The sequence below is a fragment of the Photobacterium angustum genome, assembly GCF_002954615.1.
In the GTDB taxonomy this organism is placed as follows: domain Bacteria; phylum Pseudomonadota; class Gammaproteobacteria; order Enterobacterales; family Vibrionaceae; genus Photobacterium; species Photobacterium angustum_A.
The window spans coordinates 1-115343 of record NZ_MSCJ01000003.1 but is presented as its reverse complement, the minus strand read 5'-3'; the positions used below and the strand labels follow the sequence as shown (position 1 = coordinate 115343).

Annotated in this window: 74 protein-coding genes, 2 tRNA genes and 2 pseudogenes (1 of these 78 running past the window's edge); 50 read left to right on the top strand and 28 right to left on the bottom strand. The window is 39.2% G+C overall.

Annotated elements, in window-relative coordinates:
• The 5 genes from BTO08_RS15220 to BTO08_RS15200 all read left to right on the top strand — a co-directional run.
• Positions 1–517, top strand: partial view of a toxic anion resistance protein gene (locus BTO08_RS15220; protein ID WP_105061550.1) — the 3' portion only. The gene continues 662 nt to the left of window position 1, outside the view; the window shows 517 of its 1179 coding nt (coding positions 663–1179); its start codon lies beyond the left edge, outside the window; its stop codon occupies positions 515–517.
• Between the two features lie 20 nt (positions 518–537).
• Positions 538–1194, top strand: a complete 657-nt coding sequence (locus tag BTO08_RS15215; protein WP_105061549.1) for a hypothetical protein — start codon at positions 538–540, stop codon at positions 1192–1194.
• A gap of 135 nt (positions 1195–1329) precedes the next feature.
• Positions 1330–1420: transfer RNA gene (locus BTO08_RS15210), tRNA-Ser, on the top strand.
• 39 nt (positions 1421–1459) lie between these two features.
• Positions 1460–1536 (top strand) — tRNA-Asp (locus tag BTO08_RS15205).
• Between the two features lie 1576 nt (positions 1537–3112).
• Positions 3113–3661, top strand: coding sequence for a hypothetical protein (locus BTO08_RS15200; RefSeq protein ID WP_105061548.1), 549 nt, complete (start codon positions 3113–3115; stop codon positions 3659–3661).
• Between the two features lie 24 nt (positions 3662–3685).
• On the opposite strand, the gene BTO08_RS15195 is transcribed toward BTO08_RS15200, so the two are convergent.
• Both BTO08_RS15195 and BTO08_RS15190 read right to left on the bottom strand, forming a co-directional pair.
• Positions 3686–4000, bottom strand: coding sequence for a cupin domain-containing protein (locus tag BTO08_RS15195; RefSeq protein ID WP_105061547.1), 315 nt, complete (start codon positions 3998–4000; stop codon positions 3686–3688).
• A pseudogene (locus BTO08_RS15190) lies at positions 3984–5446 on the bottom strand (PLP-dependent aminotransferase family protein). The gene BTO08_RS15195 and the pseudogene BTO08_RS15190 overlap by 17 nt, the downstream one beginning before the upstream one ends.
• Positions 5447–5537: 91 nt before the next feature.
• Between BTO08_RS15190 and BTO08_RS15185 the strand changes: the two are divergent.
• Entirely contained in the window at positions 5538–6194 is a 657-nt protein-coding gene (locus BTO08_RS15185; protein ID WP_045184529.1) for a pyridoxamine 5'-phosphate oxidase family protein, read from the top strand.
• Between the two features lie 80 nt (positions 6195–6274).
• Here BTO08_RS15185 and BTO08_RS15180 read toward each other — a convergent pair whose 3' ends face one another.
• The 3 genes from BTO08_RS15180 to BTO08_RS15170 form a co-directional block, all read right to left on the bottom strand.
• The gene (locus BTO08_RS15180; protein WP_005366407.1) at positions 6275–6379 is read right to left on the bottom strand and encodes a 30S ribosomal protein THX; all 105 of its coding nucleotides are present in this window, start codon (positions 6377–6379) and stop codon (positions 6275–6277) included.
• Positions 6380–6717: 338 nt separating this feature from the next.
• Positions 6718–8370, bottom strand: a complete 1653-nt coding sequence (locus BTO08_RS15175; protein ID WP_105061546.1) for an AMP-binding protein — start codon at positions 8368–8370, stop codon at positions 6718–6720.
• A gap of 338 nt (positions 8371–8708) precedes the next feature.
• On the bottom strand, positions 8709–9962 hold the full coding sequence (locus BTO08_RS15170; protein WP_105061545.1) for a leucine-rich repeat-containing protein kinase family protein: 1254 nt from the start codon (positions 9960–9962) through the stop codon (positions 8709–8711).
• Positions 9963–10219: 257 nt separating this feature from the next.
• On the opposite strand from BTO08_RS15170, the gene BTO08_RS15165 reads away from it, so the two are divergent.
• The 6 genes from BTO08_RS15165 (at position 10220) to BTO08_RS15140 (ending at position 16599) form a co-directional block, all read left to right on the top strand.
• A complete protein-coding gene (locus BTO08_RS15165; protein WP_105061544.1) occupies positions 10220–10921 on the top strand; it encodes a L,D-transpeptidase family protein in 702 nt (233 codons plus the stop codon).
• Between the two features lie 220 nt (positions 10922–11141).
• Positions 11142–11603 (top strand): TetR/AcrR family transcriptional regulator, encoded by a 462-nt coding sequence (locus tag BTO08_RS15160; protein ID WP_045128147.1) that lies wholly within the window; start codon positions 11142–11144, stop codon positions 11601–11603.
• Positions 11604–11862: 259 nt separating this feature from the next.
• Complete coding sequence (locus BTO08_RS15155) at positions 11863–13290, top strand: TolC family protein (protein ID WP_105061543.1); 1428 nt, start codon at positions 11863–11865, stop codon at positions 13288–13290.
• 5 nt (positions 13291–13295) lie between these two features.
• Positions 13296–14273: an HlyD family secretion protein gene (locus tag BTO08_RS15150; RefSeq protein WP_105061542.1), complete on the top strand. Its 978-nt coding sequence runs from the start codon at positions 13296–13298 to the stop codon at positions 14271–14273.
• A 1-nt stretch (position 14274) separates the two neighbouring features.
• The gene (locus BTO08_RS15145) at positions 14275–15447 is read left to right on the top strand and encodes an ABC transporter permease (RefSeq protein WP_105061541.1); all 1173 of its coding nucleotides are present in this window, start codon (positions 14275–14277) and stop codon (positions 15445–15447) included.
• Positions 15448–16599 (top strand): ABC transporter permease, encoded by a 1152-nt coding sequence (locus BTO08_RS15140; RefSeq protein ID WP_105061540.1) that lies wholly within the window; start codon positions 15448–15450, stop codon positions 16597–16599. It begins immediately after the preceding gene.
• Between the two features lie 77 nt (positions 16600–16676).
• Here the strand turns inward: BTO08_RS15140 and BTO08_RS15135 are convergent, their stop codons facing one another.
• Entirely contained in the window at positions 16677–17399 is a 723-nt protein-coding gene (locus BTO08_RS15135) for a YebC/PmpR family DNA-binding transcriptional regulator (protein ID WP_005366395.1), read from the bottom strand.
• 366 nt (positions 17400–17765) lie between these two features.
• Between BTO08_RS15135 and BTO08_RS15130 the strand changes: the two genes are divergently transcribed.
• The 4 genes from BTO08_RS15130 (at position 17766) to BTO08_RS15115 (ending at position 23258) form a co-directional block, all read left to right on the top strand.
• Entirely contained in the window at positions 17766–18548 is a 783-nt protein-coding gene (locus BTO08_RS15130; RefSeq protein WP_105061539.1) for an IclR family transcriptional regulator, read from the top strand.
• A gap of 34 nt (positions 18549–18582) precedes the next feature.
• Positions 18583–19626 (top strand): formimidoylglutamase, encoded by a 1044-nt coding sequence (locus BTO08_RS15125; protein WP_105061538.1) that lies wholly within the window; start codon positions 18583–18585, stop codon positions 19624–19626.
• 170 nt (positions 19627–19796) lie between these two features.
• Complete coding sequence (locus tag BTO08_RS15120; protein WP_105061537.1) at positions 19797–22361, top strand: hypothetical protein; 2565 nt, start codon at positions 19797–19799, stop codon at positions 22359–22361.
• A 60-nt stretch (positions 22362–22421) separates the two neighbouring features.
• Complete coding sequence (locus BTO08_RS15115) at positions 22422–23258, top strand: hypothetical protein (protein ID WP_105061536.1); 837 nt, start codon at positions 22422–22424, stop codon at positions 23256–23258.
• A 42-nt stretch (positions 23259–23300) separates the two neighbouring features.
• Here the strand turns inward: BTO08_RS15115 and BTO08_RS15110 are convergent, their stop codons facing one another.
• Positions 23301–24335, bottom strand: a complete 1035-nt coding sequence (locus tag BTO08_RS15110) for an ABC transporter substrate-binding protein (RefSeq protein WP_105061535.1) — start codon at positions 24333–24335, stop codon at positions 23301–23303.
• Between the two features lie 190 nt (positions 24336–24525).
• Here BTO08_RS15110 and BTO08_RS15105 point away from each other — a divergent pair, with 190 nt between their 5' ends.
• Both BTO08_RS15105 and BTO08_RS15100 read left to right on the top strand, forming a co-directional pair.
• Positions 24526–25800 carry an NAD(P)/FAD-dependent oxidoreductase gene (locus BTO08_RS15105; protein ID WP_431356672.1) on the top strand — a complete coding sequence of 425 codons (1275 nt, stop codon included), beginning with the start codon at positions 24526–24528 and terminating at the stop codon, positions 25798–25800.
• A gap of 121 nt (positions 25801–25921) precedes the next feature.
• A complete protein-coding gene (locus BTO08_RS15100; protein WP_105061533.1) occupies positions 25922–26269 on the top strand; it encodes a RidA family protein in 348 nt (115 codons plus the stop codon).
• A gap of 100 nt (positions 26270–26369) precedes the next feature.
• Here the strand turns inward: BTO08_RS15100 and BTO08_RS15095 are convergent, their stop codons facing one another.
• Positions 26370–27860: a lactate dehydrogenase gene (locus BTO08_RS15095; RefSeq protein ID WP_105061532.1), complete on the bottom strand. Its 1491-nt coding sequence runs from the start codon at positions 27858–27860 to the stop codon at positions 26370–26372.
• A 300-nt stretch (positions 27861–28160) separates the two neighbouring features.
• Positions 28161–28871 (bottom strand): purine-nucleoside phosphorylase, encoded by a 711-nt coding sequence (deoD, locus tag BTO08_RS15090; protein WP_005366372.1) that lies wholly within the window; start codon positions 28869–28871, stop codon positions 28161–28163.
• 295 nt (positions 28872–29166) lie between these two features.
• On the opposite strand from deoD, the gene BTO08_RS15085 reads away from it, so the two are divergent.
• From BTO08_RS15085 to BTO08_RS15065, 5 genes are all read left to right on the top strand, one after another.
• Positions 29167–29373, top strand: a complete 207-nt coding sequence (locus tag BTO08_RS15085) for a DUF3283 family protein (protein ID WP_045083072.1) — start codon at positions 29167–29169, stop codon at positions 29371–29373.
• Positions 29374–29516: 143 nt separating this feature from the next.
• On the top strand, positions 29517–30557 hold the full coding sequence (locus tag BTO08_RS15080; protein WP_105061531.1) for a glycosyltransferase family 4 protein: 1041 nt from the start codon (positions 29517–29519) through the stop codon (positions 30555–30557).
• A 36-nt stretch (positions 30558–30593) separates the two neighbouring features.
• Complete coding sequence (locus tag BTO08_RS15075) at positions 30594–31289, top strand: acyltransferase (protein WP_105061530.1); 696 nt, start codon at positions 30594–30596, stop codon at positions 31287–31289.
• A complete protein-coding gene (locus BTO08_RS15070) occupies positions 31286–32551 on the top strand; it encodes a glycosyltransferase (RefSeq protein ID WP_105061529.1) in 1266 nt (421 codons plus the stop codon). The genes BTO08_RS15075 and BTO08_RS15070 overlap by 4 nt, the downstream gene beginning before the upstream one ends.
• On the top strand, positions 32511–33395 hold the full coding sequence (locus tag BTO08_RS15065) for a phytanoyl-CoA dioxygenase family protein (protein ID WP_105061528.1): 885 nt from the start codon (positions 32511–32513) through the stop codon (positions 33393–33395). The genes BTO08_RS15070 and BTO08_RS15065 overlap by 41 nt, the downstream gene beginning before the upstream one ends.
• A gap of 3 nt (positions 33396–33398) precedes the next feature.
• Here BTO08_RS15065 and BTO08_RS15060 read toward each other — a convergent pair whose 3' ends face one another.
• Positions 33399–33908 (bottom strand): copper chaperone PCu(A)C, encoded by a 510-nt coding sequence (locus BTO08_RS15060; RefSeq protein ID WP_105061527.1) that lies wholly within the window; start codon positions 33906–33908, stop codon positions 33399–33401.
• Between the two features lie 316 nt (positions 33909–34224).
• Between BTO08_RS15060 and BTO08_RS15055 the strand changes: the two genes are divergently transcribed.
• Positions 34225–34572, top strand: a complete 348-nt coding sequence (locus tag BTO08_RS15055; RefSeq protein ID WP_236688010.1) for a hypothetical protein — start codon at positions 34225–34227, stop codon at positions 34570–34572.
• A gap of 84 nt (positions 34573–34656) precedes the next feature.
• Here the strand turns inward: BTO08_RS15055 and BTO08_RS15050 are convergent, their stop codons facing one another.
• The 3 genes from BTO08_RS15050 to BTO08_RS15040 form a co-directional block, all read right to left on the bottom strand.
• Positions 34657–36333, bottom strand: coding sequence for a YadA-like family protein (locus BTO08_RS15050; RefSeq protein ID WP_105061526.1), 1677 nt, complete (start codon positions 36331–36333; stop codon positions 34657–34659).
• Positions 36334–36588: 255 nt separating this feature from the next.
• Complete coding sequence (locus BTO08_RS15045) at positions 36589–36828, bottom strand: hypothetical protein (protein WP_105061525.1); 240 nt, start codon at positions 36826–36828, stop codon at positions 36589–36591.
• A 33-nt stretch (positions 36829–36861) separates the two neighbouring features.
• The gene (locus BTO08_RS15040; RefSeq protein WP_005366349.1) at positions 36862–37191 is read right to left on the bottom strand and encodes a DMT family transporter; all 330 of its coding nucleotides are present in this window, start codon (positions 37189–37191) and stop codon (positions 36862–36864) included.
• Between the two features lie 187 nt (positions 37192–37378).
• On the opposite strand from BTO08_RS15040, the gene BTO08_RS15035 reads away from it, so the two are divergent.
• The 5 genes from BTO08_RS15035 (at position 37379) to BTO08_RS15015 (ending at position 43373) form a co-directional block, all read left to right on the top strand.
• Positions 37379–38317: a LysR family transcriptional regulator gene (locus tag BTO08_RS15035; RefSeq protein ID WP_105061524.1), complete on the top strand. Its 939-nt coding sequence runs from the start codon at positions 37379–37381 to the stop codon at positions 38315–38317.
• A 106-nt stretch (positions 38318–38423) separates the two neighbouring features.
• Entirely contained in the window at positions 38424–38804 is a 381-nt protein-coding gene (locus BTO08_RS15030; protein WP_105061523.1) for an STAS/SEC14 domain-containing protein, read from the top strand.
• A 189-nt stretch (positions 38805–38993) separates the two neighbouring features.
• Complete coding sequence (locus BTO08_RS15025) at positions 38994–39752, top strand: outer membrane beta-barrel protein (RefSeq protein WP_242446275.1); 759 nt, start codon at positions 38994–38996, stop codon at positions 39750–39752.
• Between the two features lie 156 nt (positions 39753–39908).
• Entirely contained in the window at positions 39909–40787 is an 879-nt protein-coding gene (locus BTO08_RS15020) for a 6-pyruvoyl trahydropterin synthase family protein (protein ID WP_105061521.1), read from the top strand.
• A gap of 210 nt (positions 40788–40997) precedes the next feature.
• Positions 40998–43373, top strand: a complete 2376-nt coding sequence (locus BTO08_RS15015) for a Lon protease family protein (protein WP_105061520.1) — start codon at positions 40998–41000, stop codon at positions 43371–43373.
• A gap of 108 nt (positions 43374–43481) precedes the next feature.
• Here the strand turns inward: BTO08_RS15015 and putP are convergent, their stop codons facing one another.
• From putP to BTO08_RS14980, 6 genes are all read right to left on the bottom strand, one after another.
• Entirely contained in the window at positions 43482–44969 is a 1488-nt protein-coding gene (putP, locus tag BTO08_RS15010) for a sodium/proline symporter PutP (RefSeq protein WP_045130921.1), read from the bottom strand.
• Between the two features lie 500 nt (positions 44970–45469).
• A complete protein-coding gene (locus BTO08_RS15005; protein WP_105061519.1) occupies positions 45470–46516 on the bottom strand; it encodes a hybrid-cluster NAD(P)-dependent oxidoreductase in 1047 nt (348 codons plus the stop codon).
• A 70-nt stretch (positions 46517–46586) separates the two neighbouring features.
• The gene (gene hcp, locus BTO08_RS15000) at positions 46587–48248 is read right to left on the bottom strand and encodes a hydroxylamine reductase (protein WP_105061518.1); all 1662 of its coding nucleotides are present in this window, start codon (positions 48246–48248) and stop codon (positions 46587–46589) included.
• A 189-nt stretch (positions 48249–48437) separates the two neighbouring features.
• Entirely contained in the window at positions 48438–49964 is a 1527-nt protein-coding gene (norR, locus tag BTO08_RS14995) for a nitric oxide reductase transcriptional regulator NorR (protein ID WP_105061517.1), read from the bottom strand.
• Between the two features lie 630 nt (positions 49965–50594).
• A complete protein-coding gene (locus tag BTO08_RS14985; protein ID WP_105061515.1) occupies positions 50595–54551 on the bottom strand; it encodes an AsmA family protein in 3957 nt (1318 codons plus the stop codon).
• Between the two features lie 190 nt (positions 54552–54741).
• A complete protein-coding gene (locus BTO08_RS14980) occupies positions 54742–55551 on the bottom strand; it encodes a MurR/RpiR family transcriptional regulator (protein ID WP_242446274.1) in 810 nt (269 codons plus the stop codon).
• Positions 55552–55702: 151 nt separating this feature from the next.
• Here BTO08_RS14980 and murQ point away from each other — a divergent pair, with 151 nt between their 5' ends.
• The gene (gene murQ / locus BTO08_RS14975; RefSeq protein ID WP_105062665.1) at positions 55703–56602 is read left to right on the top strand and encodes an N-acetylmuramic acid 6-phosphate etherase; all 900 of its coding nucleotides are present in this window, start codon (positions 55703–55705) and stop codon (positions 56600–56602) included.
• An 80-nt stretch (positions 56603–56682) separates the two neighbouring features.
• Here the strand turns inward: murQ and mltC are convergent, their stop codons facing one another.
• Positions 56683–57816, bottom strand: coding sequence for a membrane-bound lytic murein transglycosylase MltC (gene mltC / locus BTO08_RS14970; protein WP_005366318.1), 1134 nt, complete (start codon positions 57814–57816; stop codon positions 56683–56685).
• Positions 57817–57843: 27 nt separating this feature from the next.
• Positions 57844–58197 (bottom strand): hypothetical protein, encoded by a 354-nt coding sequence (locus tag BTO08_RS14965; protein WP_105061513.1) that lies wholly within the window; start codon positions 58195–58197, stop codon positions 57844–57846.
• 279 nt (positions 58198–58476) lie between these two features.
• Between BTO08_RS14965 and BTO08_RS14960 the strand changes: the two genes are divergently transcribed.
• Positions 58477–59241 carry a TerC family protein gene (locus tag BTO08_RS14960; RefSeq protein WP_105061512.1) on the top strand — a complete coding sequence of 255 codons (765 nt, stop codon included), beginning with the start codon at positions 58477–58479 and terminating at the stop codon, positions 59239–59241.
• A gap of 1169 nt (positions 59242–60410) precedes the next feature.
• Here the strand turns inward: BTO08_RS14960 and BTO08_RS14945 are convergent.
• Positions 60411–61348 (bottom strand): annotated as a pseudogene (locus BTO08_RS14945) (IS5 family transposase).
• A gap of 211 nt (positions 61349–61559) precedes the next feature.
• Between BTO08_RS14945 and BTO08_RS14940 the strand changes: the two are divergent.
• From BTO08_RS14940 to BTO08_RS14930, 3 genes are all read left to right on the top strand, one after another.
• Positions 61560–62783, top strand: a complete 1224-nt coding sequence (locus BTO08_RS14940; protein WP_146108437.1) for a metal-dependent hydrolase family protein — start codon at positions 61560–61562, stop codon at positions 62781–62783.
• 165 nt (positions 62784–62948) lie between these two features.
• Positions 62949–63551 (top strand): MarC family protein, encoded by a 603-nt coding sequence (locus BTO08_RS22565; protein WP_105061511.1) that lies wholly within the window; start codon positions 62949–62951, stop codon positions 63549–63551.
• A 12-nt stretch (positions 63552–63563) separates the two neighbouring features.
• A complete protein-coding gene (locus BTO08_RS14930; RefSeq protein ID WP_105061510.1) occupies positions 63564–63983 on the top strand; it encodes a MarR family winged helix-turn-helix transcriptional regulator in 420 nt (139 codons plus the stop codon).
• 687 nt (positions 63984–64670) lie between these two features.
• On the opposite strand, the gene BTO08_RS14925 is transcribed toward BTO08_RS14930, so the two are convergent.
• Positions 64671–65228, bottom strand: a complete 558-nt coding sequence (locus BTO08_RS14925) for a sugar O-acetyltransferase (protein WP_105061509.1) — start codon at positions 65226–65228, stop codon at positions 64671–64673.
• 137 nt (positions 65229–65365) lie between these two features.
• Positions 65366–66256, bottom strand: coding sequence for a LysR family transcriptional regulator (locus tag BTO08_RS14920; protein ID WP_105061508.1), 891 nt, complete (start codon positions 66254–66256; stop codon positions 65366–65368).
• Between the two features lie 110 nt (positions 66257–66366).
• Between BTO08_RS14920 and BTO08_RS14915 the strand changes: the two genes are divergently transcribed.
• The gene (locus tag BTO08_RS14915) at positions 66367–67038 is read left to right on the top strand and encodes a type 1 glutamine amidotransferase domain-containing protein (protein WP_105061507.1); all 672 of its coding nucleotides are present in this window, start codon (positions 66367–66369) and stop codon (positions 67036–67038) included.
• Positions 67039–67214: 176 nt separating this feature from the next.
• Here BTO08_RS14915 and BTO08_RS14910 read toward each other — a convergent pair whose 3' ends face one another.
• On the bottom strand, positions 67215–67787 hold the full coding sequence (locus tag BTO08_RS14910) for a cytochrome b/b6 domain-containing protein (RefSeq protein WP_105061506.1): 573 nt from the start codon (positions 67785–67787) through the stop codon (positions 67215–67217).
• Positions 67788–68006: 219 nt separating this feature from the next.
• Here BTO08_RS14910 and BTO08_RS14905 point away from each other — a divergent pair, with 219 nt between their 5' ends.
• The 6 genes from BTO08_RS14905 to BTO08_RS14880 all read left to right on the top strand — a co-directional run bounded on the left by BTO08_RS14905 (position 68007) and on the right by BTO08_RS14880 (position 76065).
• On the top strand, positions 68007–69839 hold the full coding sequence (locus tag BTO08_RS14905; protein WP_105061505.1) for a hybrid-cluster NAD(P)-dependent oxidoreductase: 1833 nt from the start codon (positions 68007–68009) through the stop codon (positions 69837–69839).
• 377 nt (positions 69840–70216) lie between these two features.
• On the top strand, positions 70217–71623 hold the full coding sequence (locus BTO08_RS14900; protein WP_105061504.1) for a cytochrome-c peroxidase: 1407 nt from the start codon (positions 70217–70219) through the stop codon (positions 71621–71623).
• Positions 71624–71817: 194 nt separating this feature from the next.
• A complete protein-coding gene (locus tag BTO08_RS14895) occupies positions 71818–73803 on the top strand; it encodes a bifunctional metallophosphatase/5'-nucleotidase (RefSeq protein WP_105061503.1) in 1986 nt (661 codons plus the stop codon).
• Positions 73804–74227: 424 nt separating this feature from the next.
• Positions 74228–74437, top strand: coding sequence for a transcription antiterminator/RNA stability regulator CspE (gene cspE, locus BTO08_RS14890; protein ID WP_006644751.1), 210 nt, complete (start codon positions 74228–74230; stop codon positions 74435–74437).
• A gap of 187 nt (positions 74438–74624) precedes the next feature.
• On the top strand, positions 74625–75293 hold the full coding sequence (locus tag BTO08_RS14885) for an ABC transporter ATP-binding protein (protein WP_105061502.1): 669 nt from the start codon (positions 74625–74627) through the stop codon (positions 75291–75293).
• Positions 75286–76065, top strand: a complete 780-nt coding sequence (locus tag BTO08_RS14880) for an ABC transporter permease (protein WP_242446273.1) — start codon at positions 75286–75288, stop codon at positions 76063–76065. The genes BTO08_RS14885 and BTO08_RS14880 overlap by 8 nt, the downstream gene beginning before the upstream one ends.
• Before the next feature lie 71 nt (positions 76066–76136).
• Here BTO08_RS14880 and pdxY read toward each other — a convergent pair whose 3' ends face one another.
• Positions 76137–76997, bottom strand: a complete 861-nt coding sequence (pdxY, locus tag BTO08_RS14875) for a pyridoxal kinase PdxY (protein ID WP_105061501.1) — start codon at positions 76995–76997, stop codon at positions 76137–76139.
• Positions 76998–77630: 633 nt separating this feature from the next.
• Between pdxY and BTO08_RS14870 the strand changes: the two genes are divergently transcribed.
• On the top strand, positions 77631–77831 hold the full coding sequence (locus BTO08_RS14870) for a hypothetical protein (RefSeq protein ID WP_006644747.1): 201 nt from the start codon (positions 77631–77633) through the stop codon (positions 77829–77831).
• A 397-nt stretch (positions 77832–78228) separates the two neighbouring features.
• Here the strand turns inward: BTO08_RS14870 and BTO08_RS14865 are convergent, their stop codons facing one another.
• Positions 78229–78609, bottom strand: a complete 381-nt coding sequence (locus BTO08_RS14865) for an AzlD domain-containing protein (protein WP_105061500.1) — start codon at positions 78607–78609, stop codon at positions 78229–78231.
• A 14-nt stretch (positions 78610–78623) separates the two neighbouring features.
• Entirely contained in the window at positions 78624–79400 is a 777-nt protein-coding gene (locus BTO08_RS14860; protein ID WP_105061499.1) for an AzlC family ABC transporter permease, read from the bottom strand.
• Between the two features lie 325 nt (positions 79401–79725).
• Here BTO08_RS14860 and BTO08_RS14855 point away from each other — a divergent pair, with 325 nt between their 5' ends.
• The 8 genes from BTO08_RS14855 to BTO08_RS14820 all read left to right on the top strand — a co-directional run.
• The gene (locus BTO08_RS14855; RefSeq protein WP_008989716.1) at positions 79726–80106 is read left to right on the top strand and encodes a RidA family protein; all 381 of its coding nucleotides are present in this window, start codon (positions 79726–79728) and stop codon (positions 80104–80106) included.
• Positions 80107–80152: 46 nt separating this feature from the next.
• Entirely contained in the window at positions 80153–81442 is a 1290-nt protein-coding gene (locus BTO08_RS14850; RefSeq protein ID WP_105061498.1) for a serine dehydratase subunit alpha family protein, read from the top strand.
• A gap of 215 nt (positions 81443–81657) precedes the next feature.
• The gene (locus BTO08_RS14845; RefSeq protein WP_105061497.1) at positions 81658–82311 is read left to right on the top strand and encodes a helix-turn-helix transcriptional regulator; all 654 of its coding nucleotides are present in this window, start codon (positions 81658–81660) and stop codon (positions 82309–82311) included.
• Between the two features lie 210 nt (positions 82312–82521).
• A complete protein-coding gene (locus tag BTO08_RS14840; RefSeq protein WP_105061496.1) occupies positions 82522–83304 on the top strand; it encodes a hypothetical protein in 783 nt (260 codons plus the stop codon).
• A gap of 48 nt (positions 83305–83352) precedes the next feature.
• Positions 83353–97455: an L-type lectin domain-containing protein gene (locus tag BTO08_RS14835; RefSeq protein ID WP_105061495.1), complete on the top strand. Its 14103-nt coding sequence runs from the start codon at positions 83353–83355 to the stop codon at positions 97453–97455.
• A gap of 265 nt (positions 97456–97720) precedes the next feature.
• Positions 97721–101452 (top strand): GEVED domain-containing protein, encoded by a 3732-nt coding sequence (locus BTO08_RS14830; RefSeq protein ID WP_146108436.1) that lies wholly within the window; start codon positions 97721–97723, stop codon positions 101450–101452.
• Positions 101425–107844: a GEVED domain-containing protein gene (locus BTO08_RS14825; RefSeq protein WP_105061493.1), complete on the top strand. Its 6420-nt coding sequence runs from the start codon at positions 101425–101427 to the stop codon at positions 107842–107844. The genes BTO08_RS14830 and BTO08_RS14825 overlap by 28 nt, the downstream gene beginning before the upstream one ends.
• Before the next feature lie 315 nt (positions 107845–108159).
• A partial coding sequence (locus BTO08_RS14820; protein WP_242446272.1) for a GEVED domain-containing protein occupies positions 108160–115343 on the top strand: 7184 nt, incomplete at its 3' end.

The window sequence follows — 115343 nt, the reverse complement described above, 5'->3', positions numbered from 1 at the left end:
GTTATTTCCATTACGTCAGCGTGTGATGGATTTGCAGCAAACATTGGCTGTTAATCAGCAAGCGGTGATTACCACTGAAGTTATCATGCAAAATAACCGCGAGCTTATTCGAGGTGTTGATCGCGCGATAAATGTGACGGTATCTGCGCTTGAAACAGCGTCAGTCATGTCGATTGCACTTCAACATCAGAAAAAACTATTAGATGCGACCCAAGCTGTTAATGACACTACTAATGATCTGATATTACAAACCAGTGAGCAACTTCGAGATCAAGGGGTCAGTATCCAAAAACAAGCTTCTGAGAGCCAATTAGATATCAGTAAGTTAAAACAAGCCTTTTCAAATATTAATGCTGCATTAAATGATATTAGCCAGTATCGAGTTAAAGCTTTACCGCAAATGGCGCAATCTATTTTAGAAATGGATCAATTAACCGAGCAAATGGAAAGCCGTATTAAAGATGCTGAAAAGGGCAAAGACATTCAACAGAATTTGTCTCAGTTAATTGAACTTTAATCTTTGAAAAGGAATTTAAGATGGAAAATGGAATCAAGAAAAACTTACTACCAGCAAACGGCACGCATTGGAAAAAATGGTACGTACCGTTAGAAGAAGAAAATGCCACCATTAGAGAATGTTTAGCGACTCAAGCTCCAGTGGCTGCTGGCAGCGCAGATATACCGTTGATTGTGAGATTAATTGAGAATCCTAAGTTTGATATCCCTTGGATCAATTTATTTAATGGCGCTGTTAGCTTAGAAGATCATGATGTTATTCACCTTTTATTAGGGCGGGGAATGCTACCGAAAGATGAGGCATTTGTTATTGGTTTTACGATGGGATCATCAAATCGAATGTCAACGGCAGAAAAGAAGATGTACGCGTTTGCTGCTAAATATTTATACCCAGGGCCGTATAAATTTTCTGATGATGATATTACTGTATTTAAGAAAGCGGCGCATCTTGGATACGTTTCTGACTGTCAGCCATTAGATACCATTAATTGTGCAGAACTAATGGATTTAAGTTTAAAAGAAGCGCGTCAGCGAGTCGGGATAGAACCTGATTTACTGGCGGCTTATTATCAGATTGAAAGTCAGCGTTTTAGTCAATTTGAAGAATGTTTACGTATAACGCCTCAAGGTCGAGAAAAACTTGAAGCACAGATTAATGCTGAAAAATTAGCAGGATAAATAAAATTAAAAATTTTTGCGGATGATATTTAAGTAAAAACGCGCGCTAAAGCCTGTTTTTCAAACGAATGGTGAATTTGTTTAAAAATAGGCTTTACAGCTGAGTGATTGCTAGGTATTATTCGCCGCACTTACGGAGAGATGGCTGAGTGGTTGAAAGCACCGGTCTTGAAAACCGGCATACGTTTATAGCGTATCTAGGGTTCAAATCCCTATCTCTCCGCCATATTCTAGAGATTCGATTTATCGGGTTTCATAAAGAATTGGAGCGGTAGTTCAGTTGGTTAGAATACCGGCCTGTCACGCCGGGGGTCGCGGGTTCGAGTCCCGTCCGCTCCGCCAAAACAACGAAGCCTCGTCAGAAATGACGGGGCTTTTTTGTGTCTATTGTTTTGCGAAAGTAACCATTTACAAATTTCAGTATGAAATCCCTTTCTCTGTTCGTATCAAAAATATGCCGTGAACAACTAATACATCGGATGTTTTAGTCGACATTTGACTTCCGTTATTTACTATCTTGTTTCACTACAGATAGGTGTGCGAACGGAAGAACATACTGGCGCTTTGTCATTTATTGAGCAACTTCTAGAGGGGGGGGGACTCAGGTAGGAGAGCGAGGATCAATACTCTCTGGTTGTCAGGGGTAGCATATCGCTCACCGAGAAAATACCATTAAAAATGCTGATCGTATTCTGGTTCTGGAAAACGGCTGGTAACCGAGCAAGGAAGTCATTTTGAAATAAATATCACCGAAGGTATTTATTCAGGATTGTGGTTGCAGAAGACATAGTTTTGAAATGGGGTCTGTTCAGCATCTGTGTTGATCTGGCTGATTACGGTATTAAGCCTTTGAAGAAAAATAAGACGTACGAAATTAAAGTCATTATAGAAAGCAATTAGTTATACATTTGAACTTAAAGCCTGAACAGAGCCTTTGAAATGTGTATTAGATAAGGTTGAACTGTTCTTCTTAATTGTAGTAGTAACCATGAATCGTGACATGATATTAAATTTTTTGAAATATATAGTATCTAAACCTATTTAATGTTGCACTCACTCGAACAGTTAAAACTACTGTATTTTACTTGTTGGCTAAAAATGTGATTATTTAATATTTCATCATATTTTTGTTCTAACAATATTTTGGGTTGAATGATTTTTTAATGATAAAAAACTAAACTATTAGGATAGCTTGTTGTCTTTATTGGCAGTTGGTTATCTGTATTTTTTTGTTGTATATACTTAAATTATCGGTGTTGAAATTGATCTTGATTTGGCTATTTTTAATAACTTAAAGACTTATTCAAACAATGCTGAAATCCTCTCTTTTTTATTCCTATTCTATTTGTTTACGCTTCCGCTCTGTTTTGGTGTTTGGTGGTGTACAAATGTACAAATGCACAAATGCACAAATGCACAAAAGGAAAAATCACTAACGTTACCTTAATAAATGTTGTTTTATGTGGTATTTATTTCCCTTTTTGTTGGAATGTGGTTTATCACTCCGGATATGATGGTTAGTGAAAGAAAGGAGTCAAGCTTTGTAACAGTCTTTGATAATTGGCCCCTTTTTATTTATTTATTTTACTTTATCCGCTTTCTATGATGTCTGCCAAGGCAGAACGGGGATTAGTATCGCTCATCGCTTAAATTCTATTAAAAACGCCGATCGTATTTTGGTACTGGAAGATGGGCAGGTAACAGAGTTGGGAAGTCACTCTGAATTAATTAGTAAAGAAGAGACTTATGCAGAGTTATGGTGGCAGAAAATTTGCCGTGATATTTTTAAGGAGTGTTATTGTCACCAGTAAAACAGATAGTATTTTTGAGGTTTATCATTAATTTCCGTAAATAAAGCCTGGATGAGGCTTTATTGATGCTTTTAAGTAAAACGTGACTAGGTTAATAAGGGGGGGGCTTGGATAGTATATTGTGGAAGGTGGTTGTTCCACTGGTTTTTTGGTGTGTAATTTTTTCTATCAATTGGCATCCAATTAAACCAGAAGGGAAGTTTGAAATATCAAAAATATCAATTAGTGAAGCTTTAGATATCTCTGAGGCTGTTTTTCTTTATCAGATGGAACGAGGTTGTGATGATGGAAGTATAAATAATAAAGAATTTTTATTGATGTTGTTTGATGGTTATCCTGATGATGATTTTAAAGAAAGATTTGAAAGTAAGGGTATATCGGTTGGTTATCAATGGTTTTATAAGCAGTCTGATTTTAATCGTATTATTGGTTTGGAAATATCTCACTTTGAACATATTGATGAAAGTCATATTAATGTTGTTGGGAGAATTGAATACCGAGGAAATCAGGAGTCGTGTAAAGGTATATATGATGGCAATATTTACTATTTAGTAAATAAGTCGAGAGGAATATGGGAGGTGGTATCTCACCAAAAGATTAACTATGCCACTTTAAGAGTTCCGCTGGAATGTCCGCACTGCTTTTCGCTAACATAATGCTGTCTTAGCGTGGTGATCTTGTTAATTAAAAAATACCGCTAACCAAATCGTCAGTATATTTGGTTCTGTCCAACTTACGCGGTGCTTTTGGTGAGCTGGAATATAAAGGTGATCGCCTTTTTCTAAACGTTTAATTTCACCATTGGTAAAACTGACTTCAGCTCTTCCTTCTAATACGATAACCCATTCATTTTCAGATTGATCGTACCATTCATCTACTGGTGTTATATGTCCTTGCGAGACAATGCGCTCTATTCGTACCGAATCGGTTTTAAGTAAGTCGGTAAACTCTTCATTATCAAGTTTAGCGGGTAATTGACTAAAAATATTCATCATGTCTGTTTTCCGTTAACAGGTGGTTGAAGCAAGTTTTCAAGTTCTCAATCAATACTGGCATGTCATCAATGGAGGTATTACCAAAGCCAAGTACAATACCCTGCCAGTTTCGAATAGTATTCGGCAGTTCATAATAACTCAGTGGTCGTACAATAATATTGTGCTGAAAAGCCTCTTCACAAAATTGTTTTTCACAGACGTTCTGGTGCCATCTTACGGTAATATGAAGCCCCGCAGCTTGACTGATCACTTCCCATTGCTGGGCAAAACTGTCTTTAATACTTTGGATCATTTGTTGACGTTTTGCTTGGTATAGCCGGCGCATTTTCCGAATGTGACGAAGCAAGTGGCCGTCATGAATAAACTCCGTCATTGCTAATTGAAGCTGGGCTTGCGTTTCACCGCTGAGAGCATCTTTTATCTCAAGGTAACGAGGAAGAAGAGCTTGAGGGACGACCATATAACCAAGACGAATACTGTTGCACATCACTTTACTAAAAGTACCAATATAGATGATATTCACATTGATATTGGTTTGAGCTGCAAGTCCTTGTAAGGAAGGGTAAGGGCGATGAGCATATTGAAATTCACTGTCGTAATCATCTTCAATAATGGTCACATTATGTTGGCTTGCCCATTTAAGTAATTGGATCCGTTGAGAGATATTAAGTGTTGTGCCTAATGGATATTGGTTACTGGGGGTAATGTAAATGGCTTTAGCTTTTGTTTTCGATAACTGTTGAAGGTTAATTCCATCGAATGGAGTCACTGAAAGCGGCGCTATTTTTACATTGCATAAGTTGACCACTTTACGCATTTGAGCATAACCGGGATTTTCAACAAGGACTATGTCGTTAGGCTGAGTGCTCGCCATTATTGCCATGATTAATGCTTGTTGTGCCCCCGATGTCGAAATGATCCTATCGGCGGTGACATCGACAGAGCGTGATGTTTTCAAGTAATGCGTTAATACTTCTCTAAACTCCCACTCACCTTGTAGATCGTTACAACCAAGAAACTGTGTTCTATCAAACTGTTGTTGATAAAGACGTTGCCACTTTTTTCTAGGAAATGCGACAAGATCTGGCACGCCAGGAGCAAAGGCATTATTTGTTGTTTGATTGTGGGGTGTTTAAATGAATCTTCACTGCTCGTTGTCGTGAGGTAATGATCTGGTAGGGTGGCTGCGACATAAAAACCGCTACCTGCTTGGCTACGAATATAACCTTCAGCAACAAGTTGGTCGTATGTGGCAATAATCGTATTACGACTGACATCGAGTATTTGTGCTAGATGACGAGTTGATGGCAACTTACTGTTCTTCGGCCAATATCCTTGGGTGATTTTATCGCGAATAGCATTAAACAAACTCTGCTGGCGCGAGCCTTGATGATGGCAAAGGGTTAAATCTCCGGTATCAATTAAAGTCAAACTGGATCCATCCACTATTCAAAACTGGCTCTTACATACAGTACCAAAGTTTGATGTTATGTCTATCAGAAGGAAGTGTGATTGTGGATCAATAGGAGAGATTGCGATGTTATCAAGCACAGATAGAACGACGATAAAGAAAAATCCGAATAAAGCCGTTTTCGAGACAGAAAAGCTCTATCAAATAATTGACGAAAGCTTACTTGCACATATTGCTATTGAGCAAAATGAGCAACCTATTGTTATTCCGATGTTGGTATGGCGAGTTGATAATAATATCTATGTCCATGGAGCTAAAAATAGCCGTTTAATTCGCGCGTTAAAAAAGGGGAAATCTTGTTGTTTAACATTTACGTTATTTGATGGTTGGGTACTTGCACGCTCTGCATTTCATCACAGTGCCCATTATCGCTCAGCAATGGTCTTTGGACAGTTTGATACTATTGATGATAACCAATATAAAAATGCGTTACTGAACCACTTTATTGAGCAAATCGCACCGGGACGAAGTGAATGTGTACGACAAGGTAATGAAAAAGAACTTACTGCGACGGAATTACTCGTGATGCCATTAACAGAGGCGTCAGTAAAAATTGGCTGTAATGGTGTGAATGATGATGAACGAGATATGGATTTATCCGTTTGGGCAGGAATTATTCCTTATAAAACGGTTATTGGCCCATTACAAGATGATGAGAAGATGGCAAGTGGAATCGATCAACCTGATTATTCTTTAGCTTATGGAAAACGATGGTATAAATAAACACGATCAGAAAAACTAAGTCCAGACATAGATTACTGGACTTAGTTTTCGGAGTATTAGCAAGATCGATTAAGGTCAAATTATGCTTGATGATGCTTTCGTTGACCTTCTGTCGTTAAACGTGCATTACCATGTGAGTGTGCACGACGTTTGCCTTTACATGTTTTCATATCGCCCTTAGCCATTGTAAATCCTTAATTATTAATAGAACAAAAAAGATATTTGTATGATAAATATTTTCTTTATCAGTGCAAGTGACAATTTTGCAGCTAAGTTATTGATACTGTAAATTAAATTGTACAAAGTTCGCGTGTTTAATAAGAAATAATGGCAATTGTTTTCGCTATTTAATAAGCAACAAAAGAGGATTAAGGAATGTGCTCATTAGATTGAAAATAACGCTAGCGAGGAGATGAAAACTAGCGCTAACTATTTAAGTCATTTCTTAACGAGTAAGAAAAAAGCCTGATAACTTAATGCTGGAAGGCGTTATCAGGCTTTTGTTACTCTATTCTATATAAATTTATTCTTCCCAGCGTACCAATGTATCGCTAGGCCAATCATGTCCAATATCCGAGTATTTTTGCTCGAGTACATGGCGTTTAATTTTTAGGGTTGGTGTTAAAATACCATTCTCAATTGACCAAGGCTCTTTGATCATTAACACACCTTTGATCTTTGCGTGAGACTCTAGCTCGCGATTAATCGTTTCTATTACATGATGAACGCGTTTCTCGTAACGTTTACGATCAAAGTTAGGGAAGTGATGCGGGAGTGCTAATAAAATAGGGGCTGGCATTCCAGAGCCGACTAAACACATCATCTCTACGTTACTAAGTTCAAACAGACGTTTCTCAATCGGTACGGGCGAGACGAATTTCCCTTTAGCCGTTTTGAAGGTATCTTTCTTACGACCTTGGATGGTGAGGTAACCATCTTCATCAATAAAACCGATATCACCGGTATGTAACCAGCCTTCGCTATCAAAGCTTTCTTTGGTTGCAGCATCATTATTGTAATAACCGGCAAATAAGCCTTTACTACGTACTAATATCTCATCATCTGCGGCAATTTTCAGTTCAACGCCTGGGCCTGCATTACCAACACTACCGACTTTGTCACTACGGTATGGATGATTTAATGTGCTATAGGCAAAAGATTCTGTCATACCCCAAGCTTCGGTGATATTGAGGCCAATACTTTCATACCAACGTAATAAACCCGCAGAAACGGGAGCAGAACCACAGCCTAATACTCGCGCTTCGTTAAGCCCTAAACCATCAGCGAGCTTCCGCTTTATCAAGCCAGAAATAAATGGAATTTTAAGTAACAGATTCAGTTTGGCTGGTGGTAGTTTTTCTTGAATTCGTTGTTGGAAAAGCGTCCATAAACGCGGGACAGAAACAAAAATAGTAGGGCGGTGCATTTTTACATCATCGATAAAGGTATCAAGAGACTCAGGAAATGCCACTTGAAGACCAGACATAATGGATGAACCAAAAATGTAAACCCGCTCAGTAATGTGTGCGAGTGGGAGATAAGAAAATAACCGCTCTGTTTTACCTAATCCAATATGATTGATTATTTGATGTGATGCCCAAGCGAAAGCACCATAAGTCAGCATCGCGCCTTTAGGAAGCCCAGATGTACCTGATGTATAAACAATCGACATTAATTCATCATCAGTATGTGCTGGACGTTCATTGCTTGGTGCATGTTGTTCAATCAGAGTAGAAAAATTATATTGCCCTTCGGGTGTACCTGGGTAGTTAAAAGAAATCGTCGGAATATTAGATAACGTTTGTGTGACGCTATTAATGGCATCAGGGCTATCAAGTTTACCGATAATCACTAATTTACTGTCACTATGAGTAATGCAATGCTCAATGGTATCAGCCCCAGCGGTTGGGAAAATAGGAACACTGATATAACTACCTAGCATCATGGCTAAATCACAAATAAACCATTCCGCACAGTTTTTAGAGACGAGTGCAATACGTTCACCCGGTTGGATCCCTAGCGCACGAAAGGCACTGACTAGGCGCAATGCCTTATCAGCAACATCTGCATAGGTGTAGTCAACAAATTCACGGTTTATAATTTGACGAAGATAGATATCTGTAGGACGTTCTTCTGCCCATTGTAGGATCATGTCATTGGGTAGCAGTTGAGCCATATTAATTTCCCTTAAATGGTTTGCTACAAGGATGAAATCGTTCGATGACATCGTTTGTTATTATAATGTTAAATTTAAAGCGTATTTTAGGTGCTAGTCAAGGTGTTGCGTAAGGAAAATCAGTAAGATAAAGAGGCGATATGTGAAGATAGGGTGACGGAATCGGGCATTTATTAGTATAAAATCAATCAATTATTTAAAACACTTGTATGAAATTAAATCGGATCCTCCATAGAATAAATTAATGACTTTGTATCAGATTTGTTACCACGATCATGTTTGCTTTGTTATTGATAAAGGCGACAATAAAAAAGAGCTTTCATTGTCGCTCAAAGGGATTACGACTGAATGTAATTATGCGCCTGTTGGCTGAGTGTTTGATAACTCGATGAAGTGCGATCTTGTGATTCACTAATACTGAGTAAATCCTCAATGAAATAACCTAATGCTCGGTTTTCTATGGTTTTGATTTGTTGCTGTATTTCTGGAGGCAAATCATCGTAAATGGAAGCTGCACCAAAATCACCAACCAGAATATTGGCATGCTCATCAAAGAGGACGTTATGGGCATAAATATCACCATGAGCCACACCTTGGTTTTGCATATGTTCAATCACGTTTGTCATTTGTGACACTATTTTTGTGATTTGCTCAATGGTTAACGTAAAGCCGTTAGGAAAGGTATCGCGCGTACAGGTTTCAAACGTTGGTGGTAAGCCTAAGTTTTTAAAGTGTGCAGGGATTAATGCCATGACTAGCGCTAAATGTTTAGGATCTGTAACGTGTGCTAATGATTGTACAAGGTTTGGGTGACGACCTGTTTTGAGACAAGCGTTTAATTCATCTTGCGGGTAACCGTCAGACGTCACCTCACCTTTAAAAACTTTAACTGCGATATCTGCTGCCAGTTGATGGGTATTATTTTTCCATTCGGCTAATGAAATAACGCCAGATGCGCCTTGCCCTAGCACTTCTTGTAACGTGTAATCATTCGGTACAACTTCAGGCAATGTATTCTTTACTTGCTGATGGCGATTAAAATCATTACCAGAAAAGGCCAGCCACGCGAGTTTTGGCAAATTAAGCAGTTGAGTTGGAAATGTTTGTAAGCGGTTAGCAGATAAACGGATCAACTCTAAATTATGTAGTTGATCCATTGTGGTTGGCAATTCTGTGAGTTGATTACCTGCTAATGCAAGTTTCTGTAGGCGAGGGCGTAATCCTAAACTTTGTGGTAATTGAGCGATGTTATTATCGGTTAAAATCAGCCACCGCAGTTTTTGAGGTAACGATGTTTCATCAACGGTAGTGATCTGGTTTGATTTAAAACCGATCATTTCTAAGTTTGGGCAAGCCCCTAAGATCTTCGGTAACTCGGTAAAGCAGTTATTTGACATAAACACAATGCGTAGCTTGGTTAGCTTGGCAAAGTCGTCAGGTAACTGGCTCAGTTTGTTATCCGTTAAATCTAGGATTTCCAAACTATCTGCTAGCGAAAGAATTTCGAGAGGAAATGTGGTTAATTGCTGCGAAATTTTTAGTCGGGAAATATGCGCCAGTTCACCAGAGCGTAGTTGTTCTAACGTATGCAAAATCTGTATACCTAATTATATGAATAGTATTTTCCCTATTGTACCTTGTGTGGTGTGAATGCCAATTAACGAAATAGCGATAGGTATTTTAATGACTTATCTAGAAGTGTAAATAATGTGCAATATTTTGTTGTAAAAATGTCCACACTATCGGTTGCGCCACGGCAAAACGCCAGTACACTAGCGCCTACTTTTGATGATATCTGTTACTGATTTCGTTTATTTCCAAAGATGACACTGCAAGTACCGAGGGTTTTGTGTTTAAAAAAGCGTTATTGCCATTATTGGTTATGTTCACCGCTGTTACTGATGCTCAAGCAGCCTATTCGTATTCAACTTACCCTCCCGCAGGTACACGAACCGTTGATGATGTAATGAAGCGTTACTCTCCTTTCGTTGAGCCACGGATTAAGCGTTATTTTGAACAAGCAGGTTTATCTTACCCTCCCCAAAATATTGCACTCTTTGCGATGAAAGAAGAAATGTCAGTAGAACTTTGGGCAGAAGAGAAAGGTAAGTGGTCTTACGTTAAGCGTTACAATATCGAGAAAATAAGCGGTAAAAAAGGACCTAAACTACGGGAAGGTGATAAACAAGTTCCTGAAGGTATTTATCGTGTTTCTTTATTGAATCCCAATAGTCGCTTTCACCTTTCGATGAAGCTAGATTACCCGAATGCTTTTGATCGTAAATATGCAAAATTAGAAGGCAGAACGTCTCCTGGTAGTAATATTTTCATTCATGGTAAACAAGCATCAACGGGCTGTTTAGCCATGGGCGACTATAGTATTGAAGAGCTATTTTTACTCGCTCAGAGAACAGGGCTAGATAATATCGAGGTGGTTATTAGCCCACATGATCCGAAAAAAGGGAAGCTGCTGGCGTCAGTGAATCAACCGTTCTGGACCCAGATCCTTTATCGTAATATTGAACAACAAGCGAGAAAGTTTGGTCGATAATTGGCGAAAGGTTCTATTTATAAAATGGCTTGTGAAGTAAATAATTACATTTGATTTGGCGCTTTTTAACCAGATACAACATGATGTCGCTAAAAATATGAGTTAGCGCTAGTTAAGGGAATAACATTTTGTAATACTAATACTAGCCACTGATTTCAATGAAGGATAATTATTGAAATCGTACTGTTGCATAAAATGATTATAATAGAGTCAACTCATTATGCCAAAGCGTAGTAAAGAAGATACAGAGATAACCATCCAAACGATTATGGATGCTGTAATTGATCAAATTCTTACCTTGGGTTACGACAAAATGTCATACACCACGTTGAGTAATCAAACAGGGATCTCTCGTACTGGTATTAGCCATCACTTCCCAAAGAAACAAGACTTTGCGCACGCACTTGATGGGCGTATCTATCAACTGTTTGTTGATAAGCTTGATTTAACAGGCGATTTAGCAGCATTTTCTGCAAGTTGGTCTGTTGCGCTTGATGATGAAAAATTCCGTGCTATTTTACGCTTACTCTTCCATCATATTTCTTCTGCAGAAACATCGCATGAGTTTGCACACCGTGGAATTGAACGCTTGTTTACTCTTTGTGAGCAGCGTTATGGTCAGCAAAGTATTGATGAATTAGAACGCTTATTAGGGCGCTCGTTAATTCGTTTAGCTCGATAGATCATTATTTGGGTATTTTTTAAATAAATACTATGATGTGATCCCATATTAAACCCGCTTTGCAGTGGGTTTTTTTATATCTTTAGTAATAACATAACGCAAAAAGAGTATGCTGTTATTATTAACCTTATCTTAATAATATTTATACGGTTTATCGTTAAAGCAAGATGGCTCTATACATAAAAAATTGTTTTATTTTAGAGTTATTGCTCTAGAATGAAAAAAGCATTAAGAAGAACTGGTATCAAAGGGTTACCTTATGAGAATAAAACCATTTATGGTTAAACCACTGGCTATCGCTTTGCTAGTGATCACGCCGAGTATTTATGCATCACCAATAGCGTTCAGTGATGCGTGGCATACTGTCGTGACAAAGAATGATGGTTTGGCGGCCGGACGTTCAAGTGTTGAGCAAGCTGAGCACATGCAAGATGCGGCAAGTGACTTATATTTGCCAACTGTGACAATTGGTGCCAATTACACCCGTTTGGATCAAGATGTAAAACTGTCACCTTCAGATTTATTTGGCAGTATGCCAGCATCATCCACCGCAGCTGGTCAAGAACTAACAAAAATTATTGCCGATCTTACTAAAGTAACAGGCCTAGATATTAATTCTGCACTGACATCTACGATTGCGGATCGTGATGTGCTAACCAGTTCTGTTCGTGCTATTTGGCCTATTTTCACTGGTGGTCGTATTAGTGCGGCACAAGATATTGCTAAAGGGCAAACAGAAGAAGCGAAATACATACTTGCCATGATGCAACAGGCCAAGTTTGAAGATTTATCCCGCTTTTACTTTGGCGTTGTTTTAGCAAAAAATGTTGTCGAAACACGTAAAGAGGTTGAAGCAGGGCTAAAACGTCATTATGAGCATGCGCTTAAACTTGAGCAACAAGGTCAAATTGCAAAAGTTGAACGTCTACAAGCAGAAGCGGCTTACGATAAAGCAAAAGTTGACGCACAAAAATCAGTGCGTGATTTAGAAATTGCGCAAGTTGCGCTAACAAGACTACTACAGCAATCGAGTACCACAGTACCTACTACCAATCTGTTTATTAATAGTTCTTTACCTCCCATGTCGGCGTTTATAAATAAAACGTTAGCAAGTTATCCTGGTTTACATATTTTGGATGCTAAGCGTAAGCAGGCAGATGGCTTAATCGATGTAGAGAAAGGTAAATATTACCCAGAGGTGTATTTGTACGGTGATTATAATCTGTACGAAAGCGATTCTCTTGCCGCTAAAATGGCACCTGATTGGGCGGTAGGTATTGGTGTTAGTGTCCCGCTTATCGACAGTTCTGGTCGTTCAGGCAAGGTAAAAGCGGCGCATTCGATGGTGACACAAGTGAATCATTTACGTGCGCAAGCTGAGCAAGATCTGACTGTGTTAGTTGAGAAAACCTATCGAGAAGCTAATCAAGCAGTAGAAGAATATAACGGTTTACAATCGAGTCTTGCATTAGCAAAAGAAAATATTCGCCTACGTGAAAAAGCGTTTAGCCAAGGGTTATCAACATCACTTGATGTGGTTGACGCTGAATTGTATTTATCCGCTGTTAAAACCCAGCGACTTGCTGCGGCCTATCAATATGTTATGTGTTTAACTCGTTTACTGGCGGTAAGCGGTGAAATGAACACCTTCAATAATTATCAGAAATATCAAGGTATAGAGGTTTAATTGTCATGAGTAAGTTGAAGTCTATAGCAGTAGCGGTTCCTGTAATTGCTGTTGTGGGTTGGTTGGGTTACACCTTCTGGCATGCTTACCAGCCTCAGCCTGAACGTATGCAAGGTCAGATTGAAGCGCAGCAATATAATATTTCTTCAAAAGTACCGGGGCGTATTGATCAAGTACTTGTTCGTAAAGGCGATGAAGTTAAACCGGGACAACTTATTTTTACCATTTTAAGTCCGGAAATTGATGCCAAGTTAGAACAAGCAAAAGCGGGTGAGCAAGCGGCTGGTGCGTTGGCAGAAGAAGCTGAAAAAGGTGCGCGACGTCAGCAAATTGCAGCTGCGGAAGATCAGTGGCGTAAAGCTACGGCGGCGGCGAAATTGATGAAAACGACTTATGTACGTGTCAATAACCTTTATAAAGATGGCGTGATTGCAGAGCAAAAACGCGATGAAGCTTTCACACAATGGCAAGCGGCACAATATACCGAAAGCGCAGCATACCAGATGTATGAGATGGCTAAAGAAGGTGCACGCGTAGAGACTAAACGTGCAGCAAAAGAGAAAGTGAAAATGGCTGCTGGGGCAGTGGCTGAAGTGGAAGCGTATGTTGCTGACACCAAGATCTCTAGCTGGCATGAAGGGGAAGTTTCACAAGTGCTGCTGCACGATGGTGAACTAGCACCACAAGGTTTCCCTGTAGTGAATATTATTGATATTAACGATGCGTGGGCTGTCTTTAATGTGCGAGAAGATAAGCTAAAAGATTACCAAGAAGGTAAAGAGTTTAGCGTAACTATTCCTGCATTAGGTGATAAAACCTATTTATTTAAAGTAACACACGTTGCGGTAATGGGTGATTTTGCTACGTGGCGTGCAACTGATACGGCGAAAGGCTTTGATATGCGTACGTTTGAAGTGGAAGCTCGTCCAACACAACCGATTGATGGCTTGCGCGTAGGCATGAGCGTGATTGTAGAGCAGTAATATGAATAGCTTTCAGTATGTGAAGCAAGAATGGCGAAACATATGGAAAGATGGCTGGTTACGAGCATTAACACTGTGGTTACCTGCGGTGTTATTTCTCACTATGTGGGCTATTTTTTCTACGGGTATAGCGCATAACTTACCTGTTGGTGTTGTCGATCTTGATCATAGCCAGTTGTCTCGTCATTTTACTCGTTATGTGGATGCCAGTCCGACAATGGCTGTGACACGTCAATTCACGAGCCCAGATCAGGGCAGTGAAGCGATGCGTGCTAATGAAATTTATGCCATGGTGGTGATCCCAGATAATTTTGAAAAAGACACAAAGCTTGGTTTTTCGCCACAGATCACCACGTTTTATAATGGGCAATTTATTTTAATAGGTAAATTGATCAACTCTGCAATGTTACTTGCTGAAGGTACATTCAATGCAGGGGTTGAAACCGTTAAGAATATGGCGACAGGGGCACCAGTGCCGTTGCAAGCGATGGGACAAGCCGTTCCTATTCGTGGGCAAATTACACCGCTATTTAACAGTAATAGTCATTATGGACAGTTTTTGGTTTCTGCCATTATCCCGTCTATCTGGCAGATCTTGATTGTGGCAACAACGGTGTTAGCTATTGCCCATGAAGCGAGAACACAAGGACTATGGAAGTGGTTACAAACGTCACCTGTTTCTAAGTTAATAGGTAAGTTAGCCGCTTATACGGGGTTATTCCTTATCCAAGGGTTGCTGTTCTTGTGGTGGATGTACGTAGCTCTGGATTGGCCGATGCATGGTGACTGGCATATTTTGATTGTCGCGCAATTATTGATGGTGCTGGCGTGTCAGAGCATGGGGGCTTTTATCTATTTCCTTGCGATGGAAGTACCGCGAGCAATGAGTTTCGTCGCGGCATTTACTGCACCTGCCTTTGCTTTTATGGGGATCACTTTCCCAGCGACTGATATGCCTGTGATTGCAAAAATGTGGCGTAGCTTATTACCTGTAAGCCATTATATTGAAGTGCAATTACAGCAAGTTGATTATGGGACGGGGTGGTATCAAGCTGCACATCAATTGTTTATTTTGGCGTGCTTTATGGTGGCTCTTGTGATGGCTGTGGTACTGATGTTAGTTCACCGCCGAAAGGCGTTGAGCAATCACCCAATTGCGAAAGGGGAAGCATAAATGAGCTGGTTAAGTTTATTTAAGCATGAGTTAAAAGCCATTTTTACGAACGTTTCGTTGGTATTTACGGTGTTTGGCGGTGTTGTTTTCTACTCTTTTTTATACCCACTACCGTATACCAATGAGCTTCCTCGTGATCAGAAAGTTGCCGTAGTCGATCTTGATCAAACTCAGATGAGTCGCGAATTGATCCGTATGGCTGATGCCACACCACAGGTTCATATTACTCAACATCTAGGTAGTATTGATGCGGCTAAACAAGCGTTACTTGATCGTCAAGTCGAAGGGATTTTAGTGATCCCTCATGATTTCTACAAAGATGTGATGTTAGGGACTAGCCCAACACTAGCATATTCAGGTAATGCGGCGTTGTTCTTGGTATACGGTACCATTGTAGAAGGATTAAGCGCTGCAGGTGCTGATTTAGGTGTAAAGGCGAAGATAAACCATCTTGTTTTAAAGGGTGATAACTTCGTTCAAGCGACCGAACAGTACAGTGCTATGAAGTTAAACATGCGTCCGGTGTTTAATGTGACCATGGGGTATATCAACTACGTAGTGCCCGCGGTATTTGTATTGATCTTACATCAGACGTTGCTAATTGGTGTCGGGATGGTAGGTGCATCAGAAAATGAAGCACGAGCGGCAGGTAAAAGTGGCTACTGGGCTGAATATCCAGTATGGATGATTATGGCAGTAAGAGCCTTTATCTTTGTCGTGATTTATTTGGTTTTAGCCGCATACTATTTTGGTTTTACCTTTACCTATTATGGAGTAAATCGACTGGCATCTATTCCTGATCTCCTTTCCATGACGATTGCCTTTTTATTAGCGGTAATCATGTTGGGAATGGTATTAGGGCAGTTGATTCCACGTTCTGAGTTAGTCACGCTGGTGGTGTTATTAAGCTCATTACCTCTGGTGTTTACTGCAGGCTTTATTTGGCCAACCTCTGAATTGCCAACATTACTACGAGAGTTAACCCAGTTAGCACCGTCAACGGCTGCTATTAATGGTTTTCTTGGATTAAATCAGATGGGCGCAACCTTTGCTCAAATGATTGGCTGGTGGCAGCAATTATGGTTACAAGCATTAGGTTTTGGTGCTTTAGCATTTTGGTTAATGTCACGATCACGAAAGGCAAGTCGTTAAGCCAAGAGTAATAATTCAGCAGAAACAAAAAAGGTCACCATTAGGTGACCTTTTTTATATCAACAGCAAACTAAATATTAGTCAGCCATTTCTGCATTGTGGTAAACGTTTTGTACGTCATCACAATCATTCAATGCATCAAGGAATTTCTCGAACATTGCGATGTCGTCGCCAGCCAATTCAGTCATTGTCTGTGGAACGAAAGAAATTTCTTCAACATCTAATGTTACTTCTGGCATTGTTGCTGCAAGTGCATTTTTGATTTTGAAGAATTCTGTGTGAGGAGCGTAAACAGTGATCACGCCATCTTCACATGTGATGTCAGTAACATCAGCATCTTCCATCATTAGATTCTCAAGAACAGCTTCTTCATCTGTGCCTTTGAATTCAAATACTGCTTGGTGTTCAAACATGTGGCCAACAGTACCTGGGCTACCAATTTTTGCATTGTTTTTAACGAATGCTTGGCGAACGTCCATGAAAGTACGGTTGTTGTTGTCAGTTAGACAGTCAACGATAACCATGCAGTTGCCAGGACCAAAACCTTCGTAACGTGCTGTTGAGTAATCTTCACCGCCGCCACCTTTAGCCTTATCAATTGCTTTTTCGATAACGTGGCTTGGCACCTGATCTTTCTTCGCTTTTTCAATAAGACGGCGAAGTGCTAGGTTAGCATCTGGATCAGGGCTACCGTTCTTAGCACAAACGTAGATCTCTTTACCGTACTTTGAGTAAACTTTGATCTTAGCGCCTTGGGTTTTTGCCATAGACAATTTGCGTACTTCGAACTTTCTTCCCATGAGGAATCACTCTCTTTTACTATGTGTGACGGTCAATTTTGCAAGGATTTTACCAGTAACCCTCCTATTATTACTAGCGTGATCTGCTATTTAGCATAGAAAACCGCCTTTTTTCTCACTTGATTGAAGGTGAGAATCTCGGAAAAGTTACATCTTTTTTATTACTGTGATAATGCGTTGATTTTTAATTAACAAATTGAAACGCTATTTAAATATTTATTAGACAGATAAGTCCCATAGGGTAAGAAAGTTTCTTGATAAGAATTCAGTAAATATAAAATGTTTGATATTAGGTTTCTTATATTGCGGTAATTTGTCGATGATTATTTTTCATAATTCTCACTGTGTAAGAATTTAATTTGCAGAATGGTTTTTTATTGGTTAAAAGTAATTATCATACAAAAAGAAGAAGCCAACATCGTGACAAATTCACTCAGTGCTAATGAAAAGCTGTTGCAAGTATTAATTCACATTGCAGCTTCACCTTTCCCTCTGCAAGCTCAGCAGTTAAGTGTAGAAATGAATATGCCCATTAGTAGCTTATACCGCTATTTAGCTTTACTAAGGGATTGGAATTTAATCGAAGAAAATCACGGTCATAATACATACAGTGCCGGGCCTGCGGCATTGCAATTACAACGTAATTTTCAGATTAATTCACCATTACCAGATGGTGTTCGACCTATTTTAAAACGCTTGCAGCAACAAACTGGCGAGATGTCGGCTTACATGGTGCCTGTTGGCTTTAATGCTTTGTGTGTCGATAGCATTGATAGCCCATACGCTTTGCGTTGTAGCTATGAAAAAGGGCAGAGCCAGCCTCTTATCCGTGGTGCTTCAGCCAAAGTGATTTTGGCGTATTTACCCCTTTCTCGCCAATTACGTATTTTGAATCATTACGAAATCACTGAGAAAGAGCAATTAGACGCATGGTTAACAGAACTTGATCTGATTAAACAAGATGGTTTTGCTATTAGTACGTCTGAAATCGACCAAGGTGTCTCTGGTGTCAGTGCGCCCGTTTTTATCGGTAATAAAGTGGCTGGTGCAGTGAGTGTCATGGCACCTGCTGAACGTATCAATAGCCGTAAAAATAAAATTGTCATGTGTGTATTACAGGCCGCTCGCGCTCTACCACCACAACATTAAATTACAACGTTTTTGATCAAAGGAAGATAAACGTATGTTTGTAGATCATTTAAAAAAATTATTTAAAACTGATGATGTTAAGCCTCGTATTCCACATCGTTCACATACGTTAATTTCTCCTTATACTGATCAACGAGAACAAGGGATTGTTTTACTCGGTGTTATTTCTGATCTCAGTATTGGCTGGAATCGAGGTCGACAAGGAGCGAAAGAAGGACCTGCAAGTATTCGTCGCATTCTTCCCAATACACATTCGCATTCAAAACTGCCCTTTTATGATGCTGGCGATATAGAACTGGTTGATGACGATACAAACTTCTCAACATTAAGTAATAAGCAAGCGCAAGTTGTACATGGTTTACTCCATTCTGGGCATTTCCCTATAGTGTTAGGGGGCGGTCATGAAATTTCTATTGCAAGTTATCAAGCGTTATCAGATTTTGCTGATGATAAAGCAAAAATACATACCGAATGGCAAGTAGCTAAATCGATACCTGAAAATGTTGTTGCTTTATCGGAGACGCAAGAAGATCCAACGATGAGTTATCAGCCTTGCCAAGCGCGTGTTGGGATCATCAATTTTGATGCTCATTTTGAGTTGCGACCAACCTTGTCTGTTCGTTCAGGTTCGGCTTTTCATTCTGCATTATGTTATAGCAAAGAGCGTCACCGAGATTTTCATTACCTTGGTTTAGGTATATGCGATCGTGCTAATTCACAAGCGATGTTTAAATTAGCTGAAGATCTGGGCTGTGAATGGTTGCTTGATAGTCAAATAACGTCACGAAATAAAAAAGTAGTGCAAGCCAAAATTGATAAATATATCGATAGTGTCGATGTTATACAGTTAAGTATTGGTCTAGATGTATTTTCTGCATCCATTGCGCCAGGTGTGAATATGACCCAAATGCAGGGGGTTGGTTTACCGATGGTGGAATGGGCAATTAAGCATATTATGGCAAGCGGAAAAGTAAAGTTAGTTGATATCGCCGAGCTTAATCCCGAATATGATTACGCTAATCAAACTGCGAAATTAGCGGCTAAGCTGATTCAATATATTTCAAGGAATTTGTGGTAGAAATTAGTATCAGTTCAAAAAAATATTTTTAATTAATCACTGAAATTTATAAAAAACTACTAACGCTTCTAAATGTTAATTTAGAGGCGTTTTTTTACATTCATCATTATGTATATTTATGAATTGATTAGAGTTGTAATTAAATTCAGTGGCTATTTAAGGATGATAACGTGAATATTCAACATAAAAAAACACTGCTCTCACTATGTATGATGTTAGGACTCTCCGGGTGCGGTGGAGGTGGCGGTGGAGATGATGAAGCTAAAAATAATGATATTACGGAACAAACGCCTTCATTAGAAGTTCCAGATGTTGAAGTTCCAGATATCAGTGAGTCTGTTAGTGGCGTTTATACTAAAGATGATATCAAGTTTAATCTAACGGGCGCCGTTAGTGTTGTGACTACATCTGAATTGGCTGAAATTCCTGAGACAAGCTCATTTTCAAGTAAAGCTATTTCTTTTAACTCTTATTCTGCTTTTAGTGATGATAATACCGCTAAAACAAATTTATTTGCTGTAAATGAGCAAGGCGATATCACGCCACTGGTTAATCTTCCTGGTACCGCTAAGTTTGATTACACAGTGAGTAGCCCTGACGGTAAATACTTATATGCTTTAGCTGGAGTCAACCTTTACAGCTACGACAATGATAACTATGATCTTTTAACAAATACCAACTGCTCTATATTTAAAATTGATACGGAAACGAGTGATTGGAGTTGTTTAATTGAAAACGTCATTGCTGAAACCCCTTCCGGATATTGGGGAGAGGTTAATGATGGACGATTAAAACCATTACAAATTGACCAAGCTGGTAATGTTTATTTCTTATCTAGAAGCTTTGAAGTACTAGGTGATGATAATTATAAATACATAAACTATGATTATTCAATAAATCAAGTATTGGTTAAAGTGACTTCTGATGGTCTTTCTAAACCTATTACTAAAGATAATGAAACAATAAGTAGTTTTCTAGTTACCAAGGGTAATTCATTAGTTTATCGCTCTGATAAATTAAATATGATCCCCGATTTAAATGCTGAAAATTTAAGTACTGTTGAATTAAATTCAGATTCCTGGTCCAATGGTTGGTATACCGTAGATGACTATCAAACCGTTATTTACACACCAAATTATTACAATGAAACAATTGGTTTCGCTCAACCAAGTAAAGAATTAGCAGGTGCAATATCTAAACGTGAAATTAATGCATACAAATTTGACTCAGGATGGCTTAATAATATCATTTTAGGTGATGATGGTTATATTTATGGTGTATATCGTTCTAGTGAGAGTGATGGTGACGGTAATTGGAATGAGTATGCCAAACTACAACGAATTCTGCCATATTCTCCTGATGTCATTGAAAGCGTAAAAATACCAGAGGATAGCTGGTGGAATTATAATCAAGAAATGCAAGTCGCAAAAGGATATGTGTACTTCATTGAAGAGCAAAAACATGATGGATATGGTAAGAGAGACATTATTGGTGCTACACATTTAACCAATGGTACAAAAATTACCTTATTAGATGGTGAGTGGACAGATGAAAGATATGATATCGAAACTTGGAAATTATCTGGTGACTATATTTATTTCACAGGGTTAGATCAGTCTTCATCAACAATGGTTTCAGGAAAAGTTGATGTGGTTAAACTTAATCAAGGTAAAGATGAGTCGGAGTATTTAACCATTAAGGAAACGGCATCTGTTAGTGGTGATAGTTTAACTATTTTAGATATGGAAGTACTTCGTCCTGTTGAACCTAGTAACTCTGGCGGTTACCCAAGAATTACAGAGTTCGTCTCATCGGTAGAAGATATTTATTCCAGTACGATTAAGTTTAATAAGTGGATGGACAAAGAAAGCGTATCTGAAGGTTTAAGTGTAACTGATAGTGATGAGAATACAGTTAACACTATGGTCGTGTGGTTTAACCGTATTGCTCATTTGCTTTATGATACAAGTGGAAATCTTGAAACTAAAAGTGAGCCTCTTAAGTTTGGAGTTGATTATAAAGTAACTATTTCCAAAGATGTAAAAGATGTCGACGGTGCCAGTTTAGAACATGAACAACCAGATGATGCTGATCGTACTTTTGAGTGGAAAGTAAGGTCTGAAAGTGGCGTTATCTTATCAAAAGAGAAATATACATCATCTTTATTAGAGAACAATAATAGTGTATTAAAAGTATTTAATGGTAATTTTAATGTTGATTTTATTAAAAATTCAAATTACCTAGACCATACTATTGAATTTACCACAAAGCTAAGTAATGAATTTCATTTCAAGATCAATGGTAATGACGTAATGAATTATAGGAATTTTAATTCAGAGCTATATTTCAGTGGTAATGGTTCTGATGAGTATTTGTATTTAAAAAATCAAATTGCTAAATTCACAATTAATGTTTCTGAAACTGATGATGATAATGTGAAATTTGATATTACGATAACTAGTGATGATATTAACCCAATAACAATTACTCATTATAGGAATAAAGTTAATCTTAACGGTGGCTATTATTATACTGATGAAGGATATGTAGAATATATCGGATATACAGTAGAATTAGATACATATACATCTTATTCTAATGCTTATGATAGTGTAATGTTGGATGATATAAAGGTCATTGATAATCAGAATGAAACTTTATTAATTGATGATGGATTTGATGAACTTCCAGTAGCTGATGGTACTGATATCTATAATTTCACCAGTGCATTATAAATACTTCATACGTTAATATTAAACGGCCTTATTTAATAGGGCCGTTGTCTAGGAATTATAATGAATATTAAAAGGAATTTAATACCATTAGGTTTGTTTTTATCTTTTGGTAATGTAAGCGCATCTGAAATTAAGAATGATTTTGATGGATATTCTTATTTTACGGCAGGAATGGAAAATATTACTTATGAAGAATCATTTGATAATATCACATCATCTGTTGATGTAAGCAGCATGGTTATAAACACGGGGGGGGTTTATGTTATCAACGATAGATTTGATTTTTCTATAGATGCACTGGCAACATTTTCTCCTGATGCGAGTGAGGAAAATTGGAATTTATCAGGAGTCGCACTTCAAAAAAATAAATTTGAATACACGCGTGCATCAACTAATGTACAGCTTCACTATAAATATACACCAGAGTTTCGTTTTTTAGCGGGTCCTTCATTTTCATATCAGACTTATAAGCGTTATAGCTTTGAAGCATTGGATCCTCGGGTTGAAGTGATTGATGGCGTGGTGGAAGAGAATACCACTGATTTATTTTTTGATGTCGGTATTGCTTATGAAAGTGCAGCAGTCGCGAATGTGCCTTGGCGTTATGGTTTAAAAGCATTAGTGGGATACCCTGTATGGAGTGAAGCAAAAAATACCAATTATGATGGTATTAAGTTTTCTCCATCGGGTTATCGTTATTCGCTAAGTGGCAATGTCTCATTTGAAGTATTAACAGGGGTTCATTTAGGACTTTATGCGGCTTATCATTTCGATCAGCGTAATGAAGATGGCGGTAAGCATTTTGTTGGCAGTGATGGCGTGACTCGCGAAGTGTCATTACCGGAAGCTAAAACAACTAATGCTACATTGGGTGCACAAGTAATCTGGAATCTTTAGCATAAAGGGCAATAACAAATCATGTTATTGCCCTTTATTTTTTTAGCTCTTCAGCATCTGCCAGTATTTTTGGTAAATATTGACTGCACTACCAACATCATTAGTAAACTCACCTTTATTTACTTCCTCATCTGTTGGGAAGATCATCGGGTCGTTTTGTAATTCTTTTGGTAAGAATGATTTTGCTTGCTTATTTGGCGCAGGGAAACCTAGCTCTTCAACTAATTTTGCTTGGTTTTCTGGACGCATAAAGAAATCAATAAACTTAAAGGCTAAATCTTTATTTACGCTGCCTTCTGGCACAATAAAGTTATCCATCCACAGAATTGATCCTTCTTTAGGATAAACAAATTTTAGCTCTGGCATTTCTTGTTTTGCTAAATAAGCATTACCGTTCCATTGCATCCCAAGCATCGCTTCACCCGTCACATAAGGGACATGTGGTGCGTCTGAGTTATAAACGACAACGTTAGGACGTAAGTCGCGCAGTTTCTCGTATGCTTGTTTAATTTCAGCTTCGTTGGTGCTGTTAATGCTATGGCCCTGTGCTTTTAATGCCATACCAAATACATCACGAACATCGTCTAATAGCATGACTTGGCGTTGGAAATCAGTATTCCATAAATCATTCCAGCCCGTTACCTGATCGTTTTTAATACTATCTGAGTTATAAGAGATCCCTGTTACACCCCAAACATACGGTAGTGAGTAATCATTTTTAGGATCAAATTGTTGGCCTAACAAACCAGGATAAACATCTTTTAAGTGATGCATTTTGGTTTTGTCTATTTTGGCTAACATGCCTTCACGCGCCATTTTTTCAATAAAATAAGTTGAAGCAAAAACCACATCATAACCTTTGTTATCCAGCAGTTTTAATTTGGTATACATCGCTTCGTTATTATCGAAAGTCGAATAGTTGACGGTGACATTGTATTCTTTCTCAAATGCTTGAATTACATCTGTTGGCATATATTCAGCCCAGTTGTAAATATTAAGCACAGCATCATTTGCCGAAACATTAAATGCTGAAAGTGCGAATGCTAGTGTTGTCACCCCTTTAAAAACTTTTTTCATTTCTATTTCCCTAAATGACCAGGTAAGTCAGTGAGTAGCGGATAATAGAGTTAACATTAAGCATGTCAAAGTTAATCGGCGTGATATATGACCATTATCACAGTAATAAATCACTTGTTGTTGCATTAATAGCGTGACATTATCCGCGCGATTTTTTCTCTGTTCTTATCTATAGGCAATTGGAATGTCCATGCGTAGTCAATATATTGATAGTTATTACCAAGCAACAATTAATGCATTACCTGAGCAACCAGCACTCGAACAACAGATAGAAGCTGATGTGTGTATTATTGGTGGTGGTATGACAGGTTTGAATGCTGCCATCGAATTACGTCAGAAAGGTTTTTCGGTTGTCGTTCTTGAATCTCAGCGTTTAGCATGGGGGGGATCTGGCCGTAATGGTGGGCAGTGTCTCGTTGGTTACTGTTTGGGGCTTCGTGAAGTTGATGAGACCTATGGCCCTGAATGGGGAAAACAATTATGGGATCTCTCTTGTGAGGCGGTTGATATTGCACGTGAGCGTATTGAAACATTCAATATCGACTGTGATTTTCAACAAGGCTATATTGAACTGGCATTGAAAAAGAGCCAAGAAGAAGAATTAAAATCTTGGTATGACTTAAAGCAGAGTCGTTATGATTACCCGAGTGCGAGCTGGTGGGAAAAAGAACAAATTCAGCAAGTAGCGCATACCGATCGTTATCTTGGTGGTCTGTTTGACTCAAATAGTGCACATATGCATCCGTTGAATTACACCTTAGGTTTAGCCAGTGCTGCAATGTCATTAGGTGCATCAGTCTTTGAAAATACCCCTGCGACTAAAATTGAAAAAGGCAATCCACATATTATTCATACACCAAAAGGTCGTGTAAAAGCGAAACAAGTGTTATTAGCGTGTAATGCATATTTAGATGGATTAAACCGTAAAGCACAAAGTGTCGTTTTGCCTGTTGCTTCTTATATTGCAGTAACAGAGCAATTAGGTGATCGTCAGCCTATTTCAAATATGATGGCAATGTCAGACTTAAATAACAGTCTTGATTATTACCGTCCGACACCTGATGGTCGTATTTTATTTGGCGGTGTAAATCACCCATTTAATGGTGAATACAGTGACTCAGCAGAGCGCCTACGCCAACGTATGATCACGGTATTTCCACAGTTAAAAGATGTGAAAATGGAGTATCACTGGGGCGGTTTATTTGCCGTTACTCGTTCATACATGCCTCAAATTGATCACTTGGGAAATGATATTTATGTTGCTCATGGATACACCGGTCATGGCGTTGGTTTAACCAATATTGCTGGTAAAGTCATAGCAGAAGCAATGTCAGGTACAGCAGAACGTTTTGATGTGTTTGCTAAGATCAAGCATGGCTGGATCCCAACACCAGAAGTGCTACGTAAACCGGCATTAGCAATGGCGATTTGGAAAGCGAGAATTGAAGATTCGTTAGGAAATTAACAGAAATTTACGGTGTAAATTGCACTGAGTGCAAATTATTTTATTTTCTTACCGAACTATGACGACTTTTATGCAAAAAAAGTTACAATAAGGTATTACTTTCTAGTGAACAGGAAATATCATGATTGAACGTTTGGAAACAGGTGCTCGAATGAGCCGTATTGTAAAATATAACGGAACTATTTATCTATGTGGTCAAGTTTGTGCTGATGCAACAAAAGATATTACAGAGCAAACACAGACAATGCTGGATAAAGTTGAAGCGTTATTACTACAAGCGGGAAGTGATAAAGAGCATATGCTTTCTGCAACGATTTATATTAAAGATATGAGTATGTTCGCAGAAATGAATGCAGTATGGGATAACTGGGTTCCTGAAGGTCATGCACCTGCGCGTGCTTGTGTGGAAGCGAGCATGGCACGTGATGCTTTATTGGTTGAAATATCAGTAGTTGCAGCTGAAAAATAAGATTATATAAAGATAGGGCGTTTTAGATTGTAAACATCCTAATTAGGCTCAATAAAATGGCATCAGTGATGGCAATATTGAGCCTTTTTTATGTCTGCTGTTAGCTCAGCAACTGTTCTAATGTTATTGGTGAAGAGGCAAGACCTAATCGTTGCGCAGGAGTTAATCTGTATTTATCTTGGCGACAAAGGTTATGCCAAGCACGATAAATATCAAGCAAGGGTAATAATCCTGCAGGGCGAAGTTTACGTCTTGGCTCGTTGATCAGTTGGCTAAATTGGTCTTGAAAACGGTTTTGATAAGATGAAATAGCACGGTATGTCGCGTGTTCTAGCCATTGTTTATCTTTCGAGGTTTCTCCACCAAGATGGCAGATCCCTTTACTTGCGCTCTCTAAATGAGTAAAAGCCCACCTATCTTGCCACCAACCTAGTAGGACTATATCGACATTTTCAGGTTTATCACCGTGTAGCCATTGTTCATCTTCAAGAACATAAACAGGATCAATTCGTTTATTTTTAATATGATCAATAAAAACCGAAATACAGGCAGAGCGAAGTAGTGTTTCTTGAGGCATGAAAACCGCAAGATAGTCGCTATGTTGGAACATTTGCTTTAAATAAAGGTAATGGCTATATACGGTGTATTGAGGGTGGATCAATGTTCCTTTCGTTGGGTAATTAATGAGCCTGCCATCAGTCAACGGATTCTCCATATTGGAGCGACTAAAAATTTTTCGATAGGTTGTATCTACTTGCGCTAATATTCCTTGCGGGATAAATGTCTCTGTCAGCGTTTGATGAGGTGTAGAGAGTGCCATATAGCGAGCGGTATCTTGATAAGCATCATGGTGCTCTTTTGTTGATTCAACGGTTTCTTGTTGATAATTAATATGTTGAGCAACGACATACCCAGACTGCGCTTCTGCACTGGCAACCCATAGTACACCGTTCATACTTTTCTCTTGCAACGCTTTTATATTGGAAGCAAGTTGTACTTTATGTTGGTGCTTAAACAAGCGTTCATCAAACAGAGCAAGTTGGCGGCGACACCTTGCTGCGATGTGGTTTAATTGATCATAAAATGTCTTTGGATTTATCTCTAGGCGACGACAAATATCTCGCACTGGATAACCAGTAAATAATAAGCCCAAGAGCTTTTGTTGTATGAGATGCTTATTATTGGTACCAGACCAACGATCAACAAATGTTTGGTCGCATGCTTTACAACGATAACGCTGCCTGTCACCACTAAAGCCAAATGCGTGATATAAATGTCTATGTGTTAGTGCTGAAAAATCCTTATTATCACAGGCGTTATTTGTGCATTTAGGAAGATCGCCGTTTTGTTGGGTTTGGTAACGTAGCGCTTCTTCTACAACATCTTGATTATTCAATAAAGGAGGAAAAGCACCACATTCGCGGCATACCAATGTCGGACGATTTTTGTTTGCTTGTTGTAGTACATAGTCATTTGGATTATGTGAACCAAAGTTCTTACAACTCAATGTCTTACAGTGATTAAACTGATAGCCATTAAAAGCTAAAGGTAACTGCTCAATGGGGTTTGCTGTTGTAAGATATGTCGACATAATCAAACCTTATTTTTGAGAGATCTTAGAAATGAGTATAAATATATTCTCAAGGTTGTTACTAAGCAGGAGTGGGATTTGTGAAGAAGGGGCTGAGTAAATAGCACTCAGCACAGTCAGAGAACAATACGTTTCAATAATATGTTACCTATGATTGTGTAAGACGCCACATTTTACATTATCGAGCTGGTTTCTATTAATTGAAGGTACTGATTAAACTAACATCCCTTTAGTTTTTATCTTTGTATAGAAATAAGCGGTCAACACCTCGGGGAAGAATGTCTCCCGCTTAAGGGGTATTTATAAAGAAATTGCTGTTTCTAGTGCGATATTCATCATTTCATTAAATGACTTTTGACGATCTTCTGCACTGAGCTTTTCACCACGTTTGATATGATCAGAAACCGTTAGAATAGTTAGTGCTTTTGCACCTAACTCTGCTGCAACGCCGTAAATACCAGCCGCCTCCATATCTACACCAAGGATACCGAGCTTTTCCATTTTATCGAAAAGATCGCTTTCTGGACTGTAGAATAAGTCAGCAGAGAAAACATTACCGACACGAACAGGTACTTTCTGTGCTCGTGCTTGATTGACTGCAGTTTCTAATAAGTGATAATCCGCAATTGCTGCAAAATCATGATTTGAAAAGCGAATACGGTTTACTTTTGAATCTGTAGAGGCGCCCATACCGATGATCACATCCATCAGTTTCACATCATCATGGACAGCGCCACAGCTGCCAATACGGATAATATTTTTAACACCAAAGTCTTTAATTAATTCGTGCACATAAATAGAGCATGAAGGGATACCCATACCATGCCCCATAACAGAAATACGTTGGCCTTTATAGGTGCCTGTGTAGCCATACATACTACGTACATCACAAACTCGCTTAACATCATCTAGGTAAGTTTCAGCAATAAACTGAGCACGTAGAGGATCACCAGGCATTAGCACTGTTTCTGCAAAATCGCCAAGCTCTGCGTTAATATGTGGAGTAGCCATATATTGCTCCTAGATTTTAATAATTAACAAACGTTATTGTTGTGTTCCAATGAAAACAGTTTATGAGAGGGAGATGATTATTCTCGCGATCAATATCACATAATTTAGGCTGTTTTAGATAAAATAGTAAGTTGTTTACTAATTATGTTGAAAAAGAGAGGGTGTACTTCTTTTTTTGATGGTTAAATACGCAAATTTTGTCGTAAGAAACCCCAAATGATTATGATGCATGGCTATTTTGATTACTTATGTTTTTAGGTAAAATGAATCAATATAATTAAAGCGAGCATAATTGATGTATAACCTTACGTTACTGTCTGATGGTGAAAGAACACGTATTGAATTAGATAAGCAGGCAGCTTATACCGTATGGAAAGTAAAAAACGGTAAGGTTGGCTATGAGGCATTTGCTGAACTTATTAACAATATTGACGATGATGATGAGCGAGATTTCTGTGAGAAATCAGTGACCAAATATAAACATCAAATGGGTGTTAATTAACGGTTTAGCATTACTTTTATCGGTATTTGGCTACTGCAATGGTAGCCGTTTGTTTACCTTTCGCGAAAATTCTCTTTTTTAAGAAAAGAATAATATATTCTCAGATATGCTTTAAAGACTACCTTTTTATCGTGAGACAAAAGATGAAAAATATAGTCTTAATTTGTGATATTGACGTAAAAAAAGGTAGTAGTTTTTTTGATTTTTTAATTCAGCTACCACATTCCAATAAACACTTCATTTTATTCGCACGATCTATTTCAGATGACGCGTATTCTGTCTTAAAATCAAAAAACTATACCTATTCCTCTTTTGCAAATTCCGCCCAATTGTTTGCTTTACTTCTGCATCATCGTCCTCATCTTATTCATTTCCATTTTTATGGGATTGGTCATCTTTATACATTCATTGCCCGCATTTTTTGTTCGAACATTGTGCTTACCATGCATAATTCACCACCAAAACACGTAGAGATAACAGGGTGGCGTCGATGGAAGCAATTGGTTCTCGGTATTCCAATTACTCGTCTTTGTGCGATTTCTCCTTTTATTCAGCGATGGTTAGAAGCGTTTATGCCATCTGAAAAAATAGTGCTGATTAATAATGGTATAAATTTATCGCGATTTAACTATAAAAAATTACCGCCAATTACGAATAAATTACGTTGTTTTTATATTGGAAGTTTGAGTGCAGAAAAAGGAATCCACTACTTATTAGATCTGTTTTCTCAACCAGAATTAGCAATGATTGCACAATTAGATATTTATGGCGATGGAGAGCTGTCTGAGCAGGTTAAGCTCAAAGCATATAAAGAGGGGGCGATTAATTATCATGGACGTTCAGCACAAATTGAGCAGGATTTACAACAGGCACATATTGTATTGATGCCATCTTGTTGGCAGGAGGCTTTCGGATATGTTGCTGTTGAAGCGATGGCTGTAGGACGACCAGTTATCGCTGAACCTATTGGTGGACTTGCTGAGATATTTACCGATAAAGAGCAGGGTTGGTATATGTGTTTTGAGCAAATAGATCAGGTACAAAAATTGCTAAAGTTTCTTTATAGCCAAAATAAATTACTTGAACGTGTCGGCCTAGCTGCGAGAGAAAAGGTAGAACAAAAATATGATATCACAATACAAATTGCGAAAACTCACGAATTGTATTCATCTTTGATTAAATAATAAAGTGCTTTAAATAAGCCGTAAAGGTGGTGATTAATGTTAATAACGCATCGAATTCGTGCTTATATCAAACAGCAAAACACGCCATTAAGCCGATTGTTATACCGAGTGTCAAAATGGTTCGTTTATGGTCAACTACCTGATTTAGCATGGATATATCGGCCTATTTACCTTGTTTATCGATTAGCAAGTTTTACCATACAACGTTTATTGAACATTTTTTTATATCTTCCTATGTTACAGGCGCGGTTAGAACACTACTGCCCTGGATTGAGCTTAGAAAATGGTTTTCCTTTAATTCAAGGGCCGCTAAAAATTTATATTGGTAATAATACTTGTTTAAACGGAGCTCTCAGTATTCACGGTCATCCTGATAGTGGGTGTTGCGAAATAAGAATGGGTGAAAATTGCTATATTGGTTGGCAGACCGGAATTTCAGTAGGAAAAAAAGTACTTATCGGCGATAACGTTATGATTGCAGGGAGAACGAGTATTAATGCTCATAGTGGTCATAGCCCAGGTTTAGACCGATATAAGCCACCAGTAATGGCTGATTTAGTGATTGAAGATGATGTATGGATCTGTACAGGAGTCAATATAGTAAAGCCGGTCACTATTGGACGTGGCTCCGTTGTTGCGTCTGGATGTGTTGTCACTAAAGATGTGCCGCCAAATGTACTGTTTGCAGGCAATCCAGGAAAAGTCGTTAGGACGTTAAGGGGAAATGAATGAATATATTTTATTTTAGTTATTTTTCCCCACCGTTATTAAATGTTGGCGCAAACAGAAGTCGACGATTTAGTGAGGCTTTAACAAGTTTAGGGCATAGAGTCGTGGTGTTTCGTGAAGCACGACATCACCGATTTGCTAATGTTGATAATAAAAATAAGATAGAACTTCTTTCAGATATCGTCCCTGTATCTTCATGGAATATTGATTGGTGTTGGAAGTGGCCAACAATTATTCACAAGCAATGTTATCGCTTAAGGCATTGGCGCTCACCAGAAAGAGACGGTGATATTGCTAAAAAGTATTGGTTAATTGATATGCATTGGGGCTGGGTATTCCCTTCTCTTTATAAAGCATGGCAAAAAAGTAAATCGATTAAACCAGATGTGATTGTTGTTTCTTGCCCTCCTTTTAGTAGCGCTTTAATTGGTAGGCTGCTCTCCAAATGGCTCAATGTTCCTTTGGTGTTAGATTTTCGTGATGCGTGGTCGCAAGCGAGTTACTTTTCCGATGAAAGTGAAGTTAAATCTGAACAAAAAATAATGCAGCAAGCGAGTGCTTTAATAGTGACGTCGATGGCTGATTATCACACCTATCAATCTTTATACCCCCAACATTGTGTTCGTTATATCCCTAATAGTTATGATCAAGTCCTTGATCATGTTTCCGATAATCATTCTGTATTGACCCTTGGTTATAGCGGGACATGGGATGGTTTTAGGCGCAGCGCAAAAGGTCTTTTTAAGCAATTAGCGCAGTGTGATTTTCCGATTCGCCTTATCAATATTGGTGATGTTCAAGATGAAATGGTGCAGTTGATAAGCGAGTATAAATTAACAGATAAGGTTGAAATGATTGGTGCTCAACCGAAAGGTAAATTACACGATATTTTATCGCAATGTGATGTGTTATTTATTCAGAAAGGTAAACCAGATAAAGGTAAAGCGGATACTCATTTAGCGACTAAAGCGATAGATTATGTGGCAAGTGGCAAGCCTATTTTAGCTGAATTACCTGATGGTGAAACATTAGATTTTTTAAGGCGACATGCCGCACAACTTTATGAAGTTTCAATAGAAGAATCTGCTATCTATTCAGAGCAACTAAGACATTTACATCAATTGTTTGAGCGTAATAAATTAAGCGTAAAAAAACCTTCTTCTGATTTTTACTACCAGTATGGTTGTGAAAAATTAGCGTCTGACTTTATTCAGGTATTAACGGATGTCACAACTTCTAGATTTACTGAGCGAGTTAAAACATAACGGTGCTGTTGTACTACCGGAATGTATTACAAAAGAAGAGTTAGGAAAAATGCAAAGGAGCTTTCAATTTCAATTGGAACGTCCTGCTTTTAACTCATGGACAGGGTATGCGCAAACGGATAGAAAACGATTAATGGTCGAACAGCTATTAATATTAGATTCTCATTTTTGCCAACTGCCATTAATGCCATTAATTAATAGCCTTATTGTTGAATATTTAGGAAAGGATATCTGTTTGCAAGAAGCGAAAGGCTGGCAAAGTCTTCCGTTTAAAGACAATTTCCATCCATTACATCGTGATGAGTGGTATTGCACTGAATATTATCAATCTAAGTCTATTCCAAGATCATTGAAATTAGGCTGCTATCTTGATGATGTAGAGTCAGGAGCATTTGCGTTTGTTGCAGGCTCTCATCGGCATCAGCATCAGGGGCAAGTGGGGGAGTTGTACCATCATCAAACTGAAGATTATGAATTAACCAAGGTAATTGGTAAGGCAGGAACGTTATTTTTGTTTGATCCTGAGTGTTTACATCAACAAAGTTATCCAAATCTGACAGCAAGAAATGCGCTGTTTTATCACTTTTTTTCTCCTTCTGTGGTGTTGTCAAAAAATTTTACACAGTGGGGGCGCTTTCAACGTTTGTTGATAGAATCGAGTTTTTTATCGGGACTAAATCATCAACAATTGGCTTTCCTTGGCTGCTCTAGGCAACCTTGTAATGATATTCCGGATATACAGCATTTTTTGAGTTTATCTAAGCCGTTGAATATAGCAGTACGCTCTTTGAATGAAGCGCACTACTTGTTCGAGAAAATTAAAGCGAGGCTTTTTCGTACATGATCATTAGTGATGGTGAGCCATCTCTTTCGATTTGTTTTTTTTGTTATTCATTCCATCTGACATAAATGTAGCGGGCTCGACATTTACCTTAACGGTCATCTTTCCAGCATGTTTAAATTGAAGTGTTAAAGGGAATGATTTACCCAATTCAGGTGTTTGCTTTAAATTAAAAAACATAATATGGAAGCTACCCGGTTTTAACTGGGTTATTCCACCTGCTTTTACATCGATACTTTCTACTTGGCGCATTTTCATCATGCCATCTTGATGTAAGTGAGTATGTAACTCTGTTTTTCCTGCTATTGGTGAGCTAGCAGCAATGAGCTGATCATCCTTTGCACTATGATTATCGATTATTAAAAAGGCGGCGGCAACAGAGGAACTTTCAGGTACTACTTTAGACCATGCAGAATTGACTTCAATTTCTGCTTGTTTATTGTTTGCTGCAATTGTGGCTGATGCAAATAATGCTGAAATAACAAATAACGTTGTGTTGATAAGCGATTTTTTCATATTATAGTACCTTATATTGATGAAAACACTATTAGTAATCAATGAGAGTTATAGTTGCTGTATCAACCTATTATTTATGATTATAGGGCAGTAAAAGGTATACTTACAATATCGCTAGCATGCATGGATATTGTCGAATAGTAATGAGTTTAATAATACAAATGTCACAATTAATCGTTATTAAATAATGAATTAATTACATTAATATTGTATGTGACGATAAAATGAAACTTATATCATTATCTATCTAGTAGGTATGCTTATTGGATAGTTATTTAGTATCATTATCGTAGTAATTGATTGAATGGTGAACAACGTGAAAACAACAGATTTTTCGGCAGTAGATGATGATAACGGTGATGTTATGCTTTCAATGCGTGCGGAGCAGCGACCTCAATCTACAAAAAAGTCGTCGTTAACTGCAAAATCATCGAGTAAAGCAGGTGTAGCAACGAGATCTAAACGTTTAACAGATTGCCCTGCTTGTGAAGGTATTGTGTCTCGTCGTGCACACTTTTGTCCTCACTGTGGTGAGCCCGATCCTTCTCGTCATATGCAGCGTTCTCAATGGTTATCACGCATAGTATGGACTGCAATCATTGCTGCAGGTTGCTGGTACGCCTATGTTGAATTAATGCCATGGGTTATTGAACGTATGAAGTGATTTTTAGCTAATTTATAAAAAAACCGACGATGAATAATAAGTCATTGTCGGTTTTTTCGTTGTTAGATCATGTAAAAACATTATTTAATTAAAGCCAAAAGTCATTCCTGCCGCTACACCAAAGTCGTGACTTGAATCGTATGATGTATCAAGGCTTAGAATACTATTTTTACTGGTATTAATTTTTGTACCTATTGCGATTGCATCCTGATCACCATAGTAGCCAAGACCCATCCCTATATTGTATTTATGATCTTGTTTTACTGTAATAACAGACATTGCCATTGCTGCTGCAATCCCTGCATTTTCTTTTTTCCTTAATTTATTTAGCTTGTCATTAAACTCGTTAGATAGTTGTTTTACTTTTTGATCAGTATAGTTATCAGCATCATTTAATGTTTGTTGTGCTTTTTCATTCGTATACTGTTGTGATTTATTGTAATAATATTGTGTTTGTTCATTTGTGTAATTAATAGATTGATTGCGCAAATGTTTGATGTCGTAAGTATTGGTATTAATATGGGTTGTATTACTGGTAATGTTTTTAGCGTTGCTGGTTATATTTGAAGTATTGGTATTGATATGCGTTGTATTACTGGTAATGTTTTTAGCGTTGTTGTCGATACTAGAGGTATTACTCTCAATACGAGTGTTGTTTCCGGCAATATCGCTAGTGTTGCTGGTTATATCTGAAGTATTGGTATTGATATGAATTGTATTATTGGTAATGTTTTTAGCGTTGTTGTCGATACCAGAGGTATTAGTCTCAATACGAGTGCTGTTTCCAGCAATGTCGTTAGTGTTGCTGGTTATATTTGAAGTATTGGTGTTGATATGCGTTGTATTACTGTTAATGTTTTTAGCGTTGCTGGCAATACCTGAACTATTAGTATTTATATGACTGTTATTAATAGCAATATTTTTTATATTGCTATTAATACGAGTGCTGTTTCCGGCAATATCGCTAGTGTTGCTGGTTATATTTGCAGTATTAGTATTGATATGAGTTGTATTGTTGGTAATGTTTTTAGCATTATTACTAATCTCGCCACCTAATGTATTTTTAACGTTTGTTAACTGACTAACGTTGACTGCATCAGTTAGAGCCACGCCTGCATGCACGTTCTCAATTCTTCGAGTAATAGCAGATTGTGTAGCAGAACCTGCGCGGCCAACTGATATCTGTCCATCCCAAGACTGAGAGTTTTCACCAAGAGCAACACCAGTACTGGCACTCATTGCATTACTACCAATAGAAACACCTTGTTGATATGCATCGCTATGTATTCCTAAAGAAACAGCGGCATTACCATTTGCAGTTGCATCATTACCGATGGCTAGTCCGTTATAGGCACCTGTTGCATTATCACCAATAGCGATAGAGCTGCCGTTAGCAGCACTGGATGAGCTACCAATCGCCACACCATTTACACTACTGCCATTAGTCTTCGCATTGTTGCCAATAGCGACCCCGTTACTACCTTGAATATCAGCATTATTACCCAAAGCAACATTGCCACCGCTATTATTAAGTAATTTAGAGTTGTTACCTAAAATAATATTGTCATTACCGTCATAACTAATTTTATTACCAATTAAAGTGTTTGAATTTGTTTTTGTTGTATTTGAAACAATGGGTGCACGATTAATATCTTGACCTATTTGAATGTTTTTATAGTCAGTATCATTGCTCGCCGCATGTGCTGTTGCTGCAAATAGAAAAGAAATAATCAGTGCTAAAGGTGTAATTTTTCTTTGCATATTTTTATCCTCAGAAATCTATGTGGATAAATCTACCGCCAAAAAATTGACATTGATATATTGGTTTATGGAATGAAATATTGTGATATAGCGTGTTTTGAAAAATAACGTAACGTAGTAGTGAAAGGTAAAATGAATAATAAAGATAAAAATAATTTATAGATAATCTTAACTTTATAAAAAACAAACAAGCTTGTTATATAAGCTTGTTATATAAGCTTGTCTGTTTAATTATTAATTCTGAGTTATTATATCTCATTTATTATTTTGCATGCCACGAGTTTGGTTCATTGTACGAGAACCTGCAGTACCATAGGTATTAATGTCATATCGGTTTGGTGAATAACCAATACGTGAACGATAACGGCGGTCAAGCTCTGATAAATTAATACCGTAGTTTTGACTTAATTGTTTGATAACAACATTGATCTCTTTTTGAGAACTATTTTGACTACGTAAGTAGTAATATAAGTTTTCAGCACGTTGTTGGTTCATCATAACCTCTCATAATGGCTACATAAGGGATATTTAGTGGTGGTGCGAAACACCTGCTAAATTAATTACAGCAACACCTACTGCAATAATTGCCATCCCAATCCATACTTTAATATCGATGTGTTGTTTATAAATAACACTTGAAAGTACTGTAACAAGTGCAATAGCAAGACCTGTCCACGATGCGTGAACAACACCTACTGGAATATTTTTCATTGCTTGAGCTAGAAAGAGAAAAGCTGTGATATGGCCGAGAATAACAACGGCACTTGGTAGTGGATTGGTAAAACTGTCTGTCGCTTTTAATGCGACATGTGATGTAGCTTCAGCCAAAACACCTAATAAAAGAAATAACCAACTCACAACCACACTCCAATCTAATTCGTAAATGAGGCTGTATTATAATTATTTCAAACGCAATGATAATCATACCTTAATGGAAATTACTTTTACCACTAGGTAATAATTATTGTTCTGAGCAGGAATTATGACGGTGTGGGTAGGTTCTGCAGTAAACTATTAAGGACTTAAAAATAGATAGGTAATTGTAGTGCTTCAAGATCGCGCCGGACGAATGACAATATTTCACACTCTTGTAAAAAGTGGCAATTTCACTATTGCTGCGCATAAACTCGGGGTATCAACATCGCATGTGAGTAAACAGCTGGGTTTATTAGAAGCAGAGTTGCAGGTGAAGTTAGTGCAGCGAACGACACGCAGCTTTACTTTGACTGATGAAGGTATTGAATATGCGAAATATTGTGAGCAGTTAGTCTCAGCGGTGTTAGATGCTGATGCGATGATGGCAAATATCCGTGATGAGGTATCAGGTACTTTACGCTTAGGCTTATCTCAATCTTTTGGCACAATGCATATTATCCCAGCAATAGAGCATCTTCGCCGACAATTTCCTGATCTTCATGTTGAAGTCAGCTTATTTGATCATCGTGCAAATATGGTCGATGAAGGGCTGGATTTATGGATCACTAATATCGAAAATATTCCTGAAGGTTATGTAGCGCAACGATTAGCGGATACCCGTTTTATTGTTGCGGCATCTCCTGAATATCTTATTCATCATTCTGCACCTACTCACCCCAGTGATTTACAGGATCACAACTGTCTGGTTTATCAAAATAGACAGGTAAATCATGGCACCTGGTCATTTTTACGCGATCAAGAAGGTTTATGTGTCACAGTATCAGGAAACTATCGGGTTGATTTAGCGGAAGCTGTTCGTGATGCATGTGTGTCTGGTTGGGGTATTGCATATCTTGCAACGTATCTTTTAACGGATGAGTTCAAAACCGGAAAGTTGATTCAATTACTTAATGATTGGGAAGCCAATCAGGGTATGCATTTTTATGCGGTGTACCCAAGCCGTAAACATTTGCCTAAAAAGATCGTCGCTGCAATTAGTTTTTTTAAGCAATATATTGGTGAAACGCCGTATTGGGATGAAAACCTCTCAAATTATGTCAACCTGTAAGCATGCAGAGTAATCTTGCACCATTGCCACTATCGTAAAATTGGTTCTGTTATAAAGTCTTATCAACATACCAATAATGTTAAATACTGATCGAGGAGATAATGAAATGACAAAGTCTCATGGCATTAAAATCGAAATTGATAACAACGGTGATGAGTTTTTTGTTGAACTAAAAGCAACAGGTAAATTGACCCATCAAGATTACCAGCTAATTACGCCTGAAATTGATGAAGCATTAGCCGATGTCGATAAACCTATTGTTGATGTGTATTTTGACGGTACTGAGTGCGATGGTTGGGATATACATGCAGCTTGGGATGATCTAAAGCTAGGCTTAAAGCATGGTAAGCAATTTCGTAAAGTAGCGTTATATGGCAATAAACATTGGCAAGAAGTTGGCGCAAAAGTAGGGAATTGGTTTTTATCCGGTGAAGTGCGTTATTTTGATAACTCAATCGATGCATTAAATTGGTTAAAAGAAGAATAATTGCAGCAAAATATTGTAAGTGGTGCGTAGAATATTGCCACCACTTATTACTGTGTTAATTTCATAACAAGATCGAGTTTTGTTTTCGTTTCAGTATATAATCACACCACTATTGGAATGATTATAAGTTTTAGCCTTTCGTAGGCTTAACGCTTAAATACAATGAAACAGGATGAAACAGATCGGTTTATGAATAAGACATTGCTTGCGAGCGTATTACTTAGTGCTCTTTTTTCTTCAACAACTTTTGCCGCAGAAGAATTATCAACAGAAAATTCAGCTTATACTCCGAGTGAGCCGCTAGTTTTAGAGCCTGTGGTTGCCACACCTGAAAATGGCCTATCACCAATTGAAGATGAAGTGCCAAAATTTGATGACACAATGCACTATTTCGTAGGGTTAACAGGTGGAATGGCTGATATGAGCTTTTCTCTTGTTCATGCAACGTCTTCTTCAGATAAGGTGTCACCTTCTTCACCTGACGCAAGCGGTTTTGCTGGCGCTGATATCGGTTTTTATACTGCTGGTGGTAATGGACGAATTTACTATAGTTACCAGAAAATGAGTGGTGAATCTGAGTTTGAGAATAAAAAGATCGCCGATACTGACGTCACTCTTCATTTATTAAGTGCTGATTATATCTTCTTAGCAGATAAATCTATTAACCCATTTGTGGGTGCGCATGTTGGTTACATGATTGCTGAAACAACCAGCGAACAATATGGTTCTTATAAACAATCGAACCCTGTGCTTGGTATTCAAGCTGGTGTTGCTTGGCGAATTTCCGACCATTTCACGACAGAAATTGGTGCCCGTCATACCGCGAGCCAACGTAAAGAGCAAACTGATTGGGCTGGCTCAAAAGGTGAGGAGATCGTATATCCAAATACTCAGTCTGATCTAAAGAGTATTACGACGTTCTACATGTCGGCGAACTACCGTTTCTAGATCTTTTGAATAATTAGTATTAATGAGAGCAGCGATGATAATCATCGCTGTTTTTTTATATCTAGTGTTTACTGATTTTGCTTGTTTACTCATTGTGTCAGCAGCGTATAATGCATTCCCCTAGAAACGACAACCATTATCAATAAGGACTTCACTTTGAAGCTATTTGTCAGAGATCTCACTGTAATTGATGCGTCATACCTATGTACCGAGCGCGGTATGGTTGGCGAAAGTTGGATTCTTGATGTGGTGATGTCGGGCGAGTTAAATGAAATGAGCATGGTGCTTGATTTCAGTCGTGTTAAGAAACAGATCAAACAATTAGTTGATCAATATGTCGATCACCGTTTAATTGTGCCTGCTCAATCTCCAGCAATTCACACTGCCGCGACGAAAACGGGCTATGCGACAGTCGATCTTCTGCGAGAAGATAAAAATATTCACTTACATTGTCCAGAGCAAGCATTCTGTTTTATTGATGCTGAGACAGTGACCATTGAAAGTGTGACTGAGCATGTTTATCACGTGCTAAAAGACAATCTACCTGAGAATGTGCAAGGTCTTGAAGTAACACTTCGTCACGAAGCCATTCAAGGGGCTTTTTATCATTACAGTCACGGTTTGAAAAAACATGATGGTAACTGTCAACGCATTGCACACGGTCATCGTTCTCCGATTGAGCTTATTGTTAATGGCGAGCGCAATGCTGAACTAGAGAAACAATGGGCGAAACGTTGGCAAGATATTTACTTAGGTTCAGAAGAAGATGTATGCAGTGTCGCTGAACTGAATTTAAGTGAGTGTGCTAAATCGGTATCGGACGAAACCCACTATGGTTTCCGCTACACCGCACCACAAGGTGAGTTTGAACTGGCGATTGCTCGTTCAGAAACAGAAATGTTAGCTACTGATACCACTGTTGAATTACTTGCCAGCTATATTGCTGAAAAGGTAAAACCAAGTTTACCTGCTGATGATAGCCTTGATGTTGTTGCCTACGAAGGGGTAGGTAAAGGAGCAATGGCAACCTTGTAATCGCGTTACATTACGCAATATAAAAGCCTAACTTGCTGAGTATTACTATATTAAAAGTGATACTAGTAATGTTAGGCTTTTTTGTGCCTAAATTTTCAGCGCTAAACAATAAAAAATGAGACTAACGCCACTTTTTGTAGCTTAAGTCTCTAAAAAATCAATATTTTATTAGTAGACTGAAGGTAGACGTCGTAACGAGAGGGATCGATTATGTCAGTTAAACCTCTAACCAGTGACAAGCTGTATCGCGTATCAGCGCTAAACGAATTGAGTGATGAGTGTAAGTCAACTAAACACCTTACACCATTAGATGAAATAGTAGGACAAGAGCGAGCACAACAGGCGGTTGAGTTTGCGATGTCGATTAAGGAAAAAGGCTACAATATCTATGCGATAGGTCGTAATGGATTAGGTAAACGTACCATGGTGATGCGTTACTTAAATCGTCACGATCCTAATGGTAACGCCAATACTTTGTATGACTGGTGTTATGTCTCGAATTTTGATGATACCCGTTGCCCTAAGGTGCTTAAGCTACCTGCAGGTCAAGGTAGTGCATTTAAAAAAGATATTGAACAGCTCATGAAGCGCTTAGTGAAAGCATTTCCAATGGCATTTGATAATGAGCTTTATATTAGCCGAGCAGAAAAGTTAAAAACACAATTAGCGCAGAAACAAGAAAATGCGTTAATGACAATGAAAAAAGGCGCAGAAGAGCGAGGTGTTGGCTTAACTATTACTACCCAAGGTGATTATCAGCTGGTGGCGATGAATGGTGAAGAGCCGCATACCGAAGATTCATTTGCCGAATTAAGTGATAAAGAACAACAAACGTTTGAAGAGACGATCAATGATCTTGAAGTTGAGCTGCGTGGTATTGTTCGTCAGTTAACGGAATGGGAAGAAAAGTACTCGGATAAGCAGCAAAAGCTTGATGAGGATATTGCCAAAGATGTGACTGCGCATTGCATTAAAGATCTGAAAGCGAAATACAGTAAGCTGCCTGAGATTAAAGCTTACTTATCAGCAATGTATAACGATATTCTAGAAAATATTGATATTTTCTTAGAAGAAAGTGAAGAGCAAGTCGCATTAGCTTATGCATCGTTAGACAAGAAAATGCCGCGACGTTACCAAATCAATGTACTTGTTCATCAAGATGTTGATCGTAAGTTTCCTATCGAGGTTGAAGAGAGTCCAAACTACCACTCTATTTTTGGTTATGTTGAAAATGCGACCTTCAAAGGAACCGTCTTTACTGATTTCTCTTTGATCCGTGCAGGTAGTTTACACCGCGCTAATGGTGGCGTGTTAATGATGGATGCGGTAAAAGTTTTAGAGCGCCCTTATGTTTGGGATGGTTTAAAACGTGCACTGCGTGCGCAAAAGTTGAATTTAAGTTCACTTGAGCGTGAAGTGACATTGTCTGGCACCATTTCATTAGAGCCAGAGCCGATCCCATTGAATGTAAAATTGATTTTGTTTGGTGATTATCAAACCTATCAGTTACTACAACATTACGATCCAGAGTTTAAAGAGCTATTTCGTGTCACGGCAGATTTTGAAGATGATATGCCGCGAACAGATACCTCTGAAGAGCAATATGCTCGCTTTATTGCCAGTATCGTTCACGATGGCGATATGCTCCATTGTGATCGAAAAGCGATAGCAAGGATCATTGAATACAGCTCTCGCCAAGCAGATGATCAGCATAAGTTGTCATTACATTCTGCTGATATTGCGAACTTACTGCGTGAGACTAATTACGTTGCGAAATCATCTAACGCGACCATGATCCGCAGTAGTCATGTTGAGCAAGCATTACAAAATCAAGAACAGCGTGTGAGTCGCTTAAAAGATCATGTGATGCAAAGCTTTGTTACAGGGACGACTCTCATCGATGTTGATCATCAAGCCATCGGACAGGTTAATGCATTATCTGTGATAGCAACGTCTGATTATCGATTTGGGGCACCAAGCCGAATAACTGCAACTATAGCGTACGGTAGTGGTGAAGTATTTGATATTGAACGTAGTGCTGAACTGGGCGGAAGTATTCACTCGAAAGGTGTGATGATTCTCTCGGCATATCTAGCATCAGTATTTGGTAAAACAGCGAAGATCCCATTAACAACACATCTTACATTTGAGCAATCTTACGGTGGTGTAGATGGGGATAGTGCATCAATGGCCGAAGTATGTGCGATTGTTTCTGCTTTCTCTGGTTTACCGCTACGTCAGGATATCGCCATCACAGGTTCGATGAACCAATTTGGTGAAGCGCAGCCGATTGGCGGGGTGAATGAGAAGATTGAAGGTTTCTTTGATGTGTGTGCGATCAAAGGAAGAACGGCTAATCAAGGGGTGATCATTCCACAATCTAACGTACATAATTTAATGCTACGCAAAGATATTGTAGAAGCAGTAGAAAAAGGTGAGTTCCATATTTGGGCGATTGACCATGTTTCTCAAGCCATTGAGATCTTCACGGGTAAACAAACGGGGACTGATGCAGAGCAAGGCATATATCCAAATGATACTGTCTTTGGTATTGCGCAAACTAAGCTAAATGCATTAAGGCGATAATTACTTTATCTCTTGTTGCCGCTTATAAATGTTAAATAAAAAGCCGCATATGTTGACTCTGTTGAGTTGAATATATGCGGCTTTTTTATAGCGAAAAATCACTTTAGATTATTTCAGCGGTTCCAATTTGAGTTTTTCACAATGTTCATTCACTTCATCGAAATGACGAAGTGTCTTTTCACTCGGTTGTTCACCTTTAAGGCTGACAATAACCAGTGCAGCTGATGACAAAATAAAGGCTGGTATGATTTCATATACGCTAAATAAGGTTGAGTTCGGCCAAGCAGCATGTGCAGCTATCCAAGCAATAACGACTCCTGCACCAACAACCATACATGCGATAGCACCGTGGGCGCTACAACGACGCCAAAATAGCGAGAATAATACAACAGGTCCAAACGCAGCACCCATGCCTGCCCAAGCGTGTCCAACAATAGATAAAATCGTGCTTTGTGGGTTACTAGCAAAAATCATAGCCACTAACGAAACGGCAACAACAGATAAACGTCCAAGGACAACTTGTGATTTCTCGCTCAATTTGATGTTGAAAAAGTGAGTGATATCTTCGGTTATCGCACTTGATGAGGCTAATAACTGAGCCGCAACAGAACTCATTACGGCAGACAATACAGCGGCAATAAGGATTGCAGCGATCCATGTTGGGAATAAGCCTTTAGCAAGCTCTAAGAATACCATTTCATTATCAAAGTGATGAGCGGCTCCTGAGTAGTACATTGCGCCAGTAATTCCTACCGCAAATGCGCCAACTAAAGAGACGATCATCCATCCCATACAAATTTTACGAGCAATGCTCATACCTTTGACATCCCCAATCGCCATAAAGCGAACGAGAATGTGCGGCTGACCAAAGTAACCTAATCCCCATGCTAGTAATGAGAACACGCCAATCGCGCTCGTATTTTCACTAATAACTGAAAAATAATGGGTCGGTAATACATCAGATGCAATGGCTGGATCTAGGTTATACCAAGTTACTATTGGCGTAATGATGAGTGCAAAGAACATCAATGAACCTTGGAAAAAATCAACCCAGTTAACGGCTAAGAATCCACCTATCGCGGTATAAGCCATTAAGAATATGGCTCCAGCCCAAACTGCGGTAGTGTAAGGAATATCAAATAGGGTTTGAATTAAGAAAGCGCCACTAACAAAACCCGCAGCAGCATAAAGAGTAAAGAATGTGAGTATAACGACAGCAGTCATAAAGCGAAGGGTGCGGTTACCACTACCAAATCGCGTATCGAAATAAGAGGGAATAGTTATCGCATCGCCGACGTTTTCGGTATAAATACGTAACTTTCGCGCGACAAAGCGCCAGTTTAACCATGCGCCAATGATTAAACCAATAGGTAACCAAATTTGATCTAAACCTGAAACAAAAACTGCACCGGGAAGGCCGAGTAATAACCAACCACTCATATCTGATGCACCAGCACCGAGTGCAGTCACACCAGGGCTTAAACTACGACCACCAAGAACATAATCTGAATTACCTCCCGTCTTTCTTGCTGCGAAAATACCTATAGCAAAAATAATGCAAAAATAGATCGCGAGAACGACATAATAAGTAAACATTGAATATCCTATATTGCTTTACCTGTAAAGCCAGCCAATTAATTGGTTTGGGTGTTAGGAGTACAAGTACATTCATTTTTTGTTTTATTTAGATAGCTCAGAATTAATTATTTCATAGTTTTGAATCTGACTAACCCGTATAGGCACTGTAATAAAGTGCTTCATTCTAAATAAAACTTGAAGATTGCTCTGGAAAATAAAATACGGGTAAAAAATCCGTTAAACAAATAAATAACAGTGTTTTGGTCACAAAATGAGCGATATTGTGAAAGATTTTATATAAATTTGTATAGATTTAAGGTGAGTAGGTAATAGTTGCAATTAACGTATAGTAATTAAAAAAATTTTTAGCTGTTGAGTTGATTATAAATAAACGAATAAAGTCGAGTTTATTGGTGGCATTATTTGGCCATCAAATAACAAACGATTATTTTAATATATATTGAATTTATTCAGCTAATTTAAAGATATGCCTGTGGTTTATTTCCACAGACATTTTCTTATGTAAAGCTAACTTCTGCATTTGCAATAATTGTAGAAGAACAAGCAAGAATATAGCCTTGTTCGATTTCTTCTTTCGTTAGTGTCTCAGTACTTGTTGATGTAGTACTATTTGGCGTTGCTTTACATTTACAAGAACCACAAATCCCACTTCGACAAGCCACAATCAAAGGTAACCCTTGTGCTTCTAACGTTGCAGCAACATTACTCCCTTTTGGCACGACGATAGCTTTGTTAAAACTCGGTACACTGAGTGTTACGTCTTGCTGAATATCGTTATCTTGCGTTGTTGCTGTTTCATTATTGTTATTTGGCGTAAAGCTTTCAGAATTAAATTGGGTCATGTCAAAACCAAGTTCAATTAAATAGCTTTTTACATCTTCCATAAATTGATTAGGACCACATAAATACACACTACGTTCTAATAAATCAGGAGCAAGATTTAATAGCCATTCTTTGTTTAGTCGACCTTGCGCGTAGTTGGTTTCTTGTTTGTCTTTTAATAATAACTGTAATGAAAAAAGCGGATACTTATCGGCAAGCTGCTCAAGTTGATTAAAAAAGATAGTTTGTTGTGGTGATTTAGCCGCATGGATAAAAGTAACGTCAAACTTACTATCGTGAGTTAACCATGTTTTAGCCATTGAGTAGACAGGCGTGATACCGCATCCAGCACTGATCAATACAGCTTTTTTATTTTTGGGTGGATGGTCAACACAGTTAAAATCACCCGTAGGCGTTAAAATATCAAGCGCATCACCAATGCCAAGGTGATCAATAATAAAGTTCGATACAGCACCACCATCAACACGCTTAATCGTTAGTTGTAGGTAGGAAACATGAGGTATGGAGCTGATAGAATAGGCTCTAAATTCTTTTTTACCATTTATCATTACACCAAGATTAACAAATTGCCCAGGTTTAAAATCAAAGGTTATTGTCGTATTTTTAGTGGCTAATTTTATGCTGACGGTATCGTCTGTTTCCTGCCATTTATCAATACAAATTAATGATATAGGATGGGTGTTTGTCCAGTTAGCTAACATATATAAGCTCTTATAAGATAAAAAACTCCCTCTCATTTAGATATGTATCAATGAGAGGGAGATAAAAATGTTACGCGTTAAGGATTGTTTTTAGATCGTTTTCAACGGTTGTGATTGGGCGCATATCAAATTTATCTTGGATAATTGCAAGTAGGTTATCGGTCAAAAAGGCAGGGGCGGTTGGGCCGGTATAAATTCCTTTAACACCTAGCGCAAATAGCGTTAGTAAGATCACAATGGCTTTTTGTTCAAACCAAGACAATACCAGAGTGAGTGGTAGCTCATTTATGCCACAGTCAAACTCTTTAGCCAATGCCAAAGCAAGTTGAATAGCAGAATACGCATCATTGCACTGGCCAACATCAAGCAGGCGAGGAATACCATTAATGTCACCAAATTGGTTTTTATTGAAGCGGTATTTGCCACATGCAAGCGTTAGAATTACCGAGTCTTCAGGTGCTTGAGCAGTAAAATCGGTGTAGTAACTGCGTTCCGACTTATCGCCGTCACAACCACCAACAAGGAAAAAGTGACTAACATTACCTTTTTTTACTTCATCAATCACAGCAGGCGCTGCACTCATAAGCGCATTGCGGCCAAAACCAATCGTGATCATATGTTCGATTTCATTATGTTTGAAACCTTCTAATGCGAGTGCACAATCAATCACTTGGCTAAAATCATCACCGTCAATATGCTCAACGCCAGGCCAGCCAACAATACTACGGGTAAATAAACGATCAGCATATTGACCGACATTAGGGTTAAGTAAGCAGTTTGACGTCATCACAATAGCACCAGGGAAGTTCGCAAACTCTTTTTGCTGATTTTGCCAAGCACTACCGAAGTTACCGACTAAATGCGGATATTTTTTTAGTTCTGGGTAACTATGAGCTGGTAGCATTTCACCGTTTGTATAAACGTTAATACCTTTACCTTCTGTTTGCTGAAGGATTTTTTCTAAATCATGTAAATCATGACCAGAAACTAAAATACATTTACCTTGTACAGGTTTTACGTTTACTTGTGTTGGCTCTGGATGACCAAAAGTTGTTGTCTCGCCTGTATCGAGCATTTCCATGATGTTGTAATTCATCAAGCCAATACGCATTGAACAATCTAATAATTGATTAAGATCGGTAGGATCTGTACCTAACCACGCCATGATTTGATGGTATTCTGCGTAAACATCATCATTGGTTTGCCCTAAAACACGTGCATGCTCTAAATATGCCGCAGCACCTTTTAAGCCATACAAGCACAATAAACGTAGGCCAATCACATCTTCATGTAGGGTATCGTGACCACGGTTAACGGCAACTTGCGGAGCAATAGCCAGAATTTCAGCCTCTGATAGTGGTAATTCAAATTGAGCAACAGCGGGTAATACAGGTAAAGCTTCTGCTTGTAATGTTGAAGCTGTGATAACAAGATCTTTTAATTGAGCCTTATAACTTTGCGCTTGCTCTGCAAGTTCAATGACACGGGCAGGATCAAAGTTAACATTCGTTAGTGTGGCGAAAAATGCACGTGGTGCCCATTGATTAATTTCATCATTAATAATGTCAAAACGTTTAGCCAACTCTGCCCAATAAGATACCCCCTGTAGGGTATAAACAAGTACATCTTGTAGATCTGAAACTTCTGCTGTTTTACCACACATACCAGCGGCAAATGCACAGCCTTTTACCTGTGGGGTTTGAATTGTTTGTTCACATTGAATACAGAACATGGAAAGTCTCCAGCATTAGTTTATATAGTTATAAATGACAAGGTTGTCGTATTACTAATACTGATAGCACTAACTGTGCCATATTTAAGCTACTGAATTTTAATGATAAATCAAGTGTTGTTGCGATGTTGATGTAATAAAAACATCGATCACTGTTGTTATTATTACATCAGAAAACATTAGGTCTGATTAATGGATATTAAATTTTTTACCCATCCGGTAAAGATTGCCACGATCCATCTGCAAGAATTGTGCGGTTTTTGACCAGTTTTTATCCATTTTGTCATAACTATGGCTGATCAGATACTTTTGATAATCTTCAACTAATTCACGCATCGGTTGCGATTGTTGTGGGAAAAGTGATGATGTGTTTTTTACATCATCGATTGTGGCGGTGTTATCAAAATAGTGCTCTGTGATTGTTTGCTCACCATGTTGAATTGCTCGTAATGCCGCACGCGTTAAGCTGTGTTCTAATTCTCGAATATTACCCGGCCATAATTGCTTCTCAAGTAGAGCAAGTGTTTTAGGGTGGATATGGAGATTGGGTACATTAAATTGTTGGCGTACTTTTTCTAATAAATAGCCTGCAAGCACAGGAATATCGCTCAGTCGCTGGCGCAGTGGTGGGACAAATATTGGGAATACATTAAGACGATGGTACAAATCAGCTCTAAAATTACCGTTTTCTATTTCTTGCTCTAAATGACGATTAGTTGCGGCAATGATACGAACATCAACATAATGATGACGATCACTCCCGACACGTTGTACGTCACCTTGCTGTAATACACGAAGTAATTTTGCTTGTAGCGAAAGTGGTAATTCACCTATTTCATCTAAAAAAAGTGTACCACCATCAGCAAGTTCAAATTTTCCAGCTCGATGGCTATTCGCGCCTGTAAATGCGCCTTTGACATGTCCAAATAATTCACTTTCTGCGAGGTTTTCTGGAAGTGCGGCACAATTTACATAGATCATAGCTTTATCTGCACGATGGGACTGAGCATGAATAGCGTGTGCGACAAGCTCTTTACCCGTGCCTGTTTCACCACTGATCAACACAGCATAATTGGATTGGGCAACCGTTAATATATTGGTTTTTAGCGCATCCATCTCGGAACTAAATCCAATCATCTCATTGTGTTGAGATCGTGCTTGTTGGATCAAGGTTTCATTGAGTGACTTTTGTTTTTTATTCTGTAATTTCAGCGCATTGAATTGGGCAATATTACGGACCGTTGCAGCAGCAAGAGCTGCAAATGTTTCTATCGCAAGGTTATCGATATCATTAAACGCACCCACTGCTAAAGAATCTAAGCTCAAAACCCCCACTAATTGTTCATCAACATACAAACTACAACCTAAGCAGTCGTGAACGTTTATTTCTGTATCAACATTAATTAATAAGCCATCAAACGGATCGGGAAGGGGCGAATCAGCGTCAAAGCGTACAGGTGTTTTACTTGCCATAATTTTAGCTAAGCGAGGGTGAGAGCTTGGTAAAAAACGTCGCCCTAATACGGCAGACGATAACCCTTTAACGGCGACAGGGGTAAGAAAACCTTGTTGATCAAGAACAAATAGAGCGCAAGCATCACAAGGAAAGACTTGTTCTACACCATCAATTAAAGATTGGTAATGATGATCACTGGCCAGTCGAGTACTGAGATTAAGGGCAATATTCAGCAGTGCAGCGTCGATATTTGATTGCATAAATAGAATATCTATATGTCGTTTTGATTATCTGTTGTCTTTATTACAACAAAATAGAGATCGTTAAGGCTTAATCTAGAACAACAAATGAGCACATAAGATGTATTTTATATAAATGTTTTATCGGTTTTTCTATAGTGTCAAAGGCTGTTTAGTAAGTCGTCACTATAAAAGCGTCAAAAAAATAACGATGTTACACTAATAGTGATTGATTTGTGACGCTAATTTTGAATGGAAATCATAGTTTGGATTGTTAGTAGGAATAAAATCTATTTAGTACTTATTTTTAAAAAAGCAATTTTTTATAATCAAATTATCTTACTGACTACAAATATTATCGAGTTTTCATGATCCGCGCTTATGCTTACTTATCTAAAAATCATCCATTGATACATAAGTTTAATATCTTATTTGTTTTATCTGTTTTCATTTTATGTACTTATCAATTACTCGAAAATAGTAAGATTGAATACTCGTTAGGATTGGTATTGATTCTGTTTCCTCTTTTTATCTTTGCTAAAGCCTCAACTTATAAAAGCAAGTACTTAAGTGATAGATAGCAATGTTCTGTAGTAAGTAAAGAAAAAGACCCAGTGTTCACTGGGTCTTTTTAGTTGTAACAACGAATACTTATTTTTGTTGCCAAATGCGTTCACATTCAGCCGAGCCATTCGCTGCGATTGGCTTTTCAAATAGCCACTGCAATGGTGCGACGACAGGGCTAGTAGTAAAGCGAACTGATGTTTTTAAAATAGCGGATAGCGGTACATTAAAATTGAATTTATCAAAAGTACCATGAACTTCAATCGGCGTTTGTAAGCTGAAAATCTGGGCTTTTTTCGATTTTGGTGATAAATACAGATTAAAGTCACGATTTTTATAACTTGCATTAAAAGCACCATGTACTTGAATACGGGAAGTATCAAGCAATAAATCACGTTGCGTCATGTTGCCATTTTTTACATTAAAGCCACCTGCGACACAATTTAATACGGAATGATCTTTAGTAACAAATTTAGGTAATACAGCATCGGCTAAACTTACCGCCCATAAGTCAATTAAGTTTGCTTGGAAAGCTTTAGGCCAAGCGGCAAAACCGATAAAACCGTTAGCGTTATTCATTAGGCTATCTGGTGTATTTGCCAAACTATTAAGATTAAATTCAAAGCTGATCTTACCGTTCATATCGGTTTTTGGATCGATTCGACGAGCAATAATACCGTAGTCAAAGTTCTTCACTAATCCATTAAGATGGATATCAAACAGCTCTTTTTGTGCTTTAACCGAGCCTTTAATATCAATATTTCCACCCGGTAATTTAATGTGCAGCGGGTTTAAACTCAGTAAACCGTTATGTAATGTCCAGTCTAGTTTTCCTGCACCTAACCAGTCTTTACCTGAGCGTACTTCACCGACATTGAGTTTGAAATTAGCATTCAGCTTATTTAAACCTTCAGGGCTAAGAACAGGTACAGGTTTATCGACTGTTTTTGCTGGTGTTGTTTTTTCTTTGCTGTCTTTTGGTAGCCATGCTTGCCAATTTTTAACTTTAAAATCGTTAATTTGAATGAACGGCGCGCGAAGATCTAATGATACGGTTGGGCGATCTTGGCCTTTCATCGGTGGTAAAAAATCACCGTTACCTTGTAATTTACTGCTCCCTACTTGAACCAGCATATTACGTAAATGGTAGCCGACGTTATCGGTTGAAAGGGATGCAGCAACCGTCACTGGACCATACGGTGGTAGCTCAAGACCGGTAAACGCATTAAAGCGATCTAAGTTAGGCGTTGTTGCCTTAAAGGTTAAATTCAACTTTTGTGGATTAATGGGTAGCGATACATCAGATTCGGCATTGAGTGCAATATCACCGACATTAGCCGTTAAGGTAACAGGCACTGATTTACGCCCATCATTGGCTTGTTTCAGTGATACAGAATCAATCTCAATGTTAACGGGCTTATTTGCAGCTTGGCCAGAGATAATCAAGTGAGTTGCGGTATCGGGACCTGTAATAAACTTACCTTGACGAAGTACGACATCAAAGGCTTTGCCTGTGTAAGTATCTGCAACACGCAGTTTACCGCCGTTTAGTTGTGCTTCGACTTTAGCCTGCTCCATTAACTCAAGCACAGTACGACCTGATAACGACAAAGATAATTTAGCGCTATCGAGTGTCATACCAAGATCATTGGTCACATTGAACTGTTTTAAAATTTGACCGATATTCGGCTTATCTACCCCTAGATGTAGTTGAGATTGGATAGCGTTATTATTGATATCCAGTGAAATATCACCTTGGTACAAACTTCCCGCATAGCGAGCGCTAAAAGGAGCGGGTTTTAATTTACCGTCACGTAATTGGCCACTAAATTGGGTGTCATCAATTTGCTGATTTGCCCAAAGCATTTTATTGACACCAAGTTTTACATCAGCATCGGCAATCACGACTTTATTACTAAGTAACGGCATATCAAGGTTCACACCTTGAGTTGGTACTGTTTGCTCAACAGTTGGCACTTTTTCGCGATCAACAAATTGCCCTAGCTGATTGAAATTTAGGGTATCAAATTGCGCATTAAGCGTTAAAAATGGCGTTTTAGTATTTTGCTTCCATTTAAAATCGACCTTACCTTGGCTTTGCATTAACGCCATCGTGGGGATATTTAATGTTAGCCAATCACCGGTATTGGTTAGCTTTCCTTTGAAATCGATTTTACCATGCATAGACGCACGTGTACCCAACCATGGACTTAGTTTGCCTGCATCTTTACTGTGTACGGTTAGGTTTAACCAACTGCCTTTTTGCCAATTGGTTTTTACAAATTCACCTTGTGCTTTTATGTCAACAACAGGGCTGGAAAAGTGTAGTGATGGCATCCAATTACGGTGGTTAATAATATCGGATAGTGTGCCTGCTTTAGCTGTGATCTTAACGGGAATATCCATGATCTGACCTTGGATGTCAGAGCTAAATGGCTGCTCCATACCAGAGGTTAGTGCTGCTTTATCAATAGCAAAAGATGCTTTGGCTCCCCAGTCAATATGTGCTTTATCGATATCGAGTGAGAGCTGGCTATTATCAATCCACTCTTGAAGTTTTGTACCTTGGGCCGTCAGCTGAAGCTGAGCCTTATCAAGATGACCTTTTGCATCTGGGATCCCTGAGATCCAACCTGCCATTTCACCTAATTGCGAGTCTTGAGCACCTAGTTTTACATCAACGGTTGATGTCCATTGGGTGGCATCAATATCAGCCGTACCACGAAATGGCACATCAGCAATATTGGCAGTCATTGGAGCGTGAAGTTTACCTTTATCGCCTTCCACTTTAAGCGAGATATTATTAACAGGTGTACCTAAACCTTTGATCTCATCGACGGATAGATCAAGATGGGTTTCTGTTTTAACAAGCCATTGATCCAGCGCTTTTTGCAGAGGCGATTGTTGAGGTGCTGCTGCTGCATAACCGACACCGAGCATGACCGGAGGCTGGGGTTGTAACCATGGGCGCAGATCGATTAACGGAATATTTAGCTTACCGTTAATATGATTAAGATCTTTGGCGTTTTGAGCCAATGAAATATCAAGGAAACCTTTAGCAGACGTGATAGGGCTCGTTAGCGCGATATCAGCCAGTGAAATGCCTTTGCTAGACGCAGTAATTTGGGTTGTTAGTGACATTGGTGCGGCATGACGCAAATCAATATCAAGCAGGGATTCAAGCTGCGCGGTATCAACCCAATCAAGTTTTACGTTGGCTTTTGACGGCGTATTACTGTGGAATGGATGAATATCTGCATCAATATTGAGTTTCGCCCCAGCAAAGCTGCCTGTTGCGTCTAATTTGCCTTGCTGTTCATTAATGAGTGATTCTAAATCACCCGCCAGTGAAACATCATATTCATTCCCCATGGCATTACCTTTCGCTTGTAATAGCCATTTATCAGGTTTGGTTAACGCTAATTGATCTAAATATACGTTGGCATACTGTCCGGTATGTTGATCTAAATAATCAACCGATACTTTTTCCGCTCGAATATTGTTGCTCAATGCCAGTTTAAACGGCGTTGATTGAGTGGTCTCTTTCGGTTTTTCACTCGCTTGCTCGGCAAACACCCAGTTCGCTTTCCCTTGATTATCTTTTGACAGGTGTAATGAAATGTCTTTTAGATCCAGATAGTCAATCTTTAGGGTATGAGATAGAAGAGGCAAAACAGAGATTTTTGCACCGATATAGCCTGATTTCAGCATCGGTTCCCATTTCATTGCTTCAGTATTGGCAACGGTGACATCGCTCAACTCAATTTCAGGGCTGAATGATAGGGTTAGTGACATGTCACCACCAATGGTTGTTTCACGATCTAAAGTAGAACTTAACCATTGGTTGATATCATGTCGGTGGTCAGCTAAATCGATCTTAACCCCATAAGCGAGTACCCCAGTTGCGGCAATGATAGGGGTTAATATGGCAATAGAAGTCCACTTCGCCACTTGTTTTAGTTTGTTTTTTTTCGGTGGCTGAATCGGATTATCCTGTTTTTCAGAGGATGAAGCTGTCTCAGCTGGAATGCGTGATTGCGTCATAATTGGTCAGATTTTCTCTAATGAAGGCGTGCAGCATGCTGGCATCGTGCGAAAAAGCGATTTTTAATCGGTACTGCAGATTGCTGGCGAAGATATACTGCCAAAATAATATAGTCAGACAGTATACCAAAAACAGGGTTCCCTTTATTGCGTCTTTAAAGGTAACAAAAAGTAAATTAAGCAGTTTTAGTTATTGTTGTAAGGCAATACAAATGATGTCGGTCAGCGTTTGTTGTGCTGCAAGGTGTAAATTGAAATGCTGATTCGCAATGCTATGCAGTGGTGGTTCACAAATTACATCGAGCTTCATATCAGCAAGGGAATTAAGCAGTAAATCATCGGGTGTGCTTATGACAATAATACCAGCGCCACGAAGCTTAGCGGCATGGGCTGTAAGCTGTAAAATGGGTTGTTCACTGTTATTGCTGATCACAAAAAGCACGTCTTGCTCTGTTAGTGTGTTGGCGATGGTACTTTGCAGGGCATGATCTTTACTGTGAATCACAGGTAAACCTAAGGCTAGCAACTTATCATTAAAATCACGGGTGATAATGGCATTTGCTCCCAGCCCGACGAGTTGAATCCGTTGGGCTTGGCTTAACCGTGCTGCAATATCGGTCAGTAATTGAGTATCAATAGCTTTGGTTGTATCAATAATGGCATTGGCTTTTTGTTGCGCCATTTTACTTAAGCTACTCGCAAGCGTGTTATTAGGCTCTGGTTGAGTTGATAATTGACTCAGCACATTACCACCGATGGTATTGTGCCTTGCTAATTCTTCACTGATCGCCATTTTAAAGGCAGGAAATCCCTTAAAACCAATACGCTGAGTAAATTTTACAATACTCGATTGACTAACATTGGCAGCTTTCGCAAGTTCTTGTGATGACAGCGAAACCACTAATTCAGGTTGTGCTAAAACCAAGGTCGCAATCTTTTGACCATTAGGGGAGAATTGTGATTGTAGGTTGGCGATTTTATCAAGTGCAGTCATAGTCATAACAGTTCGAGCATTTGTCTTGATAATAGCCTGAAAAACACTGAGTTACCGTGATATTTACAGCGTTATGTTAATCGCGAATAAGAATCTAGAGCCTGATACGCTTGTTGATTATGATTAAAAAAGAATGAATAAAACTAGGATGAAAACCTTGAAGATTGATCTGACCCAACTTGTCACAGAAAGTCGCAATACGGCAAGCCAAAACATCGATATGTTATCCACAGTTGATATGCTGAAGGTGATCAACAATGAAGATAAAAAAGTCGCGTTAGCGGTTGAACAAGTATTACCTGAAATTGCGGTTGTCGTTGATGCTATTGCAGCGGCTTTTCAACAAGGTGGACGTTTAATTTACGTTGGCGCAGGCACCTCTGGTCGATTAGGTATTTTAGATGCAAGTGAGTGTCCACCTACTTATGGTAGCAAGCCAGAGCAAGTTGTCGGCTTAATTGCTGGTGGTCATCAAGCAATTTTAAAAGCGGTAGAAAACGCAGAAGACAATCGTGAAATGGGCGCACAAGATCTGATTGATCTTAACTTTAATTCAAAAGACGTTTTAGTTGGCATTGCTGCCAGCGGACGTACCCCTTATGTGATAGGTGCGATGGAATATGCTAAATCACAAAATGCGATGGTCGCGTCCATTAGTTGTAATCCACAAAGCCCTATGGCTGCACTGGCAGATGTAGCTATCACGCCAGTGGTTGGGGCAGAAGTTGTAACGGGTTCATCACGTATGAAAGCAGGGACAGCGCAAAAGTTAGTGCTCAATATGCTGACAACAGGAGCGATGATCCGCGTTGGTAAAGTGTATGGCAATTTGATGGTGGATGTTGAAGCGACCAACGCCAAATTGGTTGAACGCCAGAAAAACATTGTGATGCAAGCAACTGAATGTAGCCGTGATGAAGCTGAACACGCATTAACTGCCTGTGATGGTCATTGTAAAACCGCGATTGTGATGATTTTAGCTGGTGTCGATGCTCAAACAGCCGCAGACTTATTAGCGAAAAATAACGGATTTACTCGTCAAGCGATCCAAGCCTAATGATACAAAACACAAAGCCCTATCTCGATGGTCGATGATAGGGCTTTGTTTTATACCCAAGTGACTTGGGTATATATAGATCATAGTGACTGAAATTCTTTTTGGAAGTTCAGCACTTTTTCTAAGTATCGGCGCGCTTCAAGTTTCGGATGTTTATTGGTTAATGCCCAATAAGCTTGATTTGGTTGTAATTGATTCAGTTTATCCATAGCTCGCTGTCTATCTGAATCAAAGGTTGATAATACGCCACCTGTACCACTGTTATAAGCGGAAATCATACTGTAATGTTTAGTGGTTGGATTTCGCACATCCCTTAAATAGCGGGTTTGTAAAATGTGCAAATAAGCGGTACCCGTATCAATATTGTTAGCTGGATCAAACAGGTAGTCTTTGGTTGGTATCCCCGGTTTATTCTTCACCAGCTTAAATACATCAGCACCTGCTGTTTTCGGAATAACTTGCATTAAACCGTAAGCCCCAGCGTGGCTGACGGCAAACGGGTTAAAACTGCTTTCTGTTTTTACCACCGCGTAGATCAGATCTTCTGAAATACCGTATTGTTTTGATGCGCGTTTTATAATGTCAGCATATTGATATTCGCGTTGTTCAAGGTGATCGCTAACCATATCTATTTCAACAAAATAAGCATTTCCACGTTTTAATGGTTTCATTTTCAGCTTATTTTCAATTAAATAATCTGCATAACGCCCAGCACGCCATGGCCATTGAATATCTTGGTTATCTTGATCTTTAACTTGCCCAAGTAAGAAAGGCTTACCGTTTAATGGGATCGATTTGTCACTGAACAAATCCACTTGAGATGGATCGGCTGGCATTAGCAAGGTTTCTTCAATCGCTTTTTTCAATGTGGCTTCAGGTGCGTATTGAGCAACAGTTGAAACGTAAATTTTACCGTTATCAAAATCAATGTGCGCGCGCGTACGATAACCATCAAAGTATTTCACATAACGGTGCTTGCCTGCTTGAAGGAATTCGTCATCGCCCCATTGCTTCTTCACTTGCACACCAAGATAAGCCAATAATGCTTGCATGGCTTGCTCATTATTCACATTACCTGTGTTTATATTTCCACCATTGATATTCCCGTTATGGTTGGGATAAGTGGGCTTGCAGTTATAGAGACATTCAACTTGGTTTGATGAACACCCTGCGGCAAGTAAACAGGTTGTAATAATGAGCAATGCTTTTTTCATGGTTATCCTTACCACATATTTCCGTGATTAATGGGTATTGGTAGCATCACGGATAGCTTTATTAAGATCTGACGTTAAATTATCGACAAATTTACGTTTGCGTTGTTCTGCACGTTGTTTGCGTTCACGTGCTTGTTGATCGACATAGTTATTCCAACGATTTTCTACATAGTCATCATCTTTCATGTTGTTCCATGCATTTTCGAGGCGTTCTCGTTTCTCTTTTCTTTCTCGGATCTGACGTTTCGACTGTTGAATGCTGTTTTGCAGCTTTTGTAAGCCATTATCCACTGAATTTAGCGTATCGACTAGATCTTTGGCCTGAACAGATGTTGAAAAAATGCTTACAAATGCAATTAATAAACAGAATTTATGTTTCATTATCTTTCTATAGTTAACTAAAAGTAAAATGTTGAGTTTACATTTTGAGAGGGAGGTTTCAATATTATTTTTACAGTGTATTTTTCCACTACGATTAATAGCAATCATGGATGAGTCATACGGTAAGCGTCGCTTACATGTTGTTACAAAATCTCAATTGTTATTCGCAACGGTTGTGGTTGAATAGCGCTACTTTAATTTTAAGAGGTATAAAATACATATGGACGACCCCACGAGTTGTTCTCTTTTCCTAAACTCCTTTGTTAAGGAGTCTATTCAATGCTAGATCTTTTCCTTCAACCTGAAGCAATGATGATATTTGCGACCTTATTTGCCTTAGAAGTGGTATTAGGTGTCGATAATATTGTGTTTATTTCAGTACTATGTGAGCGATTACCAGAACATCAACGAAAATTAGCCCGTAACCTAGGTATTGCACTAGCTGTTGCTGCGCGTATTGGTCTTGTGTTCTCAATCAGTTGGGTAATGTCATTAACTCAGCCATTATTCTCTATTGCTGACTCTCCGTTCTCTGGTCGTGATTTGATCATGATTGGTGGTGGTGCATTCTTATTAGCGAAAAGCTTAAAAGAATTGTGGATGTGTTTCTCTGGTGCTCATCACCAAGAAGCCAGCAAAGTGCGAGCAGGTATTGCTTTAGTCTTGCTGCAAATCGTAGCGGTGGATGCGGTGTTCTCTATGGACTCTGTGATCACAGCGGTTGGTATGACAAGTGAAGTTCCACTGATGGTTGCTGCGATTTTAGCGTCAGCAGTTGTGATGGTACTGTGTGCTGAGAAGATCAACGATTATGTATTGCGCTATCCGGGCTTGAAAACATTAGCACTACTATTCTTAGTAATGTTAGGTGGTATGTTAATGGCTGAAGGTTTTGCGATTCATTTGAATAAAGGATATGTGTATTTTGCGATGGCATTTGGTTTATTAATTGAAACCTGCCACATCCTATTGAAAAAGCGAAATAAGACAGTTATTCGTCGTATTTACCCACAGCAATGTGGCTGGGCAGTTAAAGTAAAATAACCGCGTATTCGACAGATAATATAAAAGCAGAGCCTATGTGCTCTGCTTTTTTTATTTTTCACAGGCTTAATTTTTAGGCTTAATTTTTAGCGTCCTAACTTATTTCTGCCCCGAAATGAGTTTCGCCAAAAAGTTTACATCCAGATGCGAGTAGGTTTTGACTAAATAGATCTAATCTGAAACCCAAACTTACAAAGAACAAAAAATGGGTATCAGAGTGCAGTTCTTAGTTCAAAGTAACTCGATGACTTTTAAGCTAAAAACCGCCCTTAAAGCGTCAAAAACTTACAAGGCGTTATGGAAGCATACCACATGAACAAGTCTCTAAAATCTTCTTTAAGAGCGTTTGAGGCGCTCTAAAGGACATTTCTACTTGAGAGATAAAGAGGACATTTTAAAATGGGATTGACAGACATATCGTGATCGAAGCTCAAGACCATTGTACAGTAAAGCATTAATTTATATAAGGAAAAATATATAAAATAAGTATAAATTTGACGTTGTTATTGGTTTCAGAATATTCAATCAGGGCGGTGTTTGCGCATAAAAGTCTAAAAAGTGACGTTAACAGACAGATTAAATCGCTTGGTAATCACACTAAATCATATAAGTAGCTAACTTATAAGTGAACACTAAGCTTATTTAAAGAGTCTTGTGTACGGCTGTTTTTTCCCATTTTAAGATCTTCTAAAATAACATTAATATCAACCTGCATTTAGGAAGTCTCCTTTAACTACTTTGGAAGTTAACGATTTTATTGAAATACCATTTATAGGTGTATTGATGCGGTGTTCTAAAGTTTTAATACTTATTTCGAGTAGCTTGCTATTTTCCATAAAACGCTCTGGCTCTAGGTAATTGGCGACTTATTTATATCCGTCTAATTTATCTGTTAGGTTGGCTTGTAAAGACCATAACTCAGAATAAAATCATCGGTATCGACTTAGCAAAAAGTATTTTCTTTCTTCTTGAAATCAATCATAAAGAAAGGAATATTAGCCGTAAAAAATTACCTCGAAGTAAGCTTCTAAACTATATAGCACAACAAAATGAGTGCACCATCTCGATGGAAGATTGTTCCTTGCACATTGTTGGGCTAGAGAATTATCCAAACTTGGCATCAAGTTATGCTCTCTCCAACACAACATGGTGTTCTTGATCAAATCGTTTTAAATACCAACTACGCCATATGTGACTCGCCGTTTGTTTCGAACAGGCATACCTAGTCCTATGACTTTGTTTATAGCTTTGACATTCGTCATGATTCCTCCCACTTGATCGTTATAACATCTCAATCTCTATTTACCGCTGGTTAGTCCTTTATATCGAGACATTGCGGTCTCAGATATTGAGCGATAGTGATAACCCGACGCAGATTTCCACTCTGCTATTTTTCCGTTTTTCAAAGCCTTTGCTGCTTCATTTCTGGGATGCCCTTCTTCCCAAAGCACCGCATTCTTCGAGGCGGTATCAACGGAGTACTGCCCTTATTTTTCAGGGGCTAATAGCAACTTTTTGTATCATACGTTCCATCGGCATAAACGGTATCTATCTTTCTACGTAAAGAGTTGAGTAATGTTGGCAGTACTTCACTATCGCTAACACTTACAAGACTGACTTCCGCACTAATGGCCTTATGAGTGTCTACATCAACAGCTAAGTGCAGTTTGCGCAAAGTTTGCGTTTTTCGACACCGTGCTTTTTACATTCCACTCACCTTCGCCAAAGACTTTGATACCAGTCGAGTTAATAGCGATATAGCGAATAGTTCCTCTGTATTTATTACGATATTTGACCTGAACTGTCTTCGAGCGTTTGCTAATACACGTGTAGTCAGGGGACATCAATGGAGCCTCCAATAGCTCAAAGATAGAGTCGATAAAACCTTGAAGAGCCCGCAATGGTAGAGAGAATATCCCCTTATCATAAATTCAGTTTCAATCGCTGTATCAGAGTACTGGAAGCCTCTACCACGTTTACCATGATAGATTTTTCATTGCCATGCATCTACGGCTGAATCATCTATTCAGAACTTAACCGAGCCCCGTTTGCACAGAGCCTTATTGTACTCCCTCCAGTTAGTTATCTTCTTTTTTGCCTTAACCATCTCACCACCGCTCTAACCATCATAAAGGTTCAGATCGCAAGACTCGAAAAAAAGTTCAACTGATTTAGGCAAAAACGCCGGTTACTGGTCAAAATCATACTATAAGATAAAGTTAATTTTTCACACTCACACAAAAAAAAGAAAGCATTGCTTTCTTTTTTTGTTTTGTTATATTTTACGGACAAATAAACCAAGGGGTGATTTTATTATAATGAAAAAGCTATTAGTTAATGCTAAAATTTTTGATGGTAAACAAAACAAAATAACTTCAGGAAACATTTTTATTAATGGCAATAAAATATCCAAAGTAACAGAAAAATATGAGCCAATATATGAAGATATAGATGTTATCGATCTTGAAGGGCAATATGTTATGCCAGGATTAATTGATGCCCACGTACATGTTACTGCCAATTTGGTTAACCTATATCAAGAGAATGAGCACCAAGCTGCTATCTACGCTAAAAGCTTTAAAGAAATGCATCAAATGTTATTAAGAGGTTTTACTTCAGTTCGTGATGCCGGTGGTGCTGATGCTGGCATTCTTGATGTTCTTGATAAAAAAATCATTTGCGGACCTCGACTATTTATTAGCGGAAAAGCACTTAGTCAAACAGCAGGTCATGGTGATTTTAGACATAAAACTGATGCTTTTGAGCCTTGTGCTTGCAGTCTAAAAAGTGCTTCTTCCATTTCTATGATTTGTGACGGTGTCTCTGCAGTACGCAAAGCTACTCGTGAACAATTAAGGCAAGGAGCGAGCCAAATAAAGATAATGGCTAGTGGTGGTATTGCCTCTCCAACAGATAAAGTAACAAACCTTCAGTTTTCAGATGAAGAGATTTCTGCAATCGTAGACGAGGCAAATCACTTTGGCACTTACGTCATGGCTCACGCCTACACACCAGAAGCAATTATTCGAAGTATAAAGCTTGGGGTAAAGAGTATCGAACATGGTAACTTGCTAAATATGGAAGCTGCCAAAGTAATGAGTCAACATAAAGCTTACTTGGTGCCAACATTAGCAATCTACAACGCATTCACTCAGTATGGTTCCATAATTGAAACTCCAGCGCATACGCTTGAAAAGTTACAACTAGTTCAAAAACAAGCACTAGAATCAATTAAGTGCGCAAAAGACAATGGTGTAAGCGTTGGATTTGGAACCGATCTACTAGGTGAACTTATGCAATACCAGTCTACGGAGTTCAAGCTTCGATCTAAGGTAGATACTCCATTCGAAACTCTTCACTCGGCTACCTATGTGAACGCCAAAATGATGAATATGGAGGGAAAGCTAGGTATCATATCCAATGGAGCTTTTGCCGATCTTTTGGTACTAAAAGAAAACCCATTAGAAAATATTGAACTATTCGATGAGAATGGAAGCAATATATCGATGATAATTCAAGATGGAAAGTTCATAAAACAATAATAGATTAAATAAGTATAAATATTTAAGACATCGCTTAAAGTCAAATATTAAAAGGTAAGATGGATATATCTACATATAATTCCAAAATAATTACTCTAAGTACTGTATTTTTGAAGTTATTAGATAAGTATGCAGGGATGCTATCAATAAAAAATAGGTCTTCCAATGTTATTAGACAGTTACATATATTCATTTATTAAACTGGTTGTCATTTTAAATCCAATAACTATGTATGCTATTTTTATTACATACACTAGGTCAATAAATAAAAAAGAGGTTCAGGATATAGCTGTAAAAACAACTTTATCAGTAGTTCTTACATTTCTGATTACAACTTGGTTTGGAATAGAAATATTTAATATTTTGGGGATTAATTTAGCCTCTTTACAAATAGCAGGAGGCCTTTCACTGCTCATATCGAGTCTTCGAGGATTAAATCAGGACGCAGATACAAACCTCGTCACCGATAGCAATATAGCAATAGTTCCTCTGTCTATTCCTATTATTGCAGGTCCGGCTTCGTTATCAGTTTTAATGAGCTTATCAAATGATAAATTTAGCTCGCATAACTTCTTAAATAAGATCTCGATAAGTGCCGCATCAATAACACTCACACTATTATTAGGTACTTTATTCTACTTTAGTAAATCAATAGAGTCATTAATAGGTGAAATAACAATAAACATTATCAGCAGGCTGTCCCATTTGATTCTTGCTTGTATTAGCGTGGGTTTGATATACTCAGGCTTCTCTTATTATATTCACTGAGAACTAAATAACATGCCTGATTTTGGCTACTTAACTCGACTTTGGCGTTCTAATACTATTATATGGCAGAACAAATTGTCCCCCATTTGTTCTAGCTTTGGGGTCACTTACGTTGATAGAGTAATCCTTGATGAGTTAAGTATTAGAGGCCCTCAGACAAAGAGACAACTAGCAGAAAATCTTGGAACAATTCATCAAAACCTCACTCGATCAATTAAGCGGCTTCAAGAGCAACATCTAGTTAGCGCCACTGAAGTCGAAAACGATATGAGGCGGCTTAAAATAGAAATCACGAAGCAAGGACTTATTGTTAATAGAAATATCAACGATTCTATTAACAAGGAATGGGAGAAGATACTCCTTAATGCTTCTTCTGCGGATTTAAAGGCTTTCACAAAAATATTGGAACTAGGTAGTGAGCCTCTAAGTTAATATTATGGCTCGGGGCTGTTGCAAATAATTTAATGGGTATATTGAGCCTACAGTTAACTTTGAATTGAGTGACATTAATATCAATTTTTTTTCTGATATATTTTATCAGTATTGAGCTCAATAAAACCAATAGAAATTAAATATCGTGGTATTAGTGCATCAACTAATTGTATTGTGCTTCAAGGCTTTCATGCTAATAACTCTTAGAAACAGTTCAGAAATAAACTTAGGACTCAGCTAAGTGATTCGGGACTAAGGGTAACTTTTATAGTCGTTACAAGCTATTCACAGTACATAGCTCACTAATTCGCTATAGCCAGCAGCTTTTTCAATTGTGTCAAAAGTACAGAAATCATGATTTGGGTCGCGTAGTTCTTAAGGATTTTGACTTGGTTTTCAGCAACTGGTATAAAAACTTGAGCGTGACGAAACCTTTAGCAATTGGCTCAGTACTCAACTAATCAAACTATACGAATAATTATTGCCTTGATTAACACTTATCAGTTACGGGTGATGGGAAGTGTTATCCTTATATTTACTAATGTCTACCAGATTAAATAAAGCAAATAATCTAAGCAGTTTTTGTCCATATGTGAGTTAGCTACTAGGCTAATTCACATATTAGACAAACTCGTTATGTTATGTGGCTATGCATCATGCATAAGATTATTGCTAAACCCTGATCGCCTATTGGTTCTCATGAATAATTCTGATTAACTTTGCAGGTGTTCCACCATATAGAGAGTCAGGTGGTACATCGGTATTAACCACAGAGTTAGCGGCAATCACAGAACGCGCACCAATGGTCACACCTTTATTGATCACAACATTGCCACCAATCCATACATCGTCCTCAATCGTAATAGGATCACAAATGGTTTCCCAGTTACGGCGATTGAGATAGTTTAGATCATGGCTAGCACAGTAAAGCTGGGTGTTCGGGCCAATCATTACGTTATTGCCAATAATAATTTTAGCGCCATCCAACATTGTTACGTTCATATTGATGAAGGTCTTTTCCCCAATCGAGATCGTTTTACCGAACTCACAATAAAAGGGGGAGCGGATGTGACTCGATGCTGAAATCTTTCCCATTAGCTGTTGAAATAGTTCATGACGCTGAGAGTCATCTGTACTTTGATTAATGGTCTGTAATAAGTTCGAAGCATTTTGACGAATCTGGTTAATACAGTTTGCGCCGCCGTCAAAGTCTTCACCTGCAAGCATTTTTTCGAATTCAGTCATGTTGTCTCTCAACGTGCTATAGATTTATTTGAAATAAAAACGTTATGTTTACTTACTGATTTATATTGTTATTGAGTAAGTAATCCCCAAGAAAATAGAGCCAATCTACCCAAAAGATGAAAGCAATGGCTAAGGGTTTATTTATGTAGCGAATCCCAATCAGAGAAATAATTAATTAAATAGTCTATTGCCAAGCGAGCACGGACAGGAAGAAAACGTTGATTTTGATATACGATCCAACTGCTATTACCTTTACCCCAAAAATCTTGCAGTATCGGAACAAGTGAACCTGAATCCAACCCTTTTGCTAGGCTGCTTTTTGGCATATACGCGATACCTAGTCCTTCTTCGCATGCCGAGATAACAGCATTGGAGTTATTGCTTTTCCATCGACCGTGAACACGGGTATTAATGGTGTTGCCTTCTTTTTCAAAGAGCCAGTGGTCATTATTAGCAATAATGCAGCTATGTTGTTTCAATTGGCTAGGGTGAGTTGGCTCTCCATAACGGGCTAAATAATCTTGGCTGGCAACCGCAGCCATTGGGCGATCAACGAGTTTTCTCGCGACTAAACCTGAATCTTTTAGTGCCCCGTAACGGATCGCAAAGTCGATACCATCTTCGATAAAATTCACCATACGAGAGTTAAAATCCATCTCGATAGTAAGATCTGGGTAAGACTTCGCGAATGCCATTAGCGCAGGAGCGACATGCTCTTCGGCAAATGCACCAGCAGCGCTGACGCGTAATGTTCCACTCAGCGTAATTTGCTGTGTGTTTAAGCTTTCGCTGGCTTGTTGTAATCCATTTACCAGCCCTCTGCATTGTTGATAATACAGTTGTCCAGCATCGGTTAAATTGACCTGTCGGGTTGAGCGAGCTAATAAGGCGACACCTAATCTCTCTTCTAACCTTGAGACTTGTCGGCTAACGTGGCTTGTGCTGCAACCGAGTTGTTTAGCCGCAGACGAAAAGCCATGGCTTTCAGCGACTGCAACGAATTCAATGATCCCATCGAAACTATTCATAGACCTTTATCTTTGCTATTTAACAACAATGATTTGCCGATTTTCTGTATTATCAGCCATATTGATTTGAATTAACATGTTTACGCACTCAATAATTCAAGGAAAAGACAATGAAAAGGATCCTGATCCCTGTAACGAATCATGCAACTCTGGGCGATACTGACCAAGCGAATGGCACTTACTCACCAGAGATAACCCACGTTATTCATGAGCTGACTGCAGCTGGTTTTGACTATGAAATCGCATCGATTAAAGGGGGTAAAGCGCCACTTTATGGTACGGATATCGAAGGTGATGAGGTAAACCGCATTGTGTTGGCGGATGATAATTTTCAGAACCGAATCAATAATACGATTCCCGTCTCACAAGTGAATATTGATGAGTACGATGCTGTATTTTATCCAGGTGGCTTTGGTCTGCTATCTGATCTTTCCAGCAATACTGACTTTGCTCAATTAGCAGCAAAACATTATGAAAACGGTGGCGTTATAGCGGCGGTATGTCATGGCCCTGCGGCACTGCTTCCTATTACATTAAGTAGTGGTGACAGCTTACTTGCATCTATATCGGTAACGGGCTTTACACGTGAAGAAGAAATAGATTTCGGTACTATTACTCATATTCCATTTTTATTGGAAGAGGCGCTTTCAAGAAAGGCAGCGCGCTTTAATAAAGTACAGCCTTGGCAAGAGCTGGTTATCGTTGATAAACGAGTGATTACTGGCCAAAACCCTACCAGTGCTCACGGCGTTGGTAAGGCGTTAGTGACATCAATGACGTAATTATCTTGTTGATATATTTTAAAAACTACCTGATATGAAATAGCTCATTGGTTTGAGCTATTTACTAATATGACATTCGTTTTCGATGATAAATATCATAGCCTAGTAATGTTTGCTAAATCATGGGATGCAAACATTACTAGGCTATGCTTTTTGTTTATAAAGCGTGTTTAAAATCAAGCGAACTTCTTACGTTCAATAAAGAAGTGAAGCAGTGCCATACCGCCATGGCCAATTAAGTATGCTTCAATTAAACCTGTCAGCGATTTATGGATCTCTCTCGCATCGTTGGCATAAGGTGAGTGACTTAACCAAAGTGCTAGCCATATCAGTGCAGCTGTTTCAATTAAGATCAAAGCGCCAATACCTAGTCCTTGAATAATATTCCCTAAGCCTTTTTCTCTTGGCTCGGGCAATTTACCGTGGCGAAGTTGTTTTAAGTCATCGAATAGAACGGTGTTGTCACCAAAAAGATAAGGAAAGAATTGGCGGAATGATTGTTTAACTAACATATAGCTAATCATTGCCAGCGTGACGACAACGGTCAGTATGCCAAGAATAATGTGCACCCATAAGAAAAAGGTAGATAAAACACCACCTTCAATTTCACCTGCATGGGTCATGCTCATTAAATTACTATTTAAAATCTGTAAGATCACTAAAGCGGCCAATGAAGTATGAATATGGCGCAGCCCCGTATTGGGAAAGTAATGTTTGATGTAACGCCAAAAAGAATGAAGTAGCGGCATAGTAAACCTTAATCAGACGATATAAAAATAAGATGATTGATAAGCGAAATTTAACACAAGGGGAAAAAATAGGCAGATAGAAAAGAGATATAAGCCAGTAATGTAAATATGCATTTTTAATGCGTAAATAGATGAAGAAGGATTGATAGATTTCTTTTTCAGCTATGTTGATACTGCGTTACACTATTGCTGCTAATACATATTGTCATGGAGAGAGCAGTGAGCACACCTTTAGAAACACCACAATTATCCCAATTAAATGTCTTTCCCGTAAAATCAATAGCAGGTATCAGCCAATCTAAAGTTTGGGTCGAAAAACAGGGGATCAGTTTCGATCGTCGTTTCATGGTTGCGACCCTATCAGGTGATATGATCACGGCACGTAAATCTCCCAAGATGGTAAAAGTGAAAGCGGCGCTAATTGCCGATGGCATCGTAATAAGCTATGAAGATAAAGCCTGTTTGGTACTGAAGTATGCTCAATTTGATATGGCAGAAGCGTCATCAACCGTTTGGGGAGATACATTCATCGCCTATACTACAACTGAGCAAGCCAATGCGTGGTTTAGTGATGTGTTAGGCCAACCCGTTCAGTTGTTGTTTACGGGTGAACAATCAAACCGTCTTCGTCCTAAAATCCAGCAAAATGTGAGTTTTGCTGATGGTTATCCGCTACTAGTGATCAGTGAAGCCTCGCTTCAAGCGCTTAACGAGCGTAGTAGTGAGCACCACACAATGGATCAGTTTAGAACTAACTTAGTGGTAAGTAATACTGAAGCGTTCGCAGAAGATGGTTGGAAACGTATTCGGATTGGTGAGGTTGAGTTTGAAGCGGTCAAACCTTGTGCTCGATGCATTTTAACCACGGTCGATCCTAAATCAGCAACGTTTAGCGAAAGTAAAGAGCCGTTAGTTACGATGGCAAAATTCCGCGCCGATGAAAAGGGAAATGTCTATTTCGGGCAAAATCTTGTGGCGCGTAATGAAGGTATTATTTCTGTTGGTGACACCATTGAAATATTAGAAACGAAACCGAAAGAAATATATGCAGATAACAGTGAGCAAAAATTACAGCTTACGTGTGTAGAGCGTGAAGATATAGCACAAGATTTCACTACATTTTGGCTAGAATCTCATCAAGAAAACCAAGCGTTACCGACTTATTTACCGGGGCAACACCTGCCTATTCAACTAGAAGTGAATGGCGAGTATATTTCTCGTCGCTATACATTATCTTCTAGCCCATCACGACCGGGGCGTTATGCGATATCAGTAAAACGAGTTAATGACGGTCGCATCTCTAATTGGTTACATGAGCATTTTCAAGTCGGTGATACATTGGTGTCTGAATCGCCGAGCGGTGATTTTCATCTTGGGGTTCATACTGATAAATTATTATTACTCTCGGGTGGTAGTGGTGTAACACCAATGATGTCGATGCTACGTTATTTATCCGATCATGATTTAGTGCGTGATGTGGTCTTTTATCATCAATGCCGTACAGAAGCTGATATTCCTTATTTAGAGGAATTACGTGCAATAGAAGAGAAGCATCCTTCACTCGATTTACGTATCGTATTAACGCAACCAAAACGTGACTGGCAAGGTGAATCTGGACGACTAAGCATTGGTCATTTAGCCATGATGAGTGATTTAGATAAACGTCAGGTATTTGTTTGTGGTCCTGATGCGTTTATGTCGTCTGCGAAAAAGTTATTGCTCAATATGGGAATGGCAGCTTCTCGTTATCACCAAGAAGCGTTTGGCCCTGTACGTCATGCACTTGAAGAAAAAAAGACGGTCGAATTATCAATTGATGGACAGCTTTTCCAAGGGAATAACCAAGCAACATTATTAGAACAAGCAGAAACGGCTGGTATTAAGATGGATTATAGCTGTCGCGCCGGTTTTTGCGGGGCTTGTAAGGTCACAGTGAAATCTGGAGAGGTAGAACAACCAGAGGTTCCAGCACTTTCATCGCAAGAGCGTGCTGAAGGGAAAGTGCTAGCATGTTGCTGTGTGCCTAGAAGTGATCTAGAAATAATTAAATAGTGAGCTGTGGGTAAATTAGAAGGCAATGAAAGTGATTACATTGCCTTTTTTATAATCATTAACATATTATTTATTATGATGATATCTATAGTTGATGGTGTGATTTTAATATTTAGATTAAAAATAAAAAAGAGAGTTAATTTTATCAATTTTAAAAATTGATCTAGAACAATAAAACAAAGAGTTGATATTTAAGTAAATAATACGGCTTTATTAACATATGAATTTAATGCACTGATATTAAATAGGTAAACATAAAACTTATTGTTAAAATTGTGTTTTATCGGATTTATCTATTGTGATGTCCACTTTTTCCAGATGGATATCTACATTAGAAGCGATTATTTTCTCGTGAAATAGTTCTTTTAGGTATATTCATGAAAAAATCATCGTATATTGCATTGGCAATAGGAGCGGGTGTTTTAGGTTATTTGGCAACGGTATACGCCGTTGATCAAGGAGATAAAAAGCTCCATCAACAATACCTTTCACAAGCTAATTTGGTTAAAGTTGATCCTCTTTCTCAGCAAGCTTTTAAGATTTTTAACCAAAAAGGTTGTCAGTACTGCCACACAACCAACAGCGAAATGCCGTTTTACGCTAACTTACCCGTGGCAAAACAGTTAATGGCACATGATGTTAAAAAGGCACTCCGTCAATTTAATATCACAGCATTAATGGATCAGGTTCAGCAGAATAAACCGATCTCTCAAGTTGACTTAGCAAAATTAGAATCGGTACTAGATGATGGTGCAATGCCACCAAAACAATACTTACTCATGCACTGGCGCTCAGATTTATCACCGCAAGAAACGGATGTGTTATTAAAGTGGGTTAAAGAAGAACGTGCTAAATACTATTCTGATCCACAGGTTGTTGCAGAATATAAATATTATGCGGTACAGCCAATTTCTACCACCTTTGAAGTGGATGAGGGAAAAGTTAAATTAGGTGAAGAGCTTTACCATGATAAGCGTTTATCGGGTAATAATACCGTTGCTTGTTCAACGTGCCATAGCTTAACTGGTGGTGGTGTTGATCACTTAAAAACCTCAACTGGTATTAATGGTGCAAAAGGTCCAATTAATGCGCCAACGGTGTTTAACTCTGTGTTTAATATCCATCAGTTCTGGGATGGTCGTGCTAAAGATCTGCAAGAGCAAGCTGGTGGTCCACCAATGAACCCTATAGAGATGGGCGCGGGCTCTTGGCAGCATATTATCGATAAACTCGATAAAGATTCGGCATTAAAAGCACAGTTTACGACACTCTACCCTAAACAAGGGATCAGTGAATATAGTATTACTAATGCGATTGCTGAATTTGAAAAAACACTCGTTACGCCAAATAGCCGTTTTGATAAGTTTTTAAAAGGCGATAAAACGGCATTAACGCAACAAGAGCAAGAAGGATATGCGTTGTTTAAAGCGAATAAATGTCAAACTTGCCATAGCGGTCAGGCAATGGGCGGATTATCGTTTGAAGTGATGGGGCTGAAAGGTGATTACTTTGGCGATCGTGGCCATGTAACTGAAGTCGACAATGGTCGTTTTAATGTCACGAAAGATGGCAATGATATGCATCGCTTTAAAGTACCTACATTACGTAATGTGGCATTAACTGCACCTTATTTCCATGACGCGAGTGCTACAACATTAGAGCAGGCTGTTAATGATATGGCGTTGTATCAAGTTGGCGTGAAACTAAGTCAAAGTGATATTGAAAAAATCTCCGCTTACCTTAAAACGTTGACTGGTGAATACAAAGGTCAACAGTTGCAATAACTTTGTTATTTAGATGGTTTCAAATGGCTTCTTATGTACTTTCAACTAGAAAGACAACCATAGAAGCCATTTTTTATATATTCCAAATAAAAAGGCAGTTTGAAAGAATATTATTTTGATATCCATTGCTGAAAAGGTTTTAAATGTGGAGTATGCTGCTCGCGCAAACGATTACAATGGAGTAAGGATCTCGTATGTTTAGCAAGCCTCTTATCGCACTTTCTATCACTTTAGCTATTTCAGGGTGTGCAACAACGCCTATCGTTCAACACCAACCTTTTACGCTAACGGTCGCGCATATTAATGATACCCACTCTAATTTCGACCCTGTGAAATCTAGTTTTAAAGCTGACGATACCAAAGTTTATAACGAGTTTGGTGGCTATCCTCGCTTACAAACGATGGCGAAAGAATATAAAGCTGAAGCAAAAAAAGATAATCAAAGCTTACTGTTCTTACACGGTGGTGATGCTTGGCAAGGTAGTGCTTACTTTAAGCTAAACCATGGGGCAATGAATGCTGACATGCTAAGCAAAATGGGCTTAGATGCGATGGCATTAGGTAACCATGAATTTGATTTAAATAATAAAAAATTAAATGCTTTTATCGGTAGCGTTAATTTTCCTGTGCTTGCGGCTAACGTAGATGCTAGCCAAGATGCTGATCTGAAAGATCAAACTAACTTACGTCCTTACCAAATTTTTGCTTTTGATGGCAATAATAAGACAATTGTTAAAGATATTAATAATTTACCTAAAGATAAAAATCTTGTTGCAGTATTTGGTATTGCATTAGATAACATGGCAAACATTGCACCTAATACGGGTGATGTGAAATTTTACGATATGGTAAAAACGGCACAAGCCACCGTCGATATGCTAAAGAGTAAGGGCATTGATAATATTATTGCGCTCACGCATATCGGTAATGCGGTAGATCTTGATGTTGCGTCAAAAGTTAATGGTATTGATCTTATTGTTGGCGGTCACTCACATACTTTATTAGGTGATTTTGCTGACTTGGGTTTAAACAATAATGGCATGTATGCCCAAATGGTGAAGAACCCAAATGGTACGACTGAAACATGTGTCGTTCAGGCGGGTGAGTATGCTCAAGCGATTGGCCGAGTAAATGTAAGCTTTGATGCGAACGGTGATGTGGTGAAGTGCGCAGGTCACAATACCTTACTGAGTAACGATGAGTTCTACCATCATGCCGATCGTAAACAAAGCGATATGTTTACCCCTGTACAAACTGCAATCGTTGAAAAATTCATCGATAATCATGATAAAATCACGATCACAGATGAAGATGTTTTATTACGCCAACGTATTGATACTAAATACAAACCAGCAGTAGATAAAGCGTACGGTAAAACCATCGCTCAAGTGCCAGTAGAAATTAAACATGAGCGACGTCCTGGCGATCGTGGTACAGATAAGCATGGATCAGATGTCGCGCCTATTATGGCTGAAGGTCAATATTACTGGGCGAATGAGCCTCAAGTTCAAAAAGTAACGGGCATGAAAGTGGATTTTGCCTTGATCGGAGCGGGTGGTATTCGTACCAATATTGAGGCGGGTGAATACCGTGAAGGTAATGTGTCATTAGAGCTTTTACCATTCTCAAACTTTATGTCTGTGTTACCACTTAAAGGTGCTGTGATTAAACAGTTATTACAACAAACGGTTTCTGCAACGCTGCCTGAAGGCTCTCATGCTGGTAAATTCCCATATGGCGGTCATATTCGTTATAGCTTTACCGAAACAGAAGCAAATAAAGCAGGCAAGGTTAATAATGTTGAGGTGATGACTGGCACAGAAAAGAACCTAGTTTGGACGCCAATTCAAGATAATAAAACTTACAATGTTGCAGTAAATAATTATAACGCAACGGGTAATGATGGTTGGACACCTGTTTATCAAGCGCAAAAGGATCACTCTGGACGTGTCGATTTAGCGTATGTTGATGGCAAGTTAACAGGCTTTAAGGTTAAGAACATTGAAAAAGTAGGCGACAAGTACCAAGTGAATTACCAAGGAGCTGCGCCAAACTGTAAAGCCGCGAACATGCGTTGTAATACAGATGCTCAAGCTGTGATTGATTATATCCAGCAAAGTCGTCCTACCCTTGTACCGCTAAATTATGAAGTTGTTACGCTAGATCGCGTACAAAAATAAACCTCTGCGGTTTTAGGCAAATAAAGTATGCGTCCTACATGTGATTAATAAAAGCGGTAGGGCGCTTTTTATTTTTTGGAATCGTCTAAAAGTGATAGTGAAAATGCGATTTTTACGAAATATTAATAGAATATTAACTGGATAATTTGTGTTTAACCTTATGATATATATTGTCTTTGTTGCTCTTGGTATTAAAAAATAAATTATTTCAAAAATAAAGCTATACAATTTCCTAAATATCATTACTATAGTCCTCGGCCTGTAAGTCAGACCTATTTATATGTAACATTATGTTTTAGAAAATCTTCGCTGTAACGCTATACCAGTGTCATGAAGCTTTCCACTCATAAGCTATAACGTAAATAATTCTTTTCTGGCTACATACGCATTTTTGCGAATTATTTAAAAAATATTGGAGACTCTCATGTCTAAATCAACTGGTATCGTTAAGTGGTTTAACGAAGAAAAAGGTTTCGGTTTCATCACTCAAGACAACGGCGGCGCTGACGTATTCGTTCACTTCCGTGCTATCACAGGCGAAGGCTTCAAGACTCTTGCTGAAGGTCAAAAGGTTGCTTTTGATATCGAACAAGGTCAAAAAGGCCCTCAAGCTGCTAACGTTGAAAAAGCTTAATTCTTTTTTGCGTTAAATGTTTGAAAAATGCCGACGTTATGTCGGCATTTTTGTATCTGTCATCTGCTAGAATCATCTCTTCCTCTCTATTTATGCCTTTATCGGTATCATTACTTTAAAATTATTTGAGTCACTGTTATTGCTCCCATACACTAGCTCTATTCGTTGTGTTTTCGGTTGCTATATCATGTCAGCTAATTCTTATTCTTCTCATCCTCGACAGCTTATCTTTCATAAATTGCGCTCTGGTTTTGAAGCTTCTTCAGCTCCTCCTCTTTCGGCTGCACTTCATGTGGGGCAGCATCTTGCTATTTCAGGTGTCTCTGGTTGTGGTAAAAGTAGCTTGTTACAGGTGATTGCTGGTTTAAAAGCCCCTCAGTCTGGCGAAGTACTTTATAACGATCAGCCAATAAGTGAGAGTGCTTTACATTTTTGGCGTCAGCAGATCTGTTATTTTCCTCAGCAAGCTGTAATGGGAGGAGAATGTGTACGTGATGTACTTCACCTTCCATGGCGACTTAAAGCGATAAGCCATTTACCCTTACCAGATGAACAAGCATGCCTTTCAGCGCTAAAAAAAGCCGGTATTGATGTGCTATTAGAAAAGACGATAGCGTCTCTTTCTGGTGGTGAGAAACAGCGTGTCGCTATTGCGAGAGGGTTACTTATGCAGCGAGAAATATGGTTAATGGATGAGCCAACGTCCGCATTAGATCCCGTTGGGCGAGATCATATTATTCAGTTGATTGAAGACAGTTCGTTAATATGTATCTCGGTATCACATGATCCTGTTTGGCTAACAAGTGCAACACACGTACATACTATGTCGTTGAGTAAGGATGAGTGTAATGTCTGAACCAATCAATAGTACTTTGGATATTCATTGGCTGGCGATGGCGGGTTTCTACCTGCTGCTACTTATCCCAATATTCTTGTTTCAACGTTGGCAGTTAGGGTTAAATCGCACCTTAATTAATGGCGTATTACGCATGACATTACAGCTATCTGTTGTGGGTATTTATCTTCATACCTTATTTGGTTTGCAGAGTGTGGCGATAAACATGCTGTGGTTAACTATCATGGCATTAATGGCAAGCTATACGATTTGTAAACGGGCAGAGGTGAATATAAAGCGTGTTTTGCCTGCAGTAATAACAGGGCAGTGTGCTGCATTATTGGTTGCTTTACCTGTCATGCTGATAGGGGTAATTCAAGTCAATCCTTGGTGGCAAGCACAATATATGATCCCAATTGCTGGGATGCTGCTTGGTAATAGCTTAATGGCAAATGTATTAGCACTATCACGCTGGGGGAGTTTATTAAAAGATAATCATCCTGAATATCAGTATTACTTGTCATTAGGAGCTCCTGATCCTGCTTTACCGTTTATACAAACAGCAGTTAAAGCAGCATTAACCCCACAATTAGCCGCGATGACGACATTAGGGATTGTCAGTTTACCAGGAATGATGACTGGACAAATTTTAGGTGGAGCGGCCCCGCTGGTGGCAGTGAAATACCAACTAGTGATTATGGTCGCGATTTTTATTTCAGGGGTGATTTCAGTGGCAACAACGTTAAGTATTGTGAGACGAGTGACGTTTAATGCGTATGGGGAAGTGCAATAAGTACTATTTTCGGCAATAAAAAAAGCAGCGATTAAGCTGCTTTTTTGTTTGTTCTTTTATCAGAGCAAGGCTTATTCGTTGATTGCGCTGATTGGGAATACTTCACTAGGTGCAACAATCTCATCTTGTGCTGCAATGGTTTGTAATTCCCATTCGCCACGTTTATGTGTTTCTTTTAACACCGCGTAGCAAGCATTATGTGCATGTTCAAAAGCCTGTTCTGGTGCCCAGCCTTTCAATAGCCCTGCCGTAAATAATGATGAGATCAAATCACCTACACCAACAGGTTGTTTATCAAACTTAAGATGTGGACGTTGCGCAAGGAAACAACCATTTTGCGTTGCTAGCATCATCGTAAACTTATCATCAGATATACTGTGTAAGTGCTTAACAAGTACCATTTTAGGCCCCATTGTTAAGGCTTTTTGACATGCAGTAACAGCATCAGCAAGGTTATTGATTTCCATGCCGACAAATTGGCTTAGTTCGAATTGATTCGGCACGATGGCATCAGCAATAGGCATTACATCATTAATCAGGTATTCAGCGATACCATCTGCAACAATACAGCCTTTTTCTGGATCACCCATAACAGGATCACAGATATAAATTGCATTCGGGTTTTGCTGCTTAACCTTTTTCACGGTATCGATAATCGCAAGACATTGTGCTGCACTACCTTGATAACCAGTCAGTACTGCTTCGCAGTTCTTTAATTGATCAATGCCTTCAATGCCTGCAACAAGCTCATTAATATCATCACCAGAGAAAGCTTTGCCTGTCCAACCTTCTTTATATTGGGTGTGATTAGAAAATTGCACAGTATTAAGTGGCCATACTTCAAATCCCATACGTTGCATAGGAAAAACAGCAGAGCTATTTCCTGCGTGACCATACACAACATGTGATTGAATAGATAGAATACCTTTCATCGAAGTTCCTTATAACCTTCGGTCTCTTTAAGCATACTTTACCCTTGCTTATATAAGAAACCTAGTCATTTTATATCGTAATTATTCCTTTCATTTATGCAGATTAAAAAATAGACGATTATTTATGTCATTATCGTACTTATTTTAGGTGAAAGTTTGTTATTTATAATTGAAGATTGTTTTATTGTAGGTTTTGCCTCTATTTTTGTTTGTTTTTTGACCGCGTTATGGTTTTTATAATAAATAGAAAACGATATTTTTTTATTTTAAAAACAATGGCTAAGGTTTTTCTTCAGTGGTTATCCACAGTTTTTTACAAAAAAAAGACATAAAAATATTTACAGAATAAAATTTAGCGTTTAATGTCTATCTCGTCTGTTACTCGGACCTCATGTGTTTTTTTAATCAAAACGTCATTTCTAACATTGTTATTCGTTATTGTTGCAAACGAAAGGCGCAATGATCGGCTAAAAGAAGGGTGATCTTTTAGCTCAGAAGTAGTAGGTCAATGAGTAAAACGATAATTACCACAGTTATTATTAATTGGTGGTTTTAACTATTCGAACTCAAATTGATAGCCACAAACAAAACCGCTAATTTAAAGCGCTGTTTGGGCTGAAAGGAAATATAACTATGACTTCACAAACAGGTATTATTCGTAGCTTCAATCCAGTAGAAAAGATTGGCTTAATTACTAGCGATCTTGGTGGCGATATTCGTTTTGACGCATCTCAAGTATGCAGTCATTCACAGCCTTCATCTGGTAGCATGGTTGAATTTTCTCTTGACGATTCAAGCAATAAGCTAAAAGCAGTAAAAATTCGTTTCATCTAAAAACGATAAATTATAACTCATACTCTTTATAGATTATGAGAATAACATTCAGCCTAAGAAATAATATAACTATTATATCTTGGGCTGTTTTGTTTTATGGTATTAAAAATTAACTGTTCATTACTATTAATGATTTCTTTATATAAATACATTTAGAACATACAAGTTTATGCTTCGCTAAATAAACAAGTTATCTAAAGATGCTAAATTTCACTGATAGTGATTTAGCCTAGAAATGATAATAAAGAATTGTCCCTCTAATATCATATTTTATCTACTGTTCTTCATGACGAACAGGTGTAACACAGGCAACCGAATCAAAAAATTGTTATTGGATGAACGTAATTAAAAAAAATCCCGAGCTAAACTCGGGATTTTTGTGTATCAGTCTTAATTGTTACGCCATGAAATGCGTTAAGAACTGAGTAATTGGTTCTAAGTAATTTTGGAAGATGACTAATGAGATTAAGCCACTAATTACCACCCAGATAAGTCCAAAACGAAGACTAACGATAGTACAAACAATCGCAGCGAGCACTTTTGGGTTTTCAAGGTTAAAGGCAAAGTTTGAACCTTTACCTAGAATTTCTACTGCAATGATTGCTGGCAATACTGTTACAGGTACAAAGCGTAATGTCTTTTTAAAACGCTCAGACATATTGAAGCGTCCTGCCATACCAATAACCGCGAAACGGATAATAAATGTGGCTACAGCCATCACTAAAGATAAGTAAATTACAAATTCGTTACTTAAAGCGATATGTGCATGAGAATCCATAAAAGTAGCCCTTATTATTCAGCGATTGCGTTGATTGGTTGAGTATTGTTTTGCTCTTTATCTTCTTTTTTAATTTCGTGACGAACTTCTTCTTTCAACTCGGCTTCCATACGCTCAGTTGATAAATCCATTTTGTAGCCTGCGTACACACCAACGACAGCCGCTACAACTAAGCCTAGTGAATAAGGAAGGCCTGAAAGTAAGATTCCGGTTACTGTAGCGACGACTGCAGCAACAATACACTCACGATTTTTAACTTGTGGGATAACGATAGCAATGAAGGCGGCAACCATCGCAAAATCTAAACCGTAATCGGCGATGTGAGGAAAATACGAACCAATCATGGCACCAGAGAAATCAGCAACAACCCAGTTCACCCAAAAACCAAACATTGCCGCTAAATAAAACCAATGACGCCCTGGTTTCTCATGTTTCATCTCACCAACGGTTGCAGCGTATACCTCATCGGTTAAGCCGTATGCCATTAGTGCGCGTGTCGGCATCGAGTATTCTTTTACATATTCAGACAGTGACGCGCTATATAGAATGTGGCGTAAGTTGATAACAAAGGTTGTTAACGCAATCACAATCAATTCCGTTGAAGATTGCACCAGACCAAGCGCAACCATCTGTGCTGAGCCTGCAAAAACAGTCAGTGACCATAACGTACTTTGTAGAACGTCCATACCAGCGTTAATACTGATTGCTCCCACAATAAATGAAAATGGGAATGCCCCTACGCAGAGCGGGAAGATTGCCTTTAAACCTGCTTGTATAAGTTGTTTTTTCATGCGGCGCCTATTTGTTCTGTGTCGTTAAATGAAAAAAAAATTGCAATTAAGCTGAGTAATTATCTTTTTTGCTGTCTTATTTTTATGCAAATATATTTTAATATTACTTTTTGTTCAATCATTTTTACCACAATGCTATTAACATATTTTTACATAGTGGCGTTTTATTGATATTATTTTCTTATTTATCTCTATTTATCAGTGGTTTAAAAAATAATTTTTATATATGGAAATATTGATCTCAAAAATAAACGCAAAAAAAATTGCAATTATTGATTTTTAAGGGTTAAACTAAATTTGAATTTTCGATAGCGAGATAAAAATTATGACAAAAGTAATCACATCTAAATCAGCACCAGATGCAATTGGTCCTTATTCACACGGTAATGCATTTGGCGATTTGATTTTTACATCAGGTCAGCTTCCTGTGTGTAAAGAGAAAGGTGGCATTGTTGATGGTGGTATTGCAGAACAATCTCGCCAGTCATTAGTTAACTTACGTTCTGTTCTTGAAGCAGGCGGTGGTGACATGGATACGGTTTTAAAAACAACGTGTTACCTAGCAAACATTGAAGACTTTGCTGCATTTAATGCAGTTTATGCTGATTTCTTTAAAACAGAATGCCCTGCACGAAGCTGTTTTGCAGTGAAAGATTTACCTATGGGCGCGTTGGTTGAAATTGAAGCGATTGCACACCGTAAATAATTAGAACTGCATTAAACAATAAAAATAAAACCGTTAGGGGTTACTTATGAATACACAATGGCAGCAATATAAAAATATTATCAATACAGTTGTTAAACCTGCGTTTGGTTGTACAGAGCCTATTTCAGCCGCTTATGCATCAGCCGTTGCTGCTGAGCTACTTGGTCGAGCACCTGAAGAATTAGACGTTAAGGTTTCTGATAACCTATTCAAAAATTCTATGGGAGTTTTTGTACCAGGTACAGGGCGTATTGGTTTACCTATTGCCTCCGCTGCTGGTGCTATTGGCGGTAACCCTAACGGTGGTTTAGAAGTGCTGGTAAATATTACGGCAGAAGATGTAGAGAAAGCGCAACAACTGATTGATAACGGTAAAATTAAAGCTGGTCGTAAAGACGTTAAAGAGTTTATTTACTGTTGTGTAGAGGCCAAAGCGGGTGATGATGTCGCGATGGTTGAAATTAGCGGTGGTCATACACAAGTTGTGAAAAAAATGCTGAATGGCAAAGTTGTGTTTGATGCGTCTTCTGATGAAGGTACCGGTGAGAAACCAAAATCAACGGCGTCTGTGTGTGAAGGTGTCGACATCTCAATCAAAGGTATTTATGAGTTTGCTACCAGCGTTGATTTTGAAGAGATTAAATTTATTCTAGAAGCGCGCGATTTAAATAGTGCGTTATCAGATGAAGGTTTAAAACATGCCTATGGTTTAGAGGTAGGTAGAACTATTCAAAAAAGCATTGCGAAAGGGCTATTTGGCGATGGTTTAATTAACAATATAGTAATGCGTACTGCTGCGGCATCAGATGCTCGCATGGGTGGTGCAACATTACCTGCCATGAGTAACTTCGGTAGTGGTAATCAAGGTATTGCTGCAACTATGCCGATAGTTGGAATGGCTAAGCATTATGGCTCTTCTGAAGAACAACTAGCACGCGCGTTAATCATGAGCCACCTTGGCGCTATTTATATGAAATCATTCTATCCGCCACTATCACCATTCTGTGGTAATGCAGTAACAAGTTCTGCAGCTGCTATGGGTATGGTTTATCTAGCAGGTGGTAATTTTGAGCAAATGTGTTCAGCGATTCAAAATACCCTAAGTGATACCACTGGTATGTATTGTGATGGCGCGAAATCAACGTGTGCTATGAAAGTTAAAAGCTCAACAAACTCTGCGGTAATGAGCTTTTTAATGGCAATTGAAAATCATGAAGCGCAATCTCAAGGCATTGTTGCTGAAGATGTTGAAACAACTATTCGTAATGTCGGTAAGATGGTTCGATTTGGTATGGTAAATACTGATGCAACAATCATTGATATTATGTCGGCATAAGTAACAAGAATTATAAGAGCCATTGCAAGTAATCATGTTCATCGGGATATGATTATGCAATGGCTTTTTCTATTTCTAGAAAGTCGCACTGTTTTTATGAATTCTTCTTTATTTTCATTTAAAGAGAAAAACGTAGATACTCTGAATGTATTATTATTGATACAATAATAACAATGAAGTCATTGGGAACGTTATGTTCAAAGAGGGGATCAAGCGTGAATGAATTAACCGAAAGCGATTACGACATCCTCCGTGCGATGGAGAATATCGTTGATGGTATTGCGGCAATGTGGGGAGAGCATACAGAAGTGCTACTACATTGTTTGGATGCAAATAACCCATCAATTATTAAAATTGCGAATGGTCATATTACAGGGCGTGAAGTCGGTGCACCAATCACGAATATTGCGTTAGTAAAGCTGAATGAAGGTAAAGATGTTTCTGATGCTTATATTACCAAAAGTCCTGATGGTAAAACATTACGCTCATTAACAACCATTATTCGAAATAAACAAAATAAAGCAATTGGTATGTTATGCGTAAATTCTAATTTAGACGCACCGTTTCAGTCGATGATGCAAAGTTTGTTACCTAATATCCATTCGCATTTTGAGTTTGGAGTAACATCAGAAACGTTCGCAAGAAATAATGATGAAATGATGCACAGTTCAATTGAAAATGTGCGAGAACAAGTGGTGAATGATAGCAGTATCCCGCCATCGAAAAAAAGCCGTGAGATAGTAACTCGTTTACATGAATTAGGCATTTTTGATCTAAAAGATAGTGCACAAATTGCAGCGAAAGGATTAGATATATCTATTCATACAATCTATCGTTACCTTCGTGAAATTCGCGCCCACGAAGCGTAATTAATAACTGTTACTTGTTCTAAATAGCCTCTCATAGAGGCTTTTTTTATTTATAAGCGACAAACTTCCCTTTTATGTAAAGCTAACCGAGAGGGGGGAATTAACTATTCTATGAAATAATTATCCTCAAAAATGTCATATTTTCCGTGATTACTTGGCGTAAAAATTGCCTGTTCTCTGTAGGGGTAAATTTGTTTTTGGGGAGGGGCTATGTATATATACAGTATTATATTGTTATGTTTACTGGTTTCTTCTTCTGTGCAGTCGTGTATTTTGAGATATCAAAATGAGTTTGCAATATCTCTTGAATCTCCGGTGAATCTATCTACAAACAATAAGAAGATTATAATAAAAAACAAGAAAAATATTTATCAGTTTAATGAAAGTAAGACATTAAAACTAATAGATAAAACCAACGATATATTAATAAGTTCAGAATACATTTCTCAAGTAAATTCTTCCGATTTAAACACACAGTTAGAAAAATTTATAGCTCATCAGGATGACATTTCGTTTGTTGGAAGTGTTGAAAATAACGATATGATTTACTTAGTTGGTCATAATGGTATTCAGAATACGCTATTTGAGTTTAATAAATCAGACTTAATTGATTTTGATAATGCAAACCGATTTGTGAATGTAACAACTTACGACATTCTTACCCCTAGTTATGATGGTGTAGGAGCCCTAGTTTCAGATTTAGCAATTAATCCCTTAAATAATACTCTTTACGTTTCATCGTTTATCCCAATAAATAAATCTAACAAACAAGAATATATAAACTACGTTGCGCCTATACATTTAGATTATATTCATTTTAGACGTGATATTGGAATGTACTTTGAGGCAAAAGATATTCAAAAAGAAAATAAAAATCAAAAGATTGAATCGATTGCTGTCCTTCCTATTGAAGGTGATATCACGGGCTTGTATTTATCTATGACTGATAACAAAGGTTCCAGCCGAATTCTTAAATATCAGTTATTAGACTAATTTTTAATATTTTGTTTTCAAAGAATTATTCAAATAGGAATAAGAAATATGAGAATAGATAATCATAATATACTTAAAATTATTTTTGTATTTATAATATTCTTACTTATTGCTTCATTTTCAAACGCAAGTTATGCATCTCACTGGCGTGGTGGTGCGATGACATGGGTTTCAAGTGACTTGGATGGCGATGGTAACAAGAATGACGTTATCGTTACTTTAAAAACAGCATGTCGAATAGGAGCTAGTTGTCAGGGGGCAGTATCTTTATCTCCTACAATATCTCCGACTAGTCAAACAATTACAGTAGATCAAAATGTTAATGGCGCTTATAGACTAGAAGTTAAAGAGATTGTATTTAAAAATCTCGATTTAAATACAACTTATACGGCTGCTTATAATTCTTGTTGTCGTATTGCAGGGTTAAAAAATAACTCGAATGGTAGCTGGAGTATTCAGTCAACAATTCTATTAAAAAATGGTAACCGTTCACCTTTAATAGATATGCCAATCCTATATCAAGTACCGCAACGTTATACTGATGGTACGGTACTTGTAAATTACCAAAAACTTATTCCTGCTTTGGACCCTGATGGTGATAGCACAAAATTCCGTATGGCAAATACTTCAGAACTAGGGGGAGGAGCTAACCCTGGTGGTATGTCGATTGATGAAAATACGGGCTTATTAACGTGGACGAACTCAGGTAATTTAGCCGCTGGCTTGTATAGTGCTGGTATCGTCGTCGAAGACTATGATGACCAAGGCAATATGAAATCAAAAACCCACTACGATATTATGTGGGAATTAAAAGGGGCTGCTGAAATAGCAGACTATTCCGGTTATCCAAGTGATGAAGTTGTTGTAAAAAAAGGAAATAGCTATAGTTTTACGGTAACAGGCACTAATATTGAAGTGCTTAGCCTCGGTGATATCAATGGTGCTCTTACAGAGCCTACCCCCAATACATTTACCTTTACACCCGGTCCTGTAGGTACAGGGTTAGATCCTGGTATTTATCCAATGACGTTCCAAGTGATCGATACAACAGGAACTTATGTCGATAGTTATTTCACCGTTACTTATATTGTTCCCGATCCACGAGCGCCAGAATTGCATGATATTCATGGTGACTTTTCAGGTTACTTCTCTGGTGATTTAGTTCATTTAGATAATGGTAATGATGCAACTTCTACGGATTTAGACAGTACGCACTATAACACTGGGCAGTTAAAAATAACGCCTAGCTACCAAGATGCCATAAATGAGCGAGTATATATTCAGTCGGTTGGTGATGGCGCTGGAGAAATTCGCTTTGATAATGTAACAAATGAAGTCTTTTATGAAGGTGATTTAATTGGTGTTGTAGATCCTGCGAAAGATGGTGATGGGGTTGCGCTACAAATTAATTTTACTACCGATGATGCGACACCGACCGCCACTGGCGCCTTAATGCGTTCGATATATTTCCAAGATAACAGCGGTATTGATGGTAATCGTAAAATTAGTTTATTTATCGTTGACGATACCGGATTAAGTAATATTTATGCCTTAAATGTTAGCGCTGTACTTTCTGATACTGGTGATGCGTTATTAACTGGTGATCAGGCTTACCATGCTGAAAGAGATGCTAATAAAAATGGCACTTCAGATCTACGCTTGGGCACATTGTGGGATGGTGATGGCGGTACTCAAAATGCCGCTGCAGATGCTGATGATAATGACGGTACAGATGATGAAGATGGGGTAACTTTCCCACTTTTTGGTAATTCTATTGGTTCAAATGTAGACATTGTCATAAATATTCAAGAAGAGAGTGATAACGGACGTCAAGTGCATGGCTGGATTGATTTTAATGGTGATGGTGTTCTAGATAACTCAACAGAAAAAGTGATCACAGATACCACTGCTGTTGTTGGTGATAATACCTATCCTGTCTCTATTCCAAATAGCGTTCAACCAGGCGAACGTTTCCTAAGAGTGCGCTTATGTAGTAGTGGGGAAACGTGTAATACCCAAGGAGGGAAAACTTATGATGGTGAAGTCGAAGACTACTTGATCCGAATTGGTGATATTGATTTTGGTGATGCACCAGATTCAAGTTCATCCACAACTGCTGAAAATTATCTCACTCTTGATGCGCATGGTGGCCCTTACCAATTTATCGATAACAATCTTTATATTGGTTCAACGATACCTGATGCAGAACAAGGTACTCTTCAAGATGCAAACGCGAATGCTGATAATTCAGATAATACTAATGATGAGAGCGGATTAAATATTGTTCCTATTCAAAGCTCATCTACCGATTATAAACTTTATATACCAACGACTAATCAATTAACGACGATGGCAACCTTAGTCGGTTGGATTGACCTTAATCGTAATGGTCTATTTGAAGATTCAGAAGGGCAATATGCTTATGTGCCTGCAGGAGCGGTACAAGCCAGAACAGAGTTAGAGTGGAATGGTATCTCACCAAGCAACCACACACATTTATTTATGCGTTTACGCCTTATTAATCGTGCAATAAATGATATATCTGAAGTCTCATCAATAGGCGGAGATAGTATTGGTGAAATAGAAGATCACCTGATAATAATGAGTGATATTGATTTAGGTGATGCGCCTGATAATTACGGTGTTGATCCTTCTTTAGGTGGTGCTTATCACCTTATTAGTAACACTGCTAACTTATACCTTGGTTCATCAAATATTGATTCTGATCTGAGTGCGCAAGCATCGCTGGATGCCTCTGGTGATGATCTCTCCGGTAGTGATGATGAAAATGGTGTGACTTCAACCTTATTACCCATTCCTTCCGGTTCTACTATTTATTCTGTTGATTTAAATGTTCGGAATACATCTGGCAGTAATGCCTATCTTATTGGTTGGATTGACGCTAATCGTAATGGTGTATTTGATACGATTGAAGGGCGAGTGGAAACTATTGCTTCTGGTCAAAACGGCAGTTATACCTACTCATTCAATCAAGATCAGCTTCGTTATTTAACAGAAGGCATGAGTTATATCCGTTTCCGCTTATCGACTGATCCTCTAACAGTTACTGATTATGGCGGTATGGCAAGTGATGGTGAAGTGGAAGATTACAGCATCTTACTAGGTGGTGTTGACTTCGGTGACTTACCTGATACATCGAGTAGTACAGCGGTTAATAACTATCAAACTGATTTTGAAAACAATGGTCCATACCATAGCATTGATGCATTAACGACGTTGTATTTGGGTAGCCAAGCTCCTGATGCTGATACAAGCTCTTTACAATCAGCAAATGCGGATGGTGATAATTTAAATGCGACTAACGATGAAGACGGTTTAGTCACACTCATTCTACCTGTAATGGGCAATGGTGCCGGTTATCAAGCTGATGTTTCAGTCACAAATAACTCAGGTTTAAGTGCCTACCTCTATGCTTGGATTGATTGGGATAGGGACGGAAGCTTTGAATCAGATGAGTTAATCCAACAAGCTGTAACTCAACCTTATGGTGTGCAACTTATTCCTGCTAATAGTGGTACGCAAACCTATTCTTTAAGCTGGTTGAATGATGTCGCGACATCAAACAATACTACTTATGGTGTTCGTTTACGTATCACCACAGACATGCTTGCTGATGACAGTAGTACCGTTAATATTGATGAGCGTTCACTGGGAGTAGCGTCTAATGGTGAGGTTGAAGATTATTTCTTATCAGCAAGCAACAAGATTGATTTAGGTGATGCGCCTGATAGTTATAAAACAACCATAGCAAGTGATGGTCCTGCTCATAACTACAGTAGTGGCTTGTATTTAGGTGCGAGTACTATTGATTCCGAGTATTCCGTAATACCAAGTGCAATCGCTGATACTGATGATACAACTGGCTCAGATGATGAAACCGGTATTAATACACCGTTGCCAATTTATTTCTCTAATACTGGTACTTATAGTGTTGATGTGGCTGTCAATAATAGCTCAGGTTCAACCGCGACATTAGTAGCATGGTTAGATATTAATGGTGATGGTCAATTTAGTAGTAATGAAGTGGTTGATGAATTACATGTTGCTGCGAATAGTACTCCTTTCTCTAACACGTCTTTCAGTGCTGATAACTATCCAACAGGTAATAATAACCTTACGAATAAAGTGACATTGACGTGGAATAATATCACGGCATTAACTGTAGGGCCTGTTGCTTTACGTGTGCGTATTGCTAATACCTCACTAACGGCTGATGACTGGTTTGGTTATGTGCAGGGTGGTGAAGTTGAAGATTATATGGTGGAGGTGCGTGGTGCTGATTACGGTGATGCGCCTTCAAGTTTTGGTAGCGCTTCGCATTTAGGTAGTAGTAGCGATATTAAATTAGGTACAGCCCTTGACCTTGATTCTGGTAACTGGGGTGATGGCACTGATACTAATGGTGACGCAACCGATGATGATACAGTCGATGATCCAGTAAATGGCATTAATGATGAAGACAGTATTGCAGTAATTCAAACCATAGAAGCGGATGATACTAATTTCAGTGTTAATATTTCGGTTACAAATAATCATACAACTAACGCGAACCTTTACGTCTGGTTTGATAGTGACGGTAACGGCACTTTTGATGTTGATGAGTTAGAAACAGCAGTTGTTAATGCAGGATCTGGGACATACACAGAAACGATAAACTGGAATGGAATCGTGCCGAAATTTGGTACTCGCTATCTTCGTGCTCGTATTACATCGAATACTTTAAGTACAACGGCGACAGGTTCTGACTCGGATCCTCGAGCAACGAATACGGCAACAGATGGTGAAGTGGAAGACTATGCTGTTCCAGTGACATTTACACACAGAAGTAATAGAGATGCATCAACAACAGACACCGACAATGACGGTGTAATGGATGATATTGATGTCGATGATGACAATGACGGTATCTTAGATGTTGATGAAATGATCACCGCAGCAAATTATCTTTATACTGATTATTTTGAATCAGCAGATCCTAACAACCCGAATGGGTGTCCATTAGTAAAACATACTGGTGATGGTAATTATGGCGCGCCAGCACATGTCGGTGGAATGGGAGATAATAATCATAATGGCTCTCCATTAGCTTGTGCTGGGCAAAATGGTATGGCGAGTTCTGGTCACCCCCAAGTAAACAACATTTGGCAGAACTATGGCGGGAGTTGCTCTAGTGGCAGATTTTATGGCTTTTTAACCTTATGTAATGAGTTCGATACAACAAGTCCTCGATGCCCACCTCAAAATGGCGGCGGAGCATTAGCTTTTAATGGTAACTTTTATCGTGTTTTAAATACGTATTTACCAACCGCGACACTACAAGGTGGAGTGACATATCAATTAAGGGTATTGATGTCACAAGGACCTATGACAAGAACTCAAGGGGTCATAAACGGTACTGCAATAAACCCTAATGAGACTATTGTTGGAGGCGAGCAATATTATACCTTTGACTACACGCCAGCGACGGATGAGCCACTATCACAGTTAGCGGTTAAAAATAATTTTGTTGCTTCGGGTGGTTTAACCAGTGGTGGCGGTAATGATTATGCATTATGCGGTGTTGATTTTGCGATAAAAGATTACATTGAAACAGTAGATACTGATAAAGATGGTATTGATGATCACGTTGATCTAGATAGTGACAATGATGGTATCCCTGATAATGTTGAGGCGCAAACTACCGCAGGCTATATCCCACCTAATAATGACTCTCTAGCTACTTATGCTGCGAATAACGGTTTAAATACTGCTTATATTACAGCTAATTATGGTCAAGATGGTATTACGCCAAATAATAATGATGGAACAGATAATCCTGATTGGCGTGATACAGACGATGATAATACTGAAACGGGTGATACCGATGAAGCGAATCTTACCAATGTATTATCAGGAACTGATAGCAACCTAGACGGTATTGATGATGCTATCTTACCACCACCATCACCTACAGCTATTTGGCAATCAGGTATTGTAAATTCATCAACAGGTACGATCTTTACATCGAATACTGATCTGCTGAATTACTACCCGAATAATGGTGCGGGTGAGGTGTTATGGCGAACCTCTAATGGTGCAGACCATGGTGATGCACCGGCAAGTTTTGGCGATGCTGTGCACAATCTGATAAATGGCGGACAACAAACTTTCTTAGGTTCAGTAACACCTGATGCCGATACTGGCGCATGGGGCGATGGCACTGATGATAATGTCGATGCAACGGATGATGATACTGCGGGCGATCCTGCAGGTGGTATAGATGATGAAGATGGCCTTGTGACCTTCACGACTATGTATGCTGGAGATACCAGTGTATCAATTACCGTTTCTGCGACAAATAATAGCGCAGGCAATGCAACACTTATTGGTTGGTTTGACAGCAATCATGACGGGCAATTTGATAGCACTGAAGCGGAAGTTCAAACCGTCAATGCAGGAACATCCAACGCTAATTTCAATTTCACCTTTACTACTTCGAGCCTCAATAATGGTAATTACTATGCACGCTTTAGAATTACCACTGAATCGTTAACAGATGCAGATTTCGCATCAACGGTATCTGATGGTGAAGTGGAAGATTATCAATTTGTAGTGACGACAAACTACGTTATTCAAAATTGTGAAAATAGCGCTGATCTCACTCAAAAATGGTGGGTACAAGGTGGTAATCGAGCAATTATCGACTTCACTAATCCAGACGGAAGCGGTTATCCAACCATTACACAAGCTAATGGTACGAACATGGCTACTGGCGCTGGGGGAACGGAAGGTACTGTTACAATTACCGATCCACTCAATGGTGAAGTGATTGCTTATGGTGATGGTAGTAATATTTACCATGGTCAAACAAATGCAGTTATATCAGTACCATTCCCAACAGGTGCCTCTGCTGATTTCCCTATTGCAATAACACCTAAACCTGGTGGTGATCTTAATAAGTTCTATATTTTTGGTAATAACTTCTCCCAAATTAGTGCTGGCGAGTTAGATTTTTCAACATCGAGTGTGAGTAACTTAGGGACTATTCAAAGTAGTTCTGGGTTGGAATCTCAATTGGTGGTGCCACACCGTAATCGTTCGGACTCATGGTTATTAACACTTAATCAAAGTGGGCAATTACAAGCGTATGCATTAACTTCAACGGGTATATCTTTCTCACCTGTTACTAGTTCAGTACCGGGCTCTAATGGTTCGAACAGTAAAGGGGCAATGGATTACTCACCAGTCACAGGTAAACTAGCTATCGCGAAAGATGGTATTAGTGCAATCTTTATTGGTGATTTCGATGCTAATACAGGTCAGATAAATAATGTGATTTCGGTAACCAATACCATTGCCCGCGTAGGCTCATCACCAAGATTTTCTCCTGATGGTCAACGTGTGTTTTTCGAAAATGCTGGTGGTGGTGATAACGGTCCTCTCACTTACTATGACATAGCGACGGATACTGTGACTGCAGTAAGTGGTATGCCTGGAACTGTCCAATCATTAAAATTTGGTCCAGATGGTCGCTTGTATGCGTGGCGTGGAACGAATTTAGATGTGATTGAAAATTGGGCTACTACGCCTACCTATACAACCAGTTTGACATTGCCGGGGAGTATTGGTGTAGAGAGTCTACCTGAAGTGTATGCGTACTGTAATTTCACGGGAGGAACGGTTTCACCAAAAGACTATGGTGATGCACCAGATACTGGCCTTGGTATTGGTAGTAATAATTATCGCACTTTAGCCTCTGATGGTGGTGCTGCCCATATTCTTGATGCAACAGTTTATCTTGGTACAACAGCGCCTGATGACGATAACGGAACGCTGCAAAATGCAGCAGCAAATGCCGATGATAATTCTGCAACAGCAGATGAAGACGGTGTATCGGTTACTGCATTGTCATCAGCTAGTACGAGTTTTACCACCTCAGTTATTGTTAATAATACAAGCGGTAACGATGCTTATCTCTATGCATGGATTGATTGGGATAATGATGGTGCTTTTGATAAATCAGAAGCATTGAGTGCAAATGAAATCGTGGTTGCAGATGGTGTAACCAATGGGCAAGAAACGCTAACTTGGCCTTCGATACCGAATATTGCAGCATTAAACCAAACCTACTTACGAGTGCGTTTATCAACAGAATCGCTACTAGATACAGTTTCTGGTGATAATGAGGATCCTCGCTCATTTGGAACTGCGGCTGGCGGTGAAGTAGAAGATTATCGTATCGCAATTGGTGCGTTTGATTTTGCTGATGCACCAGATAGTTACAATACGTCGAGCGCAACCAATGGTGCTGCTCATATCGTTACTTCCCAGTTATACCTTGGTGATCAGCAAGCTGATACTGAAGCTGATGGCGTGCCTGATCTTCTCGCTCGAAGCGATGATGTTAATGCTAACCCTGATGACGAAGATGGTATTAACATTCTTGTTCCAGTGCCATTGGATGCAACAGATTACAGTACGATTGTTGAAGCAACGAATTCGACCGGTTCTGACGCTACTTTATGGGTATGGATTGACTTTGATCAGAGCGGTGATTTTACCGCAGCAGATGCGCAATCTATTACGGTTCCAGATGGTACGAATCAGGGACAGTTCACATTAACATGGACGGGGTTAGGTGCTATTAGTTTAACCAATGGTATGACTTACCTACGTACGCGTTTAACAACCGATACACTAACCAGTAGTGATTGGGGGGGAATTGCCGGTAATGGTGAAGTGGAAGATTATTTACTTGCTATCGGTTTAGGTGATTTAGGTGATGCTCCAGACTCTTACGGTACTGATCGTGTTCAACTTACCACTGAAGGTGTTGGTCCAATGCATATCGTGGAAACAACGCCTGTGGTTTATCTAGGTGTTACACCTCCAGATGAAGAAGCCGATGGTTTTGTTGATGGTATCGATAATACGGGCGATGCTACTGATGATGATGTTGTTGGTGCTGATGAGGATGGCGTTATAATCCCACCAACAGTTAATGCGCAACCTGCAGTGCCTGTACAATTTACGACACGCGTACATACTGATGCTAACGCAACGTTATATGGCTGGTTAGACTTTAACCGTGATGGAGTATTTGATGTTGCAACAGAAGCTGCAACGCCACTTGCTTTAACCGCTGCCGATGAAGATACGGATCAAACGCTTAGCTTTAATGTACCGAGCGATGTGTTAACGGGTATTAGCTACTTACGTGTTCGTATCTGTCGCGATACGACGGATTGTTCAACACCACATGGATTAGCTGATGATGGTGAGGTTGAGGATTATAAAATCACACTAGATGTTGTATATGACTACGGTGATGCCCCTGAAAGTGCTGGTTTTAATACGTTAGAATCGAGCTTGGGTACACGGCATGCGACAGGCAGTCCATATATTTATCTAGGTACTGTTCCAGGTGATGTTGATACCGATGGCTTTGGTGATGGTACTGATACTAATGGTGATGCTACCGATGACGATACTAAAGGCACAGGTGATGATGAAGATGCATTCACTGTATTGCCTTCCTATACCAAAGGTTCAGGCACACTCACTTTAAACGTTGCGTGTAACGATCATGATGGTACCAGTGACTTAAGTGCAACCGTTTATGGCTGGGTTGATTTCAACATGAACGGTGATTTAACCGATACGGGTGAGTTTGCTCAGGCGGCGTGTAATGATACGAGTGGAACGGCAAATGGTTCAGCATCGTTAACCTTTAATGTTGTTGATGATTCTGGTGTAGGCATGCATTACCTTCGCTTACGTATCACGACTGACGTCTTAACCCAAGCCGATATTGACCTTTCAGCGGGTGATGGTGAAGTCGAAGATTATGAATTATCAACCCGTGATTATGGTGACGCTCCTGCTACTTATATTGCTGGTGGTGTGGCAAGTCACCATGTGGGGAGTAATTATATTGGTGCTGGTGTCGATGTTGATACTGGGCATTACACTGTAGTTGATGGTGATAATCTTCCTGCTGGTGCAACAGGTAACGGTGACGATGAAACCGGCACTACGGTTGTGCTGTATAACACGATTGCGAATACTGGTCTTAAGATGGCGGGTTCATACATTGAGTTGGATGCAACTCATAGTGGGTTTGTCTCTGTATGGGTTGATTGGAACAACAGTGGTGATTGGAACCAAGCTGGTGAGCAATCTATTAATGATATGGCTGTTACTGCGGGTAATAACATATTGCCAATACCAACACCGTCGTCATCAACTGGTACCCAATTCTGGACGCGTGTACGTTATTGTTCAACTGCAGGTGATTGTAATACGGTAACGGGTATTTCAAATGATGGTGAAGTAGAAGATCACTTTGTTACTTTAACTGACGTCAGTTGTTTATCTTTGGGCTCGCAATTTACTATGGTTTCAAGTGCGAATTCATTTGTTGATAACAATACCAATGAAATCATTATTACACCAAATTTAAACTCGCAAAGAGGTGCATTCTGGACGACTGATAAGTTCGATTTAGCTGCTCCATTTAGAGTGCGTTTTGGTATTTATTTAGGTAATAGCGATGCAGGAGCTGATGGTGTAACGTTCACCTTACAAAATGCTGCTGCTGGTAACCAAGCGATTGGTCAACTTGGTGGTGGTTTAGGCTCTCAGGGGCTAGATCCTGCGGTTACGATTGATTTTGATACCTACGCAAATGGAGCGAGTTATCTTGATATAGCAAACGATCACACTGCTATTTATGATCCTGCCCCATTCCCATTTACTCGTATTGGTACAACCACTCATGACTTGGACAATATTGAGGATAATCAATATCATGAAGTTATATTTGACTGGGACCCATCGACCAATACCTTCGATTATTATTTTGATGGTGTACTCAAAGAAACATTAGTACGAGATTTCATTAATCAAGACTTTAATGGTGATAGCAATGTTCACTACGGCTTTACTGGGGCAACAGGTGGCGCTAAGAATCTTCAGAAAGTATGTATCATAGATCAAACCATTAGCTTTACGGAGTATGATTTTGGTGATGCGCCTGATACCGCAATAGGTACTGCGAATGCCGATTATAACACCACTAAGATTGATAATGGTGCGATGCATGTACTGCATGATTATGATGACGATGGTCAAGTAGATATCATTTTAGGTGCAGAGTTAGATACGGATGATGGTAGTTTACAAAATCCTTCAGCGACTGCGGATGATATTGAAAATACGCCAAATGATGAAGATGGTGTGGTTTATAACACAACCATGAGACCTGGCGATCCAGAGACTATACAAGTCACCACCTTAGTTGACCCTGATACCGATCTTACTGGGCTAGAAGTATATGCTTGGATTGACTGGAACCGAAATGGTGATTGGTCTGATGCTGGTGAGCAGATAGTGGCAGATAATACTGCAACAGCAAATGCTCAAACCCCTTATAACTTCACTGTGCCAGCGAATGCCAGCCTAGGTTACACCTATATGCGGGTACGTGTATGTTCGAGCTCTGGATGTAATAACCCAATAGGTGAAGCTGCCGATGGTGAAGTTGAAGATTATCGTATACTTGTTTCTACTCTAAGTACGGTCAATACTTGTGACACTATTGTTCAAACAAAAGGTAATGGAAGTAACTTCGATTATGTTGCCTTTGATCCAACAGTTGATCCTGTTGAATTTAACTCATTAGTCTCACCGATGGGCTTGACTGATTACTCGAATATTCTTGGCGTAAATGCGCTGGGTTATAACCGAATAAATGGCCTTTTCTACGGGTTATTTAGAGATGGTAGCAGTGCAAATGAAGACTTTATCCTCTTTGTTACTGATCGCTTTGGTACTGACTTTATCCCATTAGGTAAGGTCTATGCTGATGGCGTTCAAACGTTTAATCATAGTGGTAATGGTGCAGTAAACTTTACGGATAGCCAAGTGCTTTCACGAACAGGATCTGGCACTAATATTTCAGGAATTAATCGAGGAGACGTTTCGCCTGATGGTCAGTATCTTTACGTTTGGAGTGGAACGATCGATGCCTTAATTCGCATTGATTTATTCACCCAACAATTTACCGCTATAACATTATCTTCAACACCTAACCTTGATGGTGATATTGCCTTTAATCCGAATAATAACCTGCTGTACAGCATTGATTTATCGGGAGGGAATTACAGCGAAATTGACCCATCGAATGGTAATGTTACGACCAGTGCAGTGACGTTTAATGGCTTGTTACCAGTGGATAACAGTGGCGGTGCAAGTGCTGGCGGAATGGTCTCAGATAATGGTGTGAATCTTTATGCCTTTGCGAATGGTGGTAACCATGATACCGATGGTGATGGTAGCCATGATCTCACAGATAGAACAGCAGTTTATCAACTCAATGTTATCACTGGGGAATTGGTTTTCGTCTCAGAAGCTCTTGATGTGTCACTATCAGGTAATGATGCCGCAGGGTGTTACTACTCACGAGATTATGGTGATGCGCCAGATTCTTATGGTGAGGTATATCATACATACCTTGATAATGGTTCTGAAGGAGATGCGGCCTTTGATGGTGATCCAGATTTAAGTTTAGGATCTCGTTGGGACAGTGAGTTTATTCAGTATAGTTCTGTCGATGCTCTAGGAGATGACAACAAAGGTATTAGTGATGAACAAGGTGTTGCTATGCCTGCAAGCATTACTGTAGAGACATCAACATTAATCCCGATTTCTGTACCACAAGCGTCAGGTTTCCTTAATGTCTTCGTTGATCTTAATGGTGATGGTGACTTTACCGATACAGGCGAGTTAATTTTTGAAGATGAAGCGATTAACGCAACACTAACGAACTTTGACTTTAATTTAGATGCGGGTCTAACGTCTGGCTATGATGGTGATACATTTGTACGTTTCCGTCTATGTAGTGCTATAGGTACCTGTAACTCTCCAACAGGAGATGCACCTGATGGTGAGGTCGAAGACTATAAGTTTGATTTGATTAACCAGATAGTACTTGAAGGTACCGTATTTGAAGATAATGGGACTGGTGGTGTTACGGCACATAATGGCATCCAAGAAGGCGCAGAACGCGGTATTGCGAACTATGTAGTAAGAGCAATTTTTAATGATACGCCTATTGCTGGCTATACAATGGGACAGGAAATTATTAGAACGACAACATTGGGTGATGGTAGCTATACCTTAGTGTTAGCCGTTCAATTTGCAGATAAAGATATTTTATTAGAAGTGGTGCCGCAAGCTGCTTGGATTGATATTTCAGAAGTGGATGTGACAGATCCTGCATTAGGTTTAGTCGGTAAAATTACCAATACTTCATTAACTGATAGCCAGATGCTAATTAATGCAAGTGCAGGTGATTACTTGGCAAATATCGACTTTGGTAAAGTCACTATGCCAACGTTAGAACCTGACAATTATACAGAAACGGAGCCTGGTGTTCCTGTCTTCTTCAGCCATAAATATAATGTGAATACTTCAGGTAGTGTCAGCTTTACTGTTGCCAATAAAAATAGTTCACCAACAGGGTACCCTTGGACAGAAGTATTGTATTTTGATGCTAACTGTAATGGTGAGTTAGACCCAGGTGTTGATGGTGTTGTGACAAACCCGACGGCTGTAAATGCTGATACGACATCGCAAGTGTGTATTATTGTCAAAGTCACCGTTCCTGCTAACGTTCCGTTGAACGCGATATATAACTATCAACTTAATGCAGATATTGTTTTCTCTAATACAGCTGTTACTAATCAAGTGAGTGACGTTGACACAATTAAAGTGAGCTTCAGTCAAGCGGGTGAGTTAGAAATAGAGAAAACAGTGAAAAATATCACCCAAAACGATGCTGAAAGTCGTAGTAATCAAGCAAGACCTGGAGAAACCTTGGAATATACCATTTATTTCATTAATAACGGTTCGGGTCCAATTGATACTATTAAACTATTTGATGCTGTACCTGAATTTACTGAATTAACCTCAGTGATCAGCTGTACTTCTCCTGCGACATCACTGCCGGCAAGTATTGTTTCTTGTAATGTAACAACGGTAGATGGAACCAATCAGTCGGGTTATGAAGGCGGTATAGAGTGGGAGTTAGGTGGTACATTAGCCCCTGCTGAACGTGGGCATGTGACGTATCGCGTTACGATTAAATAAACTCAAATTTCGTCGCAAATAACAAATATAAATAAAACACTTTAGGGTAAGTCAAATAATAGGCTTATTTTAAAGTGTTTTTTATTTGGTCTGTTTATTGCTTTCTAAAAATATAGATGTCTGGCTTGATATTTAAATTAGCATAAATGGTTTGATGGTAATCAAGTTAGATATTAATCATTAATATCTAACTGTGCCTCAAATTAAAGGAGTGTATTGTATGTTTGAAATAATAAAACTAAGTCTAAAGTTTTATATATTTATAATGATTATAATCACTTCCCATAATATATACGCAAACCAATATGATTTTGGTGACATCCATGATGATGGAACTAACGCTACACCATCGACATTAGCTGCAAATGATGGTGCAAGGCATTTATATATTGAAGCGGGTACAGAAACTGGCGTTATTACGAATAGTACCTTAGTACCCGCAGTTAATGGCATAACTTGGACATATCAGAATATGCCGAATAATAGTAATGCTAATGGCGCTAATCTTAATGACATGCTAGTGATAAACAATCTTTTATTGGCCCAAGGCGCAAGTTACTCAGGTGGTAATGGGTTCGATAGACTGGTACTTGGTCATGAACAAAGCTATTACGTCATTGTCTCTCAAGGCACCGCTGCGTGGCGGGTAACATGGCCTAATGGACGCTTCTTAAATTTAAATAATGTCGAAGAAATATTGTTTGGTAATGTCAGAACGCAAGTCGCTAGTCCAATTTATTTAGGTTCAGTAAAACCGGACACGGAAGCAGGCACTTATCAGTCACTTCAAGCCAATCTCGATGATACTAATAATGGTACCAATAGTACTGGAAGTAATGATGAAGACGCTTATCAAAATACAACGCACTCCATTCCATTAACGACTTTTTCTCTTACTATTCCATGTAATGATCACGATGGTAGCCAAGATTTAGGTGCAACAGTGTATGCTTGGGTTGATTTTGATGGAGATCAACAGTTTGAAGTGGATGAATATGCACAAGCAAGCTGTATTGATAATAACGATAATACTAATGGTTCTGCGAGCTTAAGTTGGACGGGACTTTCTAATGTATCAAATGGTGATCAATTCTTACGATTACGTATTACGTCAGACAGTTTGCCATCAGATGATGTATTAACCTCATGGGATGAACGTTCGTTAGGTGCGGTAGATGATGGTGAGATTGAGGATCACATTTTAACTATCATTGATGCTCTCGAGATCGAGGAAGATGAGGATCCTTCTTCTCCATTAGACTATGGTGATGCGCCAGATAATGAAGATTTACAAAATGGATATGGTGCTAGTCAATATGCAACATTACTTGCAAATGATGGTGCTCGTCATGTGATTGATAATGCGATTTGTTTAGGAACAGCTAACAGTGTTGATTGTTCAAATCACATATCAAGTGAGCTTGATGGTGCTTCCGGTTTATTAGCAGCGACTGATACTTTTGATGATGGTGTAGTGTTTAATGCAAATGATGCAACAGCGTCGGCGAGCGGTCTTAATGTCATTTATACCAATCATTTTCAAAATGGTTCGGACACCTTAGTAAATAACCAAATATCGGTAACCGCATCAACAAACGGACATATCAGTTTTTGGCTCGATCTAAACCAAGATGGCGATTGGGATGACACTGTTAATGGCAGATCTGAGCTTATAACAACAGAAGCTGTTACTGCTGGTGTGAATACTTTTAATTTCTTAATTCCAAGCAGTGCAGTTCATGGCGAAACTTATGCCCGCATTCGTTATGCAACGGACGCTAGCGAGATTGCTTCATCGGTTGGTGTCGCCTCTGATGGTGAGGTTGAAGATTACCTTGTCCATATTGTCGCTCCGCCTTTATCTTTAGGATCTTGTGATGCAGGACAAATTGTTAATGGTGATTTTGATATACCTACAGGCACACCGTCGGAAGGGTTAACGAATGAATACTTCAAAGAAGAGAATGTGCCCGGTTGGTCTATAGGGCCAGATTCGTCAAATTCATTCACAACTTATGATTGGTCATCATTAGGAAACTTGGTTCAGTCTCGATCTGGTTACGGTCCAGGTAATGCCACGACACCAACCGGTGGCAATATGGCTGAACTCAACACATTTATTCCTCAAATGTACTACCAAGATATAATGACGACTCCTGGTCAAGAATTGCATTGGCAGTTTTATTGGTCTCCTCGCCGCAATCTCTCTGGAGGTAATCAACAAGCTGAATTGAGTATTGGTGGGCCAACATCATTAGCTCAAATTCAATTAACAGGACTTAAAGCGAGCACAGATGTCGGCTTCATTCACTATATCGGCGTATATACTGTTCCTGCTGGGCAATATATAACGCGCATTGCTTTAACGCCTCTACAGTGGGTTAATGATGGAACGGGTAACTTAGTCGATGGGGTTAGTGTCGGCTGTAATCTTCCTTATGATTTTGGTGATGCGCCTGATGGAATCAACGGAGTGCCAAGTTATAAAACATTGATCGAAAATAATGGTCCTGCGCAGTTGGTATCAACTTCATTGCGTTTAGGTCAAATAGATACAGATATAGAGTTAAATGGTCAACCAACAGCCAACGCTGATGGTGATGATAATAGTGAAACTAATGATGAAGACGTGTTAGATCTTTATTATCCAAATAACATTATTAATGTAGGTAGCGATACAGGTTCACACATTATACGTTTTGAGCCGATGACCAATACGACAGGTAGTTCAGCTTATTTTTATGGTTGGATTGACTGGAATAAAAATGGCATTTTTGAAGTAGATGAAGCTATTAATCGTACCAATGGAGGTATTACAGGCGAAGCTTTATATACCAATAATGCGACTCGCTTTGATGTTGGATTTATATTGCCTAATAATCTCGTGAACGATTATTACTTTATGCGTATTCGCGTATCACAGGATCAAATAGATCTTCAAGGTAAGTCAGGTACAGACGAAGATCCACGTTCTTTAGGCATTGTTGATGCCATCGGTGATATCGAAGACCACCGTGTTTATATTGGACGTTTTGATCTTGGTGATTTACGTGATACGGCATTAGGTACTTCTTCAACTAATACCAGTGTTGATTACCATACTCGTATACATGATGAAGGTCCTGCGCATCTTCCAAGTGCAAATCTTTATATTGGTACTAATCCGACCGATCCCGATCCTCATAACCGTTCAACGTACAATACAACTTATACGGCGTCACACCCTACAACAGATGATACTTCTGGTACGCCAACAGCTACACGTGATGATGAAGACTCTTTACCATCCACCCAAGTAACCGTCAATGAAACGGATAATTTAGTAAGCTTTGACTTGTCAGTGTCTAACAACACTGGCGCTGATGCTTATCTCTATGCGTGGTTAGATTCAGATCGCAATGGTCAATTGGATGTCGGTGAATTAACGTCGATCGGCAGTCCTGCAGATGATGGCGCAATAGTGATTCCTGATAATGGTGGCTCAGCGACTAATTACAGCGTGACTTGGGGAAATATTACTAGTTGGCCGTTAGTGAATCAGCATTATGGTATTCGTTTCCGCTTGTCTGAAACTAAATTAGCACTCGCTGGTGCCACGAATACAGATGAAGACCCACGTGCTCTTGGGGTGCAATTAACCCAAGGTGAAATCGAAGATTATTCTATTCGAGTAGTCGCAAGTGGTGGGACGGGAGGTGGGTCATCACAGTCAGATTTTGACCGGGATGGTGTACCAGACATTATTGATATCGATGATGATAACGACGGTATTTTAGATGTCGATGAGCTTGGATATGATCCTAATTATATCTACAGAGATTACTTTGATGCTGCGAATCCAAACGATCCAAATCAATGTCCACTTGTTAAACATACTGGTGATGGTTTCTATTATTCACCATCACATGTAGGTGGTGTTGGTGATAGTAACCCATCAGTAATGCATTGGTCTGTGCTGGACAAATGGCAATGGGAAGTAACACTGGTAACCAAGTGAATAACACTTGGCAAGGTTATGGTGGTAGTTGTAGCAGTGGTCGCTATTACGCATATTTAACATTGTGTAATGAGTTTGATACGGCAGGGCGCTGTAATGGACAAGGCTTAAATGCAACATCATTTAATGACGAATTCTATCGTGTATTACCACAATACCTACCGTCAGTCACATTACAAGCAGGCGAAACATACCGTTTACGCGTTCTGATGTCACAAACAACGATGACGCCAACGCAAGGTGTGATTAATAATCAAATCATTAATCCAAATGAAACGATCATTAATGGTGAGCATTATTATACGTTTGATTACACACCTGCAGCCAACGAGCCATTAACCACCTTAGCGGTGAGAAATAACTTTGTCGCTAGTGGTAGTAACAATAGTGGTCAGGGTAATGACTTCGCTATTTGTGGTGTTGAATTCTTAACACGAGATTTAGCGGTTACTCAAGAGGGACACCATCAAGATATTGATGCTGATGATGACGGTATTCCTGATAATATCGAAGCACAAACCTCTGATGGCTATATTTTACCTAATTCAGATACCTTCGCTCAATATATCTCCAATAATGGTCTGAACACAGCTTATTTAACCACGAGTTCAAGTGGTGGATTGGGTTTAACACCCGTGAATACCGATGCAACTGCGCTAGTTAATAGCGATACGGTACCTGATTATGTTGATGCAGATTCAGATGCTGATGGGGTTGCTGATGTTGCTGAAAATGGACCAAGTCATCCAGATTCAATCACAAGTACAACCGATACTGATGGTGATGGTTTATTAGATATCTTTGACTCGATCAACGACTCAACAGTTATTGGTACATCGCCAGGCAACTGGAGCCCAACAGATGAGGTTACGGCTGATACGGTTGCACATTTGAAAACAATATTTGGTGATGCGGATTCTGATTCTGTTGACGGTGCAATTACGCCTTTACAAGTCGATTTAGATTACCGTGATGCTGAAGTCACATTACCTGTATTCGAACATGGTGACGCGCCATCAAGCTATGGAAGTGCCTCTCATACACCGAACTCTGTCGCAGTACTATTGGGTACTGAAATAGATTATGAAACCGCAGATTGGGGTGATGGTACTGATGACAACGGTGATGCCACTGATGATGATACCCTTGATGATCCTGTTGGCGGTATTGATGATGAAGACGGTATCGCGTCATTGCCTGATATTAATGTGGGGGCAGATACCTCTTATACTCTTGCGGTTAATGTGAATAATGCGCATCCAACCAACGCAGCGATATTACATGTTTGGTTAGATCATGACGGTAATGGCACGTTTGATGTTGATGAATACCAAACAGCGACTATTCCTGCTGCTACAGGTGTCACCACAGAAAATATAACGTGGAATGGCCTAACAGGCATGAGTACCGGTACGCGTTACGTTCGTGCCCGTATTACAACAGATAATTTAACCACAACAGCGACAGGTAGTGCGGCAGACACGCGTGCGACAGGTGTCGCAGCGGATGGTGAAGTAGAAGATTATCCAATTGTCTTTATTTACGAACACCCAACAATTACTACTCCATCTACAACAGATACCGATAATGACGGTGTTATGGATAGCATTGACGTTGATGATGATAATGACGGTGTTTTAGATGTTGATGAAGGGTTAATGTGTGGTGCTCCATCGATTGATGATATCGAATGTTCCGATGTCTTGGACTATAACTGGATTAATTGGACATCTACAAACGGAAGCACAACAGCAACTGGTACGATTACATTAAACGGCACTGTTGTAACCGTTAATTACACTGGTTCTGTTTTAAGTCTTCAAAACTTTAATGCGTTTTCAGATTCAAATGAATATTGTCCTGCGGCATCAGGGATTAACTTTCTTCGAACATTAAATGCAGCAACACACGAATTTAGTTTTAGTACGCCGATTATTAACCCAATATTTCAAGTTTGGTCTTTAGGTAGTGGCGGTACGGGAGTGACTTATAACTTCCAACAAGATGTTAAAATATTGAGACAAAATGGTAATTTAAGTCAATCAGGGAATAATATAGTTGGTTTTGAAGGTGACGGTTCTATTTTAGGAGAAGGAGTGTTATCGCAGATCAATTGGACGGGAGGGTTTGAAAATTGGACCGGTATAACAATAGCGGCAAGAGATATTCAACAGCTTGATGGTAATGGTAATCCACTTTGTACAACAATTGATACTGACTTGGATGGTATTCCTGACCATGTCGATTTAGACAGTGATAATGATGGTATTCCGGATAATGTTGAAGGACAAACAACGGCTAATTATGTTGTACCTAATAACGATACATTAGGCGATTACACTACCAACAATGGTTTAAACACAGCATATATTACAGCTAATTATGGTCAAGATGGTGTTACGCCAAACAATAATGATGGAACAGATGAGCCAGATGTCCGTGATACAGATTCGGATAACACAGAAACGGATGATACGACCGAGGCTGGTTTAACTTTATCCGGTGTTGATGCCAACTTTGATGGTATGGATGATGCGATTTTACCACCACCATCACCAACCGCTATTTGGCAATCAGGTATTGTTAATTCGTCGACAAATACGACATTAACATCAACCGTTGATCTTCAAAGTTACTATCCATCATATAACGGTGTTGAGTTAGATTGGCGTACGTCATTTACGCCAGATTTTGGTGATGCGCCAGTACCTTATAAGTCAGCAAGTCATATTTCATCAATTACGCCAGAGCAAACCTACTTAGGTGCTGTATTACCTGACTTTGATGCAGGAAATTGGGGGGATGGAACCGATACTAATGGTAATGCCTCTGATGATGATTCTATCGATGATCCAGCAGGAGGTATCGATGATGAAGACGGTGTGAGCTTATTGCCATTATTGGTAGGTGCAACAGCCTATAGTATCGATGTTAGTGTAACTAATACATTGGGTACGGATAGTTATCTTTATGCTTGGATTGATTGGGATAACAACAATCGTTTTGATAAAGATGAACTAGTGGATGCTGGTGTTATCACGATACCTGATACGACAACTCAACAAGCCCAATCTCTGGTTTGGAGTACATTACCAGCCATCGCTCAAAACACGCCTTATTATTTACGGGTACGTATTACTTCTGAGGTCTTGTCGGATACCGCGACAGGCAGTGATGAAGATCCGCGTTCATTTGGTGAAGTGATTGATGGTGAGGTAGAAGATTATCAATTACTCGCGAGTATGATTGATTTTGGTGATGCGCCAGATACCACTTCAGCTGCATTAACTTATGATTATCAAACGACGCTTGCTAATGATGGCGCGAGCCATGTAAAAGCAGATACGGATGGTGATAATCAAGTCGACATTACCCTAGGAACAGCGTGGGATGCTGATACGGGCGTGTTAGAAAATACGACTGCGATGGCGGATGACTTAGACGGTACTGACGATGAAGATGGCGTTACGTTACCTACAGAAGCAGCACCAAGCGACACGATTGATATCGAAATTACAGTAACGAAAGACGCACAATCCACCCTTAATGGTCTCCAACTTTACGCCTGGATGGATTGGAATGCCGATGGTGTATGGGATCCGGTGACAGAGTTAGTGGTGAATCAACCAACCGCAGCACAAGGTATGTTGACTTTCCCAACCACCATTCCAACAACCGTCACGTTAGGCAATATCTACTTACGCGTCAGGGTGTGTTCTACAGATACCAACTGTAATACCCCAACAGGGGCAGCCACTGATGGTGAGGTCGAAGATTACCGTATCATGATCAGTAATTTCCAAGTCAATGATGTGTGTGACCGTTTCTATGTCACGCAAGCACCAAGTGATCCTAATTACAGTTTCTCTGCGGTAACACCAGTGCAGCCATTGAGTTTCTCATTTACCACACTAAATAACAGTGTTGTTTACAGTGGACTGAACTCGCTGGCCATAAACCGTGATAATGGACGCATGTACTCTACGTATCGAGATGGTGCCGGTAATTTAGCGGTCATTATGACAGATAGAACAGGTGTGACATGGGTACCGATGGGGGCTCCTCGCGCTGCGGGTAATTACACGGTAAGCCGTATTGATGGCGGCACATCGAGAAGTGTCACCACGGGTAATCCATTAAATACCGCTGCAGGGCTATTCGGGCTATTCCCACCTGTCTTACCTCAGTCAAATATGGGGACATTATCCCGTGATGGAACGAAATATTATGTGACGCATTCAACGTGGAGCAGTTACTTAATTATTGATATTCCATCCATGACCTTTGAAGTGAAACCTACACCGTCAGCCATGATTGATACCGGAACAGGGCTATTGAGAACCAGTGCGGACTGGGCGATTTCAGAAATCGATGGCAATATTTACTCTGTGGATTTGACAGGTAGAGGGTTTGCAGCAGGACTGACGTTCACCCTGTTAGAGCCGACTCAGCCTAAGCTTTATATCTTAGATCCGGTGAGTAATACGGTCACGGTTGAAGACATTAACTTCCAAGGTAAAGCACCGAATGCGTGGAGTGGTGCTGTTGTTACCGATGATGTGAACCACTTATATGCGATGACCAACTTTGGTCATCATGATACCAATCAAGATGGTGCTTATGATATCACTTCCGACAGAGTGGCGATGTACCGTATCAACCTTATCACTAAACAAGGTAACTATATCGTTGCCAGTGATAAGACCCAGCTTGGTTTCCAAGATGCATCGGGCTGTATTGCTAGCCGAGATAAAGGGGATGCACCAGAAAGCTATGGTGAAGTAGGCCATAGAAATCGTGATGTGAGCCTACAAGGTACGCCAGACTTAATTATGGGTACGGTATGGGATCCAGATATTTATCCATTCTTTAGCGCCGATGCAACGGGTGATGATGTGACCGGTAGCGATGATGAAGATGGGGTCACCCTACCGAGTGATATGCTCGTTGGCGTATCGAATGACATTGATGTTGTGGTGACAGGCGGTAGTGGTCATATCAATATCTTCATGGATTTAGATAACGACGGTACCTTCACGAATAACCCTGGTGAGCATGTGGTACAAGACTTCCCTGTTACCGCAGGTCTCAATACGATCCCGACTTTCTTACCAACAGGGATCAGTAATGGGCATGATGGCACCACCTTTGTTCGAATCCGTCTCTGTAGTGCAGCGAATCAATGTATAGCGCCAACAGGCACAGTGGATAATGGTGAGGTAGAAGATTACACCGTGAATGTGCTTCAGCAAATGTCTATCAGTGGCATCATCTTTGAAGATAACGGTGTCGGTGGTGCAACAGATGCCCATGATGGTATTCAAGATGGCACAGAGCGAGGCCTTGCGAACTTTAAAGTACAAGCCATTTATAATGGACCGAATATTACGGGTTATAACACCGGTGACATCATAGCAACGGCGTTAACAGGCAGTGATGGTCGTTATACGTTTGCAGTGCCAGTGATATTAGCAGGGCAGCCAATCATTGTACGGGTTGGTTCAAAAGCCAATTGGATTGATATCAGTGAAGCGGATGTTAGCGGTATCCCACAAGTGACAAGTACCAGTGTCACGGATAACCAAATGACCGTTGTACTGCAAGCGGGTGATAACTTATCAGGTCTTAACTTTGGTAAAGTTAGTGAGCCGTATATGGAGCCTGATAACTTTACAGAAATAGAGCCAGGAGGCTTAGCGCTATTTAGTCATAAATTCACAGTCAATACCCAAGGTAATGTTAACTTCAATATCATCAATAACACGACAGGCCCAAGTGGTATTGGCGGTTGGTCAGCGATACTCTTTATTGATAATAATTGTAATGGCGAGTTAGATGGTGGCGATAATCAAGTCGTGAACCCAGTCGCCACAACAGCAGGCTCTTCTGTTTGCTTACTCTCTAAAGTGCAATCGCCGAGCAATGCGCCAGCGAACAGTAATTACAATTACGATATAGAAGCGGACATGAGCTTCGTTAATAGCGGCGTCACTCGACAATTAACCGATACAGATACAGTCAGAGTGACATTTGCTGGCAGTGGTGAGTTAACGATAGAGAAGACCGTACAAAACATTACTGAAGGAACCCCACCGGGGACGACAAACAATGCCAAACCGGGTGATATTTTAGAGTATGTCATTACCTTTAAAAACTTCAGTAATGCCAATATTAGTGATGTAAAACTGTTCGATTCAACCCCAGATTTCACCGAGTTGAGTCAAGCCGTACTATGTTCAGATGCGACAGTACCAACGGGGCTAACATGTACCGTTTCAACTACTGATGGAACGAATCAAATTGGTTACGAAGGAAATATTGAATGGGATATGGCAGGTACAATGAGTGCAGGTAGCAGTGGACAAGTCATTTATCGCGTTAAAGTGAATTAAATACAATTCGTTATTTAAAAAGCGCCACATAAGTTGGCGCTTTTTTTATTGCATGTTTTTAATTAATTAAATTGATATTTAAGTCATATTCTATTTTCTAATAAATGAAACTAATAATCCTAAGTAATAATATATTGCCTTTGTTATTTTTAATAGTTAAAGGGTTTTATATATGTAGGAATGGTTTTTACTATTCATTCTATTCTTTCTAATAAATAATAATGTTCGGTGTTTCTTGTTTTTTTGTTTTTCATTATGTAACTAATCAACTATTTTTAATTTTTGTCCGCATTTCATTGTTTAAGGGATCTCATTATGTTGAGTTATCTTTGGTTAAAACATTTGGTGTTATTATTTAAGTGTTATTTTCTTAATAAGAACACTAATCTTGTTTTTATTATTAATATATCAAAGGTGAGAGCTTTTTCAGTATTTACGGATATCATATCTTATATTTCTTATGGTATTAGAAAATTAAATAAAATACGAAGTGAGAATGTTAAAGATATTATTTTTATTCTTGTTTTTTCATTAGTTAGTGTTGAGGCTTATGCGACCAAAGATTATGGTGATGCGCCTGATGATTACAAAACGATAATATCAAGTGGCGGGCCTAACCATGTGGCAAGCAGTAATTTATTTATAGGTGATGTTGCACCTGATATTGAAACTGATGGTCAACCCAACAGTGATGCAACAGGTGATGATGCTAATGGGGATGATGAAGAAGCTTTTACTTCGCATATTGTATCGTATAACGATGGTGATAGTACGTATTCTACTGACGTCAAAGTAACTAATTTGTCGGGTGTCGTTGCAAACTTATATGGCTGGATCGATTTAAATCAAAATCAAAAATTTGATACCAATGAATTTGCGAGCATCACCGTTCCAAATGGATCAAATGGCAGCAATGTTACCTTAGTTTGGAATGATTTATCTGAAATACAAGACGGACTGACGTTTGCTCGCTTTCGTTTAACGACAGATGATTTAGCCAGTGGAGCTGCTCTAACAGGACTTGGTCATATAGGACATGATAGTTATGGGGTATTCGTTAATAGTGATGAAACACGAGTTTATGCAATAGCACATCATCGAAATCCACATGAGCCTGCCGTGTTTTGTTATGACATCATAACTGGTGTGCTGTGTCCTGGTTATGATAATGGTACCGGTAATCCAGATGGTAAACATTTTGATACCGGAGCTAATCCGAATACAAGAACACCACATCAAGGTAATCATATTGTTGTAAATAGTAAAATTTATATTCCGACTGAATATGGGATGTCATGTTGGGATATGGACACCGATAATTCGTGCGGTTTTGTTTCATTCATGGGCGCATTTGGCAATGGTAAAACAGATACCGCCAATAATTGTGGCAGCACAGACCATACTTGTCGTTCAATGCCAGGGCTTGTCGGTAATCAAATGTATGTGATGGATGACTCAACAAAAATTGAGTGTGTCACGACCATGATGACAGATTGTTCTGGTTACCCTATTGATATTACCAATGTTGTTGGATTGGGGGTTACTGGTGCTGATACCAGAACTGAGGTTATTGGTGATCGTGTTTATTTTGCATATTCTCGCAATGCTGGTCAGCGTTTTGTTTTGTGTTGGGATACAACTAATGATGAGGTTTGTAGTGACTTTAACAGCCAGCAACCGGTTCTTCTTTTAATACAAGAAGATGATGCAGAAAGAGATAATTTTTTTGTATCGTATGACTCAGCATCAAACCCAGTTGCTGTTTGCGGTGGTGATGCTTCTATAGATCCGGTTATTTGTGTTGACATTACGACGGGACAAATTAATAACGCTCTATTAAACGGTATTAATTTTAATACCCGTGGCATGTACTTCCAAGAGGTGGCTGCACTAAATAGTTTAGGTCAAATGGTGACCTATTTTGCTGATCTAGATAATGCAATATCTTATAACTGGGCAACAGGAACACAAACCACTTATACCAATTTAAATGATCCAGGTCGTCAGTTTCATGCTGCACACGATGGTGGCAATGGCTGTATTAGATATACCATGCAAGGTGGCGTTAAAGAGCTTGATGTATCACAAGGTATGCCAAGTGCTAATGTATCTAATTTCGGCTGTAGCTCATATAGCAGCAGTAATTTTGCGACAGATGCAACGAATGGTGAAATTGAAGATCATCAATTTACGATACAAAAGAACACAACACCAACATTGCCATCTACTGGTACAGGCTCTGATTTCGATAAAGATGGTGTGCCAGATAGCCGAGATCTAGATGATGATAACGATGGTATTTTAGATATCGATGAAGGCTGTACTGTCGTTCATAGTGAAAACTTTGAACGTTTTGCTGATGCGTTTAATGAAATACCAAGTTTACAAGCTGCAATCGAGGCGACAACAGCAGAAGCAACAGGTTTTGAATCAACAGGGCAATATCTATTAGAACCAAGTTTAGTTCCTGCTTATTTAGGGGGTACAACACCGACAAATTCTCAAGGTCAACAAGTCGGTTCGTATTTAGCAGGATCAGGTTGTTCAGAGACAACGACTATTTGGGATGATGGTAATAATAACGTTTACTTGATTTTTGGTACGCATGATTATCAAGGTGGAAGTGTACCATCAACAGATGTGTGTGAATCAAATGATCCTAAACAAGTCGGTTATATATATAAACCCATTAATCAACTTCCAGTTAAACCTAATACGAATTATGTTTTCAGTGTTGATGTAAAAATAAATACTAATAATTTACAAGGTCATCCATCTAATACTGTTCCAAATGCAGAGCCTGAAATTCACTTCTATGTTGATGGTGTCTCCGTTGCCCAATATATCCCTGATCGTTCTGCCTCTATTACGACTGCAGAATATATAACATTTAACTATACATGGAATAGTGGAACGAAAACGTCTATTGATTGGGGTATTTTTAATACTACGACTGAAAGTTCAGGTAATGACTTCTCGATAGATAATGTGTTATTCCAAGCTGCTGATACAACGAATGCAACGGCACACTGTCAGGATATTGATGCTGATGATGATGGTATTCCTGATAATATTGAAGCGCAAACAACAGAAAGTTATATTTTCCCTGCCAATGATGATGCAGCAACATATAACGCAAATGATGGCGTTAATAGTAACTACATTACTACCCAAAATGGTGGCCCGGGTTTAATCCCAGTCAATACTGATGCGACCTCTTCTATTCCTGCTCGTGTTGATGTGATAGCCGATTTCCTTGATACCGACTCAGATGGTGATGGTGTATTAGATATTGCAGAAAATGGTCCTGATAGTATTCACCCTGGAAGTGGTGCAAATACCGATACTGATGGTGATGGACTTTGGGATATTTTTGATGCTGTAGACAGTAGTGGAGCCGGCGTATGGCACCCTCAAGATGAATTAACAGCATCATTACTTGTACAACGCGTTGCGTCATTTGGCGATGCTGATGGCGATGCTGCACAATTTGAACCATTAGCAAAAGATCTTGATTTTCGAGATGGCGATGAACCAAGCCTAGCAGTCGATCTCGATTATGGTGATGCGCCTGATGACGGTGATGCTAATGCAGGAGGAGATTATATTACTCTTGCCGCCACAGGTGGCCCATCGCATATCGTTCCTACTTCAGGAGCAACGGTATATTTAGGTTCGATTGCACCAGATGTTGATGATGGAACACTTCAAAATATGGGGGCAACATTAGATGATACAACCGAAGTTAGTGCTGGGGTTAATGATGAAGATGCCTTTACAGCCCCAATACCAATTCAATCAGATGCAACAGGGTTTAGCCAACAAATAGCCTGTAATGGTGATGGCGCCAATGTTTATGCATGGATAGATATCAATAATGATGGCGTCTTTGAATCGACAGAAGCCGCGCAAGCTGCAACATGTTCTGATACGGGGGGCGGTGATGGAAGCGTGACGCTGACGTGGTCTGGTTGGAGTCCGTTAAGTACAGGCAACACTTTTATGCGGGTGCGTATTACGTCAGATACATTGACCGACGCTAACACCGGTGATGCACTTGATAGCCGCTCCATTGGGGCTGCAACTGATGGTGAAGTTGAAGATCACGTGATAACCATTTCATTAACTCTGCCACCTCTTACACAATGTAATACCATTAATATTGGTAGTTTCGGCGTTTATGCTTTACGTACTGATTTTATGGGGACACAAGTTCTCGACCCAACAAATTATGGTTCAACGGGGACTTACAGTCGTACCGATAACCTGACTATTTCACATTCCAATAGTACAACGATCAACATGACGGCTGCTGAATTGCTTGAACAGTATCAAGTTGTGACAGTTGCTAGCGATAATGGCATTAATGCAGACTTACTCAAAGCGTATGTTGATATAGGGGGGGTCATAATATATGACTACCACCAAAATGGTTCGCCAACACTCCAAGCATTTGGTGTGACTGTCAATGAAATTCCAATATTGAGTGATAACACCCAACGAACGATTGATGTTAAAAATTCACCGATTAATAATCGTGTGTTTGGCAATATGATCGGTCAGCCTAATATCATTAATACAAGACCGAATGCGGTATTAAAAGGTACGCTCCCTTCAGGTAGCCAACTTTTTGCTACTTTTATTGATAGTGATGCAATCGAGCGCCCAGCATTATTTACAGTTGGTGATGGTAATCGCGCCATTATGATGTTCGATGAAATGTTTATTGAAGGTCCTGGGCAAATATGGGAATACGACGGTGCGATTGATACAAACCAAGAACGTTTTATGCACAACGTTTTGGCATATGCATTAGATCAAGCCCTTTGTGCAACAACGCCTGATGTAAAAGACTATGGGGACGCGCCAGCCAGTTATGGTAGTGCGTCACATGAACAAGGAAGCGAGATTGTTCGTTTGGGAGCTACTGTTGATTATGATGTTAGTGATTGGGGAGATGGTATCGATGATAATGGTGATGCGACCGATGATGATACGGTAAATGACCCTACAGGTGGCGTCGATGATGAGGATGGTATTACATCTTTACCTGATCTTAATATTGCACTCGCAACCAGTAATACTTATACGCTATCAATTAATGTCAACAACTCACATCCAACGAAAGATGCGACCCTTCATGCTTGGTTAGATATTGATAACAATGGCACTTTTGATGTTGATGAATATCAAACTGTAAATATACCTGCAGGGACTGGTACGATCACAGAAAATGTTAATTGGAGTGGTTTATCAGGATTGTCTGTAGGCTCTCGTTTCGTTCGAGTACGTATTACGACTGATTCATTATTGACCTCAGCGACAGGCAGTGCACCCGATACTCGTGCTAATGGCTTAGCGAGTAATGGTGAGGTTGAAGATTATACGATGGAGTTAATCTACTCTAATCCACTGACACCGACCGCATGTAGTACTGTGAATGTTGGTAGTTTTGGCGTGTATTCTTTGCGAACAGACTTTATGGGAACACAAGTTCTCGATCTAACTAATTACGGCGCTGCAGGAACGTATAATAATGTCGACGCTATTAATATCACGCATACAAACACAGCACAGATTAATCAAAGTGCAGCTGAATTACTTGAGCAATATCAAGTAATAACAGCTGCCGATGATAATGGTGTTAATGCTGCAGTATTGAAGGAGTACGTTGATTTAGGGGGAGTGTTAATATACGACTACCATCAACAGGGTTCGACAACACTTCAAGCATTTGGTGTGACAGTTGATGAAATTCCAATGTTGAGTGATAACACCCAGCGCACGATTGATGTAAAAAATGTCCCAATGAATAATGGGGTGTTTGGTAACATGATTGGCCAACCTAATATCATAAACACAAGACCAAATGCGGTATTAAAAGGCACACTTCCTGCCGGTAGCCAAGTACTAGCGACGTTTGTTGATAGTGATGCAATTGAACGTCCTGCCTTGTTTACCTTGGGGGCTGGCAATCGTGCCATTATGATGTTTGATGAAATGTTTATCGAAGGTCCGGGGCAAATATGGGAATACGACGGTGCGATTGATACAAACCAAGAGCGTTTTATGCACAACGTTTTGGCATATGCATTAGACCAAGCGACATGTTATTCAGATTCTCTTGACTATGGTGATGCGCCTGATACATACAGAACACTCAAAGCCAGTGATGGTCCTTCTCATACCTCTTCTACAGATCTTTATTTAGGTACAATAGCAACAGATGTTGAATCTGATGGTGTACCTAATAATGATGCAAATGGTGACAATAATGCAGATACTAACGATGAAGATGGTATTGCACCATATAGTTTAGTTGCGCATAACAACTTCATTAGTCATGCAATTGATGTCACCAATACTTCAGGTTCTGAAGTGTATCTCTATGCGTGGTTAGACCTTGATAGAAGCGGTACTTTTGAAGTAGATGAATTATTTAGTACAGGTCGTGAAACTGATGGCAGCTATGGTGTTGCCTCTAATTCTTCTGATGACGCCGTCATTAACTTAAACTGGCGCTTCACTGATACTGTTGCTGACGGTTCACTCTATATGAGGGTGCGAATTTCCGATCAGTTACTTGATGTGTCTACAGCCAGTGGTAGCGATCTTGATCCCCGCTCTTATGGCTCAGGTGGGCAGGGTGAAGTTGAAGATCATAAGGTTGAATTAGCTTTCCCAACGACAACAGGGACTCAATGTGTCTTTGATTTAGCTTCTCCAAGCTTTGAGACGCAAACTTCGAAAGCAAGAGGAAGTAGTATTGTAGTTCTCGATTCAGATGGTCCATGGTATAGCTGGACTGAATACGGAACGATTGACCATTTTGATGGCACACTACCGACGTGGTTTGATGTGTATACACCAACCGATGGCTCTCGATTTGTCGGCATGGTGTTTAACGCAACCAGTAAAGAAGGTTTGTCAATAGATCTGAACCAACCACTGGTGGCAGGTGAAACATACAAACTGACGTTAGATATTGCAGGTGGTAAGAATAACGGTGGTAAATTTAACGGTAATGCAAATTTAGACGTTAGAGTTTGGGGTAACCCTCAGCAAAACGTTGTCTCTAGCGACCCTCTTCAACCACCGACAGGGCATGTTCAACTGGCCCAAGAGACAGTGACTTCACGAACAGCACTAACGACTCAAGAAATCTTATTCACCCCCGCTCAAAATATGAACACCTTGAGTTTGTCTGCATTTACTAGTCAGGCAATTAATAATGGTGCTAATAACTATGGAATTGCTTTTGATAATATTTCACTGATTAATAATTCCTCGGCTTGTAATCCCGCTTATGACTTTGGTGATGCGCCTGACGGTATTAATGGTGAAGTAAGCTACAAAACGTTAGCTGCAAGTAATGGTCCACGCCAATTACCATCAACAACTTTACGTTTCGGTGTAAATGATACTGATGTTGAAATTGATGGATTATCAACTCTATTTGCTGATGGTGATGATAATAGTGAAACTAACGATGAAGATGC

What these genes read in the sequence shown, in the direction of transcription:
- BTO08_RS15215 (WP_105061549.1), top strand. Translation starts at nt 538, where the DNA reads ATGGAAAATGGAATCAAGAAAAACTTACTACCAGCAAACGGCACGCAT.
- BTO08_RS15195 (WP_105061547.1), bottom strand. Translation starts at nt 4,000, where the DNA reads ATGATGAATATTTTTAGTCAATTACCCGCTAAACTTGATAATGAAGAG.
- BTO08_RS15185 (WP_045184529.1), top strand. Translation starts at nt 5,538, where the DNA reads ATGTTATCAAGCACAGATAGAACGACGATAAAGAAAAATCCGAATAAA.
- BTO08_RS15180 (WP_005366407.1), bottom strand. Translation starts at nt 6,379, where the DNA reads ATGGCTAAGGGCGATATGAAAACATGTAAAGGCAAACGTCGTGCACAC.
- BTO08_RS15175 (WP_105061546.1), bottom strand. Translation starts at nt 8,370, where the DNA reads ATGGCTCAACTGCTACCCAATGACATGATCCTACAATGGGCAGAAGAA.
- BTO08_RS15160 (WP_045128147.1), top strand. Translation starts at nt 11,142, where the DNA reads ATGCCAAAGCGTAGTAAAGAAGATACAGAGATAACCATCCAAACGATT.
- BTO08_RS15155 (WP_105061543.1), top strand. Translation starts at nt 11,863, where the DNA reads ATGAGAATAAAACCATTTATGGTTAAACCACTGGCTATCGCTTTGCTA.
- BTO08_RS15150 (WP_105061542.1), top strand. Translation starts at nt 13,296, where the DNA reads ATGAGTAAGTTGAAGTCTATAGCAGTAGCGGTTCCTGTAATTGCTGTT.
- BTO08_RS15145 (WP_105061541.1), top strand. Translation starts at nt 14,275, where the DNA reads ATGAATAGCTTTCAGTATGTGAAGCAAGAATGGCGAAACATATGGAAA.
- BTO08_RS15140 (WP_105061540.1), top strand. Translation starts at nt 15,448, where the DNA reads ATGAGCTGGTTAAGTTTATTTAAGCATGAGTTAAAAGCCATTTTTACG.
- BTO08_RS15135 (WP_005366395.1), bottom strand. Translation starts at nt 17,399, where the DNA reads ATGGGAAGAAAGTTCGAAGTACGCAAATTGTCTATGGCAAAAACCCAA.
- BTO08_RS15130 (WP_105061539.1), top strand. Translation starts at nt 17,766, where the DNA reads ATGGTTTTTTATTGGTTAAAAGTAATTATCATACAAAAAGAAGAAGCC.
- BTO08_RS15125 (WP_105061538.1), top strand. Translation starts at nt 18,583, where the DNA reads ATGTTTGTAGATCATTTAAAAAAATTATTTAAAACTGATGATGTTAAG.
- BTO08_RS15115 (WP_105061536.1), top strand. Translation starts at nt 22,422, where the DNA reads ATGAATATTAAAAGGAATTTAATACCATTAGGTTTGTTTTTATCTTTT.
- BTO08_RS15110 (WP_105061535.1), bottom strand. Translation starts at nt 24,335, where the DNA reads ATGAAAAAAGTTTTTAAAGGGGTGACAACACTAGCATTCGCACTTTCA.
- BTO08_RS15105 (WP_431356672.1), top strand. Translation starts at nt 24,526, where the DNA reads ATGCGTAGTCAATATATTGATAGTTATTACCAAGCAACAATTAATGCA.
- BTO08_RS15100 (WP_105061533.1), top strand. Translation starts at nt 25,922, where the DNA reads ATGATTGAACGTTTGGAAACAGGTGCTCGAATGAGCCGTATTGTAAAA.
- BTO08_RS15095 (WP_105061532.1), bottom strand. Translation starts at nt 27,860, where the DNA reads ATGTCGACATATCTTACAACAGCAAACCCCATTGAGCAGTTACCTTTA.
- deoD (WP_005366372.1), bottom strand. Translation starts at nt 28,871, where the DNA reads ATGGCTACTCCACATATTAACGCAGAGCTTGGCGATTTTGCAGAAACA.
- BTO08_RS15085 (WP_045083072.1), top strand. Translation starts at nt 29,167, where the DNA reads ATGTATAACCTTACGTTACTGTCTGATGGTGAAAGAACACGTATTGAA.
- BTO08_RS15080 (WP_105061531.1), top strand. Translation starts at nt 29,517, where the DNA reads ATGAAAAATATAGTCTTAATTTGTGATATTGACGTAAAAAAAGGTAGT.
- BTO08_RS15075 (WP_105061530.1), top strand. Translation starts at nt 30,594, where the DNA reads ATGTTAATAACGCATCGAATTCGTGCTTATATCAAACAGCAAAACACG.
- BTO08_RS15070 (WP_105061529.1), top strand. Translation starts at nt 31,286, where the DNA reads ATGAATATATTTTATTTTAGTTATTTTTCCCCACCGTTATTAAATGTT.
- BTO08_RS15065 (WP_105061528.1), top strand. Translation starts at nt 32,511, where the DNA reads ATGTCACAACTTCTAGATTTACTGAGCGAGTTAAAACATAACGGTGCT.
- BTO08_RS15060 (WP_105061527.1), bottom strand. Translation starts at nt 33,908, where the DNA reads ATGAAAAAATCGCTTATCAACACAACGTTATTTGTTATTTCAGCATTA.
- BTO08_RS15050 (WP_105061526.1), bottom strand. Translation starts at nt 36,333, where the DNA reads ATGCAAAGAAAAATTACACCTTTAGCACTGATTATTTCTTTTCTATTT.
- BTO08_RS15045 (WP_105061525.1), bottom strand. Translation starts at nt 36,828, where the DNA reads ATGAACCAACAACGTGCTGAAAACTTATATTACTACTTACGTAGTCAA.
- BTO08_RS15030 (WP_105061523.1), top strand. Translation starts at nt 38,424, where the DNA reads ATGACAAAGTCTCATGGCATTAAAATCGAAATTGATAACAACGGTGAT.
- BTO08_RS15025 (WP_242446275.1), top strand. Translation starts at nt 38,994, where the DNA reads ATGAATAAGACATTGCTTGCGAGCGTATTACTTAGTGCTCTTTTTTCT.
- BTO08_RS15015 (WP_105061520.1), top strand. Translation starts at nt 40,998, where the DNA reads ATGTCAGTTAAACCTCTAACCAGTGACAAGCTGTATCGCGTATCAGCG.
- putP (WP_045130921.1), bottom strand. Translation starts at nt 44,969, where the DNA reads ATGTTTACTTATTATGTCGTTCTCGCGATCTATTTTTGCATTATTTTT.
- BTO08_RS15005 (WP_105061519.1), bottom strand. Translation starts at nt 46,516, where the DNA reads ATGTTAGCTAACTGGACAAACACCCATCCTATATCATTAATTTGTATT.
- hcp (WP_105061518.1), bottom strand. Translation starts at nt 48,248, where the DNA reads ATGTTCTGTATTCAATGTGAACAAACAATTCAAACCCCACAGGTAAAA.
- norR (WP_105061517.1), bottom strand. Translation starts at nt 49,964, where the DNA reads ATGCAATCAAATATCGACGCTGCACTGCTGAATATTGCCCTTAATCTC.
- BTO08_RS14985 (WP_105061515.1), bottom strand. Translation starts at nt 54,551, where the DNA reads ATGACGCAATCACGCATTCCAGCTGAGACAGCTTCATCCTCTGAAAAA.
- BTO08_RS14980 (WP_242446274.1), bottom strand. Translation starts at nt 55,551, where the DNA reads ATGACTATGACTGCACTTGATAAAATCGCCAACCTACAATCACAATTC.
- mltC (WP_005366318.1), bottom strand. Translation starts at nt 57,816, where the DNA reads ATGAAAAAAGCATTGCTCATTATTACAACCTGTTTACTTGCCGCAGGG.
- BTO08_RS14965 (WP_105061513.1), bottom strand. Translation starts at nt 58,197, where the DNA reads ATGAAACATAAATTCTGTTTATTAATTGCATTTGTAAGCATTTTTTCA.
- BTO08_RS14960 (WP_105061512.1), top strand. Translation starts at nt 58,477, where the DNA reads ATGCTAGATCTTTTCCTTCAACCTGAAGCAATGATGATATTTGCGACC.
- BTO08_RS14940 (WP_146108437.1), top strand. Translation starts at nt 61,560, where the DNA reads ATGAAAAAGCTATTAGTTAATGCTAAAATTTTTGATGGTAAACAAAAC.
- BTO08_RS22565 (WP_105061511.1), top strand. Translation starts at nt 62,949, where the DNA reads ATGTTATTAGACAGTTACATATATTCATTTATTAAACTGGTTGTCATT.
- BTO08_RS14930 (WP_105061510.1), top strand. Translation starts at nt 63,564, where the DNA reads ATGCCTGATTTTGGCTACTTAACTCGACTTTGGCGTTCTAATACTATT.
- BTO08_RS14925 (WP_105061509.1), bottom strand. Translation starts at nt 65,228, where the DNA reads ATGACTGAATTCGAAAAAATGCTTGCAGGTGAAGACTTTGACGGCGGC.
- BTO08_RS14920 (WP_105061508.1), bottom strand. Translation starts at nt 66,256, where the DNA reads ATGAATAGTTTCGATGGGATCATTGAATTCGTTGCAGTCGCTGAAAGC.
- BTO08_RS14915 (WP_105061507.1), top strand. Translation starts at nt 66,367, where the DNA reads ATGAAAAGGATCCTGATCCCTGTAACGAATCATGCAACTCTGGGCGAT.
- BTO08_RS14910 (WP_105061506.1), bottom strand. Translation starts at nt 67,787, where the DNA reads ATGCCGCTACTTCATTCTTTTTGGCGTTACATCAAACATTACTTTCCC.
- BTO08_RS14900 (WP_105061504.1), top strand. Translation starts at nt 70,217, where the DNA reads ATGAAAAAATCATCGTATATTGCATTGGCAATAGGAGCGGGTGTTTTA.
- BTO08_RS14895 (WP_105061503.1), top strand. Translation starts at nt 71,818, where the DNA reads ATGTTTAGCAAGCCTCTTATCGCACTTTCTATCACTTTAGCTATTTCA.
- cspE (WP_006644751.1), top strand. Translation starts at nt 74,228, where the DNA reads ATGTCTAAATCAACTGGTATCGTTAAGTGGTTTAACGAAGAAAAAGGT.
- BTO08_RS14885 (WP_105061502.1), top strand. Translation starts at nt 74,625, where the DNA reads ATGTCAGCTAATTCTTATTCTTCTCATCCTCGACAGCTTATCTTTCAT.
- BTO08_RS14880 (WP_242446273.1), top strand. Translation starts at nt 75,286, where the DNA reads ATGTCTGAACCAATCAATAGTACTTTGGATATTCATTGGCTGGCGATG.
- pdxY (WP_105061501.1), bottom strand. Translation starts at nt 76,997, where the DNA reads ATGAAAGGTATTCTATCTATTCAATCACATGTTGTGTATGGTCACGCA.
- BTO08_RS14870 (WP_006644747.1), top strand. Translation starts at nt 77,631, where the DNA reads ATGACTTCACAAACAGGTATTATTCGTAGCTTCAATCCAGTAGAAAAG.
- BTO08_RS14865 (WP_105061500.1), bottom strand. Translation starts at nt 78,609, where the DNA reads ATGGATTCTCATGCACATATCGCTTTAAGTAACGAATTTGTAATTTAC.
- BTO08_RS14860 (WP_105061499.1), bottom strand. Translation starts at nt 79,400, where the DNA reads ATGAAAAAACAACTTATACAAGCAGGTTTAAAGGCAATCTTCCCGCTC.
- BTO08_RS14855 (WP_008989716.1), top strand. Translation starts at nt 79,726, where the DNA reads ATGACAAAAGTAATCACATCTAAATCAGCACCAGATGCAATTGGTCCT.
- BTO08_RS14850 (WP_105061498.1), top strand. Translation starts at nt 80,153, where the DNA reads ATGAATACACAATGGCAGCAATATAAAAATATTATCAATACAGTTGTT.
- BTO08_RS14840 (WP_105061496.1), top strand. Translation starts at nt 82,522, where the DNA reads ATGTATATATACAGTATTATATTGTTATGTTTACTGGTTTCTTCTTCT.
- BTO08_RS14835 (WP_105061495.1), top strand. Translation starts at nt 83,353, where the DNA reads ATGAGAATAGATAATCATAATATACTTAAAATTATTTTTGTATTTATA.
- BTO08_RS14830 (WP_146108436.1), top strand. Translation starts at nt 97,721, where the DNA reads ATGATTATAATCACTTCCCATAATATATACGCAAACCAATATGATTTT.
- BTO08_RS14825 (WP_105061493.1), top strand. Translation starts at nt 101,425, where the DNA reads ATGGGAAGTAACACTGGTAACCAAGTGAATAACACTTGGCAAGGTTAT.